89 protein-coding genes, 2 tRNA genes and 1 pseudogene (2 of these 92 only partly in view) are annotated in these 115,343 nt (G+C 42.9%); 36 read left to right on the top strand and 56 right to left on the bottom strand.

From position 1 onward, the window contains the following. On the top strand, positions 1-1,127 hold the 3' portion of the coding sequence (locus AC0VYG_RS11505; RefSeq protein WP_475432403.1) for a patatin-like phospholipase family protein. 31 nt of this gene lie to the left of the window's left edge; 1,127 of the gene's 1,158 nt are visible here — the last part of the coding sequence; the start codon falls outside the window, past its left edge; its stop codon occupies positions 1,125-1,127. Positions 1,128-1,239: 112 nt separating this feature from the next. Here the strand turns inward: AC0VYG_RS11505 and aceF are convergent, their stop codons facing one another. Continuing rightward, positions 1,240-3,207: a pyruvate dehydrogenase complex dihydrolipoyllysine-residue acetyltransferase gene (gene aceF / locus AC0VYG_RS11500; protein ID WP_475432402.1), complete on the bottom strand. Its 1,968-nt coding sequence runs from the start codon at positions 3,205-3,207 to the stop codon at positions 1,240-1,242. Positions 3,208-3,297: 90 nt separating this feature from the next. Next, positions 3,298-5,964 carry a pyruvate dehydrogenase (acetyl-transferring), homodimeric type gene (gene aceE / locus AC0VYG_RS11495; protein ID WP_475432401.1) on the bottom strand — a complete coding sequence of 889 codons (2,667 nt, stop codon included), beginning with the start codon at positions 5,962-5,964 and terminating at the stop codon, positions 3,298-3,300. A 977-nt stretch (positions 5,965-6,941) separates the two neighbouring features. On the opposite strand from aceE, the gene nadC reads away from it, so the two are divergent. The 12 genes from nadC (at position 6,942) to AC0VYG_RS11435 (ending at position 18,144) form a co-directional block, all read left to right on the top strand. Continuing rightward, positions 6,942-7,790 carry a carboxylating nicotinate-nucleotide diphosphorylase gene (gene nadC / locus AC0VYG_RS11490; RefSeq protein WP_475432400.1) on the top strand — a complete coding sequence of 283 codons (849 nt, stop codon included), beginning with the start codon at positions 6,942-6,944 and terminating at the stop codon, positions 7,788-7,790. A gap of 2 nt (positions 7,791-7,792) precedes the next feature. Then, positions 7,793-8,983, top strand: a complete 1,191-nt coding sequence (locus AC0VYG_RS11485; RefSeq protein ID WP_475432399.1) for an acetate/propionate family kinase — start codon at positions 7,793-7,795, stop codon at positions 8,981-8,983. 38 nt (positions 8,984-9,021) lie between these two features. Next, the gene (gene pta / locus AC0VYG_RS11480; RefSeq protein WP_475432398.1) at positions 9,022-11,142 is read left to right on the top strand and encodes a phosphate acetyltransferase; all 2,121 of its coding nucleotides are present in this window, start codon (positions 9,022-9,024) and stop codon (positions 11,140-11,142) included. Positions 11,143-11,262: 120 nt separating this feature from the next. Beyond that, a complete protein-coding gene (locus AC0VYG_RS11475; RefSeq protein ID WP_475432397.1) occupies positions 11,263-12,096 on the top strand; it encodes a putative metalloprotease CJM1_0395 family protein in 834 nt (277 codons plus the stop codon). A 66-nt stretch (positions 12,097-12,162) separates the two neighbouring features. Beyond that, positions 12,163-12,627 (top strand): pilin, encoded by a 465-nt coding sequence (locus tag AC0VYG_RS11470; protein ID WP_475432396.1) that lies wholly within the window; start codon positions 12,163-12,165, stop codon positions 12,625-12,627. Continuing rightward, positions 12,624-13,577, top strand: coding sequence for a GspE/PulE family protein (locus AC0VYG_RS11465; RefSeq protein ID WP_475432395.1), 954 nt, complete (start codon positions 12,624-12,626; stop codon positions 13,575-13,577). The genes AC0VYG_RS11470 and AC0VYG_RS11465 overlap by 4 nt, the downstream gene beginning before the upstream one ends. Next, a complete protein-coding gene (locus tag AC0VYG_RS11460; RefSeq protein ID WP_475432394.1) occupies positions 13,564-14,628 on the top strand; it encodes a type II secretion system F family protein in 1,065 nt (354 codons plus the stop codon). Before AC0VYG_RS11465 ends, AC0VYG_RS11460 begins: the two co-directional genes overlap by 14 nt. Next, a complete protein-coding gene (locus AC0VYG_RS11455; protein ID WP_475432393.1) occupies positions 14,629-15,423 on the top strand; it encodes a prepilin peptidase in 795 nt (264 codons plus the stop codon). It begins immediately after the preceding gene. Then, on the top strand, positions 15,420-16,028 hold the full coding sequence (coaE, locus tag AC0VYG_RS11450) for a dephospho-CoA kinase (RefSeq protein WP_475432392.1): 609 nt from the start codon (positions 15,420-15,422) through the stop codon (positions 16,026-16,028). Before AC0VYG_RS11455 ends, coaE begins: the two co-directional genes overlap by 4 nt. 17 nt (positions 16,029-16,045) lie before the next feature. Beyond that, positions 16,046-16,252, top strand: a complete 207-nt coding sequence (locus tag AC0VYG_RS11445) for a DNA gyrase inhibitor YacG (protein ID WP_475432391.1) — start codon at positions 16,046-16,048, stop codon at positions 16,250-16,252. Positions 16,253-16,277: 25 nt separating this feature from the next. Next, on the top strand, positions 16,278-17,510 hold the full coding sequence (locus AC0VYG_RS11440) for a response regulator (RefSeq protein WP_475432390.1): 1,233 nt from the start codon (positions 16,278-16,280) through the stop codon (positions 17,508-17,510). Next, the gene (locus AC0VYG_RS11435; RefSeq protein WP_475432389.1) at positions 17,491-18,144 is read left to right on the top strand and encodes a sensor histidine kinase; all 654 of its coding nucleotides are present in this window, start codon (positions 17,491-17,493) and stop codon (positions 18,142-18,144) included. Before AC0VYG_RS11440 ends, AC0VYG_RS11435 begins: the two co-directional genes overlap by 20 nt. Before the next feature lie 114 nt (positions 18,145-18,258). Here AC0VYG_RS11435 and AC0VYG_RS11430 read toward each other — a convergent pair whose 3' ends face one another. From AC0VYG_RS11430 to ehuB, 8 genes are all read right to left on the bottom strand, one after another. After that, positions 18,259-18,957 (bottom strand): sensor histidine kinase, encoded by a 699-nt coding sequence (locus AC0VYG_RS11430; protein WP_475432388.1) that lies wholly within the window; start codon positions 18,955-18,957, stop codon positions 18,259-18,261. Positions 18,958-18,959: 2 nt separating this feature from the next. After that, complete coding sequence (locus AC0VYG_RS11425) at positions 18,960-20,615, bottom strand: tetratricopeptide repeat protein (protein WP_475432387.1); 1,656 nt, start codon at positions 20,613-20,615, stop codon at positions 18,960-18,962. A gap of 10 nt (positions 20,616-20,625) precedes the next feature. Next, on the bottom strand, positions 20,626-21,243 hold the full coding sequence (locus AC0VYG_RS11420) for a GntR family transcriptional regulator (RefSeq protein ID WP_475432386.1): 618 nt from the start codon (positions 21,241-21,243) through the stop codon (positions 20,626-20,628). Between the two features lie 22 nt (positions 21,244-21,265). Further along, on the bottom strand, positions 21,266-22,438 hold the full coding sequence (locus AC0VYG_RS11415; protein WP_475432385.1) for a benzoate/H(+) symporter BenE family transporter: 1,173 nt from the start codon (positions 22,436-22,438) through the stop codon (positions 21,266-21,268). Between the two features lie 197 nt (positions 22,439-22,635). After that, positions 22,636-23,409 carry an ectoine/hydroxyectoine ABC transporter ATP-binding protein EhuA gene (ehuA, locus tag AC0VYG_RS11410; protein WP_475432384.1) on the bottom strand — a complete coding sequence of 258 codons (774 nt, stop codon included), beginning with the start codon at positions 23,407-23,409 and terminating at the stop codon, positions 22,636-22,638. After that, on the bottom strand, positions 23,406-24,083 hold the full coding sequence (ehuD, locus tag AC0VYG_RS11405) for an ectoine/hydroxyectoine ABC transporter permease subunit EhuD (protein ID WP_475432383.1): 678 nt from the start codon (positions 24,081-24,083) through the stop codon (positions 23,406-23,408). Before ehuD ends, ehuA begins: the two co-directional genes overlap by 4 nt. Beyond that, entirely contained in the window at positions 24,083-24,742 is a 660-nt protein-coding gene (gene ehuC, locus AC0VYG_RS11400) for an ectoine/hydroxyectoine ABC transporter permease subunit EhuC (protein ID WP_475432382.1), read from the bottom strand. The genes ehuD and ehuC overlap by 1 nt, the downstream gene beginning before the upstream one ends. An 18-nt stretch (positions 24,743-24,760) precedes the next feature. Then, the gene (gene ehuB, locus AC0VYG_RS11395) at positions 24,761-25,609 is read right to left on the bottom strand and encodes an ectoine/hydroxyectoine ABC transporter substrate-binding protein EhuB (RefSeq protein ID WP_475432381.1); all 849 of its coding nucleotides are present in this window, start codon (positions 25,607-25,609) and stop codon (positions 24,761-24,763) included. A 405-nt stretch (positions 25,610-26,014) separates the two neighbouring features. On the opposite strand from ehuB, the gene AC0VYG_RS11390 reads away from it, so the two are divergent. Beyond that, a complete protein-coding gene (locus AC0VYG_RS11390) occupies positions 26,015-26,317 on the top strand; it encodes an ArsR/SmtB family transcription factor (RefSeq protein ID WP_475432380.1) in 303 nt (100 codons plus the stop codon). A 162-nt stretch (positions 26,318-26,479) separates the two neighbouring features. On the opposite strand, the gene AC0VYG_RS11385 is transcribed toward AC0VYG_RS11390, so the two are convergent. From AC0VYG_RS11385 to AC0VYG_RS11375, 3 genes are all read right to left on the bottom strand, one after another. Beyond that, positions 26,480-27,997: a fumarate hydratase gene (locus AC0VYG_RS11385; RefSeq protein WP_475432379.1), complete on the bottom strand. Its 1,518-nt coding sequence runs from the start codon at positions 27,995-27,997 to the stop codon at positions 26,480-26,482. 215 nt (positions 27,998-28,212) lie between these two features. Further along, positions 28,213-30,027, bottom strand: a complete 1,815-nt coding sequence (locus AC0VYG_RS11380; protein WP_475432378.1) for a DUF2786 domain-containing protein — start codon at positions 30,025-30,027, stop codon at positions 28,213-28,215. Positions 30,028-30,067: 40 nt separating this feature from the next. Further along, positions 30,068-30,511 carry an HIT domain-containing protein gene (locus AC0VYG_RS11375; protein WP_475432377.1) on the bottom strand — a complete coding sequence of 148 codons (444 nt, stop codon included), beginning with the start codon at positions 30,509-30,511 and terminating at the stop codon, positions 30,068-30,070. Between the two features lie 84 nt (positions 30,512-30,595). Between AC0VYG_RS11375 and AC0VYG_RS11370 the strand changes: the two genes are divergently transcribed. The 4 genes from AC0VYG_RS11370 to wrbA all read left to right on the top strand — a co-directional run bounded on the left by AC0VYG_RS11370 (position 30,596) and on the right by wrbA (position 34,243). Further along, positions 30,596-31,465 carry an SMP-30/gluconolactonase/LRE family protein gene (locus AC0VYG_RS11370; protein ID WP_475432376.1) on the top strand — a complete coding sequence of 290 codons (870 nt, stop codon included), beginning with the start codon at positions 30,596-30,598 and terminating at the stop codon, positions 31,463-31,465. Between the two features lie 34 nt (positions 31,466-31,499). After that, positions 31,500-33,227, top strand: coding sequence for a proline--tRNA ligase (locus tag AC0VYG_RS11365; protein ID WP_475432375.1), 1,728 nt, complete (start codon positions 31,500-31,502; stop codon positions 33,225-33,227). Between the two features lie 75 nt (positions 33,228-33,302). Continuing rightward, complete coding sequence (gene arsC, locus AC0VYG_RS11360; protein ID WP_475432374.1) at positions 33,303-33,644, top strand: arsenate reductase (glutaredoxin); 342 nt, start codon at positions 33,303-33,305, stop codon at positions 33,642-33,644. Next, positions 33,644-34,243 carry an NAD(P)H:quinone oxidoreductase gene (gene wrbA / locus AC0VYG_RS11355; RefSeq protein ID WP_475432373.1) on the top strand — a complete coding sequence of 200 codons (600 nt, stop codon included), beginning with the start codon at positions 33,644-33,646 and terminating at the stop codon, positions 34,241-34,243. The genes arsC and wrbA overlap by 1 nt, the downstream gene beginning before the upstream one ends. A gap of 107 nt (positions 34,244-34,350) precedes the next feature. Here wrbA and cysB read toward each other — a convergent pair whose 3' ends face one another. Then, complete coding sequence (gene cysB, locus AC0VYG_RS11350; RefSeq protein ID WP_475432372.1) at positions 34,351-35,325, bottom strand: HTH-type transcriptional regulator CysB; 975 nt, start codon at positions 35,323-35,325, stop codon at positions 34,351-34,353. Positions 35,326-35,433: 108 nt separating this feature from the next. Between cysB and AC0VYG_RS11345 the strand changes: the two genes are divergently transcribed. Beyond that, entirely contained in the window at positions 35,434-36,195 is a 762-nt protein-coding gene (locus AC0VYG_RS11345; RefSeq protein ID WP_475432371.1) for a sulfite exporter TauE/SafE family protein, read from the top strand. 98 nt (positions 36,196-36,293) lie between these two features. Beyond that, the gene (locus tag AC0VYG_RS11340; protein WP_475432370.1) at positions 36,294-37,367 is read left to right on the top strand and encodes a 3-deoxy-7-phosphoheptulonate synthase; all 1,074 of its coding nucleotides are present in this window, start codon (positions 36,294-36,296) and stop codon (positions 37,365-37,367) included. A 136-nt stretch (positions 37,368-37,503) separates the two neighbouring features. Here AC0VYG_RS11340 and nfuA read toward each other — a convergent pair whose 3' ends face one another. Beyond that, positions 37,504-38,085: a Fe-S biogenesis protein NfuA gene (gene nfuA, locus AC0VYG_RS11335; protein WP_067018071.1), complete on the bottom strand. Its 582-nt coding sequence runs from the start codon at positions 38,083-38,085 to the stop codon at positions 37,504-37,506. A gap of 258 nt (positions 38,086-38,343) precedes the next feature. Between nfuA and AC0VYG_RS11330 the strand changes: the two genes are divergently transcribed. The 5 genes from AC0VYG_RS11330 (at position 38,344) to fusA (ending at position 44,730) form a co-directional block, all read left to right on the top strand. After that, positions 38,344-40,005 (top strand): nitrite/sulfite reductase, encoded by a 1,662-nt coding sequence (locus AC0VYG_RS11330; protein ID WP_475432369.1) that lies wholly within the window; start codon positions 38,344-38,346, stop codon positions 40,003-40,005. Beyond that, positions 39,989-40,465 carry a DUF934 domain-containing protein gene (locus tag AC0VYG_RS11325; protein ID WP_475432368.1) on the top strand — a complete coding sequence of 159 codons (477 nt, stop codon included), beginning with the start codon at positions 39,989-39,991 and terminating at the stop codon, positions 40,463-40,465. Before AC0VYG_RS11330 ends, AC0VYG_RS11325 begins: the two co-directional genes overlap by 17 nt. 126 nt (positions 40,466-40,591) lie before the next feature. After that, entirely contained in the window at positions 40,592-41,260 is a 669-nt protein-coding gene (locus tag AC0VYG_RS11320) for a TIGR04211 family SH3 domain-containing protein (RefSeq protein ID WP_475432367.1), read from the top strand. A 29-nt stretch (positions 41,261-41,289) separates the two neighbouring features. Continuing rightward, a complete protein-coding gene (locus tag AC0VYG_RS11315; protein ID WP_475432366.1) occupies positions 41,290-42,459 on the top strand; it encodes a cation:proton antiporter domain-containing protein in 1,170 nt (389 codons plus the stop codon). Between the two features lie 183 nt (positions 42,460-42,642). Beyond that, positions 42,643-44,730, top strand: coding sequence for an elongation factor G (gene fusA / locus AC0VYG_RS11310; RefSeq protein WP_475432365.1), 2,088 nt, complete (start codon positions 42,643-42,645; stop codon positions 44,728-44,730). Positions 44,731-44,883: 153 nt separating this feature from the next. Here the strand turns inward: fusA and AC0VYG_RS11305 are convergent, their stop codons facing one another. The 12 genes from AC0VYG_RS11305 to AC0VYG_RS11250 all read right to left on the bottom strand — a co-directional run bounded on the left by AC0VYG_RS11305 (position 44,884) and on the right by AC0VYG_RS11250 (position 61,017). After that, positions 44,884-45,936 carry an aldo/keto reductase gene (locus AC0VYG_RS11305; protein ID WP_475432364.1) on the bottom strand — a complete coding sequence of 351 codons (1,053 nt, stop codon included), beginning with the start codon at positions 45,934-45,936 and terminating at the stop codon, positions 44,884-44,886. Positions 45,937-46,114: 178 nt separating this feature from the next. Further along, entirely contained in the window at positions 46,115-46,372 is a 258-nt protein-coding gene (minE, locus tag AC0VYG_RS11300) for a cell division topological specificity factor MinE (RefSeq protein ID WP_475432363.1), read from the bottom strand. A gap of 1 nt (position 46,373) precedes the next feature. Continuing rightward, the gene (gene minD, locus AC0VYG_RS11295; RefSeq protein ID WP_475432362.1) at positions 46,374-47,183 is read right to left on the bottom strand and encodes a septum site-determining protein MinD; all 810 of its coding nucleotides are present in this window, start codon (positions 47,181-47,183) and stop codon (positions 46,374-46,376) included. A gap of 59 nt (positions 47,184-47,242) precedes the next feature. Beyond that, a complete protein-coding gene (gene minC / locus AC0VYG_RS11290) occupies positions 47,243-47,968 on the bottom strand; it encodes a septum site-determining protein MinC (RefSeq protein ID WP_475432361.1) in 726 nt (241 codons plus the stop codon). Between the two features lie 340 nt (positions 47,969-48,308). Continuing rightward, entirely contained in the window at positions 48,309-52,010 is a 3,702-nt protein-coding gene (locus AC0VYG_RS11285) for an AAA family ATPase (protein WP_475432360.1), read from the bottom strand. Then, a complete protein-coding gene (gene sbcD, locus AC0VYG_RS11280) occupies positions 52,007-53,272 on the bottom strand; it encodes an exonuclease subunit SbcD (protein WP_475432359.1) in 1,266 nt (421 codons plus the stop codon). The genes AC0VYG_RS11285 and sbcD overlap by 4 nt, the downstream gene beginning before the upstream one ends. Before the next feature lie 24 nt (positions 53,273-53,296). Then, positions 53,297-54,136, bottom strand: a complete 840-nt coding sequence (locus AC0VYG_RS11275) for a 2Fe-2S iron-sulfur cluster-binding protein (RefSeq protein WP_475432358.1) — start codon at positions 54,134-54,136, stop codon at positions 53,297-53,299. Between the two features lie 172 nt (positions 54,137-54,308). Next, on the bottom strand, positions 54,309-55,121 hold the full coding sequence (locus AC0VYG_RS11270) for a PP2C family protein-serine/threonine phosphatase (RefSeq protein ID WP_475432357.1): 813 nt from the start codon (positions 55,119-55,121) through the stop codon (positions 54,309-54,311). A gap of 416 nt (positions 55,122-55,537) precedes the next feature. Continuing rightward, positions 55,538-55,840 (bottom strand): type VI secretion system-associated protein TagF, encoded by a 303-nt coding sequence (gene tagF, locus AC0VYG_RS11265; protein ID WP_475432356.1) that lies wholly within the window; start codon positions 55,838-55,840, stop codon positions 55,538-55,540. Next, entirely contained in the window at positions 55,822-59,331 is a 3,510-nt protein-coding gene (tssM, locus tag AC0VYG_RS11260; protein ID WP_475432355.1) for a type VI secretion system membrane subunit TssM, read from the bottom strand. Before tssM ends, tagF begins: the two co-directional genes overlap by 19 nt. Before the next feature lie 11 nt (positions 59,332-59,342). Further along, complete coding sequence (gene tssL, locus AC0VYG_RS11255) at positions 59,343-60,623, bottom strand: type VI secretion system protein TssL, long form (protein WP_475432354.1); 1,281 nt, start codon at positions 60,621-60,623, stop codon at positions 59,343-59,345. A gap of 22 nt (positions 60,624-60,645) precedes the next feature. After that, positions 60,646-61,017: a type VI secretion system-associated FHA domain protein gene (locus AC0VYG_RS11250; RefSeq protein ID WP_475432353.1), complete on the bottom strand. Its 372-nt coding sequence runs from the start codon at positions 61,015-61,017 to the stop codon at positions 60,646-60,648. Between the two features lie 550 nt (positions 61,018-61,567). Here AC0VYG_RS11250 and AC0VYG_RS11245 point away from each other — a divergent pair. After that, positions 61,568-63,142, top strand: coding sequence for a serine/threonine-protein kinase (locus AC0VYG_RS11245; protein ID WP_475432352.1), 1,575 nt, complete (start codon positions 61,568-61,570; stop codon positions 63,140-63,142). A gap of 43 nt (positions 63,143-63,185) precedes the next feature. On the opposite strand, the gene AC0VYG_RS11240 is transcribed toward AC0VYG_RS11245, so the two are convergent. From AC0VYG_RS11240 to AC0VYG_RS11220, 5 genes are all read right to left on the bottom strand, one after another. Beyond that, positions 63,186-64,652 carry an aminoacyl-histidine dipeptidase gene (locus AC0VYG_RS11240; protein WP_475432351.1) on the bottom strand — a complete coding sequence of 489 codons (1,467 nt, stop codon included), beginning with the start codon at positions 64,650-64,652 and terminating at the stop codon, positions 63,186-63,188. A gap of 268 nt (positions 64,653-64,920) precedes the next feature. Next, the gene (locus AC0VYG_RS11235; protein ID WP_475432350.1) at positions 64,921-66,678 is read right to left on the bottom strand and encodes a lysophospholipid acyltransferase family protein; all 1,758 of its coding nucleotides are present in this window, start codon (positions 66,676-66,678) and stop codon (positions 64,921-64,923) included. Positions 66,679-66,873: 195 nt separating this feature from the next. Further along, positions 66,874-68,250: a glutathione-disulfide reductase gene (gene gorA, locus AC0VYG_RS11230; protein ID WP_475432349.1), complete on the bottom strand. Its 1,377-nt coding sequence runs from the start codon at positions 68,248-68,250 to the stop codon at positions 66,874-66,876. Positions 68,251-68,530: 280 nt separating this feature from the next. Continuing rightward, on the bottom strand, positions 68,531-69,304 hold the full coding sequence (locus AC0VYG_RS11225) for a 4'-phosphopantetheinyl transferase family protein (protein WP_475432348.1): 774 nt from the start codon (positions 69,302-69,304) through the stop codon (positions 68,531-68,533). Positions 69,305-69,485: 181 nt separating this feature from the next. After that, on the bottom strand, positions 69,486-70,103 hold the full coding sequence (locus tag AC0VYG_RS11220; protein WP_475432347.1) for a hypothetical protein: 618 nt from the start codon (positions 70,101-70,103) through the stop codon (positions 69,486-69,488). A gap of 595 nt (positions 70,104-70,698) precedes the next feature. On the opposite strand from AC0VYG_RS11220, the gene xthA reads away from it, so the two are divergent. Next, positions 70,699-71,514 carry an exodeoxyribonuclease III gene (gene xthA, locus AC0VYG_RS11215; protein ID WP_475432346.1) on the top strand — a complete coding sequence of 272 codons (816 nt, stop codon included), beginning with the start codon at positions 70,699-70,701 and terminating at the stop codon, positions 71,512-71,514. A 148-nt stretch (positions 71,515-71,662) separates the two neighbouring features. On the opposite strand, the gene AC0VYG_RS11210 is transcribed toward xthA, so the two are convergent. After that, complete coding sequence (locus AC0VYG_RS11210) at positions 71,663-72,403, bottom strand: alpha/beta fold hydrolase (protein ID WP_475432345.1); 741 nt, start codon at positions 72,401-72,403, stop codon at positions 71,663-71,665. A gap of 964 nt (positions 72,404-73,367) precedes the next feature. On the opposite strand from AC0VYG_RS11210, the gene AC0VYG_RS11205 reads away from it, so the two are divergent. Next, positions 73,368-73,868: an RNA polymerase sigma factor gene (locus AC0VYG_RS11205; protein WP_475432344.1), complete on the top strand. Its 501-nt coding sequence runs from the start codon at positions 73,368-73,370 to the stop codon at positions 73,866-73,868. Positions 73,869-74,438: 570 nt separating this feature from the next. Here AC0VYG_RS11205 and AC0VYG_RS11200 read toward each other — a convergent pair. Genes AC0VYG_RS11200 through exbB form a run of 3 tightly spaced genes read right to left on the bottom strand, consistent with a single transcriptional unit; the run spans position 74,439 to position 76,821 of the window. After that, positions 74,439-75,341, bottom strand: coding sequence for an energy transducer TonB (locus tag AC0VYG_RS11200; protein WP_475432343.1), 903 nt, complete (start codon positions 75,339-75,341; stop codon positions 74,439-74,441). Next, the gene (locus tag AC0VYG_RS11195; RefSeq protein WP_233407952.1) at positions 75,338-75,778 is read right to left on the bottom strand and encodes a biopolymer transporter ExbD; all 441 of its coding nucleotides are present in this window, start codon (positions 75,776-75,778) and stop codon (positions 75,338-75,340) included. Before AC0VYG_RS11195 ends, AC0VYG_RS11200 begins: the two co-directional genes overlap by 4 nt. 2 nt (positions 75,779-75,780) lie before the next feature. Then, a complete protein-coding gene (exbB, locus tag AC0VYG_RS11190) occupies positions 75,781-76,821 on the bottom strand; it encodes a tonB-system energizer ExbB (RefSeq protein WP_475432342.1) in 1,041 nt (346 codons plus the stop codon). Positions 76,822-77,254: 433 nt separating this feature from the next. Between exbB and AC0VYG_RS11185 the strand changes: the two genes are divergently transcribed. Both AC0VYG_RS11185 and AC0VYG_RS11180 read left to right on the top strand, forming a co-directional pair. Beyond that, positions 77,255-79,963 carry a M16 family metallopeptidase gene (locus tag AC0VYG_RS11185; protein ID WP_475432341.1) on the top strand — a complete coding sequence of 903 codons (2,709 nt, stop codon included), beginning with the start codon at positions 77,255-77,257 and terminating at the stop codon, positions 79,961-79,963. Between the two features lie 65 nt (positions 79,964-80,028). Then, positions 80,029-81,312 (top strand): thioredoxin family protein, encoded by a 1,284-nt coding sequence (locus AC0VYG_RS11180; RefSeq protein WP_475432340.1) that lies wholly within the window; start codon positions 80,029-80,031, stop codon positions 81,310-81,312. Between the two features lie 855 nt (positions 81,313-82,167). On the opposite strand, the gene AC0VYG_RS11175 is transcribed toward AC0VYG_RS11180, so the two are convergent. Then, a complete protein-coding gene (locus AC0VYG_RS11175; RefSeq protein WP_475432339.1) occupies positions 82,168-84,777 on the bottom strand; it encodes a TonB-dependent siderophore receptor in 2,610 nt (869 codons plus the stop codon). A 104-nt stretch (positions 84,778-84,881) separates the two neighbouring features. Further along, entirely contained in the window at positions 84,882-87,557 is a 2,676-nt protein-coding gene (locus AC0VYG_RS11170) for a M16 family metallopeptidase (RefSeq protein ID WP_475432338.1), read from the bottom strand. Between the two features lie 148 nt (positions 87,558-87,705). Here AC0VYG_RS11170 and AC0VYG_RS11165 point away from each other — a divergent pair, with 148 nt between their 5' ends. Continuing rightward, on the top strand, positions 87,706-89,451 hold the full coding sequence (locus AC0VYG_RS11165) for an ABC transporter ATP-binding protein/permease (protein WP_475432337.1): 1,746 nt from the start codon (positions 87,706-87,708) through the stop codon (positions 89,449-89,451). A gap of 81 nt (positions 89,452-89,532) precedes the next feature. Further along, positions 89,533-91,284, top strand: a complete 1,752-nt coding sequence (locus AC0VYG_RS11160) for an ABC transporter ATP-binding protein/permease (protein ID WP_475432336.1) — start codon at positions 89,533-89,535, stop codon at positions 91,282-91,284. Positions 91,285-91,365: 81 nt separating this feature from the next. Here AC0VYG_RS11160 and AC0VYG_RS11155 read toward each other — a convergent pair whose 3' ends face one another. The 5 genes from AC0VYG_RS11155 to AC0VYG_RS11135 all read right to left on the bottom strand — a co-directional run bounded on the left by AC0VYG_RS11155 (position 91,366) and on the right by AC0VYG_RS11135 (position 97,397). Continuing rightward, positions 91,366-92,340, bottom strand: a complete 975-nt coding sequence (locus tag AC0VYG_RS11155; protein ID WP_475432335.1) for a FecR family protein — start codon at positions 92,338-92,340, stop codon at positions 91,366-91,368. Between the two features lie 410 nt (positions 92,341-92,750). Beyond that, complete coding sequence (locus AC0VYG_RS11150) at positions 92,751-93,620, bottom strand: DNA ligase (RefSeq protein ID WP_475432334.1); 870 nt, start codon at positions 93,618-93,620, stop codon at positions 92,751-92,753. A 241-nt stretch (positions 93,621-93,861) separates the two neighbouring features. Further along, a complete protein-coding gene (gene htpG / locus AC0VYG_RS11145; protein WP_475432333.1) occupies positions 93,862-95,790 on the bottom strand; it encodes a molecular chaperone HtpG in 1,929 nt (642 codons plus the stop codon). A 184-nt stretch (positions 95,791-95,974) separates the two neighbouring features. Continuing rightward, a complete protein-coding gene (locus AC0VYG_RS11140; RefSeq protein WP_475432332.1) occupies positions 95,975-96,676 on the bottom strand; it encodes an O-methyltransferase in 702 nt (233 codons plus the stop codon). Continuing rightward, positions 96,666-97,397: a DUF599 domain-containing protein gene (locus AC0VYG_RS11135; RefSeq protein WP_199478198.1), complete on the bottom strand. Its 732-nt coding sequence runs from the start codon at positions 97,395-97,397 to the stop codon at positions 96,666-96,668. The genes AC0VYG_RS11140 and AC0VYG_RS11135 overlap by 11 nt, the downstream gene beginning before the upstream one ends. Positions 97,398-97,580: 183 nt before the next feature. Here AC0VYG_RS11135 and AC0VYG_RS11130 point away from each other — a divergent pair. Together AC0VYG_RS11130 and AC0VYG_RS11125 are read left to right on the top strand one after the other, a co-directional pair. Further along, positions 97,581-97,665, top strand: a tRNA-Leu gene (locus AC0VYG_RS11130). Positions 97,666-97,703: 38 nt separating this feature from the next. Then, positions 97,704-97,790 (top strand) — tRNA-Leu (locus AC0VYG_RS11125). 192 nt (positions 97,791-97,982) lie between these two features. Here the strand turns inward: AC0VYG_RS11125 and AC0VYG_RS11120 are convergent. The 4 genes from AC0VYG_RS11120 to AC0VYG_RS11105 all read right to left on the bottom strand — a co-directional run bounded on the left by AC0VYG_RS11120 (position 97,983) and on the right by AC0VYG_RS11105 (position 102,502). Continuing rightward, positions 97,983-99,395 (bottom strand): cytosine permease, encoded by a 1,413-nt coding sequence (locus tag AC0VYG_RS11120; RefSeq protein WP_475432331.1) that lies wholly within the window; start codon positions 99,393-99,395, stop codon positions 97,983-97,985. A gap of 402 nt (positions 99,396-99,797) precedes the next feature. After that, positions 99,798-101,081, bottom strand: coding sequence for a translesion error-prone DNA polymerase V subunit UmuC (gene umuC / locus AC0VYG_RS11115; protein WP_475432330.1), 1,284 nt, complete (start codon positions 101,079-101,081; stop codon positions 99,798-99,800). Then, positions 101,068-101,514, bottom strand: coding sequence for a translesion error-prone DNA polymerase V autoproteolytic subunit (gene umuD / locus AC0VYG_RS11110; RefSeq protein WP_475432329.1), 447 nt, complete (start codon positions 101,512-101,514; stop codon positions 101,068-101,070). The genes umuC and umuD overlap by 14 nt, the downstream gene beginning before the upstream one ends. 115 nt (positions 101,515-101,629) lie before the next feature. Then, positions 101,630-102,502 carry a LysR substrate-binding domain-containing protein gene (locus AC0VYG_RS11105; RefSeq protein WP_475432328.1) on the bottom strand — a complete coding sequence of 291 codons (873 nt, stop codon included), beginning with the start codon at positions 102,500-102,502 and terminating at the stop codon, positions 101,630-101,632. Positions 102,503-102,646: 144 nt separating this feature from the next. On the opposite strand from AC0VYG_RS11105, the gene AC0VYG_RS11100 reads away from it, so the two are divergent. Further along, positions 102,647-103,861 (top strand): MFS transporter, encoded by a 1,215-nt coding sequence (locus AC0VYG_RS11100; protein ID WP_475432327.1) that lies wholly within the window; start codon positions 102,647-102,649, stop codon positions 103,859-103,861. 101 nt (positions 103,862-103,962) lie between these two features. On the opposite strand, the gene AC0VYG_RS11095 is transcribed toward AC0VYG_RS11100, so the two are convergent. The 8 genes and pseudogenes from AC0VYG_RS11095 to AC0VYG_RS11060 form a co-directional block, all read right to left on the bottom strand. After that, positions 103,963-104,838 (bottom strand): carbon-nitrogen hydrolase family protein, encoded by an 876-nt coding sequence (locus AC0VYG_RS11095; RefSeq protein WP_475432326.1) that lies wholly within the window; start codon positions 104,836-104,838, stop codon positions 103,963-103,965. A gap of 3 nt (positions 104,839-104,841) precedes the next feature. Continuing rightward, complete coding sequence (locus AC0VYG_RS11090) at positions 104,842-105,441, bottom strand: GNAT family N-acetyltransferase (protein ID WP_475432325.1); 600 nt, start codon at positions 105,439-105,441, stop codon at positions 104,842-104,844. 18 nt (positions 105,442-105,459) lie between these two features. Next, positions 105,460-105,867 (bottom strand): ketosteroid isomerase-related protein, encoded by a 408-nt coding sequence (locus tag AC0VYG_RS11085; RefSeq protein ID WP_475432324.1) that lies wholly within the window; start codon positions 105,865-105,867, stop codon positions 105,460-105,462. A 180-nt stretch (positions 105,868-106,047) separates the two neighbouring features. Beyond that, entirely contained in the window at positions 106,048-107,082 is a 1,035-nt protein-coding gene (pyrC, locus tag AC0VYG_RS11080; RefSeq protein WP_475432323.1) for a dihydroorotase, read from the bottom strand. A 212-nt stretch (positions 107,083-107,294) separates the two neighbouring features. Beyond that, positions 107,295-109,166, bottom strand: a complete 1,872-nt coding sequence (locus AC0VYG_RS11075; RefSeq protein WP_475432322.1) for a DEAD/DEAH box helicase — start codon at positions 109,164-109,166, stop codon at positions 107,295-107,297. A gap of 348 nt (positions 109,167-109,514) precedes the next feature. Then, a complete protein-coding gene (locus AC0VYG_RS11070) occupies positions 109,515-110,282 on the bottom strand; it encodes a M90 family metallopeptidase (protein WP_475432321.1) in 768 nt (255 codons plus the stop codon). A gap of 197 nt (positions 110,283-110,479) precedes the next feature. Beyond that, positions 110,480-110,920: pseudogene (locus AC0VYG_RS11065) on the bottom strand (RbsD/FucU family protein). Between the two features lie 331 nt (positions 110,921-111,251). Then, positions 111,252-112,385 (bottom strand): 5-methyltetrahydropteroyltriglutamate--homocysteine S-methyltransferase, encoded by a 1,134-nt coding sequence (locus tag AC0VYG_RS11060; RefSeq protein ID WP_475432320.1) that lies wholly within the window; start codon positions 112,383-112,385, stop codon positions 111,252-111,254. Between the two features lie 252 nt (positions 112,386-112,637). Here AC0VYG_RS11060 and AC0VYG_RS11055 point away from each other — a divergent pair, with 252 nt between their 5' ends. Continuing rightward, the gene (locus AC0VYG_RS11055; RefSeq protein ID WP_475432319.1) at positions 112,638-114,563 is read left to right on the top strand and encodes an amidohydrolase; all 1,926 of its coding nucleotides are present in this window, start codon (positions 112,638-112,640) and stop codon (positions 114,561-114,563) included. 378 nt (positions 114,564-114,941) lie between these two features. On the opposite strand, the gene AC0VYG_RS11050 is transcribed toward AC0VYG_RS11055, so the two are convergent. Beyond that, a protein-coding gene (locus AC0VYG_RS11050) for a LysR family transcriptional regulator (protein WP_475432318.1) crosses the window boundary here: on the bottom strand, positions 114,942-115,343 show its end. It continues 513 nt past the right edge of the window; the window shows 402 of its 915 coding nt (coding positions 514-915); the start codon falls outside the window, past its right edge; its stop codon occupies positions 114,942-114,944.

Here is a 115,343-nt window from a genome sequence, read left to right as displayed (position 1 = left end):
GGGGAGGAGCTCGTGCGGCTTACCAAGTTGGTGTGCTTTCCGCCATAGGTAGAATGGTGGTAAAAGGCAGTCCGCTTCCTTTTCCGATTCTCTGTGGCACCTCCGCTGGCGCCCTCAACGCCACTATGCTGGCCACCAATGCAGAAAACTTTACTAAAGCCGTCTCCAAGTTAGCCTTTGTCTGGCGTCACTTAACCCCTGATAGAGTCTATACTATGGGACGTTGGCCGATTACGACCTCTATTACCAAAACGCTCATTTCATTGTTTCATACACAAAACCAGGCAACACCGATTGCATTGATGGATAACGCGCCACTAAGAGAGCTTCTTGATAGCTTTCTCGATTTCTCAAACATTGATACCGCTATTGCAAACAAGAATTTAATTGCGCTGGCCGTCACCGCCATGAGTTACAGTACGGGGGAATCGACCACCTTTATGCAGGGCTCGGATATAATAAGACCTTGGCATGACAATAGGCGAAGTGGTGTTATCAATAGCATTACCACTGAACACTTATTAGCGTCCAGTGCAATTCCGGGCATTTTTCCCGCACAGAAGGTTTGGGATCACTTTTATGGTGATGGTGCCATAAGGCAAAAATCAGCGATTTATCCAGCTATTAAAATGGGCGCAAAAAAGCTCTTTATTATTGGGGTCAGTGGCAACCGTCGAGTAGACCAACAGTCTGATCTTCCTGACGAATACTCAGCGCCAAGTGTTGCACAAATATTAGGTCAGCTGCTCAACAGTGCATTTATCGACAATCTTGAGGATGATATTCATCAATTAGAGATTATGAATCAGTTAATGCAAGATATTCCGAAAGAGAAACGCGGAGCTTACAATCTTCCTTCAGAAACTCTGATTATTTCTCCCTCAGAAGAAGTAAATGCCATCGCGGAACGTTATATCGACACCTTACCCAAAAACATTCGAGTTCTTATCAAAGCAACGGGGGGCTCCATTTCTCAAACAGCCAGTTCTGCAGCCAGTTATCTACTTTTCACGCCTGAGTATTGTAAGGCTCTAATAGAACTTGGTTATAAAGATGCCATGCTCGAAAAACACAACATTCTTCAGTTTTTTGAAAAAGATGAGCAAAACGCTACGCCTAGCAATTAAACGCTCATTTATTGAGTCATTTAATAGACTTGAACGAATGTATTTATTGCCAGAGTGAAACAAAAAAACCGCTCATTTGAGCGGTTTTTTGATGCCATATTTTAAAGCTAAATCATAAGGTTAAGCGACGTAGGTCACTAAGCAATGAGTTCAGATAGGTCATAAATCGACCCGCATCGCCACCATTCACTGCTCTATGGTCATAGGACAAACACAGAGGCAGCATAGTACGAGGCTCAAACTCCTTGCCATTCCAGCGCGGTTCGATATCCGCCTTAGAAACCCCAAGGATACCCACTTCAGGGGCATTCACGATAGGTGTGAAGCCTGTACCACCAATAGCGCCAAGACTAGAGATAGTGAAGCAGCCACCTTGCATATCGGCAGATTTAAGTTGTTTATCAAGCGCTTTCTTAATCAGCTCATTGGCTTCTTTAGCAATTTGAGTCACAGATTTCTTATCTGCATCACGCAAAACAGGAACCACCAATCCAGCGGGTGAATCGACGGCAATACCAATATGCACATAATGCTTCTGCACATAGCTTTCGCCATCCGCCATCAAAGAGACATTAAACGCAGGGTTGGCAACCATCGCCTGAGCCACCGCTTTGATAAGGAATGGAAGTGGCGTTAATTTCACACCTTGTTTTTCCATTTCGCCTTTTAGGCCCTTACGGAAGGCTTCAAGATCAGTAATGTCCGCTTTATCAAACTGCGTTACATGGGGGACAACTAATGAGTTGCGAACCATGTTTTGCGCCGTCAACTTCTGGATTTTGCTCATCTTAACGACTTCAATATCGCCAAATTTGCTAAAGTCCATATCTGGAACCGTCGGCAGACCTGCGCCAGTTACCGCACCAGCGGCAGGAGCGGACGCTGCTTTTTGAACTGCTGCTTTAACATAAGCATGCAAGTCTTCTTTGGTAATGCGACCACGAGGACCTGTTGGGCGAACAAGAGACAAATCTACACCCAGTTCACGAGCTAACATACGCACAGCTGGGCCTGCATGAACGTTTTTAGCTGGTGCACTCAGCACGGCAGACTGGTCAGAAGACGCGGCTTTGGGCGCTTGTTGTTTCGCTGTATCTTGTTTCGAAGCGGGTTCAGCCGCCTTAGGTGCTGCTTCTTTAGGAGCTGGCGTTGCTGCGGAGCCTTCCACTTCAAGTTCAAGAATAAGAGCACCTTCAGACACCTTATCGCCTTCTTTGATAGATACAGACTTAACCGTACCCGCTTTAGGCGCAGGAATGTCCATAGACGCTTTATCTGTTTCAAGAACGATGATGGAGTCACCCTCTTCGACTTTATCGCCTACAGCAACACTGATTTCGATCACATCAACATCAGTGGCGCCACCGATATCAGGCACATTAACAGATTCGACGCCACCACTTTGAGCGGGGTGCGAGCTGGCTTCTTGTGCTGGCGCTGCGTTTTCTTCAGGCTTTTGTTCTGGCTCTGACTCTTCTGCTTGCTCAGAGGTGGAACCTCCTTCAGCCATAATCACAAGGATGTCATCACCTTCGGATACCGTATCACCTTCTTTAATGATAAGTTTGGATACTTTACCACTTACTGGTGCAGGAATATCCATAGACGCTTTGTCGGTTTCAAGAACGATAATGGAATCACCTTCTTGAACATCGTCACCTTCCGCAACGCATACTTCAATAACATCAACACCTGTTGCGCCACCAATGTCTGGTACAGACACGGTTTGCTCAGAAGACGCCGCTTTGGCTGGTTTTTGGGCAGGTTTCTCTTCAGCAGCGGGCGCTTCTTCTTTTACCGGTGCTTCTTTCTTTGGCTCTTCAGAAGTGTTTTCACCACCTGCTTCGACTTCAAGCTCAAGAATGTCATCACCTTCAGAAACGGTGTCACCTTCTTTCACTTTAATAGAGGTGATTTTACCTGCTAGTGGAGAAGGCACGTCCATAGACGCTTTATCTGTTTCTAATACGATAATAGATTGGTCGACTTCAACAATGTCGCCAACCTGTACGCTGACCTCAATTACATCGACGTCAGTCGCACCACCAATATCCGGTACTCGAATGATTTCAGTACTCACGGAAATCTCCTTTGTCATATAGACGCATCAAACTGATTCACTTATCTGGCTCGAGGATCGCTCAAGCCAGATACCTAGCTTGTTATATAATTAGCAAGTAACAGGGTTTGGTTTTTCAGGATCCAAACCAAACGTCTTAATAGCTTCACTAACTACAGATGCATCGATTTCACCGTCTTTTACCAACGCACTCAACGCTGAAACGACAACCCAGTAACGGTTAATTTCGAAGAAATGACGCAATTTCGCACGCGTATCGCTTCGACCAAAACCGTCTGTACCAAGCACATTGTAAGTACTCTTAACAAATGGGCGAATTTGATCAGCAAACAATTTAACGTAGTCTGTTGATGCAACAACAGGCCCTTTGTCTGCCAAACATGTTTCAACGTAAGACTGGCGCGGCTCACTTTCAGGGTGAAGCATGTTCCAACGATTTACATCAAGACCATCACGACGAAGCACATTGAATGAAGTGACACTCCAAACGTCTGAATTCACACCATAATCTTCAAGAAGAATTTCTGCTGCTGCTTCCACTTCACGAAGAATGACACCAGAACCAAGTAGCTGTACTTGTTTCTTGTTGCCTTTCTTCTGATGAGTATGAAGTTTGTACATCCCTTTAATGATGCCTTCTTCAACACCTTCAGGCATGTCTTCGTGAGCATAGTTTTCATTCATTACTGTTAAGTAATAGAAAACGCTCTCTTTCTCTTTATACATACGGCGCAAGCCATCTTGGACGATAACAGCCACTTCGTATGAATAAGTAGGATCGTAAGAGACACAGTTTGGAATCAAGCCAGCCTGAATATGAGAATGACCATCTTCGTGCTGTAAACCTTCACCATTTAGCGTTGTACGACCTGCTGTAGCACCAATCAAGAAGCCACGAGCTTGTGAATCCCCTGCTGCCCAAGCCAAGTCACCAATACGTTGGAAACCAAACATTGAGTAATAAACATACACAGGAATCATTGGTAGATTGCTGTTGCTATAAGAGGTTGCTAGTGCAAGCCATGCAGAGAATGCGCCTGGCTCATTGATCCCTTCTTGAAGAATCTGACCTTTCGCATCTTCTTTATAGTACATAATCTGCGTATGGTCTTGTGGCGTGTAACGCTGCCCCTCAGATGAATAAATCCCCAACTGGCGGAACATACCTTCCATACCAAAGGTACGGGCTTCATCGGCCACGATAGGCACCACACGATTGCCGATTTTTTTATCTTTAACCATCACATTTAAAGCACGGACAAACGCCATGGTTGTCGAAATTTCACGGCCTTTTGTGCCCGCAATTTGAGACTTAAATGCCTCTAATGAGGGAACTTCAAGCGCTTCGCAGTCATGACGGCGTACCGGGAAATCACCATGCAGCTCTTTACGACGTGAACGCAAGTACTTCATCTCAGGACTGTCTTCCGCTGGGCGGTAGTAAGGCAAATCCTTCAATTCTTCGTCAGTGATTGGAATGCCAAACTTGTCACGGAATTGCGCCAAAGACTCTTCATCCAGCTTCTTAGTTTGGTGGGCTGTATTCTGAGCTTCAGCCGCTTTAAACATACCGTAACCCTTGACTGTTTGAGCCAAGACAACAGTGGGCTGACCTTTATGAGAGGTCGCTTCAGCATAAGCAGCGTACACTTTATATGGGTCATGACCGCCACGGTTAAGGTTCATGATGTCATCGTCAGACATGTCCTTAACCATTTCGAGCAATTCTGGATATTTACCAAAGAAGTGTTCACGAGTGTAAGCGCCGCCATTAGCTTTGTAGTTTTGAAGTTCACCATCGCAAACCTCATCCATACGTTTCACCAATAAGCCTTTGTCGTCTTTTTCAAATAAAGGATCCCAATGACGACCCCAAAGGCATTTAATGACATTCCAACCTGCGCCACGGAAAACACCTTCCAACTCTTGTACAATTTTGCCATTACCACGCACAGGACCATCAAGACGCTGAAGGTTACAGTTGATAACGAAAATCAAGTTGTCTAGTTTTTCACGACCGGCCAGTGCAATTGCCCCTAAGGATTCTGGCTCGTCACACTCGCCATCCCCTAAAAACGCCCATACTTTACGGTCACCTTGATCAATCAAACCACGACTATGCTGATACTTCATAACGTGTGCTTGATAAATCGCTTGAATCGGCCCAAGCCCCATAGACACCGTTGGGAACTGCCAATAATCTGGCATCAACCATGGGTGAGGATATGAAGAAAGGCCTTTACCGTCCACTTCGCGGCGGAAATTATCCAACTGCTCATCCGTTAAACGCCCTTCTATGTAAGAACGAGCGTAGATACCTGGTGAAATATGGCCCTGGAAGAAAACCATATCCGCTTCCTGCTTACCATCAGCACCACGGAAAAAGTGGTTAAAGCCAACGTCATAAAGCGTTGCGGCAGAAGAAAAACTGGTGATATGACCACCAAGAGTTGAATCCTGACGATTCGCTTTCATTACCATTGCCAATGCATTCCAACGAATTATGGAACGAATACGACGTTCCATAAATAAATCTCCCGGCAATGTCTTCTCATTTTGAGGAGCAATTGTGTTTCGGTAAGACGTTGTAATGGAGGCTGGCATTGGTGTGCCTGCTTTCGCAGCCTCTTTTGTTAAACGATCCAAGATGTATTGTGCGCGCTCTGGCCCTTCTTCTCGAAGGACAGACTCGATTGCATCAACCCATTCTTTAGTTTCGATCGGATCGATATCTTCGAGGATATGCTGCTCCGTCATAGTGTTAATAACCCCCGCTATTAGGACAGATCTTCAACCTACCAAGGATTTTATTGGTTAACCTTGGAGGCTACTTAAACGAACCAGCGAAATTTATAGTAATAACGCGACAAAAACCAGCCGAAATAAGAAAAAACGATGTCTTACTTGTGTAATGAAGGCACCGTTTTCCATTTATCTAAGTAGATATTTATTATTTTTGGAGACACTACCTACGCTTTTCGATCACCAAAAATTTTGCTGAGCTCGTTTCCAAATAGACTTGTTTTTCAAGTCTGGTGTTCGCTTTTTGTGGACATTATGTCTCGTTGTTCAAGACACCATCAAAAGCATAAAAATTCTTGCGAGCAACCAATGTACTGAGCAAAATTGACTCTTAAACATGGCCACTGGTCCGAGAAACCGTCTTAGTGATAAAACGATTTCGAGGTTCTGATTTTCTATAAACACTTCAAAATCAACCGTTAGGTTAACACTGAATGCCAAAATAGCCTAGAGTGTAGAGTGCATATCCGCGTCGGATACCTCATAAAAAGACGTAATTCAACAAAGCTAAATCAATACTTGCATACAAAAAGGCAAGCTCAGACCTTTAAAATCAACATATTTATCGCTAACATTCATACAAAACATCCTAACCATAAATTTTATGAATCTTAGAGATAATTGCTTATTTTTTATACTTAAATACGCTTCGTAAAGGATATTTAAACAGTCAAGAGATAGAGCTATGATCGCTTTTACGTGTCAAAAAGACGGTCATCAAGCATTAAAAATCGTTTGTTGAGGCATTTTACAAAACCTTAAACAAGCGCCCTTTCAGGAGACGGTGCTGTATACTCTTAACTTATGAATAACTCAAAACAAAGACAACCTGTAATGATACGTAAGGCCTGTATAATCACCACCACTGACGTGCCCGTATGATGGCGCTACAATATGCTTTTCATCAAAGCTTTTTTATTTAAGGAAATAATATGACATCCTTTTCGGCGGATTTGAAAGAACACATTCAATCCAGCATTGCTTTCTCCCTGCAAGAAGATGTGGGCTCGGGTGACATCACTGCCCAGCTTATTCCCAATGATCAGGAGATTACCGCTTCTGTTATATCTAGAGAACCAGCGGTCTTATGCGGACAAGCTTGGGTTGAAGAGGTGTTTCATCAACTAGGGCACAATGTATCACTCACATGGCACAATAAAGAGGGGGATTTTTTAGAGCCTAATCAGCCTTTTCTGACATTAAAAGGGCACGCTAGAACCATTCTGACAGGTGAACGCGTTGCTCTGAATTATTTACAAACCTTATCTTATACCGCCACTATTTCTCGACAATATACTCAAGATGTTTCCGCAACCAACTTAACCATTTTAGACACACGCAAAACCCTCCCAGGTCTTCGTTTAGCGCAAAAACATGCTGTAAGAGTTGGCGGTAGTAGCAATCATCGTATTGGTTTGTACGACGCCTTTTTAATAAAAGAAAACCACATCATGGCTGCTGGCTCGATTGCTAACGCCGTTGCAATGGCAAAAAAAATTGCTCCCGGTAAAACCATAGAAGTCGAAACAGAAAATTTAGATGAAGTCACCATGGCAGTAGAATCAGGCGCAGACATCATCATGCTGGATAACTTTTCTTATGAAGATATGGCGACTGCTGTCGAACAGCACAAAGGCAAAGTCAAATTTGAAGCATCCGGTAATATGGATCAAGAAAAATTGATTATGGTCGCCAAAACGGGAGTTGACTATGTCTCCATCGGCGCCATAACCAAACATGTACAAGCAATCGACCTTTCTTTACGAGTACACCAGGAGTAACAATGGCAGACAGCATCTTAGTAATTAATTGTGGCAGCTCTTCACTCAAGTTTGCCATTTTGTCTAATGCTGGACAAACCTTAATAGTAGAAGGCATTGCCGAACGATTAGGATCAGATAATAGTTCTATTAGTTTTAAATTTGAGGGAGAAAAAACAAAAATAGCCCTACAAGATAGTAGCCATAAACAAGCCGTCACCCAGATTAAACATTGGTTAGAAAAGTATCCTTACATCCAAAAAAACTTAGTCGGCATTGGCCATCGTGTGGTGCATGGTGGTGAAACCTTTACCCAATCTGCTTTGATTGACCAAAACGTTATTCAGGGTATTGCTGATTGCTCGCAATTTGCACCGCTTCACACCGCAGCACATGTAACAGGCATCGAAGTGGCTCTGCAAATTTTTCCTGGACTGCCTCAGGTCGCGGTATTTGACACAGCATTTCACCAAACACTTGAACCGGTGCAATACCTTTACCCTATTCCTATGGCAATGTATCGAGATCATCATTTTCGAAAATACGGCTTCCATGGTACAAGCTATCGCTATATCAGCCAGCGTCTAGCAGAGTTGTATCCTAAAAGTCAGCAGCAAGGTGTTCTGGTTGCCCATCTGGGTAATGGTGCCAGTACCTGCGCAATCAACAAAGGAAAGTCATCGGACACCAGTATGGGGATTACCCCTCTGGAAGGGCTGATGATGGGGACACGCAGCGGAAGCTTGGATCCAAGTTTGACTTCTTTTATTAGCAAAGCAGAAAACATATCGTGCGATGAAGCGCTTGATATTTTAAATAAGAAAAGTGGCTTGTTAGGTATTTCGGAGCTTTCTAATGACTGTCGTACATTGGAAGAAGCCATGGTTTCTGGTGATAATCGTGCAAAACTTGCGCTGGATATGTTTGCATCACGTACGGCAAAGTACCTAGCAAGCGTGGCCACGACATTAGAAAGTATTGATCACCTAGTTTTTACAGGAGGTATCGGTGAAAATTCATCTTATTTGCGGTACGTCATTTGTCAGCACTTAAAAGCGCTTAATATTTCCATTCACGAAGATAAAAACAATAATGCGCCTCGTGGTATTGCCAGTGAAATACATGCAGATCATAGCAATACAAAGGTATGGATCATTCCAACCAACGAAGAATTAGTGATCGCGCTTGATACCATTAGCCTAATTAACCACTAACAATTATTGCGTTATACGCAAATACAGGAACGGAAGTTATGTCAACTAATGTATTGATGACAGTACCAACGGGACCGGGTGTTGGTTTAACATCTGTCTCTGTTGGATTAGTCAGAGCCTTAGAACAACAAGGCTTGAAAGCCAGTTTTTTTAAACCAATTGCTCAGCCTCATCCAGGTGATAGTGGCCCTGATAAATCCACCGCTATGGTCGCTCAAGGCTCTACTCTCAGTCCTGCCGAGCCCATCCCTCTTCATGAGGCTGAACGCTATCTGTACAATGATAATATTGAAGAACTGATGGAAGAAGTGGTCGGTCGTTTCCAAGCCAGTGTGGAACCCGACTCCACGGTCATAGTAGAAGGTCTTGCTCAAATCCCCGGCCACCCTTATGCCACCCGCTTAAACAAAGCCATTGCGCGGACATTGGATGCTGGACTGGTTCTGGTCACGGCGCCAAACAATATGCGTGTTAATGAGTTGGAGCACCATGTTGAAATTGCAGCGGGCTCTTATGGGGGGATTAAAGCGGCTGATGTGATTGGCTGTATTCTCAATAAGACGATTCCAGGCTCTTTGGGAGTAAAATCCTATGGAGACTTGTTTGCTCAGCGGGCTATTTTTAAACGCAACTTTAGTTTACTTGGCCAAATTCCTGTTTCAGATGAACTAACCTACCCTCGAGTCAAAGATGTTGCTGACTTTTTGCAAGCCAAAATAGTCAATGCCGGAGATATAGAAACTCGACGAGTACAATCGTACACCTTATGTGCGCGTGGTGTTGAAAACATGCTAGAAGCGTTAAAACCTGGCGTGTTGGTTTTTACCCCTGGTGATCGTACGGACATCATCATGGCGACAGCGATTGCTGCATTGAACGATACAAAAATTGCTGCTCTTGTACTAACCGGCGGTTATCAGCCGAGTGAAGCCTTAATGACGCTATGCGGTAAAGCCATGGCAAAAGGCTTGCCCGTTTTGTCTGTTGACTCCAACAGTTGGGAAACCGCCATCACTATGCAATCGTTTAATCAAGAGATCCCTCTTGATGATAAAGAGCGTATTCTTACCGTAAAGGAACATATTGCCCGCTGCATTGATCATGATTGGATCAATTCGTTTGCCATGAATCAAGACGAACGTAAGCTGTCTCCTCCTGCGTTCCGTTATCGCTTAATTGAGCAAGCGCGCTCACTGAATAAGCGTATTATTCTTCCTGAAGGCGAAGAAATTCGTACCATCCAAGCGGCTTCTATTTGTGCTGAACGGGGAATTGCTCGCTGTACCCTGCTTGGTAACGAAGCTGAAATTATACGCATCGCACAAAATAACGGCGTAGAACTCAGCCATGGCGTTGAAATCCTCGATCCTGCTAGCATACGTGAGCGTTATGTTGCGCCGATGGTTGAACTTAGAAAACACCGTGGTTTAACTGACATTGTGGCCCGTGAGCAGCTAGAAGACAACGTTGTACTGGGCACTATGATGTTGCAAGCTAACGATGTAGACGGATTGGTTTCTGGGGCGATTCACACCACAGCCAATACGATTCGACCCGCTCTTCAGCTGGTGAAAACCTCCCCCAACGCCTCACTGGTTTCCTCGGTATTTTTCATGTGTTTACCTGACCAAGTGTTGGTCTATGGTGATTGTGCGATCAACCCTGACCCAACCGCAGAACAGTTGGCTGAAATTGCCATTCAAAGTGCCGACTCAGCTACGGCTTTTGGTATTGCTCCGAAAGTAGCAATGATTAGCTACAGTACAGGCGGATCCGGTAGTGGTAATGATGTCGACAAAGTACGTGAAGCAACGGCCATTGCCCAACAGCGTCGCCCTGACCTATTGATTGATGGCCCTCTCCAATATGACGCTGCCATTATGGAAAAAGTCGCAAAACAAAAAGCGCCTGGTAGTAGAGTCGCTGGTAAAGCAACCGTATTTATTTTCCCTGATTTAAATACGGGTAATACGACTTATAAAGCAGTACAGCGGAGCGCCGAGGTAGTGAGTATTGGCCCCATGCTGCAAGGCATTCGTAAGCCAGTTAACGACCTCTCCCGTGGTGCTTTGGTTGATGATATTGTGTATACAATTGCCATTACTGCGATTCAAGCAGGGCAAGCAGAAGTATTAGCGGCTAAAGGCAGCACACTATAAGCCAATACTATCGGCTAAAGATTAAACAGCAGGGCGATATGCCCTGCTTTTTGTTGGACATTTTTTGATCTATCTCGTATTCTAAAACGGTCAACGGGTACTTTTTGTAGGTCAATATTCATGTCTGGCAGCCTTCCTCATGCCATCTCAAGTCATACCATGATGAACAATCCGTCATCAGGCTATTCTGCGTTTGACCAACGCCACGATGATACTAACGATCAAACTTCCCTTAACGCAGTCAATGCTAAAGCCTCCAGTGATTTTGTGATTCGATTGTCCGAACAAGGACAAGCTTTGTCTCAAAATCGTGACAAAGAGTCAGATCGTGTCAACGAAAAAACCAGTGATGACAAAGAACAGCAAAAACAACCAAAAGAAGGAGCGACTAAAAAAGCGCTTGATCCGGGCAATGATTTAACGCCGGAAGAAGAAAAACAAGTAGAGGAACTCAAACGGCGAGATCAAGAAGTAAGAGTCCACGAACAAGCTCACGCTTCTGTTGGCGGGGTTAAGACAGGTTCCCCGTCCTATACTTATACCCAAGGCCCTGACGGTAAGCGATACATTACGGATGGCGAAGTCTCTATCATCGTTAATCCGACGCCTGATGACCCCGAAAAAACCATTTCTGATATGGAGCAGGTGTATCGTGCCGCTTTGGCACCTGCCGAACCTTCCGCTGCAGATAGAAAAGCGGCAGCCGAAGCACAGGCTATCATCCAGCAAGCGAGACAACAGCTTGCCAAGCAGCGGCAAGAAAAGCTTTCCACTCAAAATAGCCGTCTAGCTGATTCAAATGTAAACGACACGCGTAACCAGACAGATACGACAGAGACCTCTAACAGCATTTCGCCTCAAATCGATATCCCCTCCAGTATGCAAAATAGCAGATCCAGTGCATATAAAGACGACGCCAGCCGAAGGGGTGATTTTTTAAATCAGATCGTTTAAGGTATTGGGGATAAAAATTAGCAGGACGCTAACATCAAAATTACCAGAGACTTCAAGGAGTGAAGCATGGCAATGTCCCCAACTAAACAGCATGGTTTTACCCTATTAGAACTAATGGTGGTAATTGCCATTATTTCAATTTTAGCGGCATTCAGCGCCCCAACGTTTGTACGTCAAATCACCAAGGCAAAACTGGTTGAGGCCCAAAATTTGGCGACGCAAAATCAGTCTTTAGTGGAAGAATACATCCTTCTGAACGGTAAATTCCCAGCAGAACAAGCCTTCAAAACACTGACTCAACCCCTTCCTGATGACTCAATAGCCCAAAGTATTACGGTCACAAATCCAAGTAATGCAACGGGGAACATTGTCATCACACTTAATGAGGATACAGGCATTGATGCTGGCCAAACCATTACTTATACCCGTGAAAAAAATCGTCAGTGGCATTGTGAGTCCGACTTAAAAGCATCGGTATTGCCTCCTAAGTGCACTAGCATTGCGACGTCAGCTTCGGAGGGGATTGAATGACCCTCGAAGAAATCCTCCTGAGTGCCACTCAGTCTAATGCGACAGACATACATATTGAGCAAACGAAAGAGCATATCCAGGTTTCCCTACGTCACTTAGGACAAGTCTCACTGCTAACCAAGCTAGATGCATCTAACACGCTTATTAACCGAGTTAAAATGCGCTCCAACTTAGACTTATCTGAAACACGACGCACTCAAGAAGGCCAGTTTACTTTCTCTCACCAACAACAAGATACCTTTGTACGAGTGAGTATCATAGCTACCGTAAAAGGCGAAAAAGTGGCACTGAGGCTTCTACCAGAAAAACGTCGCTTTGATCTCGATAGAATTGGTATGCAACCCACGTTATTAAAGGCCTTAAAGTATGCGCTTGATATGGGCAGTGGCTTAATTTTAGCCTGTGGGGCGACTGGAGCAGGGAAAAGTACCACGCTGTATTCTTGCCTAAACTATCTAAACAAAGGAAATAAAACACTCTTCACTATCGAAGACCCTGTCGAGTATGAGATGCCAAATGTATACCAATGCGAACCCAACCCAAACATTGGCCAACATCCAACGACTATACTGAAGTCGCTACTACGACAAGACCCAGATGTTATTATGATTGGTGAAATAAGAGATTCAGAAACCGCTAATCTCGCTTTAGCCGCTGCCTTAACGGGGCATTTAGTCTTGGCAACCTTGCATACTAACTCAGCATTAGACGCGGTTTATCGATGCCATAACTGGAATGTTGACTTTTTCTCATTTGTTAGCTCTATCCGCTTGATTATTCATCAAAACATGAACTATCAAAAAGACAGCCAACATGCGTGCTTTACTGCTCTAGCTCCTAGATGGCAAGATACTTTGCCCCTAGATTACCAAACTTTAGTATCCTCACCTAAGCTCTGGTGTGCTTACAATAAATCCAATATGCATAGTGATACTGATGCCTTGGTATAAGATTCACTTTCAAAAAGATGACAAGCAGTACCATTTTTTTGACTCAGAAAAAGACTTGCAGCTCTTTCTTATTAATCAGGGTGCGTGGCAAGTTAGATGGTCCGTTTGGCATCCCAAAAAATTTAATTACAAGCGATTATTAGGTTTCTACCAAGAACTGCAAAGCGCGTTGCAGTCTGGGTTTCAAATTAATCAAGCAATAGACAATTTGTCTCAGATAACCAGCGATTCGCACCTTTCTAGAAACAGTCAAGCCATTCTGGAAGAAATGAAAAAAGGCACCGACTTTAATCAAATCATTTCCAAGCTTAGTACTGCTCACGCCCAAGCCTACTGTAAACTGATTCGACCTGATGGCTCTAGAGAAGATTTGGAACAGGGGTTATCCGTGTCGATCTTGCAACTAGAAACGCTTTTAAACTGGTCAAATCGACTATTGAAAAGTATTGCCTATCCCTTTTGTATTATTCAAATTTCACTCATCATGAAAATGCTACACACACTCTTTTTGACCAAAGCAACAAGCCATCATTTACTCGATATCACATTGGATATAAGCATCTATACTCTCACAAGCCTGATACAGGCTTGTGTTGCCATCAGTCTAGCCAATGGTAATGCCAGCAACCTATTTGAAAGACTGAATCCACATTTTCGCTTAGCGAAATTATTTGCTCTTCTGGAGACTACCCGCAAAACAGGCTCTCCTCTACAGCAAGCACTTTACTCAATGCCTCGTTATTTTGAACACAACGGCATAAAACACGATATTTTAATGGTTTATTACAAGTTAAAACTCGGACAGGATTATCAGCAAAGTTTCCCAGTAGACTGGTTTCCTAATGAAGCAAGTGTTGCCCTGCAATCCACTTCTCAAGGCGGCAGCATAGAGAGAGCATTAAAACTAGCAAGGCTCCAACACACTAAAAAATGGTCGAAAGTCGTATCTTTATACGAAAAAGTCATTCCTGCTTTGTGCCTGATCATTGCTGGTAGCTTTGTCACCTCTTCTTTATTGTCAGTTTACAAGCCCTTATTAGAGCTTCCTTAGATGTTACTCACACCACTCCAAACGATTTTGTTTGCTCTCATTATTCTTTGCTTTGGCAGCTTTGCTGCTTTATTTACCATTCGTTGGCCACGCTTAAATGAGTATCTATGGCAAAAGGAGGCACATGATGTTCTCGGTATACCTTTTGAGTCTGAAATACCAGAAAGAATATCGACTGGACGCTCTCGGTGCGAGAGCTGCCATCACACACTCTCTTGGAAAGACTTAATCCCACTACTTAGCTACTGCTTGTTAAAGGGACGTTGCCGCTATTGTCAAATGCGGATATCGCCCCTCTATATTTTTATAGAAAGTGCTTGTTTATGTATCTGTTTTCCTCTTTTAATGACGTGCCATGATCTAATAGAGCTGGCACTTAATAGTCTCTTGATATGCTCTTTGTTTACCGCCGCCATCATCGACTACCAACATAAGCTTATTCCTGATGAATGTTGCTTAATGGCTCTTGCTGCCGCCCTACTCCTGAATATTCACTCCGACACCTTGGAAAATGCGGTTCTTGGTATGATCGTAGGATATAGTGCTCTTTACCTACTGCGTTGGGTGTACTTAAAGGTTCGAGGCATTGAAGCCATTGGGCTAGGAGATGTAAAACTTCTGGCGACTCTTGGGGCTTGGCTAGGAGCATTACATTTAACTACGCTGTTACTCTATGCTAGTTTAATGGGGATATTGTATATTTTACTATGGCGTGAAAAAAACAAAGAGCCGATTCCCTTTGGACCGTTTTTGTTTCTTTCAGGTATCATTCATTACTATTATTTGAATTTATGACTGTAGAAAAAAAAACACCCATTGTTGGTCTTGCTGGTGGCATAGGATCCGGAAAATCCACTATTGCCACTTTTTTTAACCAACTGGGAATACAAAGTGTTGATGCCGATGACGTTGCTCGTGATGTTGTCATTGTGGGATCCTATTGCCTCAATGAGATCCAGAAGCATTTTGGCAAACAGATATTACAACAAGACGGCAGCTTGGATCGCAAAGCCCTTCGTGACATTATTTTCAAGCGACCTAAAGAGAAGCAGTGGCTTGAGTCCTTAACCCATCCAATTATTCGCGATAGCCTTCACACCAGGTTAGCTCAAGCGACATCGGCATACGTATTATTGGTTCATCCACTTTTGTTTGAAACAAAGCAGAACACTATTTGCCAATTGACAGTTGCCATAGACGCCTCTTCTAAAACACAAAAAGAAAGAGTGTTAGTGAGAGATAACGTTTCCTCAGCACAGATAGACAGCATCTTAGCAAGCCAGTTGACAAATGAGGAACGATTAAAAAAAGCAGACCTAATCATTAGCAATGACAATGACATTAACGATTTAAGTAATAAAGTAGAAAAGTTACATAATCGAATTTTAGAGCTATTATAAGAAAGCGAGTATTAAAAATGACCATGATTGAATGCCCTACTTGCCGGAAAAAAACAGAATGGAGCACTGATAACGTTGACCGTCCTTTTTGCAGCGCAAAATGTAAATTAATTGATCTAGGGGAATGGGCCAGCGAATCTTATGCTATTCCGCAACAGACATCAGATGAAGAGGAGATATTTTCTGATACGCTAAAAGTAGACCCAAATAAATCATTTCTTTAACACTTTAGACAAAACGGGTCCTTGTATGGATAGTAGCGATTTTGCAAATAAAAAAGCTTTGCTCATAGAAGATATGGCTGAAGCTCGCATCATGCAAAAGAAAATGCTAAGTGATTTTGGCTTTCAGCATATTGAAATTGCAATGAAGGCAGAAACGGCAATGGAGCTACTAAAAACACAATCTTTTGATGTTATTTTATCGGATTACAATCTTGGTAACGGTAAAGATGGCCAACAGCTTTTAGAGGAAGTGAGGCACTCTCACCTCATTCCTAATACCGCAACTTACCTTATGGTAACGGCGGAAACCTCTATCGAAATGGTCATGGGCGCCATTGAGTTCCAGCCTGATGGCTACATTACCAAACCATTTTCGCAAGCGGTTTTGCAGCGACGCTTAGGTAAGTTGTTAGAAATGAAAAATCGCCTCTATAACGTCAATCGGGCCTTAGATCAAAAAGATTACGATAAAGCCATGGAAGAGGCTAAACAAGTGATGGAGCAACACCCTTCCTTAGAAGGAAAATGTCAGCGTGTTATCGGCGATTGTCTGTTAGAAAAAGAGCAATACGAGCATGCTCTAGCCTTGTTTGGCAACATTTTGAAAGACAGGAAAATGCCATGGGCTCTCTTTGGTGAAGCTAAAGCATGCTTTTATATGGGAATGCTCGATAAATCCGAAAACAAGTTTCGACAATTGATGCTGGATAATCGTTTTTTTGTCAGTGCTTATGATTGGTTGGCGAAAATAAAAACCAAACAAAAAAGACTTCATGAGGCGCAGTCCATTCTAATAGAGGCCTTGCAACGTTCTCCAAAAAATTTATTAAGACAAATCCACTTGGGCGAACTCAGTTTTACCATCGGTGATTATTTAACGGCTGAAGCTGCTTTTCGCCGCGCTGTGTTCCTTGCTAAGCACTCTTGCTACAATACATCCGATGTCTATCTTCGCCACATTGAGTCCATTGTCAAACTTGCTGAATCTGCACCGTTACAAAGCAGACAAAAAGAGCAATTTAATATTACACTAAAAAAAATACATCGTTATTTTTTCGAAGAGCCAGATACCAGAGCAAAAACCTATTCTTATCAGCTAGAATTAGCACTATTAGAGAAAGACTGGGTGACAGCAAAGGGCTTTTTGAAACTTTGGCAACAAGAAGCTGAATCGGGTGAAGCAACAGCACCAACTGACGAACAACTTACTCATTACCACGTCGCTTTTGGGGAAAAAAATGAAGAAAATGGACATTAGCACTATCTTAGCAAGCGCCATTCATGAGAGTAAAAATCAGGTTGGCACTCTTCTGTATCAGCTTCAAGGGGTTAAGGAGTCAATCCCTGAAAATGATAGTAAAAATAAAAAAATTACGATAATCGAGGAGTCTTTAAAAAAACTCAACGATGAATGGGTGGAATACCTTTACTTATATAAACTGGCCTCGGATGGCTATCAGCTTCATGTTGATACCTTTTCTATTGATGAATTTTTAGACGATCAAGTCTTTGCGTTACTCAGCTCTGCAAATGCAAAAAATCTCAAGCTAACATACGCATGCCCCGAAAACCTAATGGGTATATTTGATGAAAGATTGATGACGGCTGTCGTAGGAACCGCTGTCTATAATGCGCTGCGGTTTGCTCGAAGCACAATAGAAATTAATGCCAGCGTGGAAGATGACTATCTTATTATTGGCATTGATGACGATGGACATGGATTTGATAACAATGAAGAGGAAGATTTGGTCGAATCCAACACAGGACTTGGCCTCTACTTTGCTCAACTCTCAGCCAACGCCCACATCAGTAAAGGTAAGTCAGGCTTCTTGAAAAAAGAACACTCGCCGACTCTAAAGGGCGCTCGTTTGGCCATTTATCTACCTCAGTAAACAGGCTTCTACTCTCCTAAAATGTTGACTCATACGCTTCATGGTGCCATATAAGTAAAAAACTTAGTGGCACGGGAGCTTAACGTAAAACAGGCACCATTAATTTAAGTCGCATCAGGGAATAAAAATCTGAAAGCGGCTGCCTCCTAGCTGACCATCATTATCCAGTTTTACCCAACCGTTTGCTTTTTTACTATAATGCATATGCGCAATACTATGACAAAAATACCAAGCCAACATTTGATTCGTTAAATTATCAAATTCTTTTTTGTTTATCATATGCGAAAAATCTTCTAAAACATAATCAGGGTAACCTTGACCATTATCTTCCACCGTAATAATGGCGCCATTATCAACGGGACAAACCTTGATATAAATACGATTATTGGTATATCGAGCAGCGTTAACCAACGCAATATCTAAGGCTTGAGACAGTATTGCCGGATCACTATAAACGTATATTTGTTCATCAACGTCAAAGTCAACTTGTACGTTAAACCGTGATAAGAGTGCAGCATGAGAAATCATTCTCTCTTCAATCAACTCAAGTATATATACTTCTTTTAACTGCAAACTCAATTTGTCATTTTCAAGCAAGTAAAGGCTATAAAGCTGCTCGGTGCTATTTTGTAACCGAGTGACTTCATAGTGCAATGTCTTTGCCTCTACCTCATCTAATGAAATCCCTTCGCCGGCCGTTGGCATTTTTTCAAGCGTATGCTGCAGCAAATTAAGAGAGTTTTTCATATCTTGGATAGATGCATCCATAACATGATAAAACTCGTTTTTTCTTTCTACGTCGTTCATGCCCATAATCACTCACTTTTTGAAATTAGCTTTTTCAACTTAATATAACGAGAATATTGCTTATGAGTCGATGTGATATGACCGGCTCTCGTTAAGGCTTGTTTACATTCTGCTAATAAAAATCCATCCTGCTTTTTTTTGCCCATCTTTTTCAGAGCGGCTTGGATATAATTCATATTAAGCCCTGGATGATGGGGGGATATTTTTATCGCTTCTTCAAATAGTTCAATGGCTTGATCAAAATCATTTTGCGCATAAGCGGCTAGTCCACTACTGTTGATGGCTTTTGCCTTCCCTCTTGCTCCTATTGGAATAGGCTCATCCAAGAAATCAGACATCGCTTTAGATTGATTACTTGTGAGCGTATTATTGGCAGCTAATTCTTTCCATTCTTGTTTGGCTTCTTCTTCTCTTCCTGCTAAATAAAGTGACTTACCCAATTGAATGCGAACATCGATCGTATTTGAATCGGGTGATTGTTCGATTAGTTTTTGTGCAGAAGCCAATGTTTCATCACGGAGTTTTGTTTGTCCTTGCCGAGCATAGATTCGACTTTCAGACAGTGCCTTTTTGATACGAATTTCATGATCATTCGTATACTTTTTAGAGACTTTATTTAGCGCTGCTAAGGCTTCAGAAGCCATTCTTTTTTTATCTGATCCCGTTAATTCCGTTGCTGCCTCTGACAAAATTTCAGCTAATTGAAAATACTGCTCAGGAGACTCATTAATGGTGTTTGTTACAAGCTTGAGAGTTTGTTGACTCGCTTTTACCGCGCTCTGGGAGTCACCATTCTCTAAACTGATATCGACCATTTTTTGCTGCCGTTCATGACGTAATGGAGAGATTTTTAAGGCTGACTCTAATACTTCTTGCGCCTGGGTATGCATTCCTTTATTTTCAAAACTTAGCGCCAGTAAATCATAGGCTTGGATACACTGAGGGAATTTTTGAATAAGAGTCTGAGCCGATTTAATCGCTTTATTCCAGTCCTCCTTAGCAACGTGCATACGAACCAGCCCCAACCAAGCCCAATCTATATCTCTCTCGGCCAATGTTTCGTCACATAGAGTAGTCAGTTTATCCCATGACTTTAATTCTAAATAAGCGTCAATAAGGGTTCGTTTACACCAAGGAGAGTAACGACCTTCGTGTTGAATGTGAGCATTACATAGTGTTACCACCTTTTCATAATGCTTATTAGAAAAGGCCTTTTTTATGTCTTCTAACTCAACGTTTTGGGCAAATAGACGTTCTATTCGTTTGCTTAATACTCCTTCTGTAAAAGGCTTACCAAGGTAATCATCTGGTGAAGATTCCAAAATACCAAATACAATATCACGACTTGTCTCAGCAGAAATAATCACAAAAAAAGCCGAGGGCTGGATGAGATCTAGCTGACGCAGCTCATCCAGCACTTGCAAGCCGTTTTTTCCATTGCCCAGTCGAAAATCACATAAAATTAGATCGTATTTCTTTGCCCGGCATGCATCAATCACCCCTTTTCCTGTCGCAGTTTGATCAATCTGCCCAATGCCAATTGTCGTTAACATCTGCTTAACCGATTTTCGAGAGTTCTCAAACTCATCCGCAATCAGCGCTGAGTAATTTGCGTAAGATGTAAAAGCTTGGGCGCTTGTTTTTTTAAGAACGTCTTTATTCACTTCATACCCATTAATCTATTGACCTTAAATACTTTGTCAACTTTTCACCCGCTTCTTCAATGTGCTTTTTCAACAGAGAGAGCGCGGCCGACTTCTTTTTCAACTGAATCAACGTCAGTAGCTCGTGATGATCTTGTTGGCTTTGACCTTTATAGCCCATCGGTCCATATTGAAAACCGATATAACGAGTCACTTGTTGATTAATACTAGACACAGTCTTCTGTAAGGTTTGCTTATCGGCAGGCAAATACAAAGCTTCATGAAAAAGCCAATTCAAATGCCCCTTCTCAATTAATGTTAGCTCATCTTTTTCAAGTACATCTAAGATACTATGCGCTTTTAACGTATCTTTTTGTCTAATAAAATCAAACGAGAATGACAAAAGAAGCACTTCTAACTGTGATCGCATTAAATACAGCTCTTCTGCTTCCTTCCAATTTAAGTTAGGTACCATCAGTCCTGCTTTGCCATGGGGAACGAGCCAGCCTTCTGCCTTTAATGCAAGTAATGAATCTCGTATTGGTATTCTACTGACGCCATACCGCTTTGATAACTCAGCCTGCCTTAATGGTGTTCCCTTAGGTAACACATTATTTAAAATATCATCTTTTATTTTCTCAGAAAGCACAATCAAACCCACTTTGATCTTATCATCTTTTGAAAACCTTAAACGCCAATAAAAAGATGCCTCCTAGAACAATTCCCCAAAATGCCGAAGCAACGCCGAAAAATGACACGCCAGATGCCGTAACTAAAAATGTTACTAACGCTGGCTCTCTGCACATATCGTCAGACATGGCGCTCTTTAGATTCATTGCGATGGTTCCGAGCAACGCAATACCCGCTACGGCTGCAACCATCGCTTGAGGGAAAGCCGAAAAAAGCGCCACCACTGAGGTTCCCGCTAACCCTGCGGCCATATAAAAAATACCAGCAGACAATCCCGCAATATAACGACGCTTAGGATCCTTATGACAGTCATCTCCAGAGCAGATAGCGGCAGTAATGGCTGCTAAGTTAAAGGCAAAACCTCCTAACGGAGCTAAGACAATAGAGGTTAACCCTGTCCAACTAATTAATGGAGAAACAGGTGTATTATAACGACTGCTTCTCATGACAGTCACACCAGGAATATTTTGTGATGTCATCGTGACAATAAATAAAGGTACACCAACACCAAGTAACGCACCGAGATTCCATTGCGGCCAAACCCACACAAACTGCCCTAGACCAACTGGAATATTAGTGAATAAAGCACCATGACTTCTCGCTAAGGCGTAGACGATACCGACAGTTAATACCGCCAGAACAACATACCTAGGTGAAATTAATTTAATCACAAGGTAAGTTGCAATCATCGTAGCAACCAAATAAGGGTCAGTTTTGAGTGAGGTGAAAATGCCTAGGCCAAACTCAAAAAGTACCCCTGCAAGCATAGCTGACGCAATGGGCACTGGCACTAGTCGCATAAGTTTTTCAAATACCCCAGATACCCCGGTTAATAGAGTCAGCACACCGGCAAAAATAAATACACCAATGGCATCCGCATAGCTAATACTTCCTAAACTGGTTGCTAATAGAGCGGCTCCTGGCGTTGACCAAGCGGTAATAACAGGCGTTTTATACCATAAGGAAAGAAAAAAACAGGTAAGACCCATACCTAAACCTAGTGCCATAATCCAAGATACGGTGATATGAGCGTCTGCCCCTGCTGCTTTTGCTGCCTGAAAAATAATGGCAACAGAGCTTGCGAAACCAATGAGAACCGCAACTAACCCTGCCATCACTGCACTAAAGCTTAAGTCTTTAAGTATAGACTGCATACTGGAATCCTCAAACAGCATGATTGTAAAAAACCAACCATAGCGGAAAGGAGATAATTTTTGTATACATTTTTGAATTTAGGCATAAAAAAACCAAATTCAAACCACCCACACATAGCTGGTTGCTCTGAATTTGATTAATTTATGAACCTGATGAGATCCGAATGAAACGGCCTGATATATTATGTAATGGAAGTTTATTGCCCTAAGTAGGCATTTAAGAAGGCTTTCGTTCTATCATGTTTGGGTGAGGTAAAAATCTCCTCTGGCTTACCCTCTTCAACAATGGTTCCTTTATCAAAGAAGCACACCCGATCACTAATCTCACGAGCAAAATACATTTCATGAGTGACCAACAGCATCGTAAAGCTATCTTCCTTTACTAGGTTACGAATCACATCAAGCACTTCATCCACTAGCTCCGGATCAAGCGCAGAAGTGATTTCATCTAACAACAAAATAGACGGTTTCATTGCTAATGCCCTCGCAATACCAACCCGTTGCTTTTGCCCACCAGATAAATCATTTGGGTAACTATTAGCTTTATCTGCCAATCCAACGAGATTGAGTAGTTTTTCTGCTGACTTCTCCGCTTCTTCACGAGAGACCCCTTTAACACGCATGGGAGCCTCTGTAATATTTCTTTTCACGCTCATATGAGGAAACAAATTAAAATGCTGGAACACCATCCCTAAGTGATTACGCATTTTATGTAGATGCTTGCTGTTTGCCGGAACGTATTGACCTTGCCAGTGCATATGCCACAAAGACTCCCCTGCAACATTAATATAACCACCGTCAATCCCCTCAAGCGTCATTAAAATCCTCAGAAGCGTGCTTTTACCTGATCCACTGGGCCCGATAATAGAGACTATTTCATTCTCTTCTACTGTAAAATTAAAATCGCTAAAAATGGTTGTGTCGCCAAAGCGTTTTTTTACATTTTTAAACTCAATAATAGGCGTACTCATTTTAGGGTAAATCCTTCTTTTGGAAAGCGTTTTTCTACTTGATGAATACCGAATGCCGCGACAATACTAAATACTAGGTATAGAATTCCAACTATGGTGAATGGTTCTAAATAGCGGAAGTTTTCAGAACCAATAATTTTTGCTACCTGTAACATTTCCAATAATGTAATGGCAGATAGCTGTGGTGTTTCTTTAAACATAGCAATAATATAATTGCCTGTCGCAGGAATCATTGGACGAATCGCTTGCGGTAAAACGATGTCTTTATAGGTATCGATTGTGGTTAAATTTAATGCTCGAGCGGCTTCCCACTGGCCTTTTTCAATGCCATCAATCCCACTACGAAATACCTCTGATAAATAGGCACCATAGTGTAAACCAAGGGCAAGCACCCCAGTCATTAAAGGAGACATACTGATGCCATACTCGGGCATCACATAATATAAAAAGAATATTTGAACTAATAGAGGTGTGCTTCGAATAAATTCGACTAGCCAATAGACACTATTACGGAGTATTCGACTTGGACTACGGCGTAAAAGCGCAAACACTAACCCCATAAAAATGGCAAAAATACTACCCAGTAAGGTTGCTAACAACGTCACTTTAGCGGCTGACAAAATCATAGGGAGCACTTCCCAAGCAAATGCCCAATCCCAACTAAAACTATTCATCAATTAATACCTCCACGCCCTAAGCCTTTACTTAAGCGCTTTTCTAACAATTTAAATAAAAGTGCCAGTGCTTGAGACATGATGAAATATAAAAATAAAACAACCCCAAAAATTTCCCCTACTTGCAATGTTGTGTCAGCAAGGGATTTTGCTTTAAAAGTCAAATCACCAATTGTGATTAAAGAAACCAATGATGTGGCTTTAATAAGCTCGATAGCCAAGTTTCCAAAAGGCGGAATCATGTTAACAAATGCTTGAGGTAAAATGATGCGCCAAACTCTTTGTCTAGGGGTAAAGTTCAATGCGATAGACGCCTCGTATTGCCCCTTAGGCACGGATTGCACTGCACCTCGCACCACTTCTGTTCCATAAGCGCCAATATTCAACCCTAGCGCCACTACTGCCGCCGTCATGGCATCAATCGTAATGCCAAAAAATGGCAATACAAAATAGATCCAATAAAGCTGAATTAATGCTGATGTTCCACGGAAAAACTCAATGTAGAAAATAGCAATTTGCTTAAATGGCGCGGGTGAATAGAGTCGTATCAAACCGAAAATAAAGGCCATTACGGCGGCGAGAGGCAAGGCCATTGCCACGATTTTAATCGTGACAACAGCGCCCTGGAGTAAGACGGAGACTATTTCTCCAAATTCCATGACTTTGATTCCCCTATATTATTGGCAGAGTTTTGCCGCCGTTATATTGCCAGGTAACGTGTACTTACCAAAACCATATGGCTCGACCATAGCAAGGTGCGCTTTTGATCCAATAAAGCCTTTTAATTCTTTATTAAAGGCGTTACGTAATGCTTTATCAGATGGACGGAAACCAAAACCACCATAACCCTTGATCGATTTGCCTTTGATCTTCAATGGCGTGAAGGGCTGTGCTAACTCCACATCGCTATCTTTCTTAGCTAACGAAGCCATTGTTAAACTGGTACCGGCAAGCGCTTCAATTCGGCCAGATTTAAGTGCGGCTACACCAGATGGATAATCTGGAAGGACAACAATTTTGCTTAAGCTAATGCCAAAGTCTCGGGCATAACCGTATTCAACAGAACCAGACATCACTCCTAACTTAACATCGTCTTTTTTAACATCTCCATATCCATGAAGATTGGCAGGATTGCCATTTTTGACCAGAAAGCCTTCACCGATGCTATAAGTTGGATTGGAAAACAGAATTTGCTTACAACGTTTTGGTGTAATGTACATGCCTGCGGCAATCACATCAAAACGTCCTGCACGAAGCCCTGGAATGAGAGAGCCAAACTCTGTTACCACCACTTTAACGTGCTTAACACCCAGCTCATGCAAAACGTGAACGGCAATCGTTGGCGCCTCACCTGCTGGCTTTCCTTCAGGTGTTGTGTAGCCATAAGGTACTTCGTTCGCCACACCAATGGTTGCCGTTCCTGTTTTCTTGATCTTCGATAAGGTATCTGCTGAAGCGGATACAGCAAAAAAAGCCATCGTCAAAGTCATTAGAGATATAATATATTTTTTCGCTATTCTTTTCATTTTTCCCTCTTCCATTTGTGATTTATCGCTGAAATTTCCAGTAAATTACTCTATTACACTAAATAAATTACAGAGAATGATCAAGAATTAATTAGTTCTGTAACTATTTTGGTTGATAGTTTTAGCCAGTGTGCCATGTATTTTCACGGGGTAAGGTGTAAGCAGGGATGTACTCAATTAACACTAACGCCTCATAAGGGATCGCATTCGTTAGCTAGCGTTACACCTTAATTGACGATTTCTCTGAAAGCCTGATACTTAGACGACTTATTCGTACCTTCCCTGTTCAAGAAGCGTTATAATGAGTGCTTAAAAGATAGAAAAACACAGCATGCCGCTTTCCAATAAGCCCACTGTGTAGAGTATGAAACCAATTAAGCTAAGCCATCAGTTCAGGTTACCTCAATGACACCAAATGAATTAGACAACATTATAAAATCGCTTTCTAACCCAGCCAGAAGAGACATTCTAAGCTGGTTAAAAATGCCTCATTTGGAGTTTCAAGGACAAACCAATTATCAGTATGGTGTCTGTGTCGGCAAGATTTTCGAAAAATCCGGCTTGTCACAATCGACTGTGTCATCTCATTTAGCCAACCTTCAGCGTGCTGGGCTTGTATTATCGACTCGTCAAGGTCAGTGGGTCTATTACCAGAGAAATGAAGCCGTTATTGAAGAGTTTGCGGAACTTCTTAAAAAAACACTTTAAATTACGACATTTTAAAGCGAACTTCAGCAAAGATGGTAGAGAGACATTCTCTTAGTGGAATATAATGAGACGATAGAAAAGATCTTTTCGCTAAAAATAAAAAGGCCATCATTTTTTAGATGACGGCCTTTAAGCGCACTATGAATAAAACGGAAGTCGCCGTTATTTAATTTCTAGTGCTTGCTCTTCAATGCGAGCTTTCCATTCTGCTGGGCCAGTCACATGTACAGAAGTGCCCTCAGAATCAACGGCAACAGTAACGGGCATATCGACTACGTCAAACTCGTAAATTGCTTCCATTCCCAATTCAGGGAAAGCAACCACGTCCGCTTTCTTAATGGCTTTTGATACCAGATAAGCAGCGCCACCCACGGCCATTAAGTAGACAGCACCAAATTCTTTAATTGCTTCAATGGCAATTGGACCACGCTCTGCTTTACCAATCATACCAAGCAGACCCGTTTTCTCTAGGACAGTACGAGTGAACTTATCCATGCGAGTAGAGGTAGTCGGACCAGCGGGACCAACCGCTTCATCGCGAACCGGATCAACAGGCCCCACGTAATAAATAAAACGTCCTTTCAAGTCAACAGGCAGCTCTTCTCCATTGGCCATCATTTCGACCATTTTCTTATGAGCAGCGTCACGACCAGTTAGCATTTTGCCGTTTAGCAATATGGTCTCGCCTGGTTTCCAGCTTCGAACTTCTTCTGGTGTCACGTCGTTCAAGTTAACGCGGCGTACACTTTCTCCAACTTCCCAAGTAATTTCCGGCCAATCATCCAAAGAAGGTGGTACTAAATCAGCAGGACCGGATCCATCCAAGACAAAGTGTGCATGGCGAGTCGCCGCACAGTTTGGAATCATTGCCACAGGTAAAGAGGCTGCGTGAGTTGGGTAATCCATGATTTTCACATCAAGGACGGTCGTTAAACCACCTAGACCTTGTGCACCGATACCAAGATTGTTGACCGCTTCAAAGATGGCAAGGCGAAGTTCTTCAACGCGATTTTGAGGGCCACGCTCTTTAAGCTCGTGAATATCAACAGGTTCCATCAGAGATTCTTTTGCCATGACCATGGCTTTTTCTGCGGTACCACCAATCCCAATCCCCAACATGCCCGGTGGGCACCAGCCAGCTCCCATAGTAGGAAGCGTCTTCTTAACCCACTCAACAATATCATCAGAAGGGTTCAGCATCGCCAGTTTGGATTTGTTTTCTGAGCCGCCACCTTTTGCAGCAACATGGACTTCTACTGTGTCACCGGGTACCACTTCCATATGTATCACTGCTGGCGTGTTGTCTTTCGTGTTTTTACGCGCTCCAGCAGGGTCAGCCAAAATAGAGGCACGCAAGACATTTTCAGGAAGTGTATACGCACGACGCACACCTTCATTAATCATATCGGAGACGCTCTTTGTTCCTTCCCATTGAACGTTCATACCAATTTTAATAAAAACAGTGACGATGCCAGTGTCTTGGCAAATCGGACGCTTCCCTTCGGCGCACATACGAGAATTAATAAGAATTTGAGCCATTGCATCTTTCGCTGCAGTACTCTCTTCTCTTTCATAAGCTTCATGAACGGCTTTAACGAAATCTAACGGATGGTAATAGGAAATAAATTGCAGCGCGTCTGCTACGCTGTCAATCAAATCACTCTCTTTGATAATGCTCATGCATCTCTCCTGCTGAGGATTACGAATCAATCGAAGGCAAAATGGTAAAAGATGCGCGAGCGCAAAGAAAGACCTAGAGTCTATTTAGGCAATATATATACTCCATTCACAAAATAAATATCGTAAACAAAGAAAACCATTTTCGATCCCTTATAGTGACAGAGCCAATCTAAGCAACGCCACATAGGGTCAAGATCACGATATCAAGGCTGACCTTAGTAGGTTTTCTTATTCTTGCTTTTATCAGACGATTTAGCTGGTGTCTGTACGGAATGTTGAACATATTCTTCTAAAATGCCTGCCGTAAAAGCTTCGCGCTCAGAAAGAGACGAAATACTTTCCGCCTCCCAGTTAATCAGGCGAATGAAAACCGAGTACTTTTTAATATATTCATAACCAATGTCGCGAACACTGACACCATGGCTATCCATTAAATGTATCACTTGCTCTAGGTTTTTTTGGGTTTCAAATTGCCCCCCTTCGTTCGCAGCAATTAACAACCGCTGAATATGCTGAATGGGATTCTCAGAGGCTTTAGACTCCTTTTTCGAAGCGCTGGCAGTCAAAAATTTGTCCAACATCTCTTCGGTGTATATTTCTCTTTGGTGGATATCTTCAATTTGTGCGGTTTCTCGCTCCAGAAGACGGATAAACAAGCTTTTATTTTTAATATCCGAGAACTCTAGGTCTTTTAAAGACAAGCCATTATCTTGCATAATATCCAGTACCGTTGCGTAAGATTCCGACGACTCAGGACTTGAAGAAACGGCTAATGCAAGATGGTGACGCAGCTCGTGCATTATTTTCGCTGCACGGTAATCTTCCTTGCGCTGCAAATGCTGTTTAAAAGCCTCGACATGCTGATTAAGCGATTGTGTCAGCGACTCAAAGCCGTGCAATGCTTCTTGCTCATCTCGCAAGCTGGATAAACGAATACGAGCTCGTTCTTGCTCCCATGCCTCATGCGCTTTGGCGCGCGCTTGAAACGCACGCTCCATTGCCTCTTCAAAGCTTCTCTCAATGCGCGCACGCTCAGCTCGCTCTTGTAGCTCCTCTTGCTCTTGCTCTAAGCGATAGCTCTTTTTAACCTGCAAATTTTCTTCCGCCAGTTGCAGCTGCTGTTTAAGAGCGTCCATCTGAGCCTTCACCTTGGCCTCATCAAAATCCGCCAAGCGCTCATAAATCTTAGACCAGTACTTGTCATCAGAAAACGGAATGGTTGGATCACTGGTTGAATATTGGGTTCTCAGGGTATCTGCAAATTCCTGCTTATTAGGACGAAACGCTTGCGCAGCATTGATGACATTATCAGACGTCATCGTTTCAGATGTCATATTTACGCTCGATTCAATCGGCTCATTCAAATCAGACATAGGTTGTTCTGCATCCAGGTGAAGGTCTTCCATCGACTCCGTTGCCTTTTTATCATCATGTTGCTCTGCCGACTCATTTGGCTCAGCTATTTGGCTTTGTTCAGCTGACTGAGTCTGATTGGATTCGGTACTTGAAACAGGCTCAGCTTCATGGGTCTGTTCACTACTGATCTCAGCCTCATCACTCGACACTTCTTCGGGCTCAGAAGCGTTTTCTTTCTGTACATTTTCGGCTTCTGCTTGCTCACTATAGGAGTGTTTAACCGCTTCTGCAAAAGGATCTTCTATCGATGAGTGAGCGCCCTCAACCAACCCTTCTTCGATGTCGTCCAAAATTGTCCTAACCGATGCATAAGCCTTACTTGGATCCGTCGTCTTTTCACTAAAACGACGTTGATAGACAGACTCTCGAAACACGGGCTTAATCGGCACTTCTTTTGCGTGTCTTGGTGCCGCGCCCCCCCAACTAACACGATACAACATACTGGTATCACACAGTTGCAGAATCGGTAATTCCCGCTGCAGTATAGAATATTGTCGAATCAAAGATTCCGCATGACGAAGCGCAACAACGGATTCGCTTGAGTTCGTAGAAGTAGCAAGATTCAGTAACTTAACAACCTTACTAATCGCTTTCTTTCTTCTGCGTATATTCATACAAATTGCCTTTCCAATGTTAGCCAGTGTCGTCCATTAGTTAATAATACAGTTCGCCATCGTTATCGGGTAGTGTCAAATCGTCTGACAATAGCGACCTAACCTTCTGCAAAATATTCGCCAATTCTTCTTGGGAATACGCAATGGCAGGCCGTTTCCCCCAAACAGGCTCAGGCCAAGAGGCATCATCTTCAAACCTAACAATATGATGATAGTGAAGTTGCGTCACTTTATTGCCAATCGCAGCAATATTTAGCTTGTCAGCGGAAAAAGCATCGTGCAACGTTTCGCTTAACAGGCAGCTTTCTGCCATTAGCATGCTACGGTCCTCTTCAACCAACTGATATATTTCACTAATACCATTGCGTTGCGGTACCAGTATAAACCATGGATACTGGCGATCATTGATTAGTCGCACTTGGCAAAGTGGCAAATAACCGATCAAGATAGAATCGCGTTCTAGAGTGGGATTTAACTCAAACATCTTATACATTCCTATTTACATCAAAGCCTTTCATAAGCACTATAGCACTCCTACATTAAAATCACCCAAAGACTTGGAGTCAGCATGACTGATATGCAATGTGTTTTGGACGTACAAGCCAAATTAGCAGAATGCCCACGTTGGGATGAACACACCCAAACGCTTTATTTTGTAGATATTGATGCTTTCAAATTACACGCATTTAACATTAATGCAAACACCTTAGAAACCCGTCAATTCGATGAAGAAATTGGTTGTTTCTCGCTTGCTGAAACAGGAGGGTTTATTGCTGCCTTTCGGTCGGGTGTATACCAATTTGACAACTTCAATGGACCATTAAAGCTTTATTGGCTCGCTACTTACGATCAAAAAACAACACGTTTTAATGATGGTCGCTGCGATGCGAAAGGACGCTTTCTAGCGGGCACTATGTATAGCCCAAAAGATGCTTTTAAAGGAGCGCTACACCAATTTACAAACGGTAAGCAACTTGTTATCGATCAGGCTGCCTGGACATCTAATGGCTTGGCCTTCTCACCTGATAACAAAATCATGTATTATTCTGATACGCCTAATCATATCGTCTATCAATTTGATTATGACCTTGAGACTGGCCAAGCCACCAACAAGCGAACCTTTATTGAGTTTCCCCGTGGCAATGGACGTCCTGATGGAGCGGCTGTTGATAGCGAAGGCAATTACTGGTCAGCGCTCTATCAGGGTCAGCGAGTGGTAAAAATCAGCCCTGACGGAGTGATTTTAGAGGAATACCCTGTTCCTGCCATTTACCCGACCATGGTGGCCTTTGGTGGTCCCGATATGAAAACCTTGTTTGTGAGCACCTGCCGGAGCGCACAGACCAACGAAGAGTTGCAACAATTCCCACAAGCTGGCGGGATTTTTGCCCTTGATGTGGGCATTGCTGGCCTAACTGAGCCACGCTTTGCTGGCTAAGACATTAACTTTATAAGACATAGACACTATTATCATGCGCGCAAGCAATTATTTATTTTCTACATTACGTGATGCTCCAACTGACGCCGTCGTTACTAGCCATCAATTGATGGTTCGTGCAGGCATGATCCGCCAAATTTCTAAAGGCTTATATACTTGGTTACCGACTGGCGTAAAAGTTTTCCGCAAAGTCGAAAGCATTGTACGCGACGAAATGCAAAAAGCTGGTGCGCTTGAAGTCATTATGCCGGGCGTACAGCCGGCTGAGCTTTGGCAAGAATCCGGTCGTTGGCAAAAATATGGTCCAGAACTATTACGCCTAGTAGACCGCCATGGTCGCGATTACTGCTTAGGTCCAACTCATGAAGAAGTCATCACCGAACTGGCTCGCAATGAACTCACCAGTTACAAACAATTACCCGTTAACTTCTTCCAAATCCAAACTAAATTCCGTGACGAAGTTCGCCCTCGCTTCGGTGTAATGCGCTCACGTGAGTTTTGCATGAAAGACGCTTACTCTTTCCACGTAAGCCCAGAGTCTTTACAAGAGACCTATGACGTCATGCACAAAGCGTACTGCAACGTCTTTGACCGTATTGGTTTGGATTATCGCCCTGTTCGCGCTGATACCGGCAGCATTGGTGGTGCTTATTCTCACGAATTCCACGTTTTAGCAGATTCCGGTGAAGACGACATTGCTTTCAGTGACGAATCCGATTTTGCGGCGAATGTTGAGCTTGCAGAAGCCGTTACGCTAAAAGAAAAAGCCGATCCAGCCACCCAGGATATGACAGAAGTCTTCACGCCTGACTGCAAAACCATTCAGAAAGTGGCTGAGTTTTTAAAGCTGGATGTCACTCAAACAGTGAAAACCATGCTGGTTAAAGGTATCGACGAAAACGAAGAAAGCACCATTGTGGCCTTAGTTCTTCGTGGTGACCACAATATTAATGAACTGAAAGTTGAGAAGCTAAAGGGTATCGTTGCCCCATTCGAGTTTGCTAGCGAAGAAGACATTCTCAACAAAATTGGCTGTGCACCAGGTTCTATCGGTCCACAAGGTCTGAAAGAAAAAGGCATCCGCATTATTGTCGACCGCTCAGCCGCGGTAATGTCTGACTTCTGTGCAGGCGCCAACAAAGACGACTACCACGTCACTGGCCTAAATTGGGAAAGAGATTGCCCAGACTTTGAAGTGGCTGATCTACGCAATGTGGTCGAAGGTGACCCCTCTCCAGATGGCAAAGGTAACATTGTCATCAAGCGCGGCATTGAAGTGGGACACATTTTCCAACTGGGTCAACAATACGCAGAAGCCTTAAAAGCTACCGTGTTAGATGAAAATGGCAAAGCTCAGATCATGCACATGGGGTGTTATGGTATTGGTGTGTCTCGCATTGTAGCGGCAGCCATCGAACAAAACTTTGATGACAAAGGCATCCTCTGGCCTGAAAGCATCGCACCATTCAGTGTTGCCATTGTCGCGATGAACTATGATAAATCCGAAGCCGTACGCGCAGAGTGCGAACGCTTGTACACTGAACTAACAGCAAAGGGTATCGATGTTCTTCTGGATGACCGTAAAGAACGCCCAGGTGTTAAGTTTGCTGACTGCGAATTGCTGGGTATTCCTCATCGCCTAGTGGTTGGTGATAAGGGTCTTGCAAACGGCACGTTAGAATACAAACATCGTTCTAAAGGCGAAAACCAAGACATTGCTCAAGCGGATGCAGTGGACTTTATTGTTAAGCAACAAGCTTAACTCTCAGAAGCCGTCTAACCAAAAGTTAGACAGCTTCTCTCCCCCTAATACAGTACGACAAATAAAGGAAGCAGCATGACGACCATCTACCATAACCCTCGTTGTTCCAAATCCCGCCAAACACTCGCTTTGCTAGAAGAAAACGGCATTCAAGCAGATGTGCGCTTATACCTAAAAGACGCACCAAGCATTGCAGAGATCAAAGAATTGATTGCACAGCTTGCTCTTTCCCCTATTGAGATGATGCGCACAAAAGAAGCCTTGTACAAAGAACTTGGCTTATCCAAAGAATCGACAGACGAAGAACGTATTCAAGCCATGCACAACCATCCGAGCCTAATCGAACGCCCTATTGTTATTCATAACGGTAAAGCGAAAATTGGCCGACCACCCGAGCAAGTGCTGGAATTATTCTAATGGGTACCCCCTATGTTTTAATTTTGTTTTACAGCAAACATGGTTCGATTGCTGAAATGGCCAAACACATTGCTAGAGGCGTCAATAGTGTCGGTGGAATTGAGGCCAAAGTACGTCAAGTTCCTAATGTGTCAGAGACCTGCGAAGCAACCACTCCTGAAATACCAGACGAAGGCTCTCCCTATGCCACATTAGACGAGTTGGCAGAGTGTTCAGGCTTAGCACTTGGTTCTCCATCGTATTTTGGCGCTATCGCAGCACCACTCAAACACTTTATAGATCAAACCTCAATGCTTTGGTTGACTGGCCGTTTGATTGATAAGCCCGCCTGCGGATTTACAAGCGCAAGTAGCATGCATGGTGGCCATGAACAGTGTCTTCATTCGATGATGACGCCACTTTTACATCATGGCATGGTTTGGGCAGGTTTGCCTTACAACAATAAAGCACTCCTTAGCACCACCGCAGGTGGGACACCTTATGGTGCAAGCCACCTTGCCAGCAATACAGACGAGCATCAGCTGACAAATGATGAAAAATCTCTATGTGAAGCACAGGGCAAACGCATTGCCGAGATGGCCATAAAACTGGCTAAATAGCTCATCATTGATCCTCATCTTAAAATTACTCAATAAAAAAGGCGCAGTGACATCGTCTATCACTGCGCCTTTTTGTTTATCTCATCATTATGTAGATCGTTAGATACTTAAAATCTTGGTAACTCAATGTCTTTAAAAAGCTGCTCAGCATCTTGTCGATTAGCAGCTTCCATTGCTGCAACAACGATATCTTTGGTTAAATGAGGCGCAAATGACTCAATAAATTTATACATGTAGCCACGAATAAAGGTATTGCTACGAATACCGATTTTTGTACAACTGTCTTCAAAAAGGTGTGAGGCATCGAGGGCTACCAAATCAGAATCTTGCTCAGGGTCAAAGGCCATGGATGCCACGATCCCCACCCCCAAGCCGAGACGAACATAAGTTTTAATGACGTCTGAATCGGCCGCGGTAAAGACAACATTTGGATCTAAGCCTGCCTCTTGGAACGCTTGATCCAATTGAGAGCGTCCGGTAAAACCAAAAACATAAGTCACAATGGGATGTCCAGCTAATGCCTCTAAAGTCAATTTGCTAGCTTGCGCTAGAGGATGATCTTTTGGCACAACAACGCAACGATTCCACATATAACAAGGCAGCATGACTAGATTGCCGAACAATTCTAGCGCCTCGGTCGCGATAGCAAAATCCACAACACCATCATTTGCCATCTCGGCAATTTGCATGGGCGTCCCTTGATGCATGTGCAGTGTCACATCCGGATAACTGTCGATGTATTCATGAATCACTTTTGGCAAAGCATAGCGCGCTTGAGTATGCGTTGTGGCAATATCCATGGCACCTTTGCGCTCATCGCTAAATTCATTAGCAACACGTTTAATATTCTGCGTTTGATTCAAGATCTCACCCGCTAAGGCAATAATCTTTTCCCCTGCTGGGGTTATGTGGGTTAAATGCTTGCCGCTTCTTGCGAAGACTTCAATCCCCAGCTCATCCTCAAGTAAACGGATCTGCTTACTTACGCCAGGTTGAGAAGTATAAAGGCTTTGCGCGGTGGCCGAGACGTTCAAATCATGACGCGCTACTTCCCATATATATCTTAGCTGCTGTAACTTCATCGGACACCTTATTCTAAAAAGAGTTAAAAACATAATAAAATATTACTTTATAGAATAGTAAAAAACCTCTAGTGTTTCCAGCTCGAATCGCCATAAAGACAGAGTACGATGGATTTTATTTGGTATATTTTAGCAGGCTCCGTTGTTGGGCTTGCCATTGGCATCACGGGAGTAGGCGGTGGATCACTTATGACGCCACTATTACTACTCTTTGGTTTTCCTCCCCATATTGCCATTGGAACGGATCTTATGTATGCAGGGATCGCCAAAAGCACTGGCGTCTACTTACATGCTAAAAAAGGCAATGTGAACTGGCGCATTGTTGGCGCCATGGCGGCTGGCAGTTTACCAGCTTCACTTGTCACTATATGGCTACTCTCCCAGTTTGACAAGCCTGACAACTACCAACACATATTAACGACGACCTTAGGATTAATGTTGTTAATAACAGCACTTGTCATTATTTTTCGCAGAAAACTACTAAACAGCTTTGATTTACATTTATCGGAAAGGACCAGTTTAAAACTGATCTTTGTCTGTGGCATCGCACTAGGAACGTTAGTAACCTTAACCTCGGTCGGCGCTGGGGCACTCGGTACCGCAATCATGATGATTCTCTTTCCCGTTATGCGAGCCAAGAACATCGTTGGTACCGATCTCGCTCATGCGGTACCACTTACATTGATCGGGGGAATTGGGCATCTGCTGCTTGGTAATGTGGACTATACCCTACTGATAGGCCTTCTCATTGGCTCCATCCCTGCGATTTACCTTGGTACCTATGCATCCAGCTATCTGCCCAACAAAGTATTACAGCCTCTTCTGGCCACTGCACTCATGGCATTTGGTCTAAAATACCTCTTCTTTTAAAAAAGATCCTAAAAATGAGGGGTAATAAGGTTCATAAAAGATGTAAAACACGATAATGTTCCAACACGTAAAAAAATAGTAACTAGGAATCCCTTGTAATGAGTAATCGACATCTTGAGGACTTAAATATTGCCTCATTCTCCCCTTTAGTCACTCCAACAGAACTAAAGGCTGAACTACCTATTAGCGAGTCCGTAAGCAAAGCGATTGCGCAATCTCGTGAAACAATCAAAAACATCATGGATGGTAAAGACCACCGCCTTGCAATTGTTATAGGCCCCTGCTCTATTCATGACCCAGAAGCCGCCCTTGACTATGCAAGACGCTTGAAAACATTGGCTGAAAAAGTAGATGACTCGATTTATATCATCATGCGCGCCTATTTTGAAAAACCAAGAACCACGGTCGGCTGGAAAGGCCTTATTAACGACCCCAATCTCGATGGCACATTTGATATTAATAAAGGCCTACGTATCGGCCGTAAGTTATTAATTGATTTAGCGGAACTTGGCTTGCCATTAGCGACTGAAGCTCTTGATCCCATTTCTCCCCAGTATATTCAAGACTTGATCAGCTGGTCTGCCATTGGTGCTCGCACAACCGAATCACAAACGCACCGAGAAATGGCGTCTGGTCTGTCTGGCCCTGTTGGCTTTAAAAATGGTACAGATGGCTCAATGACAGTAGCAATCAATGCGATGCAGTCCGTTTCACATCCACATTCCTTTTTGGGAATTAATGAAGCGGGTCAAGTCACCGTTGTCAATACCAAGGGTAATGACTACGGACATGTTGTCTTGCGCGGTGGCGGCGGTAAACCCAACTACGAAGCGCAATTTGTCAGTGAAGCAGAAGAAGCGCTAGCTAAAGCCAACCTAAAAGCAAACATCATGGTGGATACTTCCCATGAAAATTCCAACAAGAAACCTGAGCGCCAAGTCATTGTCGCCGAAGACGTTACTCAACAAATTCTCGATGGTAACCAATCCATTATGGGATTAATGATTGAAAGTAACATTGGCTGGGGCAATCAAAAAGTCCCCGCTGAGAAAAAAGACCTCACCTACGGTGTCTCCATTACGGATGCCTGCATCGACTGGCAAACAACGGAGCAAACAATTGGCGACATGGCCAATGCATTAAAATCTGTGTTGCCTAACCGAAAGCGCTAATTAACACCTTGATGAAACGCGGTTAAAAACGAAAAAGGGACGGTATTTTTCTATCGTCCCTTTTTACGTTCAGCTGTATTTTCCTGTGCACTCAACCACAAACATCCACAGGATAAATTCAATAGGATAGCAATTGCTACATAAATGCATTATCCGTAACAGTGTGGTCGGTTGCATCTTTCACTGCAGTTAACCCCGCCACTTTTTCAATCAAGGTTTTCTCAACACCTTCTTTCAAGGTTAAATCAACCGCACTACAACCTTGGCAACCACCACCAAAGCGAAGGACGGCAACTTGACCATCTATGACTTCTACCAAGGTCACCTCACCACCGTGGGCGGCAAGGCCTGGGTTTATGTCCGAGTACAGAACATAATTAATTTGATCTTCGATTGGACTGTCTGCTGAGACTTTTGGCATCTTAGCGTTAGGCGCTTTAATGGTTAGCTGCCCTCCCATCTTTTCGGTTGCATAGTCTATGTAGGCTTCATCCAAAAAGTTCACTGAATTTTTCTCAATGTAGACTTTCAGTTTAGGAAGATTCAAAATTTCGTCTGTCTCATTCACTTCATCAGGACGGCAGTAAGCAAGACAAGTCTCCGCATAAGGCGTACCTGGTTGTTGGATAAAAATACGCACAGCAATGCCCTCTACACCCTGTTTTTCCAGTAGTGAAGCAAGGTAGTCTTGAGCGCCATCAGTAATAGTAATATTCATAACAACCCTTCTAAATCAGTCATACATCTAATGGGTACATAGTAACTCAGATTGACAATAAAACCAAAGACCAACTAAAAAAGTAGGGTATTTTTCCACTATTCACTTTTGCCGGAACTGTTGATTGGAGGGGGTTAATTAATTGAATAAGCCTTATTAGAAAAACCGCTAAAGATATAGATAAATATTCATTTTTAGAATAAAGGAAATTTGCTAGAGTTACGCCATTAAAATTTATTAACCACGGCTTATTTCTCTATGTACCAATACGACGCAATTGACCAACAGCTTGTTAATGAGCGTGTAGCACAGTTTCGCGACCAGACACGCCGCTACTTAAATCAAGAACTAAGTGAACAAGAATTCTTACCACTGCGCCTACAAAATGGCCTCTATGTTCAGCGTTATGCGCCTATGTTGCGCATTGCCATTCCCTACGGCATGCTATCCAGTGATCAACTAAGAACCTTAGCAGGCATTACTCGCCGCTATGACAAAGGCTATGGACACTTCAGTACCCGCCAAAACCTACAACTGAATTGGCCGAAACTTGAAGATGTGCCAGATATTTTGGCTGAGCTTGCTCAAGTACAAATGCATGCCACACAAACCAGCGGTAACTGTATTCGTAATACAACGACAGACCAATATGCTGGCGTTATTGCGGACGAAGTCGTTGACCCACGCCCTTACTGTGAACTGATTCGTCAATGGTCTACCTTTCACCCAGAATTCGCCTTCTTACCGCGTAAGTTTAAAATTGCGGTAAACGCCACAGAATCATCTGATCGGGCTGCGGTTCAGGTGCATGACATTGGTCTACAAATCAAGAAAAATGACGCAGGTGAAATCGGCTTTAAAGTCATCGTTGGCGGCGGCTTAGGTCGTACTCCGATGGTTGGTTTAACCATCAATGAATTTGTCCCAAGGGAAGATTTGCTAACCTATTTAGATGCCATCATTCGCGTCTACAACCAAAAAGGCCGTCGCGACAATAAATACAAAGCTCGAATTAAAATTTTGGTTAAAGCCATGGGAATTGACGAATTCCGCAAATTAGTCGATGCAGAATGGCGTCATATACGCGGAAAAGAAAGTACGGTTCCAATGAGCGAGTTCACGCGGTTACAAAGCTTTTTTACTGAACCAAACTATGAAGCGCTAACAGACAACCCTGACGTACTCACCGCTAAGCTAGCGGACAGTGCAGGCTTTGCCCGCTGGTTTGAACGCAACACCTTTGCCCACAAAAAACCTGGCTACCGTATTGTCACTTTATCATTGAAAAAACCAGGTCAAGCCCCTGGTGATGCCACCGCAGAACAAATGGAAAAAGGGGCAGACTTTGCTGATCAATATAGTTTTGGTGAACTAAGAGTGAGCCATGAACAAAACCTTGTGCTTGCAGATGTTCGTCAAGACCAGTTAGTGGAACTGTGGGAAGCCGCTAAAGAGGCCGGTTTTGCAACCCCTACTTTGGGTCTATTAACGGATATGATCTGTTGCCCAGGTGGTGATTTCTGTGCGTTGGCTAACGCAAAATCCATCCCGATCGCAGAACAAATCCAAGAAACCTTCAACGACTTGGATTATTTATACGATTTAGGAGACATTGATCTAAACATTTCAGGCTGTATGAATGCCTGTGGCCACCATCATGTTGGTAACATCGGCATATTAGGTGTTGATAAAAAAGGCGAAGAGTTTTATCAAATTTCCATGGGGGGCTCCTCTGGTCATGATGCCAGTATTGGCAAAATTCTCGGCCCTTCATTTGCACAAGAAGAAATCAGCAGCGTAATCCAGAAGCTGATGGATGTTTATGTGAGCAATCGCACAGATGAAGAGCGTTTTATCGATACCTTCCGCCGTATAGGAATGGCACCATTTAAAGAGGCCGCATATGCTAAAGTTAATTAAAAATGGCAAGATTATCGACAATGAGCAAGTCTGGATTCAGGATAATGACACCCCCGTAACCAGCAATGCTATCGTGCCTTTAGCAAGATGGCTTGCTGAACATGAATCCATTGGCAAGGTGGCTGGTGTATGGATAGACGCAGGAGAAGGCGTGGAACAGATAGAAGGCGTAGACCTTACTCAATTCTCTGTCATCGGTATCAATTTCCCAGCCTTTACTGATGGTCGGGGCTTTAGCTACGCTCGACTATTACGAGAGCGCCTTAACTATCAAGGCGAAATCCGCGCATTGGGTCATTTTATTCCAGACCAGCAAGGTTATCTTTTACGTGTTGGCTTTAATGCCTTCCAGTTCAATGATGATGTAGATTTGGAAAAAGCACTACTGCTCAACAAAAGTTTTTCTATTGCTTATCAAGGCGATGTAATTGATCCCAGACCGATGTTTTTACGTCGATAAAGACTAAATCTTTTGTCAATACTCCAATAAAAGGTCCATTCTTGGGCCTTTTTCTATTGCGTATTTAGGCCTCGCTGATTATCGTAGGAAACGAGTCAAAGTGATTGATTGTTAAAGGGTCTTAACGTGTCTAAAAAAAGCATAACTTGCCTTCTTATAGGGCTGTTACTATCAGGCGTTGCTCAAGCAACTACTGTCTACGTCTCTGACGTTCAATTTGTTGCCATCCGTCAAGGACAAGACAATAATTCCCCCGCCGTTGAGCGCGGCATAAAAAGTGGTACACCTTTACAAGTATTGGAGAAAAGTAATGGTTATACAAAAGTAAAAACCCCCAGCGGCAACGTGGGCTGGGTGGCCGATTACTTCTTAAGCGACGATCAAGTGACCCGGGAGCAAGTGATTCAACTTCAAGAGCAGCTCACCAAGTTATCTCAAAGCAAAGTCGACCTAAATAAACAGTATGACGAAAGCCAACAAAATGTTGCGACACTTACAACACAAGTATCGAATCTTGAGAAAGATAAAAAGCAATTGACGCAGCAACTTGCTTCAATGAAGACGCTAACCGACAAAGCAAAGGCAATTGTTGAAAAAAACGACAATGTCAGTTATCAAATTGATACACTTAAGCAGCAGTTGGCCGCAGCCAAAGCTCAGGCGAATAACAAAAGCGATAGTAATCAACAAAGATGGTTTGCCATTGGCGCGGGAACGCTTCTTGGCGGTGTGCTCATTGGTATTCTCATCCCTATGACTCGTCGTAAAAAACCTAGTTCAGGTACATGGGTATAACACAAAATATCATTCTCTAAGGGAAACAAATGGAAGCATCCATCGTACACTCCTTCTTTTTAATTTTTGCAGGGGCGGCTGTTGTTGCTTCCATTGCTTTATACACAAGGCAACCCATGATTATCGCCTACATTGCTCTTGGAGCATTGTTTGGGCGGTATGGACTCTCTTTAATTACTGAACCAAAACTCATGAATCAAATGAGTCACATTGGTATCATTTTTCTGCTCTTTCTTCTCGGCTTGGATATGCAACCCAGCCACCTTATCAACATGCTAAAAAAAGCCGCTTGGATCGCCCTCTTAAGCTCCATTGCCTTTGCTGCTGTTGGTTACATGGTCGCTATTGCTTTTGGCTACACGAAAACAGAAAGCTTGGTCATTGGCATTGCCATGATGTTCTCAAGCACCATCGTTTGTATCAAATTACTACCGACAACCGTTCTACACCACAAACATACAGGGGAACTGGTCGTCGGCTTGTTGCTTTTGCAGGATATGATAGCCATTGGCGTTTTACTGGAGCTGAATAGCTTTTCCGCTGGCGCAGATAACTCCGCGGTGCAGTTTTTAAGGCCTCTTATTGCCCTACCCTTGCTTGTAGGCGGCGCTTTTCTATTTGTGAAGTTTATTTTGATAAAATTAATCACCAAGTTTGATCGATTTCACGAATATATATTTTTAGTGTCTATTGGTTGGTGCCTCTCAATGGCGGTTTTAGCCGAGTATTTAGGCCTGTCAGCAGAAATGGGCGCGTTCATCGCTGGCGTTGCACTTGCAACCAGCCCGATCTCTCAATACATTGCGACACATTTAAAACCACTAAGAGACTTTTTCTTAATCTTATTTTTCTTTACCATAGGCGCCAGTTTTGATTTCAGCTTATTAGGAGTGGTGATTGTGCCAGCCCTGATACTGGCCATCAGCTCAATGCTAATCAAACCTGTTGTTTTTCGGTTTTTATTGAAAGGCATCAAAGAAGACGCAAGTACGTCTTGGGAAGTGGGCTTTCGCCTAGGTCAAGTCAGTGAATTCTCACTGCTTATTGCCTACCTTGCGGCCAATATTGGCCTAATAGGCACAGCGGCCTCAAATGTGATTCAAGCAACGGCCATTTTAAGTTTTGCCCTATCAACTTATGTCGTTATATTGAACTACCCAAATCCAATCGCAATTTCAGATAAATTGCGCAGAGATTAGGCCAGATTTTCATGTCGATTTAAGATTTTTTACAACTCCAGACGCTTTTATAGAAAGGTTTGGAGTGGACTCTTTCTTTCGTCACATAAAATATAATAGAATAGCGCGAAATACCTGACTGCTAACTAAAAAGTCTTGTATAATAGCGCGCAAATTTCGTCCTCAATTATTTAGAGTAATGTAATGGCTGACTTATCAAAATACAGAAATATCGGTATTTTTGCTCACGTTGACGCGGGCAAAACCACCACAACAGAACGTATTCTTAAACTTACCGGTAAAATCCATAAACTCGGTGAAGTTCACGAGGGTGAATCGACTACTGACTTCATGGAACAAGAAGCTGAGCGCGGTATTACCATCCAGTCTGCTGCTGTTACTTGTGAGTGGAAAGGTCACCGCCTAAACGTAATCGACACACCTGGACACGTTGACTTCACAGTAGAAGTTTACCGTTCTTTGAAAGTTCTTGACGGTGGTGTAGGTGTATTCTGTGGCTCTGGCGGTGTTGAACCACAATCAGAAACCAACTGGCGCTATGCCAACGAATCTGAAGTTGCACGTTTGATTTTCGTAAACAAACTAGACCGTCTAGGTGCTAGCTTTTACCGTGTAACTGACCAAGTGAAAAAAGTACTTGGTGCCACTCCTCTTATCATGGTACTGCCAATTGGTACGGAAGATGAGTTCTCAGGTGTTGTGGACCTTCTAACTCGCAAAGCCTACATTTGGGATGAAACGGGACAACCAGAAAACTATGAAATCAAAGATGTCCCTGAAGACATGGTTGATCAAGTAGAAGAATACCGTGAAATGCTGATTGAAACAGCGGTTGAACAAGACGACGACCTAATGATGGCTTATATGGACGGCGAAGAGCCTTCCGTAGAAGAACTAAAACGCTGCATCCGTAAAGGTACTCGTGATCTTGCTTTCTTCCCTACTTACTGTGGTTCTGCCTTCAAAAACAAAGGCATGCAACTTCTTCTTGATGCGGTTGTTGATTACCTTCCAAGCCCTACTGAAGTAGACCCTCAAGATCTTACTGATGAAGAAGGCAATCCAACTGGCGATAAAGCAATCGTTGATGCGAAAGAGCCATTAAAAGCACTAGCATTCAAAATCATGGATGACCGTTTCGGAGCCCTTACTTTCGTACGTATCTACTCAGGCGTATTGAACAAAGGTGACACTATTCTAAACAGTTTCACAGGCAAAACGGAACGCGTAGGCCGCATGGTTGAAATGCAAGCGGATGACCGTAATGAGATCTCTTCTGCTCAAGCTGGTGATATCATTGCAATCGTTGGTATGAAAAACGTACAAACTGGTCACACCCTATGTGATCCTAAACACCCTTGTACACTTGAAGCAATGGTCTTCCCGGAGCCAGTAATCTCTATCTCTGTTACACCAAAAGATAAAGGCGGTAACGAGAAAATGGGCATTGCGATCGGTAAGATGGTTGCAGAAGATCCAACATTCCGTGTTGAAACAGACATCGACTCAGGTGAAACCATCCTTAAAGGGATGGGTGAACTTCACCTAGACATCAAAGTAGATATCTTGAAACGTACTTACGGTGTAGATCTAATCGTTGGCCAACCACAGGTAGCTTATCGCGAAACGATCACGAAAGAAGTTGAAGACACCTACACTCACAAGAAACAATCTGGTGGTTCAGGTCAGTTTGGTAAAATCGACTACCGCATCAAACCAGGTGAAGTGGGTTCTGGCTTCAAATTCTCTTCTTCTGTTGTGGGTGGTAACGTACCGAAGGAATTCTTCCCTGCGGTTGAGAAAGGCTTTAAGTCTATGATGGAAGAAGGCGTACTTGCTGGCTTCCCAGTACTAGACGTTGAAATAGAATTGTTCGACGGTGGCTTCCACGCGGTTGACTCTTCTGCGATTGCCTTCGAAATTGCAGCGAAAGGTGCATTCCGTCAATCTATGCCAAAAGCTGGCCCACAATTGATTGAACCAATCATGAAGGTTGACGTGTTCACTCCAGATGACCACGTTGGTGATGTTATTGGTGACTTAAACCGTCGTCGTGGCATGATCAAAGACCAAGAGAAAGGTTTGACTGGTGTTCGCATTAAAGCAGACGTGCCTCTAGCTGAAATGTTTGGCTACATCAGTACTCTACGTACTATGACATCTGGTCGTGGTCAGTTCTCTATGGAGTTCTCTCACTACCTACCATGTCCTAGCAACGTAGCAGAAACCGTTATTGCTGCTCAAAACGAAAAGAAAGCTAAAAAAGATTAATTTCTAGCCTTTTTGCTAAATTTAAAAAGCCGATGCACTTGCATCGGCTTTTTTGTTTCCCCAATGCTGTCATGCAGAACATTTCTGTTCATTGCGAAGCAAAAAAAAAGCCGACACACTTACGCGTATCGGCTTCACTTATTTAAATTTTTACTAGAAAGGCACTGGGTATTCTCTCAAGACCGCCATGATATCACTCAGGGCTTCTTCAGATAACACCATATCAAACGCCGCCATATCTTCTTTTAATTGCGCTAAAGACGTGGCACCAATAATAGTGGAGGTAACACCATCAACTTGATCACACCAACTCAAAGCCAGCTGAGCCGGAGTCATATTATGCTTAGCAGCGACTTCTAAGTATTGACTAACAGCCTTTTCAACCAGTGGCGTATCTCTGAAAAGGCCATTACGTTGAGCGTATGTCCAACGACTCCCTTCAGGACGAGCACCATTTAAATATTTACCTGTCAATGAACCAGCCGCTAAAGGAGACCAAGGTAAATAGGCAACATCTTCATGCACACAATTTTCAACTAAGTATGGCCAATCTTTTGTATGCAATAGACTAAATTCATTTTGAATGGAAGCGACGCGAGGCAAACCATGTTTATCACTCAGTCGGATAAACTCATTAATCCCCCAGGTTGTATCGTCAGACAAACCAAAATGACGAATCTTACCCGCTTTAATACATGCTTCTAGACCTTGAAGAATATCCAGCATTTGTATGGACTGTTCATCGCGATCCACATTAGTAAAACGAATGTTGCCCGGAAAATGTTTGGCAAAATGAGGCGTTGTACGATTCGGCCAATGCAGCTGATATAAATCGATATAATCTGTCTGTAAACGCTTTAGAGATGCGTCAACCGCTTCGATTACGGTTTTACCGGAAATATTACTGCCATCACGGACATAGGACATGCCAGGGCCCGCAATTTTCGTCGCAAGAATAAAGTCTTGACGACGCGATGGGTGACGAGAAAGCCAATCTCCAATGATGGTTTCGGTTTTCCCGTAAGACTCTTTCGTTGGCGGTACAGAATACATTTCCGCTGTATCCATAAAATTAACACCATTATCTAAAGCATACTCAATTTGCTCATCAGCATCCGCTTGAGTATTTTGTGTGCCCCATGTCATGGTTCCTAAACACACTCTTGACACTTCAAGCCCAGTACGGCCAAGCGGTACATATTTCATTGTTCTCTTCCTTATATTTGATAACACGCATGCAAGGCATGCCGGATAAAAATCTCGTTAACCAATGTAATAAAAGTGATTGTTTTAAGCCAGTTTCATAAATGAAAACAATGAGGAGCGCACTACCTCACTACTTTACAATATTGATGAAACCGTCTTATAAAGAAAGACAAAGCCGCTAATTTTGCTCTGGTAAAGTCACATTCAACTCCAATACCGAACAATCATCTGTATTTTCAAGCTGAATTTGTACATCTTCACTACCAATTTCAACATATTTACGGATGACATCGATAATTTCCTGCTGCATCTGAGGGAGATAATCTGGTTGATGGCGCTTACTGCGCTCATGAGCCACAATGATCTGCAAGCGATCCTTCGCCACAGAGGCTGAGCTGGGAGCCTTTTTTGCCTTAAAGTAATCAAAAATACCCACATTAACCCCCTAACAGTCGCTTGAAGAATCCTTTTTTCTGAACATCCAAGAAGCGTAAAGGACGCTCCTCTCCCATTAATCGATCGACCGCATCCGTATAAGCCAGTCCCGCTTCGGATTCTTGATCCAATATAACTGGGGTTCCTTGGTTAGAAGCCTTCAACACCGCTTCGGATTCCGGGATAACCCCCAATAAAGGAATGGCAAGAATATCTTCCACATCGCTCACGCTCAACATCTCCCCAATGGCGACCCGTTCGGGGTGATAACGGGTAAGCAATAAATGTTCTTCAATAGGCTCTTTGCCCTCTTCCGCACGACGGGATTTACTCTGCAATATCCCCAGGATGCGATCTGAATCTCGCACGGATGATACTTCAGGGTTTGTCACAACAATCGCCGCATCGGCAAAATACAAGGCCATTTGCGCGCCCTTCTCAATGCCTGCTGGTGAATCACAAATAATGTACTCAAACTCTTTAGACAACTCATCCAATACAGCTTGTACACCTTCTATCGTCAAAGCGTCCTTATCTCGTGTTTGAGAAGCAGGTAAGATAAATAAATCCTTAGTACGTTTGTCTTTTATCAACGCTTGGGAGAGAGTTGCTTCTTTGTTTATCACATTAACAAAATCATAAACGACTCTGCGCTCACAGCCCATAATCAGATCTAGGTTACGCAGACCCACATCAAAATCGATAATAACCGTTTTGTGCCCTTTTAATGCAATACCAGTCCCTATTGCTGCGCTGGAGGTAGTTTTACCCACCCCGCCCTTGCCTGAGGTGACCACGATGATCTTTGCCAATGCTGTATCCCCCGATCCCTCACTCGTGAGTGGATCAAAATATAAATGAAAAATAGTGACTAAAGTGATGTTATATCTAAGCTATCGTCGATTAATACAACTTGTGCGGGCTCTTTCCAAATAATTTTTCTTAATGCATCACTCAGCATGAAGTTACCCGCAATAGAAACCAACTCCGCCTCTAAACTTTTACAAAAAATCCTAGCCTGAGTATCACCTTTTACCCCAGCCAATGCCCTGCCGCGCAGCGCACCATAAACATGAATATTGCCATCTGCTAATACTTCGGCGCCGGCACTCACTTGGGTTAAAATAATCAAATCCCCTTCTGCATACACTTGCTGCCCAGAGCGAATTGGCTTGGTAATCACCTTGGCTGCTTGCGGCACTAAGCGCTCTTCAACAACCGTTTTAACAACCACATCAGGGCTTGTTTCTTTGGGCTTCGCTTCCGGCATCAAAATAGGACGCGCTTTACTTGCAGGCAACATAGGTATTCTAGCCTGAGAAAACCAAGTTGGCTTATTTTCTTGATCACAACGCCAGCCAATAACTCCCAACCCCAAATCAGCTAATGAAACGATCAATGTATCAAAAGCATCAAGGGGTAAATCCTGCTCTAACTTAGAGAGATCGATAATAATAGGTGCTTGATTAAAAAAATGTGGCACTTGTTCAATCTTTTCTCTTAATTGAGCAATAATGCTGTTTAACGACAATGTTTGAATTTCAAGTAAAATGGTCGTTACGACACTTCCTTTTAACTGGAAGCCTAAGTCTGTCATGCAAACTGTCCTTTTTTCGTGCCCTATAAACGCTCAACAAGATAAGTTTTGTGCTTAAAGACTAAATGGGTGTTTAAAACCCCTATTCTATCAATCCTGTCGATTAAAGAAAGGCATCAAAGATAAGTCTTTGATATCAATTAATCTTTATTACGCGCTCTATAATAGTGCCTGATTAATCGTCCCTTGTACAATAATGAATAGCCCAACAACCTATTGATTTTACTAAAAATTTAAAGCTTATTTACAAGGTTGTTCTAGTACATCTGGGGAAAACTTTTGCCTTATAAAAGATCATGTGACGATAGCGCTCATTCAGATAAACAAAAGAATACTAAGTCTAGCTTGCCGTGTCTTGAACAGAAAATTCTGGCGATAAGCGACTGACCCCTAAACCACTTTGCTTTGTTAAGCGGATTTGCACAGGGATCCGATCTTTTAATGCAGAAATATGGCTAATAATGCCGATGGTTTTACCAGAAGACTGCAAGTTATCCAATGCATCCAAAGCGGACTCCAAGGTTTCATTATCCAATGTGCCAAACCCTTCATCTAAAAACAATGAATCAATGCTGGTTTTATGGGAGACCAAATCCGACAGCGCTAGTGCCAATGCTAAACTTACCAAAAAAGACTCACCACCAGACAGGGTTTTGGTATCCCGCGAGGCATTGGCCTGCCAAGTATCCACCACGGCAAGTGCTAACGCCTCTTCAGATTTACGTTCTAGCTGATAACGACGATGTAATATAGTAAGGTGCTGATTCGCCAAGTATACAAGATGGTCCAGCGTTAAACCTTGGGCAAAGCGTCTAAATTTAGCACCATCGGCCGAGCCGATTAAATAATTCAGCTTATCAAGATAAAGCATACCATCACGGCGCTCTTGCAACTCTTTCGCCGCCTCTTGGGCGTCTTCCCGACGTTGTAGCTCCTCCTTGATCTGCTGTGAAACAACGCCCCATTGACGATATAGACGTTGCCGCTCTTGCTCTAACTCAGACACCTGATCAGCAAGTGTGGTTAAATCCACATCGGCTTTTTTCGCTTCTTCTGGCTGAATGGCTTGCAGCCCTGTTAATTGCTTTTCAGCTTGCTTTACCAACACATCAGCTTTAGAGGATGCCTCTTTCAGCATTTGATGAGTGGCTTTTAATGACGCTATTTCATCTTGCGTCAAACACGCTTCTTTCCAAACCGCTTCACTTTCAAATTCAGCTCGTCGTAAGGTATCAGACCAATGCGTTTGAGCCGTATCAGCCTCGGCTTTTAATATATCAAACGCTTTTGTCAGCGCTTCGACCTTGGCCTTATTCGACGTCAAGACTTGCTGCGCTGTTTGGCATTGCGCTACCAGCGTTTCATACTGCTGCTTCGCCTCTTCAAACTGAGCCTGAACACTGGCTTTCCACTCATTCAGCTCCTTGCCATCTAGAATTTCCGCAATGTCTTGTTTTATGGATGTGAGTTGCTGATCCAGCACCATTAACTCTTGCTCAACGCTTGCTAACTGTTGAGCCAATTCAGCTTTGCCGTCATTGAGCGTTTTAATCTCAAAGCTTAGCTGTTCCAGTTGCTGATGCTGTTTGTCGTAATGACTTTTCGCAGAGCGCCAATCCTGCATGGCGTGCTGCAGGGCCTCGATACGCTCAGAAACTGGCATCGCCATGAAGGCTTCTGGCAAGTCAACTGCGCGCATCGATTGCTGCAACGTCATATCTCCTTGCTGAAACAATTCACTCAGCTTAGCAATGTTGTCATTTAACCCTTCAATAGACTGTGCCAATAATAGCCTTTGTGACTCATGCTTAGAGACTTGTTCACGCTCTGCTTGCAACTGCTGATTCAACGTTTGCCATTGAGATTCCAATTGCGCTTTTTCTTGCAACAAAGGTTGTAGCTTAGCAGCGATTTGCTGTTTCACTTGCCAATCCGCTTGTAACGACGATACAAAAGCACTCACTGCATCATGACTCAATACATCCAACTTCGCTGCTGGTGATAGCATCTGACCAAGGCCAATTAACTCGCTTTCTTGCTGGGCTAATTGCTCAGCCAGTTGCGATTGCTGGGCAGTCAGCATATCCAACTCACGCTTAGCAACCTCGCTATCCGTCTTACGCTGCTGTCCTTCTTTGGTAAGTAGGTCGATCTCTTTGCGAAGTGTCTCTAATTCTGCCTGGCTCCCTGAGTCAGTCTGATAATGCGCATTCTCAAGCTGATGATGAACAGAGCCGCATAAAGGACAAGGATCGTGCTCACCTAACTCATCACGCAAACGTGTCAAGGCCGTAATCTGACGTTCGGCTTCAACCAGCTTTTCTAGGCTCTTTTGATGACGCATTTTGTCTTTGTAAAAGGCCCGCTGCTGCTCCAATTGCTGATGTTGTTCGATTAGATTGCTATTCAGCATTGCAAGCTTGCGCTTGAGCTCTTCTTGGGAATTGCGATTGTTCGCAACGGTTTTATGAATCTGTAAAAAGTAGATCGAATCTTGCTGGCGTAATTGTGCTTGCTGATATGCCTCTTGCCACTGAGCAAGCTCATTTTGCTCAGTTAATCCCATTATCTGAGTCTGCAACTGCTCTAATCGCTGAGTGATTTGCGTATACTGAGCTTTCTTCTGCTCAAAACTTTGATTGGCTTCAGCAAAAGCCTGCTGCGCCACTTGATGACTGTTAGTTTTCTCTGCCAGCTCATTTTGCAATTGCGTCAGCTGCTCTTGAGTATTAGAAAGAGACTGGAGTTGATGGTGCCAGCCAGTCAATTCTGCCTCAACTTTTTCCCCATTGGGCCACTGGTCCAGCTTAGCTAACGCCTCTTCACTGGCTCTGGTTAACGTTTCGAACGCCGTCTGTTTTTGTTGGCTGAGCGTTTCTTGCTGGCGAAGCTTATCTTTATGCTGTTGCACACGCGTTTGTACCGTTTTGTGCTGCTCTGCAAGGCTTTCTTCTTTGGAAAGCAATGGCTGAATTTGGTTAGCAATAATTTCTTTCAACGATTCCCATTGGACGGTTTTTTCTTCAAAAACGACTTTGGATTCGCTCTGCTGTTGTTCAAGCGTTTGAAACTGACTTTCGCTCTGGGTTAGCGTCTCTTTTGCTTCTTGCCACGCAACTTCTTGGCTTGTTAAACGCGAAACTAACGCTTGTTTTTTATCAAATTCAGCCGTTAATGCATTGGCCTTTTCTGCTAGTTCGAGTTTGTCTAATTCTGGCTGAAAGGCGTCTAGTGCTTGTTTGGCTTCAGCATGACTGTCTTGATAACTTTTAAGTTCCGATTGCGTTTGTTGGAACTTTTGATACCAATCCAACAATGCCTTTTGCTGCTTATAGAGCGTTTCAGATTGTTGGTCTTTGGCTTTAAAGCCATGTTCCTGCTCTTTTAGCGCTGTAAAGGCTTCATCACTTAATAGCTTTCTTTGCGTATTGGCCGACTCCAGCGCTGCAATGGCTTGTTTTTCCTGCTTATGTTTTTCAAACACCCATTTGGAAATATCGCCATAAATTTCCGTGCCAGTCAGTTCCTCAAGCAATTCTGCTCTGTCGTTCGCTGTAGCATTTAAGAAAGCAGAAAAACCGCCTTGAGCAAGGAGCATGGACTTGGTAAATCGCCCAAAATCTAACCCTGTCAGCTCAGCCACTTTGGCAATTTTTTCATTGATTTTGCTGGTAATAATGGTGCCGTCGCGTTCACTTAATTCACAAACAATAGGTTGTAAATTACCATCGCTTAAACCACGGGAGCGACGTTGGCTCCAAAAGGCACGGTAGCCTTTGCCCTTGATTTCAAATTCCACTTCTGCCAAGCATTCCGCTGTATGACGCGTCATTAACTCATTTTGTGTAGGCGAGACTTTTAAGCGCGGTGTTTCATGATAAAGCGCTAAGCAAATGGCATCCAGCAAGGTCGATTTACCGGACCCCGTTGGACCGACAATGGCAAACACGCCGGCGTCATCGAACGGCGCTTTGGTAAAATCAATCTCCCATTCGCCTTTTAGAGAATTTAGGTTTTTAAGACGGAGTTTACAAATCTTCATACATCACTCTCTTTGCTTTCTTCCATCTCAACCAAACAGGATTCAAATAATGAGGTAAGCTGCTTCGTCTCTTCCTCATCTAGTGTCATGGCACTGGTTAGGCTTTGTTGAAACACATCCGCCACCGTCAATTCTGACAAGGTTTGGCGCTGCTCAAATGTCGATGAAGCTGGCACATCGCTCCGCTTACGCATCACTCTTAACAGTTCGATTGGCCTCTCTTCGATCGCTTCCATCAAACGCTTTTGTACATCGCTTAAGTAATCATCCGCCACCACAGTGACTTCCAGCCAAAGGGGTTTGTCTGCTTGCACCTCGACTTTAGAAATTGACTTCAGCACCTCATCCAAACTGCCTTTTAGACTCAACATAGGCTGAAAATTGGGAATGGTCACCAAACGAACAGGGTCCACTGGCTCAGCAAAAAGATCGTCGACAAAACCGTCTTCAGATAATAACTCGCTGTCGATGATGACAAGCGATTTATCTCGGCCTAACTCATCAAAGCTCAAAGGAATGGGTGATCCGCTATAACGATAACGACCACTACCATTGATGGCTTGAGCACGATGAATGTGCCCCAGCGCCAAATAGTCAAAGGCAGGAAACAAAGAGGTGGGTAGCGCTTCTAACGTACCTACATATAAATCACGAACCGACTCACTTACTTGCCCGCCCATGGTTGTTAAATGGCCTGTACCAATAATCGGCACAGGCTGCCCCAAGGCTTGATTCTTTTTCTCCGCAAGAGCAAACACATCTTGGTAAAAGTCTGCAATCTGCTGCATCAAACTTTGCTTTTTCTCTTGTTCAGATTGCCCTTGAATACTGGTCATAACGTCTCTTGGGCGTAAATATGGCACAGCACATACCCATGTGGCGATTTCACCCTGTTCATTGAATAAAGGTACAACATGGGAATCAAGAGCATCTGGTGTGGCACTTGCCAAGACGTGAGTGCCAAGATAGGACAGCAAACTTTTCGATTCATTAAGCATGCTCACTGAATCATGATTTCCCCCCACAATCACCAACTGGCAATTCAATGCTTTTAAATCAAGTACTAGCTGATGGTACATTTCTCGCGCATAGCTCGGTGGTGCACCGGTATCAAATACATCCCCCACGATAATCATTGCGCCTATGGACTCTTGCTTTATAAAGGCAAGTAGCCACTTAATAAAAGCCTCATGTTCATCTCGACGAGACTTACCCATAAAATGCTGGCCTAAGTGCCAGTCGGACGTGTGTAGTATTTTCATTTAAAAATGGTCCATGATCTTTATTCAGTGTGGCAAACGCACGATATGGATTTGATTAGGGCGGATATAAAAGGCACTCAGCAGCCGATTCCATTCTTCTTGGGTCAAACCAGCGGCTTGTATAATGATCTCGATATTTGAGGTATTAATGGCGTTGAACGCTATAGCCAATTCTTCTTTAAAAAGCAGACTGTTTTCGGACAGAGAATTGTTGGCTGTGAACACAGATCGCCCTAAAAAATTCGCTCCCACTGAGCCCAAAGCCGTTTCCCAATAGGGTGAAAAGCGCTCCGTGGCAGAGTCACAAATCAACCAAACAGATCGGTCAACTAAATCAAGCTTGGTTAATAAACGCCCTTTTCGCTCACCGAGCCGCATTCTAACAACAAAAGAGTTGGTTTCAGAATTCGTAATAAGTGCCCATTGTGAGGCGTTCACATCACGTTTTGAGAGTAATAACACCAGTGGTTCGCCAGCAGAGTTTAACGCCATGCATTCTATGGTAGTTTTATTCGCATCTGAAAGTTGCAACTCAACAAAATCCCCAAATGCATCATCGCTGGGCCCAAGCAACACCAACTCCACCGCTGTCTCGTCAAGGAAACGACGCTCTAATACTCGAAATGAATCCTCTTTACTAGGTAAGCGTTTGCTTAATATCAGCGACTCTGAAACGCTAGACTGACAGGATAAAATCGTCCTATTCGACATTTCATCATAAAGTGCGCAAGCCCCGCAAACACCCGTCCGACAGCTAAAATTCATATCAACATGATGAGATAAACAGGAGGTTAATAGATTATCACCCACCTCAGCTTGAAAAGATTGATCATCCACCTGAATGGTGACCGAAGAAGCATCCATAGACATTACCCAACAATGGTTTCAGCCTATTATGCCACAGCCAGACAAGCCTGTGATGTCTACAGAGCGAGAAAGGAAAACACCCAATTAAAAAAATGGACACCTTAAAAGATGACCATTTCTCTAAAAATTCGATAAATCTAGCGATACTAGGTTACCTGTAATGCTCAAATTAAGGTAAGCGATTTAACGGGCGGCTAAATAAGGGCACGGTTTTTTCACTTAGAGAATCAAACTCATCATCCATAACCGGTTTATCAACCCCGTTATAAACAATAACAATACAAGTAACGTTGTCTTTGGCCCCTCTCACTAGCGATGAATGCATAAGCGCAAGTCCTGTATCAATAACGCTTTGCGAATCTAACATCGAGCAAATTTCTTGATCGGATAATTCCCCAGTAAGTCCATCAGAACACAACAGAAACATATCTTCGCTACACACTTCGCGCTTTATCACGTCAATATTAATATCATCTGCCACTCCAACTGCTCGAGTAATAACATTCGACAAAGGGTGTGTATTCATTTCACTCTTGCTGATCACCCCCTGAGCAACTAACTCATTTACTTGGCTATGATCACTCGATATTTGAGTAAAATCACCATTGCGAAGCAAATATGCGCGACTATCACCCGCCCAAACAACAAAAAATTCATCGTTTTTAATAAACAGAATAACAACCGTACTGCCCGCTATTTTGCCGCCTAAGTGATAATGGCTATATTGTTTTAGGTCATGATTTGCTTGCTTGACTGCCGCAATAATATGATCAACGGTTAATTCTTCATAAGTATAATTTAATACTTTCGATCTTATTGCATCCACAACCAACTGACTAGCATAGTCACCCGCTTCATGCCCTCCCATACCATCAGCGACAACCCATAAGTTATGACTAGAAATTTCCGCAAATGAATCTTCATTAAGCTGCCTTACCACCCCTCTATGAGAGATTGCATAACTGATATTAGTTCTCATCATTATCTCTAACCTACACGAGATTCCATTGCCACTGCTGCCACCTACCATCAAACATAGCGGTGGCCTGATTCACAGAAGGTAACCCTGAAGTAATGGTAACAGAAGAACTCAAGAGACATGAACCATGAGTCCACCAAATACTATAACTGCCATATATTTTATATAAGAGAGCGTACAGCATATCTTGCCTCACTCCCCAGTAAGCTCTGTTCCTGAAAACTCAAACAATTGGGTTGTTGTATTTTCATCTGATGAAGAAAAATGTTTATAATGTTTATAATGCTTTAATGGATTGGCTATTGGCTTAACCGCCTCCCTAAACCTCTTTTCTCCAGCTAAACAAGTTAACCGAATTTTCTAGAACCACAAGAACAGAACCCTCACACTCAAGTGATAATACGTCGAATTCAATGACCTCAACCCGTATTCGCCACGAGTGTAAGCGGATATGGCCTTTCGACGACATCCATACTTTGCATCACAGCTCCCATCTTAGCACTATCCCCTGTTATGCTAGGGGACATAGCAAAATACCATACTGGGCCCGTTAAGAATTTATCCTTCCAAGAGTCCCCCATTCTTTCTTTACTTACAGAAAGAAAGGTTTGCAACCAGCGGTCCCACACTCCCTGAAAGTCAGCATCGACATTATCTTGAAGAAAGTCCCCTACACTGGGCAACTTGCCAAGATAACCAAAACTCACAGCTTGATCGGACATCTAAAACTCTCTAACGAATCATTCCAAAAAGGATTTCTTACGGAATTCGGTAACAATTTAATCACCGCATGATTACCTTCAACGTCAAAATGCATACTTAAATCCTTGGCCGTCTTCGTGCGTTTGCTTTGCAAGGCATCCAGCATTCTGAAAAGTGACCACTCTCCATCATAGTTTTGACTAATTAAACGGCCACCACCAATCAGACTAAATTCAACTTTTGTTCCAGCAAGGGGTTTAGGTCCGGGCCAAGACATACTAATCACACGTTGTGGCCCATGACGATAAACAAGAGATTGCCCATTAATATCTAGCTTAATGCTCGAAACACTGCGGTCAAGTTCTTCTGGCTTCAGGCCAAACCCAACATTTAAAGCGCCACTTTCGTTGTCAAAAAATACCTTACGTATTCTGTAGGCCTCATGAAACATCGTCAGAGAAGAAAGACTCATACCGATATCTCTCTTAAATGACCACCTATTGCTTCCCATATTTACACTTGGCGCAACGTAGGTTGTAAAGAACTTATCCAGCGTACCACCTGGACCAAAGAAATGAGCGAAGTCTTTCAAACTGATTTCTTGTTTACTGTTTTTAGCGACAGGATAACGCCCAGCTATGGCTGCCCTGTATTCTGGTAAAACATCATTGCGCCACATTTTATTAATGACTCGATCAGCATTCAGCTTAACAATATCTGACGTGTCACCAGCAACATTTTTGAGCCAACCAGAGAATGGGGCAACAATATCACTAGATGATAACTGACGAATAAAATCAGGTTCACCTTTGCCAGCCAACAGCTCTTTAATGGAAGCCGTCATAGCATCACTTTGGCTAATTTTGTTAAGATAAACGTTAAGTGATTTGAGATCGGATTGAACCTTATCAAGTTTTGCTGGGGTTAGGCTCAAAATCCCTTGAAACGCTTCTTCCACTTCATGACCCGGAATAAGTTCTTTTGACCCCGACTGAATCGATTCAGGCAAGAACTTATTAATTCGCTCCGCTTTTTTTGCAACGGCAGCATTTGCTGCACCCGCCAAATCAGCCGCCTTTTTAAGTGCGCCATTTGCTTGACTCTTAGGCGCATTCGTTAAAGCAACATTCCTTTGAACCGCTGAAATGATGTTTTTAATAGGCGCTTCTGGACCAGATAAAGCATCCGTTACCTTAATACCTTCAGAAACCGAATTAAAATCTTTAATTTTCAAATTATCCAAAAAAGTTTTCCAATAATAGATGTAATCTTGAAAATAAAGCTTTTCAAGCTCTTTCTCTACCTGTTGTTTTGATACATCGTATTTATCAGCCGCCGCTTTACCATATACCCAATTATTGGAAACCAAAGTGCCCAGCATTTTGCTTTTTTCAACATTGAAAATGCCGTAAAAACCATTATAGGTATATAAACCTGGAATTGTATTAGACGCCTCAGAAAGGTGCTTCAACTCAAAAGATTCTGCTGTTTTCGGACTAATAATGTCAGTTAGCCTGAACGGAGGAATACTGCTATTCATATAGTCCGCTCTTAAGCGCCGATAAACTCTTTCAGCTGTAGGAAGTTTCGTTAGAGCTAGTCGAGCATCATGTACCGCATCATGGTCCATTTGAGTCTGGTCTAATTTAATAGACAACAAGGCTACCAGATGATGATGTAACTCCGCTCTAATTTGAGTGTTTTTGTATCCTGGCAGCTTACGATCGAAGTAAACATCAAACCAAGCTTCAATATCACTCGCATCAAAATGCTCAGGCATGTAGAGCATTAAATAGGTTCTAAGTGTTTCATAAAGATAACTTAAATGCTCTGCATTATTTTTCATCTCAGACAGAAGCACTTTAACCATGTAAGGTTCAAGATAAGCTTTCAGTGAGCGTTCGTAGGCATTCATCGAGGTTTGTTTTAGGTTGGAAATCTTGTCTAGTCCAACACCAACCAGCGAAACTTGGTTCTTAGCATTAGGTTTAATCGCTGGCAAATCCCGCAAGGCATTAAGGCGATCATTTAGTACGACTAAATTGTTAGTATCAAAGTCCCCTGAGTCCACTTTCTTATACTGTGTTACTAACTGATCCGTTTGGTCTATTAATTTAGAATTCGACAAATAACTACCATACGCAAGAAAACCAAAACCTAATAGCCCAAAGCATCCTAATGAAACACCCGTAACTCTAAGCCATTTGTTCTGCTTATCATGATACTTATTAGTACTTGCTAAGTTTTGTTCAGGAAAGACAATACTCTCTAACACTTTTTTAATAAAAAAGCTTCTAGATTGATTAATATGACCACTATTGGCCACCTTTTTATCACTCAGAAAACTAGAAGGTTCACCCTCTTGAGTCGCACTCGTTAAATAGACACCACGAAAGACTAGGGGTTGTTCATAAGTATTGGGAGTAAAGATTTCTTTCAAAAAAGAATACGATACCTCTTGTAAAAACCTAAGCTGATGGGGAAACTCAAAAACTTTGGCTCTTACAGACTCATCCCGCTCATTGATCAACCTGCGATTTAACATTTCAGTCAGGTTAGCAATCAAACCATGGAATTCTTTATTAAATTGCTCTATCTGAGTACCATTTTTTGAATCTATTGGAAAGGCCACCCCCCAAATCTGATTGCTCTCTTCTTCTGTTAACTCATTAAAAAAGTCACGAAAACCATCAATAAGATCTGCTTTTGAGAGAATGACATAAACAGGAAAAGTCATACCAAGTTGGTTTTGCATTTCCTGTAAACGTTGCTTTATCGCTCTAGCGTGGAGGTTTCGCTCTGTTTTCGTTTGCCCCATTAGCTCGGAAACCCCCATGCTAATGACAACACCATTAATTGGTCTTAACGGTCTATATTTTCTAAGCAGACCAAGAAAGCCTTGCCAAGCTTTTGAGTCATGCTTAGAGTGGCTATCCTGAGTTGTATAGCGACCTGCCGTATCAATCAAAACCGCTTTATTTGTAAACCACCAGTCACAATTATGTGTTCCACCCACACCTTTAATTAAATCAACACCCAACTTGTCTTTTAGGGTGGAATCTAACCAAGAGTTATTGATAATAGTGGTCTTACCAGCCCCTGGTGGGCCAATCATAACGTACCAAGGCAATTGATAGATATCTTTACCTTTAAACAACTTAACATCTTTTAGACGAGCGATGGCATCCGACATACGATTATTCAGCGTATTGATTTCTTCGTTTATGTCATCATTATCAACACTGCCATCTACCAGTTCTTCGGCCATGTTGCTATTACGCTTACTTTGCTTAGTCAGCTGATAGATCTTAGTCACAGCAACACCAAGAACAATACATAATATTAAAATGACACGCGCTAAAATACTGTTAAGCGAAAAAAAATCGGTAATGACAATAAGAGGACCACCAAACCAAATTAAAAAAAACAAACATAAAAAACCAATAATAAGCATCGTTGTTCTTGAGATTAGTATGTAAGAGAGTTTCTTACATTTTTTTATAAAACTCATTTCAACTCCATTTAGAAAAGCAAGTCAATTTCTACTCTGCGATTCATTGCTCGGGATTTACTATCAGTATTAGGTGCAATAGGATCTGCCGCTCCCCTTCCTTCTGGCCAGAGGCGGCCACTTAAATTGGTATTTTTCGCCATCGCATTGGCTACCTCGTTGGCCCTAGCAAGAGATAACAACCAATTCGAGGGATATTCTGGTGTTTTTATTGGAGTATCATCAGTGTAACCAGTAATAAGAATTCGACCTTTGGTGCCCTCTAAGCTTAAGGCAAGTTTTTGCAAAATAGGCACCACAGACGGAAGCAAGATGGCTTCGCCAGGTTTGAACAAGTCTCTGTTGTTTATCGTCAAACGAATTCGATCATTTTTTTTCTGAATACTAATAATGCCCTTTTGGATTTCTGTTTGCAGTAATTGCTCAAGCACCAAAAGCTGCTTATCTTTTTGGTCTACTGTTTTCTGTAAATCAATAGGGTGTATTGAAGCCAAAGAAGCATCCACTTTCGAGAGTTGATCATTGAGCTGCATACTCAGAAAAAGATATAAGGCCAAACCAAGAGCCCCAAGGATAGAAAAAATCACCCAAAGAGGCGTTTTTTGTCTTAGCTCTCTTCCATTAGCCACTTTTTGCTCCCAATCAGGCGATAAAGCATTCTTTATGGGGCCATCCAATTGATTTAGAACGTTGTAAGCGCGATTTCGATAATCTTCGACACCACCGTTTTGATGATTATTTACTTTAAATTTGCCTTTAAAGCCAAGGTTCAAACAGTGGTACTGGAGCTCTAGGAAATCTCGATTATGCTCAGGATAGCGAAGAGAATCATCGATTAAAGTATAAAAATATTCACCACCAAACGTCTCCTTATGGAAAATAGAGAGCAAACTCTCTTTCGCCCACTCCATTGAGCTCCAACGAGAATTAAGTACACTTTCATCTAGCAATGCACAGAGACAATAACGCGCATTAAAAATCGTTTTATCTGGTATACCTGCATCACGAGCTTCAAATTCGAAAGACTTAATCGCATCGATGCATCGATGCTTGAAGCCCGATAAATCAGGCAAACTTTCAGACTGATTAACAAAGATAGTCAGTGACAAACAGTCCGACGCAGCCTCTAAGAGATTGTTTTTGAAAATCGAAACTTTTGGCCCACTCTGTTTTTGCAATGGAATTGCATTTGATGATATTTGTGTTTTATCAGAGTCATCATCTGTAGAGCCATTGTTTTCAGCATTTCGACCAAGGCGACCAAATTTAGTCTTTATTTTAGTCTCATTCACTGAAACACGCTCCTGCTAATAACTAAGTTGTTGGAGACAAATTAGGCTGATTCGTTTCAAGTAAATCTTGTTGAGCACCTTGCAATGAGGCTTCAATCTGAAAGTCACCGAGATTGAATGTATCTCCATCCACCAACTTATGTTTATTTCCTTTTCCTAAAGGCAATACACTGTGATTAATGAATAACCCATTGGTTGAATAATCGTAGACATAGAATAGACCACCCTCACTGACAACCTCTCCATGTTTGTTAGAGATCACTTTTTCAGGATCTGGAAGATGCCAGTCGCATTCGCAAGAACGCCCAAAAGTTAACGAATCCCCAGTAGACTTTGTCGTCTCTATATCTGGTGAAAGACGATGATAACTAGTAATTTTTAATAAAACTTCCATTCTAATAGTTTCCTTGTATCTACACCTCAAAAATCATAAATGACTTTGCTGCTTACCTCAACTAGAAAGAAAACCATCGGATGACCAGACTATGAGGTAATATTTTGCCCTAGTCACCACATACCCAAGGCCCCAGAGCCCCCCACTATGATAACTCCATATTTTTTATCAGTATGCTCAGGTTTTATACACTTGCGTCACCACTTCACCTACTATTTAGCCAATGACTACTTCAAAAGACCGCTCACATGCTGCATGGTCAAATTCGTCCACATTGGTAGCCAACAGAAAAGTGCATTCAAATGCGGCTAAGAGTAACGCTGATTGGCGCTAAAAAGAATCTCTTTTCTCTGTAAAAATGTATAATAAATGGCTTTTATCGCTAGAAATGTAAGGATTTTCACTGCTTGAGCTGACAATCGGGTGCATTGCTAAAACTCTTTTTTTTTGTAAAAATGCTCTCCCTATGTAATGAATCCAAAGGCAGCCTTTGTCCTAGAGAAATACTAATCTATAGATAATGTGTTTGTTGTAACTAAAGGACTTCAGGATGAGCATTAATGATGATAAAACACAGGTAGTATCGGTTAACTCATCAAAAAAAAACATTAGCCATTTCAACAATCAAGACTTTATTGGCAAACTGCTATCTAACAGATATCTAATCGTCGAGCTCATTGGGCAAGGGGGTATGAGCTATATCTATCGTGCCAGAGATACGTTTTTAGAACGCAATTCGTCATCTGATTACCCGGTTGTTATCAAAATTCTAAGAGCTGAGTTTTCTCAATCCCCAGAAGCAATTAGATTGTTAAAAGAAGAGGCCGCTCAGACTCAGCCACTATCCCACCCGAATATTATTAAGGTGTTTACCACTAATACAGAAGACAACATTCATTATATTGTAATGGAATGGATTAATGGAGAAACATTAGAACAGCTCATCAAACGCAACAAACCAACAGGCATTAAGTTCAAAACAGCCTATCCAATCATAAAGCAGCTTATCAGTGCCTTAGATTATGCACATAACCATGGCGTGATACATAACGACCTCAAGCCATCCAACATTATCATTACCGGTTCTGGGGAGTTAAAGATACTCGATTTTGGCATAGCCAAGCAACTTACCAACAATGATGCTTATGCTTTTATAAAGAAGAATAACAATGAAGTCATAGGTGGCTATACACCTTCCTACGCCAGTCCAGAACAACTTAATGGCTATTCTGCCGATGTAAAAGACGATTTCTATTCACTAGGGTGCATTATTTATGAGGTGCTAAGCAGCCGACATCCATATGAAAGAAAAGCGTCAAATACCCTTAATGAGAATACCAAAGCTAAGAAACCTAAAAATAGCCCTTTCTTTTATTGGCTCGCCTTGAAATCAGCCGTTTCATTGAAAGCCGATAAGCGACAAAACATACTGGAACGATTAAGCCGTCAACCTTTTCAAGGCTTAACCACAATAGCTACGACTATACTGATAGTAGTCGCTCTTCTCGTTTCTGCCTCTTATATTTACCAGAATATTCATGCTGCGAACTCACAACTTATCGCAGAAAAAAATAATGCCGTTGCGATGAATAATCAAATAACTAAATGGATGTCATGGGATGCACAAAAAACATTAAATTACTTTAATCAAATTCCTCCCCAATTTAATACGATAAAGCAAGGTCTTTTAAAAATACATCAACAAGAAATCATTCAAATATTTGACGATAGAATTGCAAATATTAAAAATATAGATGGAAAAATAAAGAATTACCCTGCTATATCTAAAGCTTATCTGCAAGCCTTAAACTATTATCCTGACTCTAAGGTGTTACATACCCAATACAACAATATGCAAATTGAGCGTCAATCTATTAGCATGGACATCCTAACTCGTATTAATAACATGCTTAACCAACAACGCTACTTTGAAAAAGATCAGAACAATATTTTAGCACTCCTTCATAAACTAAGCATTATCAATGGTAAAAACACATTCAGTCCTACTCAGCAGCAAACTAAAAAATTTAAAGCTGCTCTTAAAAAAGCTCAGGCGTCTGGCAATAAAACTCAAGCCAAAACACTTATGAGCATTGATAAAGCGCTTTTTAGTACCGACTCATAGAGAACAAGTCAGCTAAGCTGGAAACTTAGCTGACCATTCAGCCTTATTTAACAGATTCTAACAAGGCGACCAACAAGCGCCAAAAGTCGCCCACAGAGGCAATTTCCATACGCTCTGCTGGGGAGTGAGCGCCCCGGATATTAGGCCCGAAAGAGACCATTTCCATACCCGAATATTTCGCTCCAATGACGCCACATTCCAAGCCAGCATGAATCACTTTCACATTAGCTTCCTTCCCTGTGACTTCTTTATGGACTTCGAGAAAGTGTTTTAATAAGCCGGATTGAGGATCAGGGCGCCAGCCAGGATAACCACTGTCAAGCACCACATCCGCATCAATTAAGCTAAATACTGACTTTACTGTTTGTGCATGATGCTCGACAGCAGAATCCAGAAGAGAACGAACAAGCAAACAAGCATCAAAACACTTGTTTCCATCGGTATTATTTTTCAGGTCCATTACCCCAAAGTTACACGATGTTTCCGTCACACCCAGTAGCTCTGAACTCATACGATTAACACCATTGGGAGCACAATTTAGCGCATTAATGAGTGCAACCTGATCCTCAAAAAGCAGCTCATTCTCTACCTTTGCCGAACTAACAAAGACTTCTAGTTTTGGCTCATTCGTGGCAAATTCCATTTTCATTTCATTTGATATTTTGCCAATAATACGCTGAATAGCAACCTGATCGCTTGGTTGGTAATTGATAGTAAAAGAGGCATCACGAGAAATCGCATTGCGCAATGTTCCCCCTGTAAAGTGGGTCAATCCAAAGCGATTAACCTCTTTCAGAGCATTTAATAAACGTGCTGCTAGTACATTGGCATTAGCCCGCCCTTTATGGATATCCAAACCTGAATGCCCACCACGTAAGCCAGTGATGGATACCGTCATAGCTTTTGCATCCTCGCTGGCGGCTTGAGTCTGATATCGTTTAGAAACATTGATGTCAACACCACCCGCACAGCCTATGTACACATCACCACTATCTTCTGAATCTAAATTTAGGAGAATCTTTCCATTTAAAATGCTTTCATCTAATTCCAATGCGCCGCGTAAACTGGTTTCCTCCTCTATCGTAAACAACGCTTCAATGGGGCCGTGCTTAATATCGGACGATTCTAATACGGCCAGAGCGGCCGCAACACCAATACCATTATCGGCACCAAGCGTTGTACCAGAAGCGTGCACCCAGCCATCCGTCACATGAACGAGAATGGGATCTTTCCTAAAATCATGTTCGACATCGGCACTTTTTTGCGCCACCATATCAAGATGCCCCTGAAGAACCACTGTCTCAGCGTTTTCCATTCCTTTTGTCGCCGCCTTACGAATTAGCAAGTTCCCTGCTGTATCAACATAAGTAATTAGGCCAATGCCGTGAGCCCACTCAATTATATGCTCTCGGATAGCCGCTTCATGGTAAGAAGGTCTTGGAATATTACATAGAGTCTGAAAATGCCGCCAAATCGCATTTGGTTGGAGTGTGGTTAGAATCTCGTTCATGATCTCTCTTATTAGGTCATTATCTTTGTAGGGGGTTAAGGAAATGAGATGAATCCCTCCCAACATCGATATTTATGCCTCAAAACTCATCCTTGAGCACAGCAAGCTAAAAAGAACATCAGGAGTGAAACGGCACATTTCTCTAGCTACATTAGTCAAAGCCCAACAATCAAGCAATCGAAATAAAGATAGTCGCTATAGAGAAAACGCATGCATTACCCTGTATTCATAGATCTGAACGATCTAGAGAGCCAGATTTTACCGGAACTTAAGCGTCTTCTGATAAATACGCTTGCGCTTCATTTTGCCCCATATACTTGGCAAGCGTTGATAAAGGAACACTTTTAATATCGACAACGATTAACCCATCCAAGCAATCATGAAAAGCTGGGTCGACGTTAAAACACACTAATTTGCCATTCATTTTAAGATATTGCCGCAATAAAACGGGCACGCCTTTCCCTTGATCGAGACGGGATACTACTTTTGATAAAAGCGACATGCTGGTCAAAGAAGACAACAAATTAGGCTGCCAAAATGTATGACCACTTTTCCTCATGGGAGACAGGGGGGATACTAAATTGGCCTTTTCCTGATCATAATAATGAATAGACAAGGTTTCAGCGAGAAGCTGTCGAGAAATCATACTATAGTCACTACTGATACTCACCGGACCGAATAAATGAGTATAACTGGGATTGAGAGACACAAATCGAGCAATCCCCTTCCATAACAATAATAGAGAGTTAAGACTTTTTTGATAGGGCAACGCCACTACAGAGCGTCCTATTTCTAGGCTCTTATCAAGAGACTCAATAAAGGCTCGATCATAATTGAACAGACTCCGTGAATAAAGGCCATTTAATCCCTTTTGTTCAATCAACTTATCGACTTGGCCTAAACGATAGGCCCCAACAATTTGTTTGTCTTTTTTATGCCATACAAATAATTGTTGATAATAAGCGTCATAATCATCAATATCACAAGACAGTCCACTACCTTCACCAACCGCTCGAAAGCATACCTCTCGAATACGTCCAATCTCTTGCATTAAGTTCGGAATATTTTGAGTGTATGAGCAATACACCTCATAGTCACCTTGGCTCAACAGCAAATCGCTATCTGCTAACTGAGCAATTTCCTTTTCTAGCACCCCAGAATCTAATGCATCAATGATCGGAATATCCTGACCTTGTGCAGATGTTTTTGCCGCATCTTTATGATCTTTATGCTGAGAGCCCATCAAATAGGTATTCAGCCGAAAATAGTTCACCATCTCCTTGTCATTTTCAAACTCACTGACTTCAGAAAATGCAATAGGGCTACCAATAGAAATCGAAATACGACTCAACTGTTTATTGAGCAGCTCACGCCCCAACAAAGCCGTTCTTAACAGTGGATGAATACGTCCCGCTCCATAAAACAGAGCACTATTTTTACCGTTAATAAAAATCGGAACCGTGGTCGCTTTACTATGCTTGACAAACTTAGCAACAGAATTACGCCATTCGATGTCCAATAATTGCTTGGATCCTTTCGCATAAGAAGAAACTTCTCCTGCAGGAAAAATGATCAACAGCCCCCCTTTGGCAAGGTGTCTATTGGCATCAACAATAGCCCGACTATTGGTCTTTTTTGCCTTAGCGCCGCCAAACACATTTACGCCGATAAACAATTCTCGAATTTCAGGAAGTCGTTTGAGCATTTCATTTGCTAACACCTTGACATCGGGACGAACCGAGCCTATCAACTCAGCTAAGATAACCCCCTCAATGGCACCAAGAGGGTGATTTGCCACAATTACGACGGGGCCTTCTTTTGGAATATTATCAATAGAACCCAGCGACACCTCATACTCAATATTGAGTGCCGACAAGGTGTATCGCATAAACTCAAAACATGATAACCCTTGAGGCCGCTGCTGATACATATGATCTAATTTGGCTAATCCTGTAGCCCATTCTACTATGGATTCACCCACACCAAATGGTGTGATGTGAGGCAAACGAAAAGGACTGCTACTCATTTTTTTCCCTTATTCAGCACGAGCAATACTAAAAAAGTAATTTGATCAGACTACATCTAGCATCATAAAGACACAACCAAACAAAATGGTGCATCGCCTATCCATTATAGTTTACAAACGTTTTGAGTGATGTAAAAAGTGCACTCCCTGCGCACTTTTTACATTCTTTGCCATATTAAATAAATGAGAAAGAGATTACTTGCGAGGCTTCAGCGCGCCTTCTGAGAAAGTCACAAACTCTTCTGCACTTGTTGGGTGCACGCCAACCGTCGCATCAAAATCCGCTTTAGTCGCGCCAGCTTTCAGCGCCACTCCCAAACCTTGAATGATTTCGCCTGAGTAATCCCCTACCATATGTACACCAATGACCTTATCGTCCGAATTACTGACCAGCAACTTCATCAAAGCCCGTTCAGTACTGCCGCTAAGCGTGTGTTTCATGGGACGAAAGTCCGTCTGATAGACTCGAAAATCCAAGCCTTGAGACTCAGCATCTTGTTCCGTTAAACCAACCGTACCAATGGATGGCTGACTAAAAACAGCGGTAGGAATATTGTCATAGTCAAAATCGATCTCTTTGCCATCAAACCAGTAATCAATCAGCGCCATTGCCTCTTTGATCGCAACTGGCGTCAACTGGATATTATCGGTCACATCACCAAGAGCAAAAATACTCGGCACACTGGTGGTGAAGTTATTGTCAACCTTGACCGCCCCATTACTCGATGTTTCTACGGTGGCATTCTCTAACGCTAGGCCGCCCACGTTTGGCACACGTCCAGTGGCGTACAACACCAAACCAAACTCTTCACGAGTGCCATCTTTGAAATACACAACTCGGTGACTCGACTCATTCGCAGGATCCGCTAATTCAATGCGCTCAACATCCGTATTTAAGCGCACATCAATACCTGATTTTCTATATTCTTCGCAAGCAAAATCACGTACATCTTGATCAAACCCTCGAAGTAACTGCTCACCACGATAAATTAACGTGGTGTCGACATTCAAACCATTGAGAATGCCTGCGAACTCTACGGAAATGTAACCACCGCCAACAACCAACGCTTTTTTAGGGAGCTCTTCTAGATAGAACATGTCATTGGAACTCACTACCCACTGTTTTCCATCAAATTCAGGAATAAAGGGCTTTGCACCAACTGCTATAAGAATTTTCTCAGCCGTATAATGAACCCCATTCACAGACACTGTATGGTCATCAACAAAAGAGGCAAAACCATTTATTATCTCAACACCTGCTTTATCAAGCATCATTTGATATATGCCGTTTAAACGCGCAATTTCATTGGTTTTGTTGTCTCTTAAAGTTGACCAGTCAAAGCGAACACCATCATACTTCCAACCATAACCAGCAGCCTGCTCCACACCATGACCAAATTCCGAGCCATAGACGAACAGTTTTTTAGGAACACAACCAATATTGACACAAGTACCACCTAGCGAACTCCCTTCCGCAACCGCCACTTTATAACCTTTTGATGCAGCGACACGGGATGCACGAACCCCACCAGAACCAGCCCCAATAACAAATAAATCATACTGATAAGACATTCAGAGTCTCCAAATCATTCACGATGTAACATAACAACAGTTTAACAGTCCTACTCTCTAAGAAGAAGCTAAGAAAAAGACACTTAGTCACCCCTTCCTTACTTCGGGCAAAATGACAAAAAAAGCTAAAGAGCCATATTTTGATGTGATCTCTAAATGCGCTGAACAATGGCTATATTAAATATATGCATAACTATTTTTTTGTATAATCTATGACACCACAAACCGTTCAGTATAAAAAACCGATAGAAATAGGCTTTATAACAATTTTAAACTACTATTAAGAGTTTACCTTGTCGAACACGAGTGTCATAACCATCTCACCTTGAATGGAAAACTGACAATTTAGTATTTTATTGACCCCAGACTTTTCACTTAAAAAAGGCGACAAAGCAAAATATAACATTTGCCCCTCACGATCAACTTTTACCAAATTAGCTTCTTCAAAACCAAAGTATTCGCCAACAAAAGAATACAAGGCTTTAAATACACTCTCTTTTGCTGAAAAAATAACAGTCAAAGCGACCTCATTACTAAACCCTACTTCTCTCATGCGTTGCATTTCATGAAAAGTAGCAATAGAGTTCTCAATCTCACGAAACGTTTCGGTTGTTAATATCTTTTCAACATCAACCCCTAGATAAAACTGAGCACTTGGTAATTGAGCGATAACACAGACCACAACATTTTGACTATGCGTAATGGATCCCAGCACACCATTGGGCCAAATAGGGCAACGGTTAGGCCCTACTCCGACATTGACATCCTCTAAAGCTTTACTAACTCTTTTGCGTATCATCTGTTTAGCCAAATGACGACCCACTAAAAATTCCGCACGACGTGACACGACAGCGCTTTCTAACGATACAGGAAAATGAATGCCTAGCTTAAAGAAGAGAGAGTCACAGTAGAGCGAAGGGTTAAACTGGCAAGACGAGAGACCAATATGGCCTAAATCAAAATATTGCTCCTTGTAGATAAAGTCATCACCACAAATATTTGACCGATCAGAGCAAATCGGTAGAAAACAATTTTCTGGCAATCTAAAATCCACTGGCTAATTCCTTGTATCAACCGTTACCACCTCAGACAGTCCACTATCTAGATGAACTGGTTTATTAAACACATTTCTAATAGGAACACGCTGCACTACTTTAGTAAAGTTGTCTGTGGCATTAGCAGCTTGCACAGCGCAAAAAAGTCGATGCGGTCGCAGGGACAATGTTCTCGAATGCTTAAGCTGCTCTCGCTGTAGACCAGCGAACTTTGGGCCAATAGACACTAAAAACGATCATAAACACTGTTAATGGCCAAGAAAAAAGAAAGACAAAGTCATTTGATAAACTTGATTGGGTTTTATAAATAAACACAATAACAGCCGCTTTTAAGGCGTAAATAAGTATCCAGACTAGAGAAACCTCTTGCCACACTCGGCTATATTTTGATGTTCCATAATAAGATAACTGAGTTAAATTAGGCATAGCATTTTCCGCCTGAGTTCGAATAACAGGACGGCCTATCAATGAATAAAAACCAAATACTAAAACGACAGAGATAGCACTTCCAACTGATAGAAAAACGCCTTCTTGATTGATTCCAAAGAAAGAATAACCATTAAGATAAAGGTAATGAATCATGCCGGAGACAAGAATAATTAAAATAATAGACAATGATCTAGGACGTTTGCTAAAAAGCTCTAACAAACCTGAATAACATGCGGTCAAAATAACGGCTATTCCTGCACCAAACTCCCAAAATACAACATTATAAATAAGAATCGGAATAATAATAGTCAGTCTTGCTTCGGATGACATTAGGTAAGCTATAATGCCAGACTGCTTTTTATCAACCATTATTCATTTTCCTTTTTTAAATAGACCTGCGAAGAACCGTCTTGACGGATAAATTGCCAATAAACCTTAGACTATTGAATCGATCGATAGAGCAAGGTCGAATCCAGCGAAGGAGAAATTGAACTCACAGAAAAATCTTGTGCAATGAAAAATGGTTCGTCAACCAACCACACATCTGGGTAGCCGTGACATCTGCTTATACTTGCTCAACCATCATCGTACTTAAAGTACTTCTTCCTTGCCTATCAATAACACTATTACTCATCTATCTGTTAAATACCTGACCAAAGTTGCTCAGTCACGGTTCTACTTAGAGCAGAACCGACGTCAGCTTCTCAGCTGATGGCATATATAGGGTGGATTCATGATCGACAGCTGGTCTCTTCACGCGGGAAGCGTCGTTATTTTTTGCTCACTACAGGCTTGCCATCCGCCAGCAAGCATCCTTTATGCTTGTCCGATAAAGGCGTTCTTATAAACACATCGCATTGCCATCAAAATAATTTAGCAAACCAACCTATTCCACAGGCAAACTTCTTTATGACCATTCAGCAACTCGGTATCATTAAGCAAACTCTTCAAACAAGGAATCACCGTGAAATTTGTCTCATTTAATATCAATGGCTTACGAGCACGCCCCCACCAAATACAAGCGCTGGTGGAAAAACACTCACCCGATGTCATAGGACTACAAGAAATCAAAGTGCACGATGATGCTTTTCCTCATGATATCCCTAAATCCGTTGGTTACCATGCGTACTATTATGGGCAAAAGTCTCACTACGGCGTGGCCATTTTCAGCAAACAACCTGCCTTAAACGTGGAATATGGGTTTCCAGGGGACGATGCAGACGCACAGCGTCGCATGATTATCGCCACTTTCGAAACCTCTGAAGGGCCAGTTAAAGTCCTCAATGGCTATTTCCCTCAAGGCGAAAATCGTGACCACGACACCAAGTTTCCTGCCAAACGTAAGTTTTACGCGGATCTAATGGCTTATCTGGCCGCCCACTCCCCTGACGAAAAAATCATTGTCATGGGTGACATTAATATTTCCCCTACGGATTTAGACATTGGCATCGGCGATGCTAACGCCAAACGTTGGTTAAAAACCGGAAAATGCAGCTTCTTACCAGAAGAAAGAGAATGGTTTAAAACATTAACCGACTGGGGCTTTGACGATACTTATCGCCAGCTCAATCCAAATACAAACGATCGCTTCAGCTGGTTTGATTACCGCTCCAAAGGGTTTGATGATGACCCCAAGCGTGGTCTGCGTATTGATGTAATTTTATCATCAAAAGGACTCACACCCTATTTAGAAGATTCCGATGTAGATTACGAGCTACGCGCCCTAGAAAAGCCGTCCGATCACGCCCCGATTTGGAGCACATTTAACGTCAACTCATAGAAAAAAACAGGGCGACTGCTGGTTAAAAAACAAACAAAACTACCAATGGCCGCCCTGTCTGGCAAGCATGCTTATTACGTCCTTATACCCCCAGATTTATCCACAGTCTTTGTGGATGCTTTTCATAAATTCGCAACATTCCTATAAATTAGTCTTCTAACCACCCAAAAAAAACCTTGATTTTTTGGCAAAGCCATAGGGGTTGTTCTAGAGTCACCATATGACCACAGTGACTGGCGACATACACCTCAACCCTCTTGCCTGCCTGTGTTGAGCTTTTGCATTCTTCTAAAGAACGTCGACTTTGTGGAGAAATCAACGAATCTTCTTCCCCTAAACAAAAGCATAAAGGCATCCCCAAGGTCAGTAAGTTGAACAGAATATCAGGTCGCTCCAAGCTACTAGACAATTGTTGTATAAGCACCTTTTCTCCTAACGATGCATCCATCTCTTTAATCAACTGGATAAGGTACTCATGCTGCCTATTGCGCTGTGCCAACATAGACATGGCTTTCTTAGGGGGAATCCCTTTATAACCATTCTTAGCCACCCAATTCAGCGCAAGCTTGCGTTGGGCTATTTCACTTTCTTGTAACCCCTGAGCCGTATTGGAAACAACCATCAACTTAGCCACTCGCTCAGGGTATTTAAGCGTAAACGCACTGGCAATATAGCCTCCCATGGAAAAGCCCAAGAGAAAAATAGGTGAACTTGGTAAGCTTGCCGCCAAGGACTCAACAATCGCCTCAATACTCTCTTCTTGCGGTAACGGGACATGCTTAAGAGTAATGTCAGACAGTACCTTGTCAATAAACTGCCAGAGGCGTTCATCACACATCGTTCCGGGTAAACAATAGATCACTTTTTCTGAGGTATTAGTTAACGCCATTATTGAAAGGTCTCTCATAGGTGACATGAGTTGCACTAAATATCGTATTTCCATACAGCTTTAATTTTCCATCCAATATATTATTTTTGCATTGTTTACTAAACAACTTTCTTCATTTTCACCCCCATGACCACCGATAAACATGTAAAAACCCAATACTGCTCAAACCAATTCTCCTCTAAACCAAGCCCTGCTTAACGGGGATGCTTTAAAATACAAGTCTCCAATCCCAACAAACTCTGTTGCACGTTAACTACATCGAGAGCATAGATTTTCCTCAATGACAAGTAAATTTTACCAGATGTACAGCAAACCTAGCGAAAGCGAAAGCGTAGTGATTTAACACTAGCTGGTTGTTAATGAGACCCAATTACCAATAGTTATCGCCAATTTTCTCCAGTAATAATAGTCAAGCATTTCTACTGATATAAACTTTTTAATTTTATTGAGTATTGTGTTTATGAAATTTTTATAGCGTATTATATAGACAAATCAAAAATTATATTTTTGAATTCAGTACAGTGAACGCACAATTTTTGTGCACAACGTTCCATTTTTGCGCACAAATTTATTTGCTGCATTAATCTATATAAGGACAGGTCTTTTTGAGATAATATTTTTGACGTTTCAATCACGATATGAGAAAGAATTGGCTTCTTCCAAATTGAACGTAAACAGCTGATGCTTTATCAGCAGGAACAACAGTAAGTCTATGATTTTTATCGTTTTTTATACTTTAATCAAGTAACTTTCTCTTGAAGACATAATTAATATAAGCACCTGAAGATTAGGTCCTAAAACTGACCTTTTGGTTGAAAATCAAATATATATCCCTCGTTTCAAATGTGAAAAACTCTTTTTATATAATCTTATGCATTTATAAGAAAATATCACTAGAATATATTCAAAAAATATTTTACATTGATATATAATTTAATTTAACGTATTTCTAGGAGTAAAAACAGTGCTAGCCAATAATGAAGTTGTAGATGTTTTTGTTGATTTATATCCAACCTTACAAAAAATAGTCTCCCACCGTACAGGCTCCGCACAGGTTGCGCAAGACATCACTCAGGACATGTACTTTCGAATTCTAAAATTGGCGGATCAATTCCCAACACATGACGATGCCCGTAATTATCTTATTAGGATTGCCTTGAATGCTTCTATTGACCATGTTCGCACCGAACAGCGTCGCGCTCAACTGCTAAAAGGAACTTTCGAACTGTTTGAAAACCACATGTACTCTCCTGAAGATAATTTGCACTACAGACAAAAAATCAATGAGATTGACAGTGCTCTTGCTTCGTTACCTGGGAAGTCTCGCGAAATTCTCTACATGAGTCGAGTTGAAGGTATGACTCACAGTGAAATAGCCGAAAAGCTAGGCGTATCTCGAAGCTTGGTAGAAAAGTATGTTGTCAAAGCCGTATTGTTGTGCCGTGAAGTTATGAAGAAAAAATAACAGATACATCATTATGGCGTATCGGCTAAATAAAAATCGCCTCATCCTTTTAATTCAAGAGATGATTCAATTATCCTTTCGAAATAATAAAAGCAACTTTTAATCTACTAAAACAGAAAATTATTATAATACAAGGGTGTATCGTTATCCTCTTCACAGCTCTGATTCTTTATATTTTAAATGAAGCATTTTTACTAAACAAATAAACACAATTTAAAGTGCTCTTTAGCTTTTTATTGCCTATAAATTAGAGCATAAAATTCATTAAAAAGTCACATTAAAATAAAAACGCTCATCCAAAACCCATACTTAAAAAATAATTATCGATATCTTTATAACCTCACCTCTAAATTCAGACATAACCAACGGTTAACACAAATATCCAAACAATAAAATTTGTAAAATTACCGCACCTCAAAGAATCTATAGTTTTCAAAAATCTTCCTTTGAGATGTTCAAAAAGTTAATCAAGAAGCCTACTTCTACTATCCAAAAAATATCACTTTATTTAAAAAACTATAAAAATTGATGCCATATTTAACTTCTAAAAATGACATCAATTTTTCTTCTTCAGCTATTCCTAATGGTAAAAGAGATAGGAACAATCAACTCAATACGGTCTAAATTACCAACAAAAGCACTGGCTGGCGGCTTCGGTAATGGTGTTACACGATCAAGCAACTGCAATGACTCCCTATCTAATGATGCATACCCTTTACTTTTTACAATGGATGAATCAAGCACATTCCCATCCCTATCAACAAAGAATCTCACTAGCACAGTATCTTGTTGCTTCATGCGTAACGCATAACCAGGGTAACGCTTCATTTTCTGCAACTTAGCCAGTATTTCTGACTGCCAGCTTTGTTTTAATGCTGCTAACTGATTGCTCGCCGCCCCAACCCTCTGCGCTTGGTTTTTCTTGGCAACCAACTCACTACTGTTGCTCCGAGTTGTCTCTGGAGTAGTGATTTCGGCTGGCTTGGTTATTTTTTTCGGTTGTTGCCTTACAACAACTTGCTTTTTGGATTCCGGCTTCGGTTTGGGCTTATGTTCAACCTTATGTTTGGGTTTGGGTTTGGGTTTGGGCTTGGGCTTGGGCTTGGGCTTGTGTTCAACCTTATGTTTAAGCTTTGGCTTAGTGTCGTTGACAGCCACCTTAACTTTGGCATTTTTTATTTCTTTTACCGCGGCATGCAGCTTTGGCGGTAAAGATGGAGGAACTGGGGGATCCTCCACCTGTGGTGGTGGCTCGTTAGCTTGCTGTGCAACACTGTCAATGCTAGCTGAATGTGCTGTTGTAGAAATGGCCGCAATAGTAACGACAATTGGTGCCGCCGCACTACTCTTAGCATTCACAGGCTGAGTAGGCTTACTGAGAATGTAAAGCAATACCAGTAAATGAGCACCTGTGGCTATGATAAGACTGATAACCCACAGCAACCTATCCTTCCTAGCTTTGGAACTGGTCATTTTTTACTACCTGCTCCAGTACTCGGCAAGCCAATTAAGGCGACTTTGGTGTAACCACCATCTCGCAATAAGTCCATAAAAGCCATTAAACGACCATAATCTATTTCTTTATCTGCACGAATAAAAATACGTGTATTTTTATCGCCCTTTACCTCTTTATCGAGTGCTCCAACAAAACCGACTTTACTCTGTTTATCATCTCCAATATACATATCACCATTGGTTTTCAGGCTCACAGTAATGGGATGAGAAACATTGTTAGGTTGCTGTTTCGACGTAGTAGATGGAAGATCCAGTTTAATATTTGCAGTTGAGAGAGGTGCAACCACCATAAATATAATGAGTAGTACCAGCATAACGTCGATAAAAGGCGTTACGTTGATCTCTGCCATTGCATCAAGATCGTCATTATCTGAAGATTGAGGGGAAAAAGACATAATTACGCCACACTTGTCAGAGGGTTGTTATGTTGTTTATCTTGCAACGCTTCAAGGTCATGACTAAGCAAACATAAGGTATGAGTCGTTACATCCGAGACAATGATACGATAGCCAGTAATCATTCGACCAAGAATGTTATAGAGAATGACTGCGGGGATCGCAACAACTAGCCCTAGCGCAGTTGCAAATAACGCTTCGGCAATGCCTGGGGCAACCACACTTAGATTCGTGGTTTGAGTCTGTGCGATAGAGATAAAACTATGCATAATCCCCCACACTGTGCCAAACAGACCGACAAAAGGCGCAACAGCACTGGTTGTTGCAAGAACACTAGCACCACGACTGGCTCGTCTTGACTCGGACGCCTCTAGACGCTGAAAGCGAGCTTGTACACGTTCTTTAATAGCCTCTATAGAATGGAAAGAAAGACATCCATTTATATGATTAAGCTCTGCCAAAGCCACCTCTTTCATCCTTTCACAATTTTCTATAGCAAAGTCACTACATTCATGAAGGGAACGCTTATTTCCAACAGCCGCCAAGCTCTTTTGCAAACGACGACGACGAGATAAAAGCTCACATGTTTTGCCTAACCATATACTCCAACTCATCATAGAGGCAAAGATGAGGATTAAAATAACCGTTTTCACAATACGATCCGCGTGGTCATAAAGTGCAACAGCAGAGAAGTCTTGTACTGTAGAGGTTGACTGATTAGCGACAGGTAAGTTGACACTATCCGTTGTCGGTGTAAGAACAGGTGTTGAGGACGTAGCAGGTGATGAGTCACTTGCATTGGATGCATTGTTTACCGTTACTGGCGCTTCGGTGCTTACCTTTGATTCCCCATCAGGAGATGAATTCACAGTATTAGAACTAGGCATGACTACAGCAGCACTATCTGTACCAACATCTGTTGAAAGATCACCCGCTTGCACTGTCATAGATACCATTAAAGCTAGGAACAAAGTGAAGCCTATATAGGCCCTTTTTTTTGTTATTGTTTGCAACCCAATCTGTTTTATTAAAAAGCTATTCACACTCACTCCTCACACATAAAGCAAAAATTATAGAATGCACTGCTCATGCAAACTGATCGCCTTATAACCAGTCTTTACTAGCTATACGAAAGAAACGAATCGAATAGAGTTTTTCATCAATAAAACCATAAAATAATTAACTATCAGTCACAATAATGAAAACAAAGGGTGCTAGTTGAGGGGCGAATAGATATAAGTTTTTCAGTGAAATTGTCAAATAAACTGCGTCTATAAAGGAATGCAAGCATCTTTCAAAGAGTTGTAATACAGATACCTACTCCCTATGAAGGAATTTTTTTAACCTAACTTATGCGGAGAATAACGCCCTCACTCGTTTCATTGTCAATAGTTCCCCAACTGAGTTGCTGGAAGAGTGGGTACCTACATCGATATTTCACCCTAACAGAAACCCGTTCATCTGAGAGGATACACTTTGACAACATCATTTAAATCAAAGCCAACAGATAATGCGAATGAGCCCTTTGCTGACATCAATATTCCCGTTACCACTTTTACATTGGATAACGGCCTGACCGTAATAGTGTCAGAAAACCACGATGTTCCATTAGTGTCATTACAATTAATCTATCAAGTTGGCTCAAAAGATGAACCTAAAGGCAAAACAGGGTTTGCTCATCTCTTTGAACACTTAATGTTTGAAGGTAGTGAACATGCTCAAGGCTCTTTTCTTGAAAACATGACACGTGCCGGTGCCACAAACTTGAACGCGTTTACGGAAGCCGATAACACGACCTACCATTTTACCGTACCAGTCGGCTCTCTTGATTATGCACTCTTTATGGAGTCGGACAGAATGGGGCATTTTTATAACACCATCAACCAGAAGTCATTAGATCAACAGCGTCGAGTCGTTCTCAACGAAAAAATGGAAACCGAGGCAGGTCCCTATGGAAAACTGTATGAATGCAAGTCCAAAGGCTGCTTTCCAAAAGACCACCCCTACGCACACACCATCATTGGCGAAAAAGACGATTTAGAGTCTGCCACATTAGAAGATATTCAGCAGTGGTTTCGAACCTACTATACCCCTTCAAATGCCGTACTAGCCCTTAGTGGGGACATTGACCTTGAAACTGCTTGTTATAAAGTGACACATTGGTTTGGAGATATACCTCCCGGCCCCCCAATAACTCGGCCAGTGAGCTGGATTGCTGATATATCCCCCCAAAGACGGGACCGCTTTCAAGCAAAAGTAGCCAATAGCACGTTAATGCTAATATGGAATACCCCACCCGCAGGTACCCTTGACCATACTTTATTCATCATAGTAGCGGATTATCTTGCAGCAGGGATCTCTTCCTTACTCATTAAGAAGTTAGTACATGAAGACAACATCGCCAGCACCATACAAGCAGAAGTCACCAATACATCACTTTGCAGCCAATTCATTATTACCGCAACGGTTTCCGACAACACTAGATTAACAGAACTTGAAAAGCGCTTATTGGAAGAAGTAAACGACTTCATTAAAATTGGCTGCGATGTTGAACAACTTCGACAAGTAAAACATGATATTCTGATTACGTTTGATGAATCCTATAAAACTTCAGCACAAATTGCCGCTTTACTCTCCAGTACTCACGTTATGCTTGGTGACGCCAGTGCCTATAAAAAACTAATAGAAGACGTTCGTCAAGCTCAACCAGAAGCAATCCAACTAGCCTCCCAATACTGGTTAACGCGCCCACATTATACATTAGAGATTGAGGCTTTCTCAGTACAGAAGGATAGCGTAGCCATAGCTGCTGATCGCTCGCATCCTCCAGCTATTCTGCCACCAAAACCGACACAAATGCCTGCAATACAGCACGCGCTTCTTGATAATGGCATGAAACTGGTACTGCTTGAACGCCACAGTAACAGTGATATTTGTCTTAACCTGCTATTACCAAAAGCCCTGCAGACACGCCCTGGACAATATCAATTATTACTTAACTTATTAGAACAAGCCGGTGCAGACAAAAAAGATGCATTTGAATTTAATCAATCCTGTCGAGATATTGGCTGTCGCATCCACCTTCGTAATCAGCTGCAACACATCTCTTTGCAGCTTTCCTGCCGAGTGGCTAATTTTTCTGATGCGTTAAAACTATTCAATGATCGCATCCAACACAGCATACTCACTGAAGAAGATTTTCTTCGCCAACGCTTATTGTTACAAAACGTGTTAAAAGAACAGAAAAATACTGCTAGTGCGCAAGCTTTAAGAGTATTGCCGGGACTAATCTACCCAAGAGGTCACGTTTGTCGAGTCGCTGAAGGAATCGAAGGCACAGCACTAAGCCTTACACAAACAACATTAACAGAACTCAACCAAGCCCTCCCAGAACTGCTTAATGTTAACGGTGCCACGTTAGTGGTAACTGGTGATACTACATTAGATGAACTGCTGTTATTACTGAATCAATCAATTGGCAAAATTCCCTGTCGGCCCCGAACAATAATACCATCTCCAACTGTGTATCCCCCAACAAATACACGAGTTTTCTTACTTGATGTTCCAGACGCAGCACAAACTTCTATCATTGCCGCCTCCTTAATACCGGGTGTGGCGGAAAATAAGAATGAAGCTCTATTTGAGTTACTGGATACCATTTTTGCCAGTGGCTTTACTTCACGAATTAATATGAACTTGCGCGAAGAAAAAAACTGGACTTACGGTGCAAGAGGAAACCTGATCGATGATCCACATCACCGAGTGCACTACATTCAAACAGAAGTACAAGCAGACAAAACCTGTGATGCGATTAACGAAATTCGCAATGAGTATGAAGCGTTAACCAATCAAAGACCGATAACAAAAGAGGAATTGAATACGACAAGAGACACAACGCTATTAAGCTTTTGCAGCACAATAGAGAGCCTTCAAGGGCTAAATACTATGACCTCTTGGTTAGTGCGTAATAATATGCCAGATGATTTTTGGCTACATCACCAACAACAAGTCGGTCAAGCCTGTGAACAACAGATAAACACCCTGGCACGCACTTTATTTTCTATAGACCAACTTACTTGGGTTATTGCAGGGGACATCAAATCGTTTAAGCAACAGCTTGCCGAACAATTCTCTCCTTATAGCTTAAACATCATTACTGATTCGGACAATGATCTCTATGACTAATCCCCCCATATACAACTTCTGCCTCACAGCTGTTGTCTAATTGTTACTACTAAACCGGAGTTAATATGTCTAACCTTATTATCAATTTAACAGATGTTACAGTGGACGATGTGTTAAACAACACAACGACACCTATATTACTAGATTTATGGGCACCTTGGTGTGGGCCTTGCCTAACCATAGCCCCTCTACTGGAAAAAATTGCTCAAAATACAGTTGGGCAACTTACTGTTGCAAAACTGGACACTGAAAAGTATGAAAGCCTCATACCTCGGTTTCGTGTACGCAGCATTCCCACCTTAATTCTATTCTACAGAGGCAAAGAAGTATCGCGCAAAATTGGTGTCGATTCACTATCCGATCTTAATAATTGGTTACGAGCACAGGACATAGATGTTGAAGACTCAGAAGAAATCGTCATTAAAGAAGCCTACAAATGGCCTTCCTTTTACCAGGATGAAGCACTATTTGTTTTTTTGACCCAACGCTTACAAAAAAAAGCCCTTGCTGGCGAGATTTCATGCTACAACTTCCCTCGCCCTGAGAATCTGCTCACTACTCCATATGCTCTAGCTGGGCAAGAATCCTATGATGTCTTTGAGCGTGTTACTGGCCTCCCCCCTTCACTGGCCGTATGGCTTGAAGTTATGGATTACACCACGCCAGAACAGATCAATGAGCTCACTAATGCTCTGACAATCGGCAAAGACTATAGCCATGTCGCGCTACAAATGATCTTTAACTGGCTAGCGAATAATGAGACACCTTGGCAAACACTCCTGCCCGACACACTTCTTGACGCTCGTCAGCACTGGCTTAGCCTGGTAACAGACTACTTGGCAGGCAAATCGACACCAAGAAAAAGCTGGCTTGCAATACAAACACAAGCCAATGAATTTCTTGCACAAGCAGAGCAAAGTCATCAATTTTCCTTCCATTACAGCACAATACTTGCACTCCTATCCCCCCTTCCAGGAACGTCCATAGAAGACAACCAAGCCATAGAGGCGATCATTTACAACTTAGCTGAATGTCAAATATATTCCGAAAAATTGAAATCTGGCTGGAGTCTAGAAGAGCTTGATATGGCAAATGACCGTTGGAATTGGATCGAACCACAGATCCCCATTGATATTTCCGAAGAAGATTACGAACTATTATTTAAAGAGCTATGCCTTCGGTGGTCACAGAAAGCACCTGAGTTTACGGCGTTTGCTGAAAAAGAAGCTACTTTCAACAAACACGTTTCGAGCATACAAAATAAACTTAACCAAGGCATGCAAAAACGCTTTATACAACTATTAAAAGAAGCTCCAGATACACACGAGCAATATCGTTTTATCGGATAAGCACATTTTCTGCTCCACCTTGCATGACACTGATAATGCAAAATAGGGAACAATAACAAGGTCTGAGTTTATATTATTCTCAGACCTTTTCTTTTGCCCCTACTCTTTATTTTTATAAAAAAGACATATTAAAACTCTATTCTTTTATTGGCATCTGTCTATCAAGATTAGATGTAACAAAAAACAGTCTAAATTTGTGGCGTAGGTAAAGAATCATTCTCAAACAGATAGTCAATTTTTCTGCCCACTATCCTCTTATATAATTCTGAAAGAAAGCTAGTAACTCCTAACTGATAACATAAATAATTGCATATCAAGTAGGATGAGGCGATACCACCTTATCCCTCTCACAGAACCGTACGAACAAACCTTATATACGGCTCTTGCATACTTCGTATCACTACCAATAATGATGCAATCTTAAATTTAAAACGCTGCGTGCCAAATGCAGATAATCTTCTTAGCCTTACATGTTGGTAACATTCAATGTAGGTTCTGGTACTCTGTTGTAAAGGCAATCTACCAGAGTAAGCTAAAAAAACTTCCCACATCATTCTTAGTGAACCAATAAAACGTCTCTTGTTGATCAGACAGCTTGTGTATCTACGTAACGCATAAGATTACTCATTATTATGCTCTTAAGCTTTAAGTCGTCCATTGATGCACGCGCGGATACGATGCCAGGCTTCCCTAGGCACGAACACTGACGACCTGTTAACAACGCCACCCTCAATCACAGCCTAGGTCTGAGACAGGTTTTTTTCAACCTGATGGGTTTGCTAGCTTCGCTGGGCAAACATAAAAAACCCCGACAATATCGGGGCTCTAAAAGGAACAACAGAAAGGAGAAAACTTTTATTCAAACTTTCCAGTTAAAGTCAACATGAAGTTGCGAGGCTCTCCATACCAATAGTTACCAAAAGCATTACCTAATGTCTGATAATATCTACGATCAAATAGATTATCAGCAAGCAAAGCAATGTTCCAATTTCTATTAATATTGTAACCTACACGAGCTGACCACACGGAATAAAAGCTGCTTTTGAAGCGATAAGGACGAAGTTCAAAATTCTCATCATCGAAGTACATCCCGTTAATATAAGAGGCAGACTGAGCGCGAACACCCACACCAAACTGAAAACGATTTAATAGCTCACTGGAATTAAAGTGAAAATCATTCCACAGTTTAAAGATATGTTTCGGAATAAAGGTCTGTAAAGGTTTACCTTTACCGTCCGCCCCTTGCTCACCTTGGTGAGAAATATTGTACGTATAACCTAAGGTCATTTGCCACCAAGGTTTAAGCGTTCCGCTAATCTCTAAATCAGCTCCTTCACTAATATCCGGTGAGGTTGAATTCTTATAATACCCAGTACGACCACCACCTAAATCAACTTGAGATTCACTAATCTGCACCCCTGAACCTGAACGCTGACTCCGATAAAGCGATAAAGAAGCATTTAACATACCGTCAGGCTGGGCGAACTTTAAACCCGTTTCATAGTTGCTACCCGTTATAGGGCCTATCGCCTTTCCATCTAAACCAATGTCATCAAGTTGCGGACTATATACATCAGTGTAACTGCCATACCAATTCCAGTTATCATTAATATCATAGCTGATAGCATAGTATGGGCTCTCGAAACTACGGCCTGAACTATTTGTTTTATGTGGCTGCGGACCGTAGTTACCGTTAGCATCCACACCACTCTGATATTGAAGATCCTCTGTTCGATAGCTGTTTAATCTTAGTCCCGTAATAAGGTGCAACGGCTTCCAAGGGGTGATCTCAATACGCGCATAAAGCCCCCATTGATTTAAGTTATCAAAGCCCTTTAAGGCATAGTTAGACGCCGGAATATTCGGCTTAGGGTAGGAATAATCCCAATTAAAAGGATCATAGGTAAAGTCATCAGGCAAAATATGGTCATAATCTGATGGAAATGTTAAATCCGAACGAATACGCTGATAATTCCCCCCCAACGTTATTTTCTGAGGTAAGCCCCACACAGTAAACTGGCCATTTAATGTTGCATCAAGCGAGTCTTGATAACTATGACCCCGATTCGAAGATGCCGATACATACAACCTTGTACCGTCTAAAGGGATGCCATCCAAAGAGGCTCCCTGCACTGAAATATTGTAATTTTTTTGTGCTAAGCGAGTATAATTGATCTTTCCATTCCAGTGATCACTAAATGTCTGAGTAATCGAGCCAAAAAGCTCAAGGGTATCATTATCATTTTTAGTCCATGGAAATGTATACGATGTATCTCTTGGAAGCTTAGAGTCTTTGCCGTTTGCATACATCATCAAACCGCCATAAAACGGCACACCGCGCATTTGGCTATAACTTCCACCAATGTTTAAAAGGGTACTGGGAGTTAAGTCTGCCTCTAGTGTTCCAAAAATGCTTTTATTCTCATCGTATGCCTCTTTATAAAAATGATGAGTTTTATCCCAGGTTAATACGGTTCTTCCTCGTACTTTGCCATCAAAACCTAGTGGACTGCTCACATCCAGCACATTACGATAATGATCCCAGCTCCCCACAGAGCCTTCCCATATTGCCTGATAATGGTCAAGCGGTCTTTTACGCACAAGGTTAACCACACCACCAGGCCCTGCACCGTTGGAGCCATTAAACAACCCATCAGCCCCTCGCAACACCTCCACATGATCGTACTCTGCCATATTAAAATTTGGCTGAAAACGATAGCCTACCTGTGAATTCCCTGAGATATCAATAGGCGATCCACCATCGATTTGCATATTAGTAATCTGGTAGCCACGGGAATAAAACGACATTGAACGAGAGTCATTCTGCTGAGTCGTTATCCCTGTAGCGTGTTGCATGGCCTCATTCAGGTTTTGAATACCTTCTTCCTGCATGGCTTTTTGCGTAATAACACTCACAGACTGAGGGGTTTCTTTAATACTTGTCGGCCCTTTCGACCCGACGGACAGTATGCTGCCATTTAAACTGTTAGAACCTTCGGTCGCCGTAATATCGCGACTGCCATTCACGCCCTCATCTACTGTAGCGGTATCAACATTAGTACCATTAACCTGTACCGTGCCCAGTACTTGAGTTCCTTTAGGAGATACAACGGCAACACTGTATATCTCAATTGTATTAGAGTTGATATATTTAAACGCCAGAGAGGTACCAGATAATAAGGCACGCAAAGCCTCATCAGACTGATATTTACCCTTGACGCCTGTGCTCGATAGCCCTGTTGTTAAATTACTAGGTGCAATCAACTGCAAACCACTTTGTTGACCAAAAGTTAATAAGGCATTACTCAAAGGCCCGCCTGGAATATCGAAATCATGACTATTTAAAACTTGTTTTTCAGTTTTGGCTTTCACACTGGCATTCTGTGCAAATAACAGTGGACTCGTAGCAAAACTGCTACTAAGTACCGCTATCATCAACCATGAATTATAATTTTTTGTTCCCATTGTATTACCCTGTATGATGAAAGTTGACGTTGTCCTTAATTGAACGAATCAGAAGCAAAAACTCATCAAATTTGTGCGAAAAAAGTGATAAAATAAATAAAATACTAAGAATAATATTCATCTTTATATTGAAAAACATAATTAGCAGACAGAGATAACATGGATTCTAGCTCGTTGGAATAGCGTGCCACATCACCCTGTATAATCCATTTTCCTTTTTCTGGTAAAAGAAACTTATTAATTAAATTATTAACGTCCTCAATATTGATTGACTGAATTTTCTCTGCTAATTCAAGCCAATAATCTTTACCCAATTTTTGACGAACCAATAACTCCTGCTGACACATTGTCTCGTAATCATTAATTGGCTTACTCAGGCGCAAACATTCACTTTGAACTAACGCCTTCATTTCTTTTATGGTTAATGGTTTAGTCGTCAGTAATTCATGAAGCTCCTGACAGATTGCACGTATTGACGGCACGATACTGTCTACCCCTACCACCATTTCAAAACCTAATAATCGGGTTTCTGGAAATTCATGCTGCATTCCTACCACGTTATAAGTCAGCCGATATACCTCTCGCATACTAAAGTTTATCCGCGAGCCAAAACTAGCAGCCAATAACGGGTAAATTAATTGCGTCGCTGCATCATCCCCCCCTCCTCTCCCTGGCAAAACAAAAAAAGTGTTCAAATTAACGACTGGGAATTCTGGTTGATTAACCAACACCAATGCCCCTTCAAGTGACGGTGGTGATAGCAAGATCTCGGAGGAAAGCTCACTTTTATTTGATACCCAGCGGCTCTCTAACAACTCTAAAAGTGTGGCTTGTTGAGATTCAGGCAGTGATCCATGAATCATTAAGGTGGCATTTTCAGGTCGATAATGCGCTTGATAGAAGGTTTGCGCACTATCGGTAGTGAGAGACTGTATTGATGCCCTGCTACCTAGTGTAAAAGCAGGACGTCTCAATGGATGCGATGGTGCAAACGTCATCATAGGCAACACCCATTGCACAACTTCTTGCGTTTCTATCATTTTCAAATAATAATCACGATGACTATTAATAAGCATCTCATCGGCTAGCGGCAAACAAGCCCTCGTCACTGTATCAGAGAGTAGACTCAATAAAGCACCAACATTCTTTGCTTGAGCTTGCATACGTAGAGCAACATTTTCCACACTGACATCTATTTCATAAAATAGATTTTGTTGTTGTATCTGCTGCTGAAACGACTCATTAGCACACACAAGACCTGCTACTAAATTCGCTAGTCCCTCTTTACCCACCGGATCGTATTTTGATCCTGCATTGACAATCAAACTGATGCTCACCATAGCGGCATCGTCCGATTCGTTTTGGATCACCCGTAGCCCATTAGACAACACAAAATCCTGAATTGTAGTGACTTTTTTCATCGGTGCAACCTTTATAACGGGCGGTGTACGAGGTGCGAGTGTTGCTAAAGACGCCTCACCAAGATAGGAATAAGGCTCAACTGTTAGTACCAAACGCCCTCGCCCTAGCCATTCACTTGCAGCAGACAACACGTCATCGACAGACATCATCATTGCTTGCTTAACTCGTAATTGAGCGCCTTCTGCTTTGCTTGGATACATTTCATGCTTACCCAGCTCCGCAGCCAAAGACAGATTGTCGGACCAAGCCTCATCAACTGATTGCAGAAAAGCATATTGGCTATATTTTAATGACTCTGCATTGAGCCCCTCGTGTAACATATCCTGCAATGCCTGCAAAGCAATACGCTCAACGTCAAGAGGTAATACATCAGAAGGCAACACAATTCGTAAATTAAAATAACTAGCGAGCATACCTGTTTCGATAAATGCGCTAATATCAGTCGCCAGAGCGTTCTCTACCATTAAGCGTTTAACCAACAGTGACTCGGCTGTATCCACCAATAGCCCAGCAAATAGCTCTAAGGCAATGGTACTTTGTTCAATATAAGGTGGGACAACCCAACAAATGCGCAGCAATGTTGACTCCACACGATCTTGCACAGTAACACGACGTTCATTAGATAATATTGGTAACCAACGATCACATTTCTCTAGCGCGGGACCAGAGGGTATATGCCCAAAATACTCTTTTACCTTCACTAGAGCTTGCTCTGCCGTTATGTCACCCGCCAATGTAATAACGGCGTTATTAGGTCTATAAAACTTTGATAACCATCCTATTACCTGAGTAAGATCAATATTTTGTAAATCATCATACTCTCCAGCAACCTTATGAGCATAAGGGTGCTCGGCCGGAAACAAATGTCGCAAAATAGCCCCTTGCACCGAACCATAAGGTTGCAACTCTCCCTCTTCCATTTCCCGAGTCACCACATCGCGCTGAGTCTCTAGGGCTTCTGCTGTCAACTCGGTTAGTAAAGCTCCCATGCGGTCAGACTCAGCAAACAGAGTAAAATCAAGGGATCCAACAGGAACGGACTGAAAAAACTGGGTCATATCTGCGTTGGTTACGCCATTAAGTCCTTGTGATCCGGCCTGCTCCAGATGACTGATATAACTACCAGGCAATGCCTCACTACCCGAAAACATCAAATGCTCCATCAAATGCGCAAAGCCAAACATTCCTTTTGGTTCATCTTTAGCGCCAACGTTATAGCCAACATGCACCGCAACCATTGGCACTTGATGGTCCTCATGTACTAATAATGTTAAGCCGTTATCCAGTTTAAAACGTTGAAATGCAAGATCAGGTACACTTGCGACTAATTCAGCCTCTGCATTAGCTTGATTGTTCATATAGTATCCACACTAAAAAAACGCTAATAAGTTGTTACCTATAAAACGCGTCACGTCTCGGTTTTCCACAATTTTTATTAGCATTCTGTGGATTTTTCTCTTCTCAATCGTTTCATAAGCACGAATAAATACCTTCTGGGATGCTTAAATGCCTATTGAGACAAATCAAATGAACGATGAACGCAGTTACAAACTGAATAGATTACTTTTTCGTCGACTATATGACTTAAGTCTCCCCTATTGGACTAGAAACGAAGCTTGGAAATCATGGCTAATCGTTATAATGCTGCTTTTTTCTTCTGCTGCTATCGGTATTATAGGAGGGTATGTTTCTTACTTAGTCGCAGATTACACCAATGCACTCGTTGACAAGAATGCTAGTATTTATTGGAGTCTAATGATTTGGACGACATTTGTCGTTTTTATGCGAATATTACTCTCCAGCGTAACTGGATTTTTCAGCTCTTGGATAGTATTGAATTGGCGTCAATGGATGACAGAACAAATAACTCAATCCTATATGCGAAACCGAACTTATTATGAGATTGAGCAAAGTAAGTTTATAGACAATCCAGATCAGCGTATTCAAGATGAAGTAGCTAATGTCTGCCAAACAATCGTCGGCCTTCCCCAGTTTGTTATCAGCTCTCTAACGAACATTGCCGTGCAAGCAAGCATAATTTTAAACGTCTCCACGGGGCTATTTTGGTTCATCCTTATCTATGCCATCGTTAATACATTCGTAACAATATGGATTTATAACCCAACCATTAAACTAAACTGGGAAGTGACTGTCGCTAAGGCCAATATGCGCACAAGATTAATGGCTGTACGCGATCATGCAGAAACCATTGCCTTTTATCGTGGTGAACGCAGTGAGAGATTACACTTGAACCAGCGTCTTAAGGACGTTATGCAGGCTAAGCTTAAACTCATGTTTTACAATAATATAAATATGAGTGCCGTTAACGAAGTGCTCTCTCTAATATTCAATTTGCTTCCTATCTTGTTTGTTGTTCCGCTCTACCTCCAGGGTCATATATCCTACGGTTCAATTGGCCAGGTGACAGCCGCAGCGTCGACAGTGTTGTCGGGGCTATCAGTCATTTCTCAGCTCATACCAACTGCAACTAGTGTTATGCCAAGCGCAATGCGACTGGCTGAGATTCAAGAAAAATCTTTGGCACTCTCTCAAGAGAACACCAACACAAACCGTATCCATTATATTGAGGGCGACCATATTGAGCTAAATCAAATCAATGCAGAGACCCCTAACGGCGAACAACAACTTGTCAAGGATCTGACGATGAAAATTCGCCCAGGTCATCATACCGTCATTGTTGGGCAAACTGGGGTGGGTAAAAGCTCTCTGCTGCGGGTCATTTCAGGGTTATGGAATAGAGGACAAGGAGAGGTTGTGCTACCTCATTGGCGACAATTAATGTTTATCCCTCAACAACCCTACATGCATCTAGCAGACTTACGCTCACAGCTACTCTACCCTACCCCTAGCAACACAGGAAGCTTCGACGACGCAGACATACAGGAAGCTTTTACTCTCTTAGGTCACCCCAATTTTCTGACGAAACACGGAGGTTTAGATTGCATTAAAGATTGGCGGAAGGTGCTCTCCCTCGGCGAACAACAGTTAATCGCATTCACACGCATCGTCTTACGCAAACCACGCTATGTCTTTCTCGACGAAGCAACAAGCGCAATGGATGTAGAGAGCGAAAAACACGTCTACAAAGTATTGAAGCAACTAGACATTACCTTTGTGAGCGTTGGTCATCGCGAAACGCTATTGAGATTCCATAGCCAAAAGCTTCACTTGTTACCTGACAGTAAATGGCAACTCACACAACAAACAACACCATTCAATGCCATGCATTAAGGTCTGTTCCAACACTGACAGCGTGATTCAAATCGGCACGGTCTGACATATATCTATTTTATTCATTAAAAGGAAAACATTATGGCCATTATGTTATCGGAACTTGAAAACGACAAGCAGAGGCATAAGCTTAATTGGCTGTTCTTTCGTCGGGCCTGGATGCTGGCAAAACCCTATTGGAATCGCAAAGGCGCATGGAAATCATGGCTGGTTGTCGTTTTTATATGCCTTATGATAGCAGGTTTTAGCTGGGCTAATGCCTATGTTGTTAAGCTTACTGGCGAAGTAACTGATGCATTAGTCGATAAGAAAAGCTCTTTGTACTGGTCATTATTTACTTGGTCAACACTCTTTGGCGTTATCGTATTTGGCGCTAGAGTCATACAGAGCCTTGTTGGTGCGTTACTATCTTTACATTGGTGGCGTTGGCTGACTGAATATTTGATCGGTAACTATCTATATCGGCAAACCTATTTTCATATACTACAAGATGAAAAAATCGACAACCCTGATCAACGTATCGAAGAAGAAGTTGGGCCAGTTTGCGATATTATTGGTGCATTCCCTCTCCAAGTTCTCGGTTCAATAAGCAATATGGGCGTACAAACCAGCATCATGGTAAGCATATCCAGTTCGCTGTTTTTTTGTGTGATTGGTTTTTCTATTTTTCAATCTATCGCAATTTATCTGATGAACCAACCCATTATAAAGCAACGATTTGACATAACCGTTGCCGAAGCGGATCTGCGCTACGGTATCACCTATATACGCAACAATGCCGAGAACATCGCTTTTTATCGCGGCGAGGAAACAGAAACCAACAATATTAGCGCACGCATGAAAAATGTTGTCAAAAAACAAATGCGTAATATGATTTATTCAATTTATCTGAATCTCATGAACGATGGTGTCGGCGTAGTTTGGAATTATCTTCCACTAATTGTACTGGTGCCAATGTATTTTAATGGAGAAATAAGCTATGGCACCATCGCCCAAGCAACAGCCTCTGCTACCTTGCTAGTCGATAGCCTAACGGTATTATCATCTTATATTCCCCAATTAAGTCAAGCCGTTCCTCATATGGTACGTGTGGCAGAAGTCCATGAAGCATTTCTCAAATTAAAGAGCAATCAACAGGACCCAGACAATCACATCGTGCTAAAACAAAGCGACACTATTCAGTTAAAAGATGTCAATCTTAAAACTCCAAAAGGAGAACAATCCCTCGTCAATCAACTTAACCTACAATTAAACAGGGACTGCCGATTAATAATTGTTGGCCGCTCTGGTGTTGGTAAAAGTTCCTTGTTGCGAGCGATTGCAGGATTGTGGAGCAACGGTACTGGAACCATTTCTCTTCCTATGGAAGAAAATTCCTGTCTTTTTTTACCACAGCGCCCCTATACCTTTGAGGGCGACTTACGTAGCCAACTTTATTATCCTGCAGAGAAGTCTCCTGTCAACGATGACGAACTAAAAGAGCTATTAAACAAAGTGTGCTTGGAGGACCTCTTAACACGTCATGGTTCGTTGGATACTGTAAAAGACTGGCCTCATACTCTATCTCTTGGAGAGCAACAACGCATTGCCTTTCTCAGAATGCTACTCCTTAAAGCTCGCTATGTGTTTCTCGATGAATCTACTAGCGCAGTGGATCTACCAACAGAAAAAGCACTTTATAAGCTATTAGAAACCACAGGATCCGCTTGGATCAGTGTCGGACACCGCCCCAGCCTACTGCCGTTTCATAATCAGGCGATGCACTTGCAAAAAGGTGGTCAATGGACAATACGGTCAATTGAAGAACTAGCTGAACACGAAGATGACATCTAACTTATAAACAAATTAAGGCAGCCAAAGCTGCCTTAATACTCTTAAATACTGTTTACTATTAAACCAGCGCTTCCCTAATAATCAACGTTTCCTGACCCAGACGACAGGCCCAAGTATATCGACATTAACGGGCAATGATTGTTGCAAACCATCAAACCACTCTTTAAGGTGATGTATATCTATAATAGAACTTAGCTTAATATTGGCAAGCGTGTCACTGTCAAACATTATCACTCGTTTATCATAATGCTTAAGCACCGACAGTATGCTACTTAATGACTGATTTTCAAATACCAATTTTCCCGTATGCCATGCCAGTACCTGGCCAGCATTAACTTTTTTGATTTGGACAGCACTTATCCCATCGATCACTTTAACTTGTTGATTTGCATCTAGCTGCATATCAGAAGCATCGTTAGGACTCACCTCAACTTTGCCTCTTTCTACGGTCACCGTCATAGAGTTATCACCACGCTCGACACCAAAACTGGTGCCAAGAGCTTTCACTTTTCCAGCCCCTGCTTCAACAATAAATGGTCGTAAAGGATTATGAACAACATCAAAAAAGGCTTCACCATACGCCAGACGAACAAAACGTTTACCTGCACTAAAATAAATATCTGCAGCGCTGTCCGCATCCAACCACATTTTACTTCCATCCTCTAAGGAAAGCATTCGTTGCTCTCCTGTTGAGGTATATTGATCGTACTGCCAGCGAGTTAACCAGTTTTGAGCAAATACACCTATCGATAAGATCAGCAATATAGGCAATATAATCTGCCAGCGAAAAAAGTAGGAGCGAAAACCTTCTTCTGATGTAAAAGAGGCAATATCATCCGGCTGATAATAGTTTTCTAAAGGTGTCCCCATACTCACCCATAAGTGACGAGCCTCAGATAAGGCTACTTCATGACGATCGTCAGCCCTACGCCAGATTTCAAAATCCTTAAGTTCTTGACTCGTCACATCACCAGAAGTAAGACGAACAAGCCAATTAATAGCGTCTTCTACTTCAGCATCTGTTGCTTGCTGTTCTTCATCCTGAAACTTTGACATACATGATCACAACTGCAGTTTAAGGTTATGTTTAGATAACATTCATTGACTCCTTCCCATGAACATTCAATAATCAATCTTTCTAATCTGCTCAACTCCCACAGAGCAATACGTTCTACTACACGATAAACCAGTGGAGATGATTGAAGATATCTACACCACTTAATATCAATTTAACCATCTACACCAGTTAACAAGATAACGTTTCACACAGTAGTTTATCTCAAAAAAAAATCGCTAAACTCAAATAATCTACTTATTTTTCCTATCTTATATTGCCATTTGTTAATTATAGTCAAGAATAATGCGAAAACACCTCATGATTGCAGTCCCACCTTCAATTTTCTCATGTAACTTTTCTTTAGAGCAGTAGATAATGTATCCTCAACAGCTTGTTTCTATGACGCTGTCTATTTGACGGGCCTATCTTCTGCAGAATAGCGAACCCGCATAAAACTGGCAAAGCGAGGAATACCACGTTTGGTGAACCCATGATATTGATAAGTAATCACATCACCAATATGAGGTGGATTGGCGCGTTCTTCATCCGTAAACCCCGTCCCAATTTTAAATTGAGTACCAGAAGGCATTTCAACGATTAATGCCCCCAGCATCCCTTTGTACTTGCCTTGCCCCGGTGTCTTACCAATGACGGTTGCTTCATCGTCCATATAAGGCTTAAGCTTCAACAAGTTACCACTACGGCCACTTTGAAACATCGCCGCTTTACGGTGTAACACTAACCCTTCAGCCCCTTTTTTCACATATTCGTCCAGTACATGACTTAATGTTTGGTTGTCCGGTACGGTAAATTGTTTGATAGCTTTAACGAAAGGAGCATGAATCGTCTGCACAATATGCGCGTAACGCTGACTGCGCTCAGCAAAATTGTGCTTATAATCTGGTGCATCAAACACCATATAATAAATCTTATGCCACTGAGAATCGACAGGCTCATCTTTGGTAACCGCAGAGGCAACGAACTGAAAATAATGATGTTTGGACCATAGCTCTCCATCAAGCCAAACCCCTTTGGGCAATGCCTGAATAAACCAAGCAGGCGCATGAATCGGCTTTCCTTGACGACTCAATAACTCAGTGCCCGTCCAAATCCCACGAATTCCATCATACTTCTCACTCACCAGATAATCCGTAACAGGGTAAGCCCCCTTCTCATCCCCGTAACGCTTTGCTAACTGCACATCCATTTGTGCGTTTGAGAAGGATGAAAACAACACTCCTACACTGACGACCAACCCTAGCAACACCTTGCTCAACATCGTTCACTCCTTTGAACTATTTGCTTTGACATGAAAAACATCACGCTAAACAAAATTATCCTACTTTGCAAACGGGCCTTACCTTTGCCTAAAACATTGGCGTCACAACAAGGCAAAAAAAAGCCCCTGCTCATCACGGAGCAAGGGCTTTAATTGGTGTATCGATTTTAATTTAGCTAATGCTCATAGACTGCCAAAAATAAAACCTAAACCGAAGAATCTAAAGCGTAAATTCAATAGATTATTTACTTAATTGAACAATCAGTTTGTTCATGCGGCTAACAAACGTCGCAGGATCATCCAACTGACCTCCTTCAGACAAAGTGGCTTGTTCGAACAGCAACCACGCCATATCCGCAAAGCGATCTTCGTCTGTCTCGGCATCCATCTTCGCCACGATTGGGTGATCAGGATTCACCTCAAGGCTAGGTTTGGACTCAGGCAGTTTCTGACCTGCTTGCTCAAGCAAACGACGCATTTGCAGACCCATATCGTACTCACCAACAACCAAGCAGGCGGGAGAGTTGGTCAAACGGTCAGTGCTGTTTACGGCAGTGACTTTAGACTCAAGAACCGTTTTCATTCGCTCCAGAAGCGGCTTGATTTGCTCGGCTTTCTCTTCTTTCTCTTTCTTCTCTTCTTCGTTTTCAGAATCGGCTAAATCCAATTTACCTTTAGTAACATCTTGGAAATGCTTACCTTCAAACTCTTGCAGAGAAGACATCATCCATTCGTCGATACGATCACTCAACAACAAGACTTCAAAGCCCTTCTTACGAAGAATCTCTAAGTGTGGGCTGTTTTTCGCTGTATTGTGGTTCTCGGCATAAATGTAGTAGATTTTATCTTGCCCCTCAGCCATGCGAGCAATGTAGTCAGCAAGAGATACTGTCTGTTCTGGCGCATCGGTATGAGTTGTACTAAAGCGTAATAGACCGGCGATCTTATCTTTATTGCCCATATCATCTGCTGGGCCTTCTTTGATCACATTACCGAATTCATCCCAGAACGTCTGGTAGGTTTCTGGATCATTTTTCGCCATTTTACCAAGCATATCCAATACACGCTTAGTCAACGCTGCCCGCATAGAATCAACAGCGTGGTCATTTTGCAAAATTTCACGAGATACGTTCAAAGACAAGTCATTTGAGTCTACCACCCCTTTCACAAAACGCATGTAAGGAGGTAGGAACGCCTCTGCTTCATCCATAATAAAGACACGCTGAACATACAATTTCAGACCGCGCTGCATATCGCGATTCCAAAGATCGTAAGGGGCTTTGGAAGGAATGTACAACAGGCTGGTGTATTCAAGTTTACCTTCTACCTTGTTATGAGACCATTTAAGAGGCTCTTGGTAGTCATGGGAAATATGCTTGTAAAACTCTTTGTATTCCTCATCGGAAATATCGTTACGTGAACGAGTCCAAAGAGCCTTCGCCGAGTTCACCGCTTCAAATTCCGGTGCTTTGTTTTCGTCAACTGGCTTAGGATTGCCCTCTTCATCCATTTCTGGATAAACCACTTTTTCCATTTCAACAGGAATAGAAATATGGTCAGAGTATTTTGTCACCAAAGAGCGTAAACGATAGTTATCAGCAAACTCTTTCTCATCGGCTTTAAGGTGCAAGATAATGCGAGTACCGCGAGTCTCTTTTTCAATGTTTTCAACGGTAAATTCACCGGTACCATCCGATACCCAACGCACCGCTTCGTCTTTAGCGGCACCAGCACGACGAGTTTCAACCGTTACCTTATCCGCAACAATAAAGGCAGAGTAAAAACCCACACCAAATTGGCCAATCAATTGGCTGTCTTTCTTCTGATCACCGCTTAATTGCTCAAGAAACGCTGACGTGCCAGATTTGGCAATGGTGCCCAAGTTGGAAATCGTCTCTTCGCGGGACATGCCCACACCATTATCATCGATGATGACCGTATTGGCCTCTTTATCAAATTCAACACGAACGCGTAAATTGGGGTCTTCTGCAAGAAGGTCTGCATTAGCGACAGACTCAAAACGAAGCTTATCAACAGCGTCAGACGCATTGGAAATCAGCTCACGTAGAAAAATCTCTTTGTTAGAATACAAAGAGTGGATCATCAAATGAAGTAACTGCTTTACTTCCGTTTGAAACCCTAACGTTTCTTTTTGAGTATCAGTTGCCATCTTTAAACTTGCTCCTATTTTAATGAACCTCCGGCAAGCTGCCAAAGGGGGATTTCGTTTCACTGGTGAAACATAAATAAAGCCTCTTGAAGTGATTTCAAGAGGCTTATCTTAAAAAAGCAGGAGAAAGTCTTTAAAAAGAGAGATTTAGAACGAAAACAAAAGGAGCATCAGCAAGTGAGTGTCAACACTTACGCACTAACGTCAAACCATCACCGATGGGAATCAACGACAAATCCACCGTATGATCGGCATGAATCGTCTTATTCAACGCCCGTACAATATTAGTATCTTTATCAGTAAAGGCATCATCTGCCACATTGCCCCACCAAAGAGTGTTATCAATCAGCAAACACCCACCAGGCCGCAAGAGTTGTTTTGCCCGTTCATAGTAAGCAAGCAAGTTTTTCTTATCCGCATCAATAAAGATAAAATCAAAGCTGTCACTGTCTGTCTCAAGAAGCGACGTCATAACGGGTAAGGCTTTTTCGCAGTAGGTCGTCACCCGATCCATCACCCCTGCTTCTTCAAGGTAACGTGTCGCAATGTCTAACCACATCTGCTTTTTCTCAATAGCGATTAACGACGCGTCTTTAGACATCGCCATGGCCATCGACAAGGTGCTATAGCCAGTAAACACGCCAATTTCGAGAATTTTCTTAGGAGACTGCAATTTAACCAGCAATGCCAGCAACTGCCCGACTTCCGGTGACAACTGCATACGTGCCATATGATATTGTGCAGTTTCTCGGCGTAGCGCCTTTAAGATATCATTCTCGCGAACCGATACCTCCACCAAATACTGATAAAGTCGATCATCCATCTTGATCGTGCGATTTGTAGGACGGTCATCTTCTGGTAACGGTTTTGGAAAATTAGGAAGCATGAGATTTAATCACCAACCCCCGACTCAGCGTTTTAAACGTTTTTGAACGAAATTCACGACGATACAATACCCCCACCACCAAAATACTGGCAACCATGCAAAAATACGGGCCAATAAACCACGCGCTAAAGGCCATCGCAAAATAATAAGCTCGCAAACCATAATTAAACTGATTGGCTGCTAGACTACAGACTTTTGCCATGTGCATCGCATACAACTCGCGCTCGCTTTCCTCTATCCCTCGCTCTGTGGCCAGAGGCGCACTTCCCACCAATACGGAGCAAAAATTATACTGACGAACCGACCAAGTGAAGGTAAAAAAGGCGTAGGCAAAAATCAGCACGAGAATAATGATTTTTATCTCCCATTCCTGCCGACTACTGGGTGCCATTAAGTAAATATCAGACAGCACTTCTAACGCCTCTTTAGAATACTTAAAACCAGCAAAGAGCCCCGCAATAATAATCAAGGAACTCGAGGCAAAAAATAAACTACTGCGTTCAAGATTCGCGATCACAGAAGAATCCGCGATACGGTTATCCCGTCGCAACAAACGCGACATCCACGCCAGACGGAATTGATGTAACACACTTACCAAGCAGGACTTACGCTTCGAATTATACAAAGCATAAAATGCATAGCCCCACCAACAGGTGATAAAAACAAAAAAAGTCGCTAAATCTAGCGGGTCCATCAGGGTCGAAACCGAACTGCTTTCCATCGAGTCACTCAGCTAAAACAAACAGATTTGAAGAGGCGGTATTAAAGCATTTTTCCCTGCTAATGTCCTCGTTTGAGACCAGGAAAAAAACCTTTCATCGCCGCTAAAATAGCCCCCAAAAGCCAACAAAAAAGCTTGCATCATAAACAAATATCGGTATGATTCTCGCCGTTATCACGACATGCGGATGTGGTGGAATTGGTAGACACGCTGGATTTAGGTTCCAGTGCTTCACGGCGTGAGAGTTCGAGTCTCTCCATCCGCACCATTTTTATACAACATGTGATAAAGCAAATTCTCAGTACTGCGGATGTGGTGGAATTGGTAGACACGCTAGCTTCAGGTGCTAGTGGCCTTACGGTCGTGGGGGTTCAAGTCCCCCCATCCGCACCAAAAAAACAAGTGTTATATCCCTAGAAAACTTTCGGTAATACTTCCCATTTTCAGACAATAGACGCTCACGTCTTATCGCTCCCCTGCGATGATGCATCGTGTAAGGCGAGGATGATGTTGCCAAGCTCGCTCATGGTGGTTTTTTTCACCACGCTCATTTCCCTATACTGCTTCTCGGCAACACCTATGAATTTACCTTGCGTGGGCTCGCATTTCGATTGGTCTAAGGATCAAATAAGACACGCTAGCAAATACCAGTCCCATTTCGAAGCCTATGTCCATGCCGTAAGGAGGATTAAATAAACCAGCAATTGGGCCAACAAACAATAATTGTGCCGCCCCTAAGTAGACGCCAAATAAGCCAATAGCCATGGATATAACAGCTGCCCAACCCACTGGCAGGTGGCGCGCCTCGTTCCAATCATCGAGGTTGTATTTACCACGGCGCATGACAAAATGCTCTAAAATCAGTATAACGGTCCAAGGACTCAGCCAGTAGGCCACCATCAGCAGAAAGTTTTCCAATGTAGAATTAAAGTGCGCTGCCGCAACGATAGCAATGAGGATATAGATCACCGCACCGATAAAAGTCCACACCGCTCGGTTGACCTTATGGAACGCTTTGCCAAGCACCTGAATAGACAAACCAAGGCTGTAGTCGTTAGGGATATTATTAGCAATAACCGACAAGGCCAAAAGAAGCATCAGCACGTTTCCAAACCCACCCAGCGGATGCAGCGCTACCGCCAGTAAGGCACCACCACCTTCGCTGGCCGCTTTACTAAACGCCCCGACTGTCGTCAAACCTAGACCCAGCGATTCCAGCAAGATACAGGGAATGGTCACACCAAAAAAGGTCAGCCAGAAGATTTTAGCGGCCGATGTATGCTCAGGCTGATTCACACTGTAATCGGCCGCATAGGAACTCCAACCCGTCGCGAAACCATAGATGGCACCACCGAAGGAAACCAATGATGCAATATGTGCCATGTTCCAGGCGGGGGTCGGCACAACACTCATTTGACCATGGGTGCTCACCGCAACAATACAGAAGATAATCGCCATAGGAACCCAAGCATAACGCTCGTAGCGATGCACATAACGGTAGCCATATACACTTACGGCCGTCGTCAGCGCGGCAATCGCCAAAATCGACGCCCATACAGGCACCACACCGTTACTCAGGTTGGTGATAATCTGCGAACCAACGATGACGTTTACTGCCGACCAGCCAATACAGGCAGCGACATTAAACAGAGCCATGATCTTGGCACCATTCCAGCCAAAAGAAAACCGCGCGATGGTCATCTGACGCAGGCCAAGGCGCGGTCCTAGTGTGGAGAAATACGCCACAGGCAGCACACCGAGTATATTGAACAGCACGATAATGGACAGGCTGTCCCAGAAACCAAGCTGAAAAATCGGAATAGCCAGAGCGCCAAGCGCTACGGTGGAGATAACCAGGTTGGCTGACAGCCACATGGTAAAATTATCAATAACACTAACGTGAGTACGTTCGTGGGGCATAACGCGTTCAATACCACGAGCCTCAATTCCGCTATCCTGCAGAGAGTCTGTGGCGATAGATTGATCAGTGATGGACATAGGATATGTCTCCGTTTGTTGGAGTTGTTGTTACGGCACCTTGCCGCCCCCTTGAGGGTTCATCCTGAGATAATGTGCGTGCTTGAGTGGGTACTCCCGCTCCCATAATGCAGTGATCGGCGAGTCTTTCGTCCGAAGGGTTCCATATCGCAAAAACAGCAATTTTCATACCACTCACAGTATTCTAAGAGACGGCACCTAAAGCAAGAACACAAATAAGATAATGCACAAAAAAACAACATCCCAATACGGTGCGCACCAATTTGGCGCCAAACCAGATCATCCTATAATGAGTGGGATCAATGAGTTAGAGAGGCAATGAGTCAAATCAGTGTCAAACTCTTTTCTTAGATAAGGTTGGCCAGCTTGATCATGCTCACTTGAGCGAGGTGTTTTATCTCTCTACCAAACTTTTGGCAATTCTTCCCATTTGGTTGTATAAGCGGGCGATAGATGATCGCGCTTCATGGCCCACTGTGGTGATACGCCTTGTGAGGCGAAAAAGATGTTGCCCTGACCGCTACGGTTGATTTGGTCCACCACGTTCATTAAGGCTTGTGAGTTGGCTTTCATACCGTCCGCTCGAAAAAAATCGTGCTGATAAGCGCCATGTTCATAGAAATCCGCCAGCATCACGCCGCCTTTCATATAACGAAATCCGTCACGCCATAGGCGACAAAACAACACCTCGGTAACGTTCAGTAAGTCCCGCGTATCGTCTGTGGGATTGGGGAGCTCAACAGACAAAGCGTTCCTATAGTGCTTCCCATCATGAGCATGCGAACTGGTACGAATAAACACATTCACGACACGACAAAGGCGCTTTTCCTTGCGTAGTTTCTCTGCAGCACGAGTCGTATATTTAGCGATGGCTTCCCGCAGCTCCTGTTTTTCCGTAATACGATGGCCAAATGATCGGCTGCAAATAATTTGCTGTTTTGTTGGGCGCACCAATTCAAGATTTAGACAAGACACCCCGTTCAACTCTTGCACCGTCCGCTCCAATACCACGGAAAACTCGCTTCGAATGGCCCTAGGGTTCGCATTCGCCAAGTCCAATGCCGTGCGAATTCCCCTAGCACGCAACCGCTCGGTGATTCGCCGACCTACGCCCCACACGTCACTCACATCAACCAACGACAATAGGCGCTTTTGTCGATCAGGGTTCATCAAATCCACTACGGATCCCGTTGCTGGGTATCGCTTCGCCGCCTCATTCGCCAGCTTGGCCAGCGTCTTGGTTGGCGCAATCCCCACCCCTACCGTGATCCCCGTCCATTTATCCACTTTGGTTTTTAGCCGTTTACCAAACGTCAGTAAATCCATGGCATATTCTACGCCCGTTAGATCGAGGAACGCTTCATCGATTGAATAGACCTCAAGCCGTGGCGCTTCCTCCTCTAAGATTGCCATTACTCGATTTGACAAATCCGCATACAGGGCATAATTCGACGAAAAACACACAATACCATGCTGCCTTATCGCCGCCTGAGCCTGAAACAGCGGCACCCCCATTTTCACGCCCAGAGCTTTAGCTTCTTTGGAGCGCGCCACAATACAGCCATCGTTATTCGATAGCACAACAACAGGCATGTGCTTTAAATCTGGCCGGAATAATTTCTCACAACTGGCGTAAAAATTATTGCAATCGACCAATGCGAAAGCCGTCTTATTAGCCCCGCTCATACTTACGAACCACTCCCGTTACCACGCCGAATATTTCCAGTTCCGACTCTTCGGTAATATGAATGGCCTTATAAGCTTTGTTTTTCGGGCGCAGCAACACATTGGGGTTTAGCTCCAACGTTTTCACTGTCATCTCGCCATGAAGACAAGCAATCACGATGTCCCCATGACGTGCCGTTAGCGAACGGTCGACCACCAACACATCCCCTGAATGAATACCCGCCTCAATCATCGAATCCCCCTGGGCACGCACAAAAAACGTCGCCATCGGGCGGGGAACGCATAATTCATTAAGATCAAGCGTCTTCTCAATAAAGTCCTGAGCGGGCGACGGAAAACCCGCCGACACAGACTCAACATAAAGAGGAACCTGAATACGATGATCCGCGATAAAAGAAGCAGAGTTTGAAGATCCAAGATAAGTCACACGCATAGTTAACACCAAAATACTGTATTTATATACAGTATAGTTTCAAGCAGCACTAATGACCAAGTGAATTTTTTCTAAGAGGTGACATTTAGCAATGACGGATGCTTGTCAAGTCCCGCTAGTTGAAATCCACTTCAGCGGCCGCTGGATTAAAAATGGCATTCTCCACAATGATTTGCTCCAAACGTCGGGTGGCTTCGTTCGCTTTTGGTGACACAAACAAAGACACTTCCATATCTGGCAAAGTGGGCAAATCACGATAAATCACTAAGTCATCGTCTAACGTTTGATAAGGCACAATGGCAACCCCGACGCCTGCTCGAACGGCTGCCAACACACCCGATCGACTTTGACTGGTAAAGGCTATCCGATAGGGAATGCCGGCAGCGTCTAGCGATTGGCATGCATACTGGCGATGTTGACAGCCTTCCGAAAACACCACCAAAGGTAAAACCGCTTGCATATGGACAAAATGCCCTTTAGCGCCAACCCACACCAATTCATCACGGCGTAAACGAACCCCTCCTTCCGTATCTGCCAACATTTCCACAAGAGCAATGTCCAATTTTCCCTTATTGAGCAGGTTGACTAAATGATCGGGGCGATAATCGCAGAAAGCCTCTAACTGGGCTTCTGGATAGCTCAATATGAAGTCTTGCAAAATCGGTGCAAGGGTTCGACTGGTGTATTGGTCATGGGTACCAAGACGCACCACCCCACCAATGTCCATATTCTGAAAAGAACCAACAATTTGATCATGCAGATTAAGCAGCTGCTGAGCGTGGTTTTTTAACTGAACGCCTACAGCAGTCAAACGCACACCATGTTGTCCTCGCTCCATCAACGGATTAGCAATCAAATCTTCAAGACGATTGAGCTGCATGCTCACTGTTGAGGGCGCTTTATGCAGCTGTTTGGCAGCTTCTGTCAGGTTCAGAGTGTCCGCCACTACCATAAATGTGCGCAGCAAATTAATCGGTAAATCACGCATATTTTAGTCTTCAATATTGTTGAACGTAGAATTTAATATTTATCGATTTACCGAACAAATGCAAGGCCCTAATATGGCGGCATTCACTCAGTGAGTGTTTTTTATACATCAACCCAATTAGTCACTCGTGCAAGGAGAATTGCAATGCGGCTCGCAGTCACCTTTGGTTTTAATCAGGCCATCAGCCACGGCTTTGGTATGTTTTTATTCGCAGCCTTAGTGCCAATGATGCAGCAGACGCTGGATATCAATAGTTGGTATCTTGCATTAGCGGGTGCGCTCACACAGATTGCGTATTTGTGTGGTGCCATGATGTTGGGTGTAATTGGTCATCGCTTAGATTCAGGTCGTACCTTGCTTGTTACAGGCACACTGACTTCTTCTTTGCTGTTCATCATGGGATGTCTGGATAATCCCGTCATCATGATTTGTTTATTGACCATTATGGCCGCCAGTGCCGCTATGAGCTGGGGTTCTATTGTGGAATTGGTGACACGACATGGGCGTGCTGACCGCACTGCAACGAACCTTTCGATTGCCTCCAGTGGTACCGCGTGGGGTTACAGTGTCAACGGCCTGATTATCTTGTTAATCGTACCCTTACTGGGCTGGCGCAGCAGCTGGATGGCAGCGGCAGTGTTGGGTTTGATCGTTGTCTTCGCCACCTTCACATTGCTGAAAAGCATGCGTAGTCAAGCACAAACCCAAGACATTGATGTTAACTTTGCCGTGGCAATGGAAACGAAACAGCTATTTAAAACCGTTCTTCGTGAACGCACAGCGTTTCTATCATGCTTTATTCTTTTGTTGGTTGGTGCCTCTACCATAACATTCACCACTTGGCTAAACACCTACTTAGCAGAACTATCCTTACCATCCGCTTTAGGCGGTTATACTTGGGGGATGATTGGTTTGACTGGCATGATTGCAGGCTTCTTTGTGGGCAAATTGGCCGACAAAAAAGGCCACGGCGTGGCACTCTTAGGCATCTTTGGTATCTTTGCCTTAAGCTTGGTGGCGTTTTCCTTCAACCCAGCTAAATTCGTGATGCTCGCAGGGTTTGGCTACGGCATGATGTACTTCCCCATTTGGGGCATTGTCGCAGGCTGGGTGAACAAACAATACTCATCCAAAGCCACCATGCAAATCAATGGCATTGGTATGGTTACCTTTGGTCTCGGCGGCACCTTAGGCAACTTGTTAGCGGGTATGATCCATGAGGCAACCGGCAGCTTACAAAATGTTTATTGGTTAATTAGCGGCCTTGGGATTGTACTGTTTATCTTAGCCATGTACATCTACCAAAGCGAGCGTCAAGCAAAAACCTCAATGGTGGGAAACATCTCGCCAGCAGCCTAACCTCGCCTCATCCAACGACCTGGCCTCAAGTCACAAAGAGGCCGAAGGCGTCACGCTAAAGTATGCGGCTTTGCCCTCATACTTTAGCGTTTTTCACACAGTCACACAGGACCTTGCAAAGCAAACTGCTTTGGCCAATCTCGATGATTACACACCTGCCCGTGTTGGCGAATACGGGCAATTTCAGACAAATCCAGCGTGGCAAATACCCAACCTGCATCATCATTATCCCCCTGCGCTAAAATACCATTATCTGGAAAGCCGTAATCGACTGGCGTATAGACACTCGCTCGTCCCATATTCACATCCACCGCTTCTGACCAAGGCGCATTGCCAACGGTAGGCGACTGTACTACATAACATTGGTTCTCCAATGCGCGTGCTTGGCAGCCAATACGCACCCGATGAAAGCCAGCTTGTGTATCGGTACAGCTTGGCACCAGTAATAAATCCGCCCCCGCTGCCACTTGCTGGCTGGCAATCATGGGGAATTCTGAGTCGTAACAAATATGAATGCCTAAGCGCCCCAGATCAGTATCGATCACTTTGATTTGATCGCCAGCGCTGATATGCCATTGCTCGTTTTCAAAGCGTGTCATCATCAGCTTGTCTTGGAAATCGATTACCCCCTCGGGACCAAACAAATTGGCGCGATTAACAAAACAGTCACCGCCTTGCAGAGTTGGAAAGGAACTGGCGAGAATCATCACATTATGACGTTTGGCCAACGCCATATGCAGATCGTGCCATTTAGGTAACAGCGTTTGCATCGCATGAATCTGGCGCTGCAAATCACTGTAAACCGCTTCGCCAAATAAAGACGCCAGCTCCATACTGCCATATTCGGGAAAAACCAATAACTCTGCCCCTTGCTGTACCGCCTCCGCGACCCAATTGGTGAGCTTATCGGCAAAGTCTTCCCATTCAGAAAAAAAGCCTATGTCGTATTGTGCTGTTGCCAGTTTAAATGCACTCATCGCTTAAAAGTACTCATAAAGAGCTTTCATCCAAAACATCATGGGTTTACGGGTTTCTTCATAGTCGCCCCTATCTTTCCAGCTAAAATAGGTCATCAGTTCTGGCCGTTTCTCATAACCACGATGCTGCCAAAAAGTATCCAACGGTTGATAATCCGCAGGACGAGCGGGGTGATCCTCAGGACGCTGCACGCCGCAAAAGCACGAGTATTTGATCCCCGCAAGGGCTTTTCCATGAGCTTCCCGGTGTTCAAAGAACGCCACCCCCGCCCCTTGTCCACGATATTCTGGTAATAAGACGGATTCACCGCAATAGAAAATCTCGTCGATATTAAAATCAGCCTCGACAAATGGCTGTTTTACTTCCGCTGTCTCATGTCTAAGCGGCACACCTGTTGACGCCCCCACTACTTTATCGCCATCAAAGGCTAGCACAATGACACTGTTTGGTGCGTCAATATAGGTCTTAAGATAACGCGCTTCGTAAGCCAAATCCCCATCATAAAGATAAGGAAAATCCCGAAACACACGCATGCGCAGCTCAGCAAGTTGAGGAATGTATTGAGTCAATTGCGAGCCAGAGAGAGATTGAAAAGTCAGCATAATGTCATTTCGCCCAGCTTAAGCAGAGACCTGGGCAATCCAGTCTTCAAGATTATAGTAGTTGGTCACGCGGGCTACTTTTCCATCGCGGATATCAAAGAAAGCTCCGGCTGGCAGTTTGTAGGTCTGGCCATTTGCGTCTGGCAACCCGTCATCGGTCATCAAGTACTCACCTAGCACAGTAAACTCAACCGCCGCACGATCACCCTCTGGATTCGACATCACCACGATATCGACAATGGTTTCTTTGTAATTGCGATTCATACGCGCCATAAAGGCCGCAAACGTGTCTTTGCCCACCTCACGATTACCTTGATTAATGTCATGGACCACATCGTCCGTTAGTAAAGACAAGAAGGCGTCCATATCTTGGGCGTTAAATGCGTCGTAATATTGTTGCAGTAATTCAACCGTGGCTTGACTCATGGGCAAGACTCCAAACAAAGAAAAATCAAAGCCCGAATGGTAATAATTTAACTTTGCACGAGAAAGGCTTTTTTAACACGAGTGGCCTAATCAGACAAAAAACTGTCGAGGCTTGAACAAGTTATAAAAAAATCGAATCCATTTCTGAGTTCGATTTTTTTATAGAGCCAACAAACAGTTTTATTTTTTCAACTTCCAAGCCACTGGTTTACCAGCAAAGAAAGGCACAATCGGCTCGCCGTTTGGTAGAGTAATGCTATCCGGCACTTCCCATGACTCGCGAATCAAGGTAACCGTTTGCGTGTTGCGAGGCAGTCCATAAAAATCCGCACCGTGCAAACTGGCAAAACCTTCTAGCTTATCTAACGCGTCCAGCTCATCAAATACTTGCGCATACAGCTCAAGGGCCGACCAAGCACTGTAGCAACCCGCACAGCCACAGTCGGATTCTTTGCGATGTTTAGCATGGGGCGCCGAATCAGTACCTAAAAAGAATTTCGGCGAGCCGGATTGGACAGCCGCACGTAAGGCTTCTTGGTGAGTACTGCGTTTGAGTACTGGCAAGCAATAGTTATGGGGACGAATACCACCATCCAACATATCATTGCGATTCAGCAATAAATGCTGTGGTGTAATAGTGGCCGCCACGCCTTCGCGGGCATTAAGCACAAAGTCAGCGGCATCTTTTGTGGTGATGTGCTCAAATACCACTTTTAAATGTGGCACCCGCTCAACAATATTCACCATATGCTGATCGATAAAGGCTTTTTCACGATCAAAAATATCAATGTGCTTTTGTGTCACTTCGCCATGAATCAACAACAACATGTCATTGTCTGCTAGCGCCTCAAACACAGGGTAAAGCGACTCAAGGGAATTCACGCCAGAATCGGAATTGGTTGTCGCCCCTGCCGGATACATTTTCGCCGCAAGCACACCCGCTTTTTTCGCCTCTTGAATATCTTGAACGCTGGTTTTATCAGTCAAATAAATCGTCATCAGAGGCGTAAAAGAACTCCCCTCAGGTCGAGCGGCCATAATACGTTCTTTATAACTCAACGCTAATTCGGCATTAATCACTGGTGGAACAAGGTTGGGCATAACGACGGCTCTTGCAAAACAGCGTGCCGTGGCGGGCACCGTTTCGAGCAACATATCCCCGTCGCGAAAATGTAAGTGCCAATCATCCGGTTTAATAATAGTAATTTCGTTCATTACAGGCCTTATGTGGTAAAGAAGGGAAAGCCTTTGCATGTTAACAGGCGTTTGGATTTTAGCAGAATAAAAACAAAGTCGCAGCGCCCATCGATCGACTAGGACTGCTCCTCCTCATCATGAACACAAAAAAAGCCGAACAAATTGCTCTGCTCGGCTTTTTAATATCTTTACAACCTATCGTTTCGCAAACAATACGTTGATCGGAATGATTAGCTGTCTTTACGTGGCGCTCTTGGACGACGATCACCGCGATTGTTATCACGATCACGACCACCAGAAGCACGACGGCGTTCGCCAGATGCATTAGAAGGACGGCGATCACCAGATGGACGCTTACGAGCAGAAGGAGCCGCAGCACGCTTGTTCAACGCATCTGCATCTTCTAGTTTGGCAATATCAGAACGTTGACCACAGATACGCGTCTTACCCAACTTACCTAGGGCTTCACCTGTCAAATTAGAAGGCAAATCCACTGTTGCAAAGTCTTCATAAATTTCGATGTGGCCAATGTAACGACTTTCAATGTCCGCTTCATTGGCAATGGCGCCGACAATATTGCCGGGCTTAACGCCATCGCTGTAACCCACTTGAACCACATAACGTGTCATCGCCGTATCTGGATCGTCTTTCAACGGCATCGCTTCCGCCGTCACTGGACGCTGTTTACGAGGAGCACGTTCTGGACGGTCGCCACGCGGGCCACGATCTGAGCGGTCACCACGATCCGAACGTTCACGACGTTCTTGACGTACTTCCATTTCAGACAATAACAACGAGGTTTTACCTTGAGCCATATGAGCCAACGCAGCAGCCATTTTTAATGGATCCACTTCGTTTTCTTTTTGGTACTCTTGAACAAGCTCTAAGAAGAAATCAAGATCTTCGTTGTCCATGGTCTCAGTGATGCGCTGTTTAAAGCGGCTAACACGCTGCTGGTTAATGTCAGAAGCGGTAGGCAACTGCATCTTTTCAATGGGTTGGCGAGTCGCACGCTCAATCGCTTGCAACATACGACGCTCACGGTTGGCAACAAACAAAATCGCGGTACCTGAACGACCAGCACGGCCTGTACGACCAATACGGTGAACGTAAGACTCTGTATCGTATGGAATGTCGTAGTTTACTACGTGACTAACACGCTCTACGTCCAAACCACGCGCCACCACGTCTGTGGCAACAAGAATATCGATCTGACCGTTTTTGATGCGATCAACCGTACGCTCACGCAAATTCTGGCTGATGTCACCGTTAAGAGCTTCACAAGCATGACCGCGAGCCGTTAGTTTTTCAGCTAACTCAACCGTTGCGGCTTTGGTACGAACAAAGATGATCATGCCATCGTGTTCGTTCATTTCAAGAATACGAGTCAAAGCGTCCAGTTTATGTAGGCCGCTTACTTGCCAGTATTTTTGCGTAATCGTCATCGCGGTCGATGTTTTCGTTACGATTTTTACTTCTTTTGGATTATTCAAATGGCGGTTTGCCACTTGGCGAATCACAGAAGGCATGGTCGCAGAAAACAGAGCGATTTGGCGCGTCGGTGGCGTTTGCTCTAGGATCCATTCGACATCGTCGATGAAGCCCATGCGCAGCATTTCGTCTGCTTCATCCAAAACCAACGCTTTAAGCGTATCCAGTTTTAGGGTTTTACGACGAATATGGTCCATAACACGACCAGGTGTACCCACAACGACTTGCACACCACGTCTTAGTTGGCGGAGTTGAGAGTCGTATGACATGCCGCCGTAAATGGGCAAAACATGAAAATCTGGAATATTACGGGCATAACTTTGAAATGCTTCAGAAACCTGAATAGCAAGTTCACGAGTTGGAGCCAATACAAGTAGTTGTGTCGTTTTATCTGTAACATCAATGCGAGACAGCAGCGGAAGCGCAAACGCCGCCGTCTTACCAGTACCCGTCTGCGCTTGCCCAAGAAGATCGCGACCTTCTAATAGATATGGAATACTTTGCGCTTGGATAGCTGAGGGTTGCTCATAACCGAGATCGGCAACCGCTTTAAGAACAGGGGCTATTAGACCCAACGAATCAAATGTAGGCTGAATATCAGCGTCAGACATGTAAATGTGTACCTTTTTTTTGGTGGGAGTAAGGCGTGCAATCATTTTACATGCCTTAACAAAATTCTCTGGAATTTTCTGAGGAAAACCTAGCGGGCTATTATAGCTAAATAATTAAAATTTAGCTAGGGGGCTTTTATCAAAGCCGATAACTTAATGTTTTTTTATTTGTCTCAATGCCAAAAAACACGCCAAAAAAACTATTTAAAGGAGACCTTTGCACAATGTCACGAGCGACGCCAAGACGCGGCAAAAATAGACGAGAAAGCGGAGTTTATAGTTATAAATGAGCATTTTGAGTTTGTTTTTAACAAAGTATTGGCAAGCGCAGTAGTCGTGCAAAAATCTCTAAAAGGGCGTTTGACGATAAAACAAACATAATAAGCGATAAACATTCGGCATAGTATGTACCATCGCCTCCGGTGCCTCAAAGAAGGTTTCACTGCAAACAGCAAAAAATTCCGCTGGACTGGTCAATGCGTACACATCAATGGGCAAAGCCATATGCTGCTCCACATTTCGTTCTAAACGCCCCCAGGCTGACATAAACACATCATGCCACTCTCCCGCATCCATTCCGGGATGCATCGGCGGTGCCCCATTGGCCCCATCACGCAGCATGTCTAACTTGTGGGCAAACTCATGAATCACCACATTACTCGCTTTGCCATGACGCGCTTGAGGGCCAGACTCTAAAATCGATTGCCACGACAAGATAACCGGCCCACGCAACCAAGCTTCGCCACTTAATCCTGGGCCTCTTTCATGCACAACACCATCTGCTGTTCGATAGGTTCGTGGCGGAAGAAAATCCCCTTCATAAACCACAATGCTGTGCACGTGATCGTACCAATTCAGTCCCAAATGCAAAATTGGCACACAGGCCATGGTGGCCAGTTTCATATAAACAGATTCAGTAAGCTCGAAGTCGCCGCCTGCCGAAAAGCTTTTACGAACCAAAAAGCGAAAGGTTAATGCTCTTAGCGCATCTCGCTCTTCCCCTTGAAAGCGAGCTGCCACGGGCCAATCGGCAATGGAAGCCTCCCACATTTCAGTGGTAAAGCCAGCCTCTTTAACTCGTCTACTTTCTAACCACTCACGAACATGCTCGAACATCGCGCTACTCACTTATATGTATTATCGTCAGCCAATATGTCAACGCCCTTTCATCGAAAACAATCCCATAGCACACGCTAAAAAGAACAGTATCCATCAAAAAAACACAGGCACCCAATGGGCAACCTGTGTTTTAACATGGCTTTTCTAATCGATGACAAACGATGTTAGGCACTTATTTAAAGTATTAATAAGATTTAAGCGAAGATCACGCCTTTTTTCAATAAAAAGCATCCATAACCCCGCGCTTCACCAGTCACTACAATGGCAAATGCTTGTTTAGCTGCCTCATAAAAAGCGAAACGCTCTAATGATCCCATCTCAGTACTCTCGCTATCCGCCGCTTATAACACCGCAGAAAATTCTTGCTGAACCTCCGGCATATAGGCTTCATCCTCCCCCACCACCTGCATTCTTTGTACAGGGTGATCCACAAACGTATCCAAAGGCAATACGGATAAAATGGCAGTCGCGGCTTCAGTGACGGACACGCCGTCCAAACGAATAACAGGCTTGCCATTAGCAACGGACACAGCGGGGAAATTACGATCTACCAACACAATGTTGTCTCCGTGTCCCATGCTACGCAACACATTTAATAACTCGCCGTTCAGTAGTGGGTGGATATTTTTTAGCATATTCAGCTCCTAAATTGCCGCCTACTACGCGACAAAAATTGTACGATAATAATTATTGTTGCTGCACAATGGCCGCTTTACTTTACAAGCGATGGCCTCTTTTTGTTCGATATAGGATATAAAGCATAGAAACAAATCTTGCGCTTATATTACATCATTATGAAAACAATGAGCGAGTAAACACAACACGAAACAGACAAGCGATAAACACGTCACGCTATAAGACAAAAGGATCAGGAAGCCACTAATAAAGTGCTCCCCGATCGTTTTAATAGACAAGAACGGGCTCAAATACCTAAGAAAAAGATCTAAGAAAAAGGTCTAAAAAAACTTAAGAGTCCCAAACTTGATCAGCCACCTGATTGAGTAAACGAATTTTGTTCCATTGATCATCAATAGTTAGCTTATTACCCTCTGCGGTCGAGGCAAAACCACACTGGGGACTAATGCATAAATTCGCTAAAGGAACATAGTCCGATGCCTCTTTAATACGTGCTTTAATCAACTCGGGATCTTCAAGCTCGGGAAACTTAGAGGTCACTAAGCCCAGCACAATACGCGCCTCTTTTCCTTCGCAATAACGCAATGGGGCAAAGTCCCCTGCTCGGTCATTATCGTACTCAAGGAAAAAACCATCGTAATGGGTCGCAAACAAGGCCTTAGCGACCGGCTCATAACCACCGGAAAACAACCAAGAAGACGCATGATTACCGCGACAAATATGGGTTGTGATCACCAGGTCATCCGGTTTGTCTGCTAAGGATTGATTAATAATTTGCGTACAAATATCACTGATTTTATCGGGATCAATGCCGCGCGCTACCAAGCCATCACGCTTCTCTGCATCCACAAGAAACGCCCAGTTTGTATCGTCAAACTGCAAATAGCGACAGCCGTGGGCATAATAGGCCTGAATCGCATCACGATAGGTTTGCGCTAAGTCGTGATAAAACCCATCTACATCATCATAGATCTCATCCAAACGAGACGAACCATCATTAGCCAAGATTTCTTGACGTAAGATCATCGTGGGGCTTGGAATCGTCGCCTTGGCAACACTCCCATCACCCGTTTCAGCAGCCTTTTTAAGAAAGTCAAAATGCGCTAAGAAGGGATGGTTAGGATTAAATGAGACTTTACCAGAAACACGAATATTATAAGAAGGCGCATCCTTTCCTTTAAACTGCTGATTGTAGCCTGCCTCGGGTACATAGCCTTCCACACCATTAAGGTTTTCTAGGAAATCAATATGCCACCAACTACGACGAAATTCGCCATCAGTAATCGCCTTTAACCCTGCCGCTTTTTGCTGCTCAATCAACTCTAAAATAGCACGATCTTCCACAGCGGTTAACGCGGCTCGATCAATAACACCTTCTTTGAAATCACGGCGAGCTTGATGAAGATACTCAGGACGCAGATAACTACCAACAACATCAGAGCGAGAAGGAAAACGAACATCCATGGAAAACACCTCTTTCAAATCATTTAAGTGACCACCATCGTAAAGACTCCACCCTCACACGTGAACCAAATTCTCTTCATGGAAAACCTGCATAAAATTCACTTTATTAAAATACTCATTGAATTCGCTCAAAAATTTTAGTGTAACGACCTGTAATAGGAGGGGTTAATAGAAACTGCTATAACACCTTTTCGGAATTATCGAACCCAAGATAGGCCCGCTTCTAACGCTCTATTTAAGGAAATAAGTACAATGAACCATAATCATACAACACATATTTCATGTTCATGCTGCAATCCACTTTGGAAGTCCTTCCTACCCGAAGACTTTTCTCACAACGTAAACACCAAAGACACGTTTCAGCTATCTGTTTCGCCCCAAGACCACAATATTGCCCAAATCATTCGAGTTGAGCGTTACTCAGAACTTGCAGAGAAAGCATCGGGCACCATCATCACCATGAAGGATGGACAAAATGAAAAAGTAGAAGCCATTGGTATGGTTGGCGAAAAAGTCCTTGCGACAGGAAACTACGAAGACGTCCAAAACGCCATTAAAGCGTCACAAGCAAGCGAAACAATAGAACGAGTACTCACGGGGTCAGAAACCCTAATACCAGGCATGATAGATCCCCATATACATATTGTATCGACAGCCGTCATGAACATATGTACCGATGTAGGGCCTTTTGATGGCCAATATTTACGTAAGGACTACAATCGAACCTTTGTCATTAAAACATTAGCTGAATTAGCAGACTCAATTGAAGCAACAATGAAAGATGAAGATGTTGAACAACATTGGGTGCTTGGCCGTAATGTCGACCCTTCTCTATTTAGCGGAAAAGATCGTGAATTTAACGCCGACACCCTTGATGAAATATCCACCAAACTACCTGTGTACATAATGAATTCATCAGGCCATCTAGCCTACATCAATTCAGTCGCCATCAAATTGCTACGAGAAGCCAAAGTTCCGTTACCAGAAAATGATAATGGCATTTTAGCGGAACTCGACGAAATGCTCCCTGTTGTTCAATACATTTTGAGTCAGCAGGATGCTAAGGTATTAGGCGCAAAGATAGACCTATATGTAGACAGTTTACTTGCAGAAACAAGCAAGCGTGGTCTGACCACAGTATTGGATGCGGCGGTGGACCCATGGGATCAAACAAGCAAATTTAATCAACCAGAATATCTGAAACAAAAAGCCCATAATGCAAACTGTCCCGTTAGAATAGCGGGGGCTTTGGTCGTACTTTCGCCTAATGACTTTGAAACGAAAATTGACCCTAGTTATCTCCCCATGCAGGGAGATGATAAATTCTTCTTACCCTTTATTAAAGTCATCTCTGATGGCTCAAACCAAGGTCTGACGGGCTATCAATACAAAACCTATTGCTGTGATGAAGATTATCAAGCATACAATGATGAAAACCGTTATCAAAATACCAACCATGGTATCTTCAACTTTAGCTATCCTGGTGAGTTTCAAGTGACATTTAATAAATCGGTTGCTAGAGGCTGGCCAATCATGGTGCATGCTAATGGCGACCAAGCCATCAAACGCACTATTGATACATTTAGAAGTACCGGAATAGATGCAAGCTCCATAGAAGTAAGGCGAGACCGTATTGAGCATGCTTCACTGATTAGCAACCAGAGCTTCGAAAGCATGCGTGATCTAGGTATTTCTCCCAGCTTTCTTATTGGCCATGTTGGTTATTGGGGATGGGCTTTCCAACAGACCATCCTTGGTGAGGAAAGAGCAAGCGTACTGGATCGTTGCAATTCCGCCTTACAATATGGCATCAAATTCACTCTTCACAGTGATAATGGCGTATCGCCTCTTGGGCCGCTGCGTATGATGGAGCAATCCATTTCTCGTTTTATGGAAGGCGCACCTAGTCGTGCAAGCAATAAGGTTCTCACAAAAGACGAATGCATCACACCATTTGAAGCACTGCGAGCGGTCACACTTGATGCCGCCTGGCAATGTCACGCCGATAAGATGGTTGGTTCATTAGAAGCGGGGAAATACGCCGATTTTGTCATTCTTCAGCAGTCGCCATTAACTTATTTATCAACCAATCCAGAAAACAAAGTCGCTAATATGCGCGATATTCCAGTATTAGAAACATGGAAAGGCGCCAAATGCGTCTACCACTGGAAAGACTAATCGAAGCCATCTACGCTTGAGCCTCTAAGAACTAAAAAACGCTATTCGATTCCCTCGAATAGCGTTTTTTAATCAGTCCGTGCTGCTAACGAGCATCCTGCTGTTTACCCGATGGCATGGCTCAGGCGCTTTGACAAGTATGGGAATTATGACGAGGGCGATTTTCTTTCATCTGTTCACACCACTTGGAAGAAAAATGCCAGAGTATGATCCCATGGAAACCTTGTTGGCAATGATGGTGGAGAGCTCTTTATACGAGCGTGTCTTGTCTGGCTTTCGAGTGTTTTCTTAGCCATTCGCGACACACTTTCGGTGGATGGAATCCTAAACAAAATGCGACAAAAAATAAGAGTATTTTATGACAAGCAGACCTTAGCATTAAGATGACATTTTAATGACTGAGCCAACGATTGACTTAAACGTTCTTACCAAAGGTTGATCTGCTGAAATTTGCCGATAATACACGTTGATTGGGATGTCCCAAAGAGGTTCCGCAAGTTTTAATTGAACAAGGCCTGACTGGGCGGCAAGCTTTACGAGAGGCGGTACTAAGAAACTGATTAACTCAGAAGAATGCACCATCGATATCAAAGCCGCCGCTGAGTTAGAGCGCATACTTATTTCTGGAATAGAAAGGCCTCTTAATGACATATAGTTTTGTGCCAAATAGAAAAAAGAATTGTCGTCGTTAAATCCAGCCCATGAAAATTTTGTAAGCTCCGTAGCAGAAACACTATCGCTTTCTACAAGTATATGTTCTTGATCTGCCACTGCGACCAA

It is taken from the genome of Marinomonas sp. 63XJN7_7_ISO-PGPR-S23-202 (genome assembly GCF_056173505.1).
The sequence above is the reverse complement of the archived record's forward strand: the minus strand, read 5'-3'. Positions and strand labels throughout refer to the sequence as shown.

Coding starts and splice junctions, on each gene's coding strand:
- coaE (WP_475432392.1), top strand. CDS start 15,420: ATGACTGTAGAAAAAAAAACACCCATTGTTGGTCTTGCTGGTGGCATA.
- AC0VYG_RS11210 (WP_475432345.1), bottom strand. CDS start 72,403: ATGGCGTTAACTAATACCTCAGAAAAAGTGATCTATTGTTTACCCGGA.
- AC0VYG_RS11105 (WP_475432328.1), bottom strand. CDS start 102,502: ATGCGTGATTTACCGATTAATTTGCTGCGCACATTTATGGTAGTGGCG.
- ehuC (WP_475432382.1), bottom strand. CDS start 24,742: ATGGAATTTGGAGAAATAGTCTCCGTCTTACTCCAGGGCGCTGTTGTC.
- AC0VYG_RS11455 (WP_475432393.1), top strand. CDS start 14,629: ATGTTACTCACACCACTCCAAACGATTTTGTTTGCTCTCATTATTCTT.
- AC0VYG_RS11100 (WP_475432327.1), top strand. CDS start 102,647: ATGCGGCTCGCAGTCACCTTTGGTTTTAATCAGGCCATCAGCCACGGC.
- AC0VYG_RS11070 (WP_475432321.1), bottom strand. CDS start 110,282: ATGTTCGAGCATGTTCGTGAGTGGTTAGAAAGTAGACGAGTTAAAGAG.
- tagF (WP_475432356.1), bottom strand. CDS start 55,840: ATGTCCGATCAAGCTGTGAGTTTTGGTTATCTTGGCAAGTTGCCCAGT.
- AC0VYG_RS11385 (WP_475432379.1), bottom strand. CDS start 27,997: ATGAGCATTATCAAAGAGAGTGATTTGATTGACAGCGTAGCAGACGCG.
- nfuA (WP_067018071.1), bottom strand. CDS start 38,085: ATGAATATTACTATTACTGATGGCGCTCAAGACTACCTTGCTTCACTA.
- AC0VYG_RS11485 (WP_475432399.1), top strand. CDS start 7,793: ATGGCAGACAGCATCTTAGTAATTAATTGTGGCAGCTCTTCACTCAAG.
- AC0VYG_RS11465 (WP_475432395.1), top strand. CDS start 12,624: ATGACCCTCGAAGAAATCCTCCTGAGTGCCACTCAGTCTAATGCGACA.
- AC0VYG_RS11135 (WP_199478198.1), bottom strand. CDS start 97,397: ATGGAAAGCAGTTCGGTTTCGACCCTGATGGACCCGCTAGATTTAGCG.
- AC0VYG_RS11250 (WP_475432353.1), bottom strand. CDS start 61,017: ATGGAAGTTTTATTAAAAATTACTAGTTATCATCGTCTTTCACCAGAT.
- AC0VYG_RS11305 (WP_475432364.1), bottom strand. CDS start 45,936: ATGAAATATGTACCGCTTGGCCGTACTGGGCTTGAAGTGTCAAGAGTG.
- arsC (WP_475432374.1), top strand. CDS start 33,303: ATGACGACCATCTACCATAACCCTCGTTGTTCCAAATCCCGCCAAACA.
- AC0VYG_RS11270 (WP_475432357.1), bottom strand. CDS start 55,121: ATGATGAGAACTAATATCAGTTATGCAATCTCTCATAGAGGGGTGGTA.
- pyrC (WP_475432323.1), bottom strand. CDS start 107,082: ATGAACGAAATTACTATTATTAAACCGGATGATTGGCACTTACATTTT.
- AC0VYG_RS11375 (WP_475432377.1), bottom strand. CDS start 30,511: ATGTTTGAGTTAAATCCCACTCTAGAACGCGATTCTATCTTGATCGGT.
- AC0VYG_RS11170 (WP_475432338.1), bottom strand. CDS start 87,557: ATGAACAATCAAGCTAATGCAGAGGCTGAATTAGTCGCAAGTGTACCT.
- minC (WP_475432361.1), bottom strand. CDS start 47,968: ATGACAGACTTAGGCTTCCAGTTAAAAGGAAGTGTCGTAACGACCATT.
- AC0VYG_RS11195 (WP_233407952.1), bottom strand. CDS start 75,778: ATGTCTTTTTCCCCTCAATCTTCAGATAATGACGATCTTGATGCAATG.
- tssM (WP_475432355.1), bottom strand. CDS start 59,331: ATGAGTTTTATAAAAAAATGTAAGAAACTCTCTTACATACTAATCTCA.
- AC0VYG_RS11200 (WP_475432343.1), bottom strand. CDS start 75,341: ATGACCAGTTCCAAAGCTAGGAAGGATAGGTTGCTGTGGGTTATCAGT.
- cysB (WP_475432372.1), bottom strand. CDS start 35,325: ATGAAGTTACAGCAGCTAAGATATATATGGGAAGTAGCGCGTCATGAT.
- AC0VYG_RS11415 (WP_475432385.1), bottom strand. CDS start 22,438: ATGCAGTCTATACTTAAAGACTTAAGCTTTAGTGCAGTGATGGCAGGG.
- AC0VYG_RS11435 (WP_475432389.1), top strand. CDS start 17,491: ATGAAGAAAATGGACATTAGCACTATCTTAGCAAGCGCCATTCATGAG.
- AC0VYG_RS11220 (WP_475432347.1), bottom strand. CDS start 70,103: ATGGTTGATAAAAAGCAGTCTGGCATTATAGCTTACCTAATGTCATCC.
- AC0VYG_RS11245 (WP_475432352.1), top strand. CDS start 61,568: ATGAGCATTAATGATGATAAAACACAGGTAGTATCGGTTAACTCATCA.
- pta (WP_475432398.1), top strand. CDS start 9,022: ATGTCAACTAATGTATTGATGACAGTACCAACGGGACCGGGTGTTGGT.
- AC0VYG_RS11180 (WP_475432340.1), top strand. CDS start 80,029: ATGTCTAACCTTATTATCAATTTAACAGATGTTACAGTGGACGATGTG.
- AC0VYG_RS11275 (WP_475432358.1), bottom strand. CDS start 54,136: ATGGATGCTTCTTCGGTCACCATTCAGGTGGATGATCAATCTTTTCAA.
- AC0VYG_RS11475 (WP_475432397.1), top strand. CDS start 11,263: ATGTCTGGCAGCCTTCCTCATGCCATCTCAAGTCATACCATGATGAAC.
- AC0VYG_RS11470 (WP_475432396.1), top strand. CDS start 12,163: ATGGCAATGTCCCCAACTAAACAGCATGGTTTTACCCTATTAGAACTA.
- AC0VYG_RS11160 (WP_475432336.1), top strand. CDS start 89,533: ATGGCCATTATGTTATCGGAACTTGAAAACGACAAGCAGAGGCATAAG.
- AC0VYG_RS11330 (WP_475432369.1), top strand. CDS start 38,344: ATGTACCAATACGACGCAATTGACCAACAGCTTGTTAATGAGCGTGTA.
- sbcD (WP_475432359.1), bottom strand. CDS start 53,272: ATGAAAATACTACACACGTCCGACTGGCACTTAGGCCAGCATTTTATG.
- AC0VYG_RS11370 (WP_475432376.1), top strand. CDS start 30,596: ATGACTGATATGCAATGTGTTTTGGACGTACAAGCCAAATTAGCAGAA.
- ehuD (WP_475432383.1), bottom strand. CDS start 24,083: ATGAATAGTTTTAGTTGGGATTGGGCATTTGCTTGGGAAGTGCTCCCT.
- AC0VYG_RS11150 (WP_475432334.1), bottom strand. CDS start 93,620: ATGTTGAGCAAGGTGTTGCTAGGGTTGGTCGTCAGTGTAGGAGTGTTG.
- ehuB (WP_475432381.1), bottom strand. CDS start 25,609: ATGAAAAGAATAGCGAAAAAATATATTATATCTCTAATGACTTTGACG.
- fusA (WP_475432365.1), top strand. CDS start 42,643: ATGGCTGACTTATCAAAATACAGAAATATCGGTATTTTTGCTCACGTT.
- wrbA (WP_475432373.1), top strand. CDS start 33,644: ATGGGTACCCCCTATGTTTTAATTTTGTTTTACAGCAAACATGGTTCG.
- AC0VYG_RS11380 (WP_475432378.1), bottom strand. CDS start 30,027: ATGAATATACGCAGAAGAAAGAAAGCGATTAGTAAGGTTGTTAAGTTA.
- AC0VYG_RS11140 (WP_475432332.1), bottom strand. CDS start 96,676: ATGCTTCCTAATTTTCCAAAACCGTTACCAGAAGATGACCGTCCTACA.
- AC0VYG_RS11445 (WP_475432391.1), top strand. CDS start 16,046: ATGACCATGATTGAATGCCCTACTTGCCGGAAAAAAACAGAATGGAGC.
- htpG (WP_475432333.1), bottom strand. CDS start 95,790: ATGGCAACTGATACTCAAAAAGAAACGTTAGGGTTTCAAACGGAAGTA.
- AC0VYG_RS11285 (WP_475432360.1), bottom strand. CDS start 52,010: ATGAAGATTTGTAAACTCCGTCTTAAAAACCTAAATTCTCTAAAAGGC.
- AC0VYG_RS11085 (WP_475432324.1), bottom strand. CDS start 105,867: ATGAGTCAAGCCACGGTTGAATTACTGCAACAATATTACGACGCATTT.
- umuD (WP_475432329.1), bottom strand. CDS start 101,514: ATGCGTGTGACTTATCTTGGATCTTCAAACTCTGCTTCTTTTATCGCG.
- AC0VYG_RS11315 (WP_475432366.1), top strand. CDS start 41,290: ATGGAAGCATCCATCGTACACTCCTTCTTTTTAATTTTTGCAGGGGCG.
- AC0VYG_RS11090 (WP_475432325.1), bottom strand. CDS start 105,441: ATGCTGACTTTTCAATCTCTCTCTGGCTCGCAATTGACTCAATACATT.
- AC0VYG_RS11340 (WP_475432370.1), top strand. CDS start 36,294: ATGAGTAATCGACATCTTGAGGACTTAAATATTGCCTCATTCTCCCCT.
- AC0VYG_RS11165 (WP_475432337.1), top strand. CDS start 87,706: ATGCCTATTGAGACAAATCAAATGAACGATGAACGCAGTTACAAACTG.
- AC0VYG_RS11460 (WP_475432394.1), top strand. CDS start 13,564: ATGCCTTGGTATAAGATTCACTTTCAAAAAGATGACAAGCAGTACCAT.
- gorA (WP_475432349.1), bottom strand. CDS start 68,250: ATGTCTTATCAGTATGATTTATTTGTTATTGGGGCTGGTTCTGGTGGG.
- AC0VYG_RS11240 (WP_475432351.1), bottom strand. CDS start 64,652: ATGAACGAGATTCTAACCACACTCCAACCAAATGCGATTTGGCGGCAT.
- AC0VYG_RS11365 (WP_475432375.1), top strand. CDS start 31,500: ATGCGCGCAAGCAATTATTTATTTTCTACATTACGTGATGCTCCAACT.
- aceE (WP_475432401.1), bottom strand. CDS start 5,964: ATGACGGAGCAGCATATCCTCGAAGATATCGATCCGATCGAAACTAAA.
- AC0VYG_RS11440 (WP_475432390.1), top strand. CDS start 16,278: ATGGATAGTAGCGATTTTGCAAATAAAAAAGCTTTGCTCATAGAAGAT.
- AC0VYG_RS11120 (WP_475432331.1), bottom strand. CDS start 99,395: ATGTCCATCACTGATCAATCTATCGCCACAGACTCTCTGCAGGATAGC.
- AC0VYG_RS11175 (WP_475432339.1), bottom strand. CDS start 84,777: ATGGGAACAAAAAATTATAATTCATGGTTGATGATAGCGGTACTTAGT.
- AC0VYG_RS11095 (WP_475432326.1), bottom strand. CDS start 104,838: ATGAGTGCATTTAAACTGGCAACAGCACAATACGACATAGGCTTTTTT.
- AC0VYG_RS11060 (WP_475432320.1), bottom strand. CDS start 112,385: ATGGATGTTCGTTTTCCTTCTCGCTCTGATGTTGTTGGTAGTTATCTG.
- AC0VYG_RS11390 (WP_475432380.1), top strand. CDS start 26,015: ATGACACCAAATGAATTAGACAACATTATAAAATCGCTTTCTAACCCA.
- AC0VYG_RS11325 (WP_475432368.1), top strand. CDS start 39,989: ATGCTAAAGTTAATTAAAAATGGCAAGATTATCGACAATGAGCAAGTC.
- AC0VYG_RS11075 (WP_475432322.1), bottom strand. CDS start 109,166: ATGTCTGACGCTGATATTCAGCCTACATTTGATTCGTTGGGTCTAATA.
- AC0VYG_RS11345 (WP_475432371.1), top strand. CDS start 35,434: ATGGATTTTATTTGGTATATTTTAGCAGGCTCCGTTGTTGGGCTTGCC.
- AC0VYG_RS11430 (WP_475432388.1), bottom strand. CDS start 18,957: ATGGGCATGAACGACGTAGAAAGAAAAAACGAGTTTTATCATGTTATG.
- nadC (WP_475432400.1), top strand. CDS start 6,942: ATGACATCCTTTTCGGCGGATTTGAAAGAACACATTCAATCCAGCATT.
- AC0VYG_RS11155 (WP_475432335.1), bottom strand. CDS start 92,340: ATGTCAAAGTTTCAGGATGAAGAACAGCAAGCAACAGATGCTGAAGTA.
- umuC (WP_475432330.1), bottom strand. CDS start 101,081: ATGAGCGGGGCTAATAAGACGGCTTTCGCATTGGTCGATTGCAATAAT.
- AC0VYG_RS11235 (WP_475432350.1), bottom strand. CDS start 66,678: ATGAGTAGCAGTCCTTTTCGTTTGCCTCACATCACACCATTTGGTGTG.
- ehuA (WP_475432384.1), bottom strand. CDS start 23,409: ATGAGTACGCCTATTATTGAGTTTAAAAATGTAAAAAAACGCTTTGGC.
- AC0VYG_RS11055 (WP_475432319.1), top strand. CDS start 112,638: ATGAACCATAATCATACAACACATATTTCATGTTCATGCTGCAATCCA.